Raw genomic sequence first — 115,343 nt, forward strand, 5'->3', positions numbered from 1 at the left:
TTACTTCGTGCAGATCACATCACGCAGATCTACTCCCCTTGGCGAAAACACCTCTGAGTTGGATGCTCTTCATCGGTCTGATGTTGATATTGTTGTACAGTATACCGCAAACGGCGGGATATATTCAAGTGGCAGGGCGCCTTTTTTCATGATCAGATCGTAACCTTCCAGGCAGCACCAGCCCACTCGGCCAAGACCGCGACAGCGCCGAAGCTATTCCTTTCAGGAAACGGTCATACTGTACTATAATGAAAGAGGTTTGAAAACAGCATTCATGCATCAGGAGGACTGGCGTTGATCGATTCATTAAAGCGGGAGCATGAGATTATCAAGATATGTCTGCTGGCAGGCAAAATCATGCTGCAGAGCGGGGCGGAAACGTATCGGGTCGAAGACACGATGATGCGGATCGCCGCGTCTTTTGGCGTGGAGAACAGCCACAGCTATATGACGCCGACAGGCATTATTTTTTCGGTGGAGGAGCCTCAGCATATCACCCGGCTGATCCGGATCTCGGACCGGACAACCAACCTGTATAAAATCGAGCAGGTGAACACCGTATCCCGAAGCATCAGCATGGGGGAGCTGACCATCGAGGAGGCTTACCGGAAGCTGCAGCAGATTGAACGGGAGGAGGCGCTATATCCCTCCTGGCTTCTCATTCTTGTCGCGGCTCTGGCAAGCGGCTGCTTTTTGCTTATGTTCCGCGGGGTGTGGCCGGATTTTATCCCCTCGGCGATTGCCGGAGGACTCGGCTTCACCTGCTTTGTATATATGCATCGCGTGATCCCGGTTCGGTTTTTTGCCGAGTTCTCCGGGGCGCTTGTCATTGGCATCGCATCTGTGTCGATGGTCAAATACGGATTCGGACAGCAGCTGGATACGATCATTATCAGCTCGGTCATGCCGCTGGTGCCGGGCCTGCTCATTACCAACGCGATTCGGGATTTAATGGCGGGGCATCTTATATCCGGCTTGTCCAAGGGAGCGGAGGCGTTTGTCACTTCCTTTGCCATCGGGGCAGGCATCGCCTTTACGCTGTCATTTTATTGAATGAGGAAGGGAGAGAGCGGCAATGATGTATGTGGAGCACCTCGTGACGAGTTTTATCGCTTCCGCGGCCTTCGGGATGATCTTTAACGCCCCGAGAAAAGCGCTGCTGCAATGCGGCTTTGCAGGCATGGTGGGCTGGATTCTATACATTTGGCTGCAGGAGATGATGGTTAATCCGATTCCTGCGACTGTGGTGGCGGCCTTCTGCGTGACGATGATCAGTCACTTTTTTGCGAAAAAATATAAGACCCCCATCATCGTATTCAGCGTATCGGGCATCATTCCGCTGGTGCCGGGGGGGCTGGCCTACAATGCGCTTCGCAACGTGGCGGAGAACCAGTTCGACCAGGCGGTGCAGCTCGGGCTGCAGGCGTTCATGATCTCCGGCGCAATCGCGCTCGGGCTGCTGCTCTCGGAAGTGATCAATCAGGTTCTGAGGAAGCTGGTGACCCGTTGAGGAGAATCCGGGAATGGAAGCTCGGTCCATAGGATATCATCAGCTTACCGTATGTCGGCTGCACGGCCGGGATGCGGTTTTTTCGCGTTGGACGGGGCTTGCAAGCTTCGACTTACATTTCCCTATCACAGGAAAGAGGTCTGTAGTTATGAGAAAAAGGGATAGCGCATCCACGCTTCCACCCATGCCCTGTCAGGTGTCATTATAATTGCCAGTGAATTCATATTATTCCTTTTTATTGTCTGAATCAGGAGCTGTGCCTTATAATCTACTTGCACTGAATGATCTGTAATTTAAAGTGTTGTGTAACCGCATTCAACAAGCTTCGGAGTATATAAAAAAGCTGTAACTACGCAAAGCGACATCATTCAGGCGATGGCTGTATTCCACTCCAGATCAGGAAGAGGGATGATCCATGCAGGAGCTGGCGCTGCATCTGTTCGAGCGGATGGGCATGCTGCTCATCCTGACCTTTATATTGACGCGAATCCCGCTGTTTCGTCAGCTGCTGGACCGGCGGGAAATCTCCGGATTGCAAACGCTGTTGAACGCTTTTCTGTTCGGGCTGTTTGGCATCCTTGGCACCTATGCCGGGGTCGTAGTGGAGGGGAAGGAGATCAGCTCCTCCTTCTGGCTGCTCCCGCTTCAGCCGGATCAGGCGCTGGCGCATGCCGCGCTGGTCGGCGTGGTGATCGGGGGATTGATTGGCGGCCCGCGCGTCGGCTTTGGCGGCGGCCTACTGGCCGGAGCGCATCTGTTCTACATGGGCGGCTACACCGGGCTCGCAGGCTTGATCGCAGCGCCGCTGACGGGCATCCTGGCCGGTGGCGTCGCCCGGTTCTTCTCGCAGGAGCGGGTTGTCTCCCCGGCCAAGGCACTGTTCGTTGGCATGTTTGCGGAGGTGCTGTACATGGGGGTCATTCTGATATGCGCGGATGATGCCGCCCAGGCGATTGAACTGGTCGATCTGATCGGTCTGCCGATGGTGCTGACAGGCAGCATCGCGATCGCGATCTTCACGACGATGCTGCGGGTGGCGCTGGCGGAGGAAGAGCGGGCAGCAGCCTACGAGACGGAGAAGGCGCTGCATATTGCCGAAGCTGCGCTCCCCCATCTGAAGCAGGGGCTGACCTACCGGACGGCCCAGGCGGTCGCCGATCTGCTGCTGCGGGAGCTGAAGACGACGGCGGTCGCTGTCACTGATACGGAGCGGTTCCTGGCCCATGCCGGAGCGGCGAGCCGGACGATTGATCCGGGGGAGCCGATAGCGTCCCTGCCGGCCCGGCAGGTCATCTCCACCGGCGTGCTGCAGGTGGTGGAGCATGAAGAGGATATTCAGCCCCGTCATCCCTCGCTCGGGGCGGCCATTCTCGTGCCGATGATGGAAGGTGCGAGAATCGTCGGCGTGATCCAGCTGTATTTCAAGCGGCCGCAGGACATCGGACGCGTCGAGCTGGCCATGGCCAGGGGGCTCGGGCAGCTGATCTCCTATCAGCTGGGCGCAACTTCCCACGAGAACATGGCCAAGCTCATGAAAGAGGCCGAGCTGAAGCTTCTGCAGGCGCAGATTCATCCGCATTTTCTGTACAACACCCTCAATGCGATTCATTCGCTGATCCGAACAGACCCGCAGCTCGCCAGACACGCGACGATGCAGCTGGGCGCCTTCATGCGGCTGAATGGGAAGGTTATGGCATCCCGCAGAACAACCATCCGCGAGGAGATGGAGCTTCTGGGCGCCTACCTGGATATTATCCAGATCCGCTTTGAGCACCGATTCGCATTCCATAGCGAGCTTGAACCGGATCTGATGGACCTTCATATTCCGCCAGCGACACTTCAGATGCTGGTGGAGAACAGCATCAAGCATGGATTCCGCCACACGGCCAGAGGCGGCATTATCAGGCTCTCGGTATATCGTGACGGCGACATGGCCGTCATCCGGCTGGAGGATAACGGCTGCGGCATCGCGCCGGCCGTGCTGGAGCGACTCGGGGAACGGCCGCTTCACGAGGCCGGGGGGAGCGGTATCGGCATTTACAATATCAATCAGCGGCTGATGAGTTTGTTCGGCCGGGAGACCCGGCTCATGATCGAAAATCTGGCGGAAGGCGGCTGCGGGATATCGTTCCGCATCCCTATCCGCATATCGGAAGGGGGGCAGTACCTTGAAGCGAATTAGAGCGATGATTGCCGAGGATGAACGGCTGGCCAGAGAGGAGCTGGTCTACCTGCTGCAGCAGGAACCGGATATCGAGCTGCTTCCGCATGCCGAGAGCGGCCGGGAGCTGCTGGAGCTGGCTTCGCAGTGGAAGCCGGATGTCGTATTCCTCGATGTCCATATGCCGGAGCTTGAAGGCCTTCAGGCTGCCCGGATGCTTAAGGCGTCAGCTGCATCGCCGCTGATCGTGTTCACGACAGCCTATGACGAATATGCAGTGGAGGCGTTCGGCCTGAACGCCATTGATTATTTAATGAAGCCGTACAGCCACCTGAGGTTCCGGGAGTCACTGGAGCGCGTACGCGCCCGCCTGTTTACAGAGCTTCCTTCGCCAACAGAGCCGTCCGATCCGGGAAGCAAGGCCGGGCAAGAGGAGCCTTCCCCTGCGGAGAACCGGGGCCGCGCCATGCGAGGCAAGCTGCTGCTTGATGACGGAGGCAAGCATGTCCTGGTTGACCCGGAAGCGATTGTATACGCGGTGCGGGAGGAGCGAAGCATCGTCATTCATACCGCGGAAGGGCGCAAGATCAAGAGCAAGCATACGCTTCAGGAGCTGGAGGAGCGGCTTGCGGGTTATTCCTTCTTTCGCCCGCATCGCAGCTATCTGGTGAACGTAGACCGGATTGCAGAGCTGTTGCCGTGGCAGAATGGCGCCTATAACCTCGTGTTGAAGGACGGGGATGGGACGGTCATCCCGTTGTCCAGAGAAGCAGCCAAGGATTTGTTCAGGCTGCTGCGTGAGAGCTAGTGATTAGGGAGGCGCGGTCCTGGCTACCCGAAGCATGATGCCCGAAGGGCTACCTTCCCAGGCGGAGATCACCTGTGATCCGGTGCTGTTTCGCACCATCCGTCGCCGCTCGATGCGGTCCACACGCGGTACACGGCATTTCGCGCAGAGATGGCGACGCTTCGCGCAAAGGCGGTAGTATGCGAATCAGGTCGCGTATATAATCAATTTGAAGCGCTTACAATTTGATTGGATTGAAACGCACTCTGCTGTGGATGGAGGGGAAATGGAATGGAGACCAAAGGAAAAAGCTATATGGAAGTATGGCATTCCGACAAATTCAAAAAACTGCTCACACACAAGAAACGTTTCATAGTTCCGATGACTGTATTTTTTATGCTGTTTTATTTTGCACTGCCGATTCTTACCTCGTACACGGACATCTTGAATCATCCGGCAGTCGGCCCGATTACCTGGGCCTGGGTCTTTGCCTTCGCCCAGTTCATTATGACTTGGGTGCTGTGCATTCTGTACACCCGCAAGGCTTCGCAATTCGACCGGATTGCGGATGACATCAAACAGGAGATGGAGGCTTAAGCGTATGGCGATTGCGTTATTTTGCGGTATCGTACTGCTCACGCTGATCATCACGTATTATGCCGCCAAGAAGACAACGAATACGAGCGATTTCTATACGGCAGGCGGCGGCCTGAAAGGCTGGCAGAATGGAACCGCGATTGCCGGCGATTATATGTCGGCAGCGTCCTTTCTGGGGATTGCAGGGTCCATCGCGCTGGTGGGCTTCGATGGCTTCTTCTACAGCATCGGCTTCCTAGTAGCTTATCTGGTTGTGCTGTATCTTGTCGCGGAGCCGCTGCGAAATCTCGGGAAATATACGGTGGCGGACATGATTGCCGCCCGCTTCTCGGATAAGAAAGTTCGCGGTGTAGCTGCGCTCAATACGATTTCAATCTCCATCTTCTACATGATCGCACAGCTTGTCGGCGCGGGCGCGCTCATTAAGCTGCTGCTGGGGCTGGATTACACGCTGTCCGTTCTGATTGTCGGTGTGCTCATGACGATCTACGTCGTATTTGGCGGCATGCATGCCACCAGCTGGGTGCAAATCTCGAAGGCGGTTCTGCTGATGATTGGTACGTTCATTATTTCCATCATCGTATTCGCCAAGTTTGACTTTAGCCTCACGAACATGTTCGAGCATATGAAGACGGCGACGCCGCTGCAGGAGGCCTTCCTCCACCCGGGGAACAAGTACAACGTACCGCTGGAGACGCTGTCGCTGAACCTGGCGCTCGTGCTCGGGACTGCCGGTCTGCCTCATATTCTGATCCGCTTCTTTACGGTGAAGGATGCGAAGACGGCGCGCAGCTCGGTCGTCTACGCCACCTGGATTATCGGCCTGTTCTATGTGATGACGATCTTCCTTGGCTTCGGGGCTGCGGCCTTTGTCGGGACGGCTGACATTACCCAGGTCGATACCGCAGGCAATATGGCGGCGCCGCTGCTGGCCAAGGCGCTTGGAGGCGACTTCCTCTTTGCCCTCATCTCGGCAGTCGCCTTCGCAACCATACTGGCAGTTGTTACCGGACTTGTGCTGTCGGCAGCCTCGGCCTTTGCCCATGATTTCTACGGTCAGATCGTGCGCAAAGGAACCTCCTCCGAGAAGGAGCAGCTGAAGATGGCGCGTTACGCCTCCATCGGCGTATCCATTCTTTCGATTCTGCTGGCGCTGTTCGCGCAAAATATGAACGTTGCCTTCCTCGTGTCGCTTGCTTTTGCCGTGGCGGCCAGCGCGAACCTGCCAGTTATTCTGTATACCGTCTTCTGGAAAAGATTCAATACCACCGGCGCGGTTACAGGCATGCTGACAGGTCTGATCAGCACCGTTGTTCTGGTTGCGCTCAGCCCGAACATCTGGGACCCGAACGGTCAGGCCATTCTGACAGGAACTCCGATCTTCCCGATGACCAATCCGGGCATCGTCTCGATTCCGCTCGGCTTCCTGGCGGCATATCTCGGAACGTACTTCTCCTCCTCCAAGGATGAGGCGAAATACGCCGAGGTGCTGGTGAAGGCTAACACGGGAGCATAACCGGGGACAGAAGAGGGCATCAGGCACGAAGTCTGAAGCCCGGAGTCTGAAACAGGTGTCTGTGCCTGATGCCGACGTTAGATGGCTTAAAGCGGATGAAGGACATAGAAAGGGGGACTCCTGCTGCTGTTACAGCAGTGAAGTCGCCCTTTTTTTGTCATTGCAAGCAGAAATCAACGAACATAGGAAGAGGGTAGTGAATATTCCATATTTATTTATGACGGAATTTGTCATATCCTATAATCAGGAACGGAGCGTCTGTACAACATGCAGTTGGTCCATTTCCATACATACTTACCAGAGGAGAACTTCATCAAAATTATGAAAACTAGCAAGCGTACGATGAGCAGACAGAAGCAAGTCCTGCTGCTATTAGCAGCTATCCTGTTCCTGGCATGTGCAGCCTTCGGATCCTACTGGTATTACAAATACCAGACCCGGTTCATTAATTATGCCAAATCCGAACCGCTCATTCCGGTGCAATCCACAGCCGAAATTGACAGCGATTATGACACGATTGTGGTCGGAACCGACCCGGAAGGCATTGCTGCGGCGTTGTCCGCAAGCCGAAACGGGCAGCGTGTGCTGCTGGTCGATGGCTATCAGCGAACGATGCTTGGAGGTCTGATGACCGAAGGCGGGCTGAATACGATTGATTTTAACTACTCGCCGGAGCAGCCTTCCTTTCTGGCTACGCTCCGTCCGGTCAAACTATTGAACAAAGGAATTTTTGAGGAATGGTATTCCTACTTTAATACGTCATCCTTCGATACGACACAAGCGGCCAACCGCTTCTATCAGATGGTTGCTGCGGAGCCGAACCTTGACCTGCTGATGGGGGTGCAGGCGATGGCGCCTGTCGTGGAACGCTCAGGAGATCAGGCAGTCGTGACCGGCGTCGTGCTCACTCTTCCGGACGGACAGGAACATACCGTCCATGCCGGTGCAGTCATTGATGCAACCCAGAATGCGGATATTGCGGCCGCTGCCGGCGCGCGATTCACGGTGGGGCGCAATGATACCGAGTCCGGCGGCACGCAGTTCATGGCTTCAACGCTGGTGATCAAGCTGAGTGGTGTTACCCAGGAAGCATGGAACAAGATGCTGACGCACGGCCCGGACACTTCCGGTGACCGGATGAGCATCTGGGGGTACACGGAAGCGCGGCATTATGAATCGACCCGCCCGGATCGTGTCAAGATGCGGGGGCTGAATATTGGCCGTCAGAACGACGGAACCATTCTGATCAACAGCATGCAGCTGTTCCAGGTAGACCCGCTGGATCCGCAATCGGTTGCGGAAGGCTTGCGGGTCGGTCAGGAAGAGGCGCCGCGGATTGCCGAATACCTGACGACTACGTTTGAAGAGTTCTCGGGCCTGTCTTATGCCGGAACAGCATCCGAGCTTTACATCCGGGAATCCCGTCATCTTATCGGCGAATACAGACTGAAACTGGCGGACGTTATGGAGAATCGCGTGCACTGGGACGATATTGCCTACGGCTCCTATCCGATCGATATTCAAAGCACGAGTGACGGCAGGACCGGCACCATCATGATGAAGCCGGAACGCTATGGCGTGCCATTTCGGACCCTTGTTCCTGTAGGTGTGGACGGGCTGCTCGTCGTCGGGCGCTCCGCCAGCTTTGATTCCATCCCGCATGGCAGCGCGCGGGTCATTCCGCTCGGCATGGCGACCGGCGAAGCGGCCGGGGCGGCAGCGGCATTTGCCTCCAAGCAGCAGATCAGCTTCAGGGAAATGTCACATTCCAAGGAGTTGATCGGTCAGCTGCGCACGATGCTGGAGAAGCAGGGGATGGATCTCACCCCGCATCATGTGCAGGAACCGGCCTATTTGACGCACAAAAACTACAAAGGCCTTCTGGCAGCGGCCAGCTTGTACCTGACCTCCGGCAACTATACGAATGACGGCTGGGCGCTCGATTCGCCTGCCAACGTGCAGCGTTTCTTCAATGCGGTTGCCCAGCTGTCGAACGCGTATCCGGACCTGTTCCCGAATTTGTCTTCAAGCGTGCTGAGCCATCTGGATGATCCAAGACAGCAGGCGCTCGATCTGTCTACAGCTACGTATATTCTGGCTTCGTCCATATTCGGAAGGGACCAGGTGACACCGGATACGTCGCTTGCGGAATTGATAGACAGGGGCTGGATTGCGGAAGAGACGCTGAGTCAGATTAGTGATCCGCAATCGCTAACCAATGGCGATTACTTTATGCTGATTTATGATCTGTCACAGAGCTATTTGCATCTCGAACTGGATGCATCCACGATATAGTGAACAGCCCCGGAAGGGGGATTCCTGCTGCCTCGCAGCAGTTGAATCCCCCTTTTTTGTCATTTTACGGTAAAATAGTAGGCGATGATGCATGATTAAAGCGAAGGAAGGAGGCCTGTAGTGAACATTTCCGGCATCGTATTTTTTCTGGCGATCGTGGTCGGCACGCTGATGATGACGTATTACGCGGCTGGCAGGACCACCAGTACCCACGATTTCTATGCGGCAGGCAATCGCCTGAACGGCCTTCAGAACGGGCTGGCGATCTCTGGCGACTATATGAGTGCAGCCTCCTTTCTCGGTATTGCCGGTTCGATTGCGGTGTATGGCTTTGACGGCTTCTTTTATTCGATCGGATTTCTGGCCTCCTATGTGATCGTTCAATATTGGATCGCCGAACCGCTTCATAATTTGGGCCGGTATACGATGGCTGATGCGGTGGCGGTCCGGTTCCGGGAGCGGCGGCTGCGCGGGCTGATCGCACTGAACAATCTGATGATCACCGTCTTTTATATGATTGCCCAGCTCGTCGGTGCAGGCTGGCTCGTGCATCTCTTGTTCGGACTTGAGACCTCGTGGGCGATTGTGCTGGTGGGGATTCTGATGACGGTGTATGTCACCTTTGGCGGCATGCTGGCCACATCCTGGGTACAGATTGTGAAATCGATTCTGCTCGTCAGCAGCACCTTTATTATTAGTCTGATCGTACTGGCCCGGTTCCGGTGGGACCTGCCGGGACTGTTCACCGCCATGCAAGAGGCAACGCCGCTGAAGGAGCGGTTTCTCCAGTCCGGGAACATGTTCGATCATCCGCTCGATATGCTGTCGTTTAATATGGCGCTGGTGCTGGGAACGGCAGGGCTTCCGCATATCATCGCCCGTTTCTATACGGTGCGGGACCCGCTGGCGGTCAGGCTGTCGGTGAAGACAGCTACGCTGACCATCGGCATTTTCTATGCGATGACCATATTCCTCGGGTTCGGGGCAGCCGCCTTTGTGGATTGGTCGGCATTGTCGGAACGGGTGGAGCTGGCGATACCGCTGCTTGCAAGCGCCCTGGGCGGCGAGTTTCTGATGGCGTTTGTGTCGGCGGTGGCTTTTGCCACAATTTTGGCCGTCATTTCGGGCCTGGTGTTAACCGCCTCATCCGCGTTCGCTCACGATGTGTACAGCAGCATATTCCGCGGCGGCCAGGCGAGCGAGAAGCAGCAGATGCGGGTTGCCAAGCTGTCTGCCATAGCGGTCGGGCTGGCCTCCATCGTGCTTGCGCTGGGTGCGCAAAAGCTCAACGTGGCGTTCCTGGTCTCGTTTGCCTTTGCAGTTGCCGCCTCCGCCAATCTGCCGGTGCTGTTGTTCACGCTGTTTTGGCCCCGTTTTAATACGGCTGGCGCCATGCTGAGCATCGCCTGCGGCCTCGTAACATCGCTGGCCTTCATTGCGCTCGGCCCGAACGTCATGGACCCGGAATCCGGATGGATCCGGGCCGAGGCGATATTTCCGCTCAAGCATCCCGGCATTGTCTCGATTCCGAGCGGATTTGCCGGCGGTATCATCGGATCGCTGCTGGCGGGGCGAGTCAGCTCGAAGGGACAGTTTGAGGTGATGCAGACGATCGCCCATGTCGGTTCCGTTGACCGAAAGAAGGCTTGAGGCGGGGATAGTGCCGCTAATCAAGCGGGGTTCACGAGCGGGCGGAGAACAGGTCAGGATCCAGCGATAGCATACGAAGCGGCAGCCTGCAGCAATGCCTTCGGTCACGAAGGGCTGCTGCGAGCTGCCGCTATTAGGTCTGTTGTATTTGAGATCAAGGGGATTATTTAATGCCGATCCGCATGCGGTAGCTAAACATGAGCGGAAGCGTCCGGCCTTGGAAATAGTCCGTGACCAGCGCCTGGAATTGATCCAGCTTCGCATGGATTTCCGGCAGGTTCAGCTTGAAGACGGTCTGAATTCCGCCTTGGCTGACAGCAAGGCCAATATAACGCTCGGCTGTAAAAGGCTCAGTGTGATGGAACACAATTTCCTTGGTGAATCGAAAATGTCCGCTCTCCCGGATATGCTTCAGATGCTCGTCCTTATTGCCTTTATAAGCCTGCTCCGCGGCATCGACATGGCGGTCGATCAATTGCTCGGAGAGCTCGATCAGTTCATGGTAGGCCAGTTCCACCTGCCAGTCCAGACTTGGCGGCCAGTCGCAATCGTAGGCGGCGAAGATGCCTCCCTCACGCAGGACGCGGGCAATTTCTTTCAAGGTGGACACCGGCTCCATCCAGTGGAACGACTGGGAGCAGGTGACAATCTCGGCCGCGCCGTCCGGCAGTTCCAGCTGATTGGAATAGCCGGGAACAAAGGACATCTCGGCCGCTTGAACCTGATCGTCTGTGGGCGCACCTGCCAGCGACATCAGCTTGTCTACCGCTTTGCTCCGCATATCGTCGTTCGGCTCGACCCCGATAATTCGTGCTGCGGTATCTCTCCACACGAAGCTGGACAAGCCGGTACCGCTGCCGATGTCAACAACGAGAGAAGGCCTGTGCCCGAGATATTGGGTCAACAGGGTAACGACTTCCTGCGGAGCCTCGGGGCGATGCTGGTCATACGTGTCCTGGAACCCGTTGAAACGCTGCACGTTGCTCAGGCGATTGCCTTCGGGCACGGTTGTGGCGGATGGAACTTTGCTTGTTTCCTCTGTCATTGCATGGTCATCTCCTTTTGTCTCTGATTCGACTCGCGCATGCATTCACACGGGCTGCCGATGTGTCATCGGCATCGTGGATCATTTGCGGCTTATACGACTATTTATTGAGCGAGCTCCTGATGCGGTTATAACGATCATATCATGCCTGAGCGATGCCAGTCATTGGGCTGGAGATATTCGCGTGGGGAATAAAGGGCGGTCTAAACGGTTATGGGTAGTGTACATAAGGCGCGGGCATGTACAATAGAATCAATATAAGTCGAAGACGTACGGCTGGCGGCAGAGGGTAAATGACGGCGGAGTCCTTAGCGCAGGAGGACCCCGCTCGCATAGCCTGATGCTGAGAAGCGCACAGATCGACAGAGGCCGGGCAACCGAACAACCGGCCATCCGGCCATCCGGCAAACCGGCCCGGGCCCGGGCCGCAGGCTCAGATAAGAACAGGAACAGGAAGAGGGAATTACAATGACAGCAACGATGCATAAAGGGATATTTTTTGATGTGGATGATACGTTATACGACCATTTGACTCCGTTTCGGGGGGCCGTGCAGGAGGTGGCCCAGCCGGCAGATTCATTCCCGTATGAAGCGGCATATCACCGGATGCGGTATTATAGCGACCGCTTGTCCGAGGAGCTTGGCGGCGCGGGGGCGGCGGCCTACGGGGAGGCGGTGCGAGAGATGCGCGTGCGCCGTTTCCAGCTGGCGCTGGCGGAGTTCGGCATTGCACTGGATGAGAAGCAAGCGGAAGCGGTTCAGCGTGTTTATCATGAGCGCCAATTCCGCATCGAGATGTTTGATGGCGCTCGGGAGCTGCTGCGGACGCTGGTTGAAGCCGGCCATATCGTCGGGCTGATTACGAACGGGCCTGAGGCGCATCAGATGAACAAGATCAGGGCGATGAACCTGGGCGATCTTATCCCGCCGGAGCGGCTGTTTGTATCAGGCGCGGTGGGATGGGACAAGCCGGACGCCCGAATCTTCCGGCATGTGAACGAGGCGACAGGAACGCGGCCGGAACACAGTTATTACATTGGCGACTCCTGGCGCAACGATGTGGTTGGCGCGCTGGCCGCAGGATGGCATGTCATCTGGTTCAATCACCGCGGTGTGAAGCCCGAATCGGATAATGAGCCGCATCATGTGGCGGCGAGCTATAAGGAGCTGGGTGAGCTTCTTGCCCGGCTTGGATGCGTATAGGCGTGCACATGGCAGGCGGTCGGTCGGTCAACTTGCTCATGCCGTCCCGTAGTGCTGCTGTGCCGCTAGCTTCTATATTCTAATTCATTCAGGCCGATCCTGCATTCAGGCCGGTCTGCCAATATCCTGCCTTGTATAAGCCCGCTCCTTCCTTCTGGATTCCCCCGCCCCTGTGCCTGAATGGGCATCCCCTCTACTCCGTATATTGCTTGCGAAACTTCAGCGGTGATATTCCGAAGCGGGCCGAGAAACGCCTGGTGAAATAGGGCGGATATTGAAATCCGACATGCTCGGCGATACGCGATATGGACCACGGAGTGGTCAGCAGCAGCCGCTTGGCTTGATCCAGCCGATACTGGAGCAGAAATTCGGCGGGAGTGATGCCATAGGCTGTCTTCATGCAGCGTGTCAAATAGTTATAGTGATAATGAAGCGCCTCGGATAATCGGGCATTGCTGATCGGCTCTCTGTAATGCCGTTTGATATACGCTTCAATCTGCTCGGCTACCTTGTGAACCCGGGTCTGCTCCTGGTCGATGCGGGATCGGTCCAGCAGCTGCATCAGCTCGATGAACAGCGTCTGCTCCCGCCAAAATGCAGTCGAACGCGGCTCCACCGTCAAGAGCTGCAACGCTTCCAAGAGACGGAAGGCCTGCTCCGGGTCCGGCATCCGCCCTTGCTTCGGCAGCTGGATGCTGTGTGCCATCGGGCTGTCTTCACGGCTTGCATCCGGCTCGTGACACTGAAAGTGCAGCCAATAAAAAGAGGACTCCTCCAGGCATCCCTGCACCGAATAATGATAGGCATCCGGGAGCAGAATGACCATATCGCCAGGCCCCAGCGCCCACTGCTGGCCTTCCTCTCCGAGATAGAGACATCCCTTGTCCACCATGATGAGATCGTATACCCCCAAGTTGCGCCGGCTCGGGTGACTGTCCCCGGGGGCATAGAAGGATCTGCCGGATTCTATATAGAAGGGCAGCGGGAGCGGGGAGAATGTCAGAAGGGAATGATCAGCCATTTGCCATCACCTGACCCTGTGTGAAATTGTATAAAAAACAAGCTCATATCTGTTATCGCTTTCATCTTATCACAAAACGTAAAATGGGAGGAGCAAGGGCTATTATATATCGTTCAAAGGAGTGTTTAATCATGCTCACGATCACGGCACCTTCCAAATCTGTTCCGCTTCAGCAAGTGAAGCTTGATGATCCGTTCTGGTCCCAATATGTGAAGCTGGTGAGAGAAGTTGTCATTCCATACCAATACGAGGCGCTGCACGACCGGATACCGGGGGTTGAGCCGAGCCACGCAATTGCGAATCTTCGGATCGCAGCCGGAAGAGCGCAGGGGGAATTCGGCGGGTTCGTATTCCAGGACAGCGATCTGGCCAAATGGATGGAGGCGGCCGCCTATTCCATCGCCGTACATCCGGATGCTGATCTGGAGAACAAGGTGGACGAAATTATAGATATGATTGAGGAGGCCCAGCAGCCGGACGGCTATTTTAATACGTATTTCACGATTAAAGAGCCGCAGAAGCGCTGGACCAATCTGACCGATTGCCATGAGCTGTACTGTGCAGGGCACCTGATGGAGGCCGCTGTAGCTTATTATCAGGCAACCGGGAAGCGCAAGCTGCTGGATATTGTCTGCCGGTTCGCAGACTATATCGACGCTGTGTTCGGCCCGGAGGAAGGCAAGATTCACGGCTTTGACGGGCATCAGGAAATTGAGCTGGCGCTGGTGAAGCTATATGAAGTGACCGGGGAAGAAAGATATTTGAAATTGAGTCAGTATTTTATCGATCAGCGAGGCACCGAGCCGCACTTCTTCCTTGAGGAATGGGAACGGCGCGGCCGGACATCCTTCTTCTCGCGAACGTCAGCCCCGCCTCACCTGGACTATTACCAAAGCCATATTCCGGTCAGAGAGCAGCGGGAGGCTGTCGGCCACTCGGTTCGAGCGGTGTATATGTATACGGCGATGGCTGATCTGGCGGCCCGCACGAACGATGCGCAGCTGCTTGAGGCTTGTCAGGCGCTATGGCGCAACATTGTCCATAAGCAGATGTATGTTACAGGCGGGATCGGTTCCACCCATCACGGCGAGGCGTTCACCTTCGACTATGATCTGCCTAACGATACCGTCTATTCAGAAACATGCGCCTCCATCGGGCTGATCTTCTTCGCGCGCCGCATGCTGCAGCTGTTCCCGAATTCCGAATATGCCGATGTGATGGAGCGGGCGCTGTACAACACAGTGATCGGAAGCATGGCCAAGGACGGCAGACATTTCTTCTACGTCAATCCGCTCGAGGTATGGCCGGATGCGTCCCGGAAGAACCCTGGCAAGCACCATATTAAGCCGGTTCGGCCAGGCTGGTTCGCCTGCGCATGCTGCCCGCCTAATGTAGCCCGATTGATGTCTTCGCTCGGCGAGTATGTGTACACCTCAAGCTCGGATACGCTATTCACTCACCTGTATATCGGCGGCGAAGCCAACGTGAATTTCGGGGACGTCCCGGTGAAGGTTGTGCAGAACAGCGACTTGCCGTGGGGCAGCAGCGTCAGCATGACCGTCCAGCCTGAACAGGAGACCGAATGGACAATCGCTGTCCGTATTCCGGGCTGGTCGCGCGGCCAAGCGGTCCTGCGGGTGAACGGAGAAGAGATGGATCTGAATGCGGTGGTGAAGGACGGATATGCTTACCTTCGCCGGGTGTGGGCAGATGGCGATACACTGAGTCTGGAGCTGTCCACGGCGGTTCAGGTGCTACGCTCGCATCCTCATCTGCGGGCCAATGCGGGAAAAGTTGCAATCCAGCGGGGACCGATTGTTTATTGCCTGGAGAGCGTCGATCATGGCGCGCCGGTTTCCTCGATATTGCTGGCATCCGAGCCGAATCTGAAGGCACAGTTCCATCCGGATCTTCTGGGCGGTGCGACCGTCATTGAAGGTGAAGGTTGGCTCGAGGAAAGCGATGATTGGAAGGATGATCTATACCGGGCCTCTGCGAAGAAGCTGCGTCCGGTTACGATTAAGGCCATCCCTTATTATCTGTGGGGCAATCGCGGCGAGAATGAAATGGCCGTCTGGATTCGTGAAGCTCCCGCTCTGACCTGACCTGATTCATCATTATAATCTCTAGGCTCCATCATTCCTGCACAACGAACAGCGGGACTTCGTATCCTATCGGTTACGAAGCCCCGCTGTTTTGCCGTCCGGTTCGAGCACGAGCACAATAGACCAGCAATCGCCCTTCTCCTATCTTTCAGGTCATCCCACAAGCTTGTGTGCTCATTCGTTCCCTAATGCGAACCTGATCCGCAGCATCATGGCCTGGCCCATCACGTGTGGTCAAGCGCATATGCTGCCGTAACTCGATGACTGCGCCGCCGCTGCATAGCATCTTCTACGGTTCCAGAAGCTTCCGAACGGAGGCTTCAATCTTCTCCGGCGTATCCGTCGGCGCAAAGCGCTGGACGACCTTGCCGCTGCGGTCAATCAGAAATTTGGTGAAATTCCATTTAATCGCCTTGATCCCGAGCGCGCCTGGAGCCTCCTCGGTCAGATGCTTGAACAGGGGGTGAGCATCTGCTCCAAGCACATCGATTCTTGCAAACAGCGGAAAGGAAACGCCAAAATTCAACTTGCAGGCTTCCTCAATCGCCGAGTTATCCTCCAGCTCCTGATTCATGAACTGATTGCTCGGAAAGCCGAGCACGGCAAAGCCTTGATCCCGGTACGTCTGATACAGCTTCTCCAGACCTGTAAACTGAGGGGCGAAACCGCATTTCGTGGCGGTATTGACGATCAGCAGCACCTGTCCTTTGTAGGGCGCCAGCGTTTGCTGCTCTCCCCGGATCGTTGTGACTTCAATGTCGAATAAACTCATCCCTATCATTGCCTCCTTTCACCTTCCTGAGGTGATGTTGTACGCGCCTGTTTCAGACTTCTCTCTGTTTCATCTCTGCTTCGAATCCCGGCTTGTTAGCTTTAGGTTATCCGCTTTCCCAACGGATTGCAAATGGGGATCGCAGCGCATAACAACAAGCCGGATGAGATGTCCGACATAATTTCACCAGGAAAAAATTACATCAAAACATGGACGAAACGGCCGGCTTGTGATAATAGTTAATTGAGGATTTTGTAAAATCCTGACTGAAGTATGAGGAATTAGGGGGACGTCATGAGTCTGAAAAGCCAAATGCTCAAGTCAACGCTGATCAGCGTTTTTGCCTTTATGCTGGTTGTACTGATTGTCCTGATTCCACGGGACTTGAATATGAGAATTGAAGGCTATATCGTTGTAGCCGACCCGGCCTTCAAGTGGAGTCAATTTACGGAGAATGTCTATCAGTTTTTTAGCAACGCGATTGCCAGTGGCAGCCTCGGACCGTCCCGATACCAAGGACAATCTGCGGAGGCGGCCGCTTTCGAAGCCGTGGGGATGAGCCTGCTGGTTATTGTTTCTGCTCTGTTCTTGGGGCTGGTGTTTGGCGTTCTGAAAGGGGTTGCCGATTATAAGCTGTCCAAGACCAAATTCAGCGTGTTCGGGAATTGGACAACCTGGCTCTTCCAGTCGATGCCGGATTTCTTCCTGATGCTGGTGATCCAGTGGTATCTCGTCAAGCATGTCCCGTTCATTCGTTACTTTGCGGTTGAGGGATGGGAGGCTTTTGTCATTCCGGCGCTGCTGGTGTCAATCTATCCCGTCGTTTACATAGCAAGAATTACTTCCAGCTCGCTCGCGGCCCAGGAGGGGAAGCTGTACATTATGCTGGCCAAGGCGAAGGGGCTGAGAGACAGGGTGATTGTCTTCAAGCATATGCTGTTAAACGGCATCGGCCTTATATTGACCCACCTGCCCGGGCTGCTCGTATACATATTGTCGAACCTGTTCATCGTCGAGCTTTACCGCAACTATCCCGGCGCGTCCTGGCGCTTGGTCCAGGCCCTCGACTTTAATGCGTATACAGGGACGGGGCCAGGTTATGAACCAGGGATTATTATCTATATCTGTTTTAGCTTTATGGTGCTGTTTCTGCTGGTGCAGTGGATCAGCCATATGGCTCGTCGTTTTTTGGGACCGCAATAAGGGAGGAAGTATCGTTGAAGAATGTTCCATTGTGGCTAGGCGGATTCTTAATCGCATTTCTTTTATTTGTAGCGTTTATCGGACCTTATCTGCCCATGATTGACATGGAGCTGAATCAGGAGCGGTCGCGCTGGGTTACGGAGGACAAGCTGGCCCTGCCCGCATTCAAACCATCGGCGAAGAACTGGCTTGGCACGGACAAGAACGGTGTGGACAATCTAAGCAAGCTTGTGGTGGCGGCGAAAAGCACTCTGTTCATGGTAACCGCCATTGCGGTCGTTCGCTATTTGATTGGCGTGCCGCTCGGATTGCTGGCGAGGAAGAAGAGAGGTTTCTTCCACAGCCTGGTCTCCTTTATGGAGCAGATATTCTCATTCATGCCGCCGATATTTGCCGCAGCACTGCTGCTGGCTATTCCGTTCTTCCTGTTTACGGAGAACCGGATTGCCTGGGCCATTGTGATCCTTGCAGCTGTTGAGGCAGGCAGGGTGGCAACAACGGTGCAGGAGCAGGCTAATCAGCTGTCCCGGGAACCATTTATGGAAGCGGGCATTGCGCTGGGTCTCACTTCCCGCAAGCTGATGAGGAATTATTATTTGCCAGCGCTGGTTCCGCAGCTGATCGTCAACTTCTGTATGGATATGGGCAAAGCGATGCTGCTTCTGGGTCAGCTGGCGATCATAGGGATCTTCATCTCCCACGAGTGGAAAGAAGTTGAAGAGTACACGATGCAGTTTGTGGAGACCGGGGTGAACTGGGCTACCTTGCTGTCCAGTAACCGCATGGACATCTACCTTGGCAAAATGGAGTTTGTCATCTATCCCGCCGGTGCCATGATGCTGGCTATCATCGCGTTCAACCTGTTCGGCGAGGGGCTGCGCCGTCACTTTCAACTGAAGGGCTGATGGCGGTTTCGCCCTGCCCGGAACGTTCATTCAGGCTGTGCCCAGACGGATACGCTGCCTCCATTTACCGGAAATACAGCATATCCGTCCGGTCCAATTGTGATCCGGTCGCTTCGCGCTTGCGTCAGATCCACCCACACCTCGCCGGCGCGGTGCTCGCCGACATGCATTCGCTTCTCGCCCGCATCTCCGTTCGAGATGACGACTGCGCATCCGGAGCCGTCCATGTCCGGAAACCCCTTGCGCACCCAGCCGATGGTGTTCGGGTGGTCAAAGTAATCGATCTGCTCCCCGTATGCTTTGGACCGGCGGGCGTACAGGAGCGGATCGAGCACCTCCTTTTTGCCGGGAATAGGATGCTCCCCGCCAATCCCGTAGTAATCGCCGTAGAAAACAACCGGATAACCATCCTTCCGCAGCAGAATTAAAGCATAAGCGCTGGGCTTGAACCCGTCTTGAACCCAGGACTCCAGCGACTCCTGGGGCTGGGAGTCATGGTTGTCCACGAACGTGACGGCATGCAGCGGATGGGACTGCACCAGCGTGTCATCCAATATCGTGCGAAGATCGAATGCCCTTCCGCCCTGGGAGGCAGCTTGCAGCTTGTAATGCAGCGATACATCGAACAGATCGATTTTGTAATCTACCGTATCGAGGAAGTCCCGACAGTCCGCAAGGTCCGGATTCCAGAACTCTCCGAAGATATAGAAGTCCTCCCCGCGCTTTTTCTGCATCTCCACGGCAAATTGTTTAATGAAATCATGGTTGATATGCTTGATTGCATCCAGCCGGTAACCGCTGCACTGAATTGTATCGACCAGCCACTTGCCCCATTCAATCATCTCCTTGCGCACATCGGGATGCTCGTAATCCAGATTGGCGAACATGAGATAATCATAGTTGCCAAACTCATGATCCACCTTGTCATCCCAGCCCTTATGCTCCCCAACCATTCTATATATCCCGCTCTGCTGCCGAGATGCGTCATAGTCGGTGCCGTTAAAATGCTGAAAGTTCCATTTGAAGCTTGAATATTGATCCCCTCGACCGGGAAATGTGAACTTGGTCCATCCTTCAATCTCAAAGGGCTCGGATATGACCTTGTTGCGGTCCATCGCATCCACCTGGACAACCTGAAACCGCTCGGTTTCATCCGCGCCTGCCTTATGATTCATGACGAGGTCAACATAGCAGGCAACGCCGTGTTGCTGACAAGCGGCAATGGCGTCTACAAGCTCCTGCTTTGTCCCGTATTTCGTTCGGACTGAGCCTTTCTGGTCGAATTCCCCCAGATCATATAGATCATATACGCCATAGCCGTTATCTTCTGCAGAGAGGGCTTTGGTCACCGGCGGGAGCCAGACAGCGTCGATGCCGAGTTTGCTCAGTTCCGGAGCCAGTTCGCGGAGCCGGTTCCAATGTGAACCGTCCGCAGGCAGATGCCACTCGAAAAATTGCATCATCGTATGATTTTGATTCATCATGCAGCGCCTCCTAACAGTTCCATTTTGTCCGAAAAAAAGCCGAAACAGACTATAAGCACCCTAGACCTTTAATAACAACACACCTTAAACAATATTTCTGTCTCTTCGATGATTACAATGCGCGGGAGTCGTTAAAAATAGTACTGTTGCTTAACTGAATCTGCAAAAATTTAGAATAGAAGGAGGATCAGACGATGAAAACATGGAATACGATTGCGCTGCTGCTGCTCATTATCGGGGGCATCAACTGGCTGCTTGTAGGGTTGTTTCAATATGACCTTGTTGCAGGCATATTTGGCGGACAAACTTCAGGAGCCTCCCGTGTGATTTATACCTTGGTCGGTTTGTCCGCATTGTATTGTATTCGGCTCTTCGGATATGTAAGTAATGATGACAGATCTGCCGCGAGATAAGTCAATATATCTAACTTCAAATGTAACAAAATGAAAATTGCATGGATTACAGAAAGTTTACATGAAGAAAGGCCGTTTCCTTGAAAGGAAGCGGCCTTTCGGCATTTTCTTCGCATTGTCATTTCCGTAAGTGCCGATTAATACTAGTCAAATTCAACATATTCAACTAAAATGAACCATGTTAAAAGTGTAAAATCAGCGTAAAATACGATCTTAAAAACAACATATTTACGGATATGCCCGTCAGCTTCTAGAATAAACCCAACAGCCGCGCTGGACGCATTGATGATATGTAAATGATAAATTACATGACATAATATGATGTGTTCCAACGATGAAGCTGATTCCCTTAAAGAGAACGGAGACAAGAGACAACAGGCATAATCAAGGGAGAACTTGAAGGAAAGGGGGAGACAATGCCGCTCCGATTGTTCTTTATAGCCGTTTAGCTGTGAAGCGCATCATGCATGGCTTTCAGCAGCGTGCGCGTCTGATCACAGCTGTACTCCCAGAACATGATCCCTGCAAGGCCCTGATCCTGGATGTACTTGCACTTGTGGGCAAGAGATTCGGCATCATCATACGTAATGAAGCTGCTTCCATTAAATAAATAAGGAGCTTTGGCTTCATCGTCCCAGTACCTGGTGTACTCCGGATTGTTGAAGTAATCGGCAGCAAGCTGCGTATAGGTGGGCCCATATCCGCCCGGGCCAGGTGTCATCTGCAGGAGACCGTGATTGCGATCAGGGACATCCTTCCACATCCGGGAGTAGAATGCGGCACCGATGACAATTTTGTTCAGGGGCACACCCGCCTGGGTGAACAAGCGTACGGATTGATCGCTACTAATCCGGAACAAGTCGCCGGTGGAGGTGTACAGATTCGTATGATGCCCTGTCAGTGTCTGAAAGCCGCCGCGCATATCGTAGGTCATGAGCTGGACGAAATCGAGATAAGGGGCCACGCGATCCATTTCGGTACCATCAAGGTAATATTGATCGGCGCCGGCTGCGATGGTCAGCAAGTAATGCCGATGGCCCCTGCCGTACTGGTCCAGAGTGTCCCGCAGTTCTTGCAGGAGCAGCGTGAAATTCTCCTTGTCCTTCGGGGAGGCGGCAATGTTGGCCACCGCATAAGTCGGGTACTCCCAATCGAGATCTATGCCATCAAACGGATAACTTCTCAGGATCTCGATCGCGGACTCGCAGAAGCGTCTTCTGCCTTCGGCCGTCATGGCCGCTTCAGAGAAACCGCCGGCACCCCAGCCGCCTACGGACAGCAGAATGGTCAACTCGGCGTTGATCGACTTCAGACGAAGCAGTTCGCTTGCCGTTTCAGGATAAGGATACGTAATGGCTGCGTCCTGGACGTGACCAAACGCAACGTTCACATGGGTGAGGCGCTTCGCATCGTCGGCCGTAACCTCCGGCAGTGCATTTCTGCCTACATATCCGGCCAGAATTTTCGTAACCTTGGTCATGATCATTACCCCTTTCATCAAATCGAAGTGAAATGCATTTTTCCAAGAGTAAGTCCAGTTCCAGCATATGTCAACCCATGCACCAGAAGAGAAACAGATTTCACTGCCCTGGCTGGAAGCGGACAAACGGCTTATACCCAATTCGTTATAAAAGCGCTATCATTTTAGAAAATCAGCCTAGACGATATCACTGCAAAAGGAGGGGAAGTGATGCAGCAAGATGTTCAAGCCGCCTTGCCAAACAGCATACCGGACCCGTCGGTTCCGGTTCAGAAGAAGAGGACGTTGTGGCGTAGAATCACCCGGAACTGGGAGCTGTATCTGTTCATCGCGCCAGCATTTTTCTACTTTCTGATCTTTCATTACGGCCCGATGTACGGGATCCAGATCGCTTTTAAAAACTTCATCCCTACGATGGGCATCACCGGAAGTCCCTGGGTTGGATTCGAACACTTTGTGCGTTTTTTCGACTCCTATTATTTCTGGGATTTGCTTTGGAACACCCTTAGCATCAGCTTGTATGAGCTTGCCGTCGGATTCCCGCTGCCCATTATTCTTGCGCTTGCCTTCAATGAGGTGAAGGATTCCTTCTTCAAGCGTACCGTGCAGACCGTCACTTACGCGCCGCACTTTATCTCGGTCGTTGTCATGTCCGGTATGATCATTACCTTTTTGTCGCCATCTTCAGGCATTATTGTGCATATAATTCAGTTTCTCGGCTTTGACGCTCCCCAGTTTCTGACCGATCCGGCCTGGTTCAAGACGGTGTATGTACTGTCCGGCGTGTGGCAGAGCACGGGATGGGGGACGATTATCTACCTGGCCGCATTATCGGCGGTCGATCCGCAGCTTCACGAAGCTGCCATCGTGGACGGCGCCAGCCGCTGGAGACGCATTATGCATATTAACATTCCGGCGATTGTACCGACCATTACCATTTTGCTGATTCTGAACATGGGCAGCATTCTCGGTGTAGGATTCGAGAAGATCCTGCTGTTGCAGAACCCGCTGAATATGGAGGCTTCCGATGTGATCTCCACCTTCGTCTACCGATCGGGATTGCTGGATGCGCAGTACAGCTTCTCTACCGCTGTCGGATTGTTCAACTCGGTGGTGAATGCGATTCTGCTCATCGTTGTCAACCAAATAGCCCGCCGGACAAGCGAAAACAGTCTGTGGTAGAAGGAGAAGGAGGGAGAAATCAATATGCCATCTGCAGTGAAAGAAAGCAGAGGAGATCGCTGGTTCCTGCTGTTTAACTACATGTATCTCCTATTTGCACTTGTCATTGTTCTGTATCCGCTGGTGTATATCATCAGCGCCTCAATCAGTGATCCGAGGTATGTCAGCTCAGGTGAAATGTGGCTTTTGCCCAAAGGCATTACGTTTGAAGGCTACGCCCGCGTATTCGAGAATTCGAAGATCTGGACGGGATACAAGAACACCATTATCTATGCGCTGGTCGGGACGGCCGTGAACCTGCTGGTGACGATGCCGGCGGCCTATGCGCTAAGCCGGAAGGACTTTGTCGGTCGGGGATTCTTCATGGGCATGTTCCTGGTGACGATGTTCTTCGGCGGAGGGCTTGTTCCAAGCTACCTGCTGGTGAAGGATCTGGGCATGGTCAACAGCATGTGGGCGCTTATTCTTCCCGGTGCTGCTTCGATCTGGAACATCATCGTGGCCCGTACGTTCTTCCAGTCGACGATTCCTAGAGAGCTGCAGGAAGCGGCTCATATTGACGGATGTACGAACCTCAGACTGTTTATGAAAATCGTGCTTCCGCTCTCGCTTCCTATCATCGCGGTGATGGCTCTATTCTATGGCGTCGGTCACTGGAACAGCTACTTCAGTGCCATGATCTATCTCAATGAGGAAGCGAAATATCCGCTTCAAATGATTCTGCGACAAATCCTGGTTCTGCAGGAGATGGGCTCGGAGATGACCGGACCGGTCAGCGGAGAGGTGGCACAGGCACTGGCGAACAAGGCCGATGTCGCTGCGCTGGTCAAATATGCGGTCATCATCGTATCCACCCTGCCGGTCATTGCGGTATATCCGTTCCTGCAGCGTTATTTTGTACAGGGCGTGATGATCGGTTCGGTTAAAGGTTAACATCGCGCTGGCCATTCTTCACCTCGGTCAGACCGCGATGAAATAAATGAACATCACAAAAGGGAGGCTCTTATTATGCGAGGTTTAAAAAGAAAATGGGCTATTATTCTTACGTTATCGATGCTCTTCTCGATCTTGGCAGCTTGTGCTTCTTCTTCCCCTTCTACATCCGAACAGCCTGAAGCAGGCAGTGCAACAGGCAGCAATGTGAACAAGGAAGGGTTCCCGATTGTGAATGAGCCCATCACCTTAACGATGATGGCGAAGGATGCCGGGATGAAGAACTGGAGCGAAATGCCGGTTATTCAGGAGATGGAGAAGATGACCGGGATCAAGTTCGAGTTCCGGAACGCACCGCTCGACAGCTTTGATACGAAGAAAAACCTCGTATTTGCCAGCGGCGACTATCCGGATGTATTCTACGCCGCAGAGCTTACTCAAGACGAGGAAGTCCGGTATGGAGGTCAAGGGGTGCTGATTCCTCTGGAAGACCTGATTGACGAATATGCGCCGAATATTAAGAAGATACTCGATGAAAATCCGGAGGTTCGCAAATCGATCACAACCCCGGATGGGCATATCTACTCCCTGCCTCGCATCGACCTGTCCGCCGTATGGTATCGCGGTCCGATGTGGTATAACGGCGAATTCCTGAAAGCTCTGAATATGGACAAAATTCCGGAAACGACCGAAGAGCTCTACACGTATCTGAAACGCGTGAAGGAAGAGGATCCGAACGGCAATGGTCAAGCGGACGAAATTCCGTTCTCCTCCGTTAAGCTGGATGATGTGCGGATGTTCATGCTGGGCTGGTGGGGCATTTACGGCGAGGTCATTTACGCAGACAAGGACCACAACGTGCATTACACGCCGATGCAGGAAGGCTATAAAGGCTATCTGACATTCCTGAATCGGCTCTGGAACGACGGGTTGATGGATAAGGAAACCTTCTCTCAAACGGACGACCAGAAGAAGTCTAAAGGGAAGAACAATCAGCTGGCGATCTTCTCGGACTTCCATCCGTACTTCACGCTTGGCGGAGATCCGAATCCAGAGGATGAGCTGATGAAGCCGCTGAAGAGTGAAATTGCAGATTCACCGGTATACGGCAAGCATCCAGGGCTGTCCAGAGGCGCATTTGCCATCACAAGCTCCAACAAGGCACCGGAAGCGACTATGCGCTGGATCGACTATCTGTACAGCTATGAAGGCGCCGTGCTGTTCGATCTGGGACCTGAAGGCATGCTGTGGAAATACACCGACAAGGACAACCGCGTGAAAGAAACCGTCCCAGTGGAAGGAGACCGCGAGGAATTCCGCGCGACGCTAACGCCGAACTATGGCATCGTGACACCGGGCATCGTGAACAATGATGTACAGAAGGGTCTGAAGACCGACTATGACGAGTTCCTGATCAAGGAAAATGAAGAGAAACTGCTGCCTTATGCGAAAGTTCCTTATCCGCTTGTATATCTGACTGCAGAGGAGACGGAGGAGATCAGCAAGCTTCGTTCCGATCTTGACACCTATGTTAAACAGATGGAGGCTAAATTCGTAATTGGCCAAGAGCCGCTGACGAACTGGGATGCCTACGTCGAGCAGATCAAGAAGATGGGCGGGGAGCGCATCGAGGAAATTTATCAGGCTGCCTACGATCGCTGGAACCAAAACCAATAAACTAAAATGGCGTGATCTAAAAAAGCAACTCCCCCTTGAACCGGGGAGTTGCTTCCTATATATCGATATTCCGATATGAGCAATGAGCAGCTCGGATAAGGACTAGTCCTCTTCATCATCGGCAAGCTCGGCCGCGCCGCTGTTCCCGTACTGCTTGCGGTACTGTCCCGGCGTACAGCCCATCTCTTTCTTGAACTTGCGGATGAAGTTCGGTGTATCCAGATAACCGACCCGGGTGATGATGTCCTTGAGCGGATCGCTGGTCTGAATCAGCTGGCGGATCACCTCGTCCATTCGCTTCTGCCATATATATTGCGAGAAATTGGTGCCTACCTTCTCTTTGAAGGAACGGCTGAAATAGGATGCCGAGATGGAGAATTTGGCTGAGATGGTGCCCAGGCTCAGCGTATAATCAGTGAAGTTCTCGTCGATGTAAGCGATGATTTTGTTGAGCAGGGTGTTCTCCTCGTATACGCTTTTTCGCTCGACATGATCACAGATTTCAGCGGCAAGCACATTCAGCTTCTTCTCCAGCTCCTCGAGAGAATCGAAGGAGGTCAGCTGAGGGAGCTGCTTCACCACATGATGAATGCCAAGCTCCGAGGCCATCTTCAGCATCGTATTCATAATGTCAAAGCAGATGCACCGCAGCAGCGCCACCGGGATCTTCTCGGTCTTGAGGCTGGTGATCGCCGTGTGAATCGTCTGCGCGGCAACATTGTAGCTGCCCTGCTTCAGGCTCTGGTTGAGCTTCAGCAGCAGATCCTTCGGTATCCAGAAGGCAGGGTCCTGCACCTCGGATAATTTATCGAAGAAGCCGGTGCTTTCCTGGTTGTTCAGCATGCAGAAATCAAGTGCCGATGAGGCTTCAATATAGGATTGATGCAATTGCTCGGGACTGGTGTAGGCTGTCCCTACCCCGATCGCGAGAGGGACCGGCGAGTTGCTTCGTATTCTCGACCGCACGGCTTCCACGATCTGAACTCTGCGCTCGTACAATACGCTCGGGTCTTCGTTATCGGCGTCAAAGCCGATGATCAAGGCCAGCTGCTCCGGCTGCGGAAGCTCGACGCCATAGGCAGAAGCGGCATGCTCAGGAATGCTGATATCGGTAAAGAGCGGCACGATAGACGGTACAGGCTCCTCTTGCAGTTCGGCATCATGCGGTTCGGCCTTGGCTGTCTGGTCCCAGCTAATATGTATGACAAAATAATGCGAGTGCGGGAACCGGATGCCGAGCATGCTCTGCACCTCGGCCGTATAATCCCGGGAATGGCCGTATTTGAGCAGCATCAGCAAGTACTGGTTCCGGGCATAAGGCTCCTGAATATCGATGCGCTTGATGTAATTGTGCAGTGTTTTTTTGATCCAATCCAGCTCGTTGCTGGCCGGAGGCTCGGAAGATCGCTCGGTAAGGGTTTTCAATTTCACGATCTCCATTAGATCTGATATCGGGTGATACTGCCGTCTTGCGAGCAGGATCGCGATCAGTGTCCCCATCACCACAACCACCGAGAATACGAGCAGAATGAAGGTGCGGATATGGAGAATGCGCTCCTGGAACTGCTTGCTTGGCATCGCAGTCACGTAGGTCCAGCCGTTGTCTTCGGACTTGACGGAAACGACCGAGTGCTGCTCCTGATTCAGCGTAATGCTGTGAATGCCGGAAGTGAGCTGGTAGAGGGCATTCACCTCATCCGGGGTAACCGGCTCGCCGTGGCGGTTGGCAGCAAGCACATGGCCGTTGTCATCAAAGATGTAGGTCATCCCCTGGTAGTCGGTCAGAATGGAGTCGATCAGTCCGGTCAAGCTGGACTCGGGAATGAGATACATGACCGTGCCATGAGGATAAGGCTTGTTCGGTGTAATGGGCACGAGATACGCCATGAGCGATTGCTGCAGCTGCCCGTTGCGGTCTACGAGCTCTGATGGCCGCATGGTCGGGAAACGCACGTTGTTCAGATCGTTGATGAAGTCTTCTTTTTTCCAGCTGTGGAATTTGTAGCGGCCAAGAAACACCGACAAATCCTCCAGGCCCTTCGCCGAATAAATAAGGTCTTCCCCACGGAAATAAAGAAACAGCTCGTTGATGATGGAACTGGTAGCCTTGTACTTCTCCAGCGTACTGATCGCATCGCGGCTGTAGTAGGGATGATGCACGAGATAGGGTGTGAGCTGGCCATCGTAGGCAATCCGGGAGGCAATTTCGTGCAGTTCCTTCATGCGCTCGTCGATGACGGTCATCGCTTGCGTAAGCTGATTTACATTGGTGTGTTCGATTTCGGAGCGGAGGGTGTCAGTCGCATTCTGGTAGATAATAAACGTCAATATAACAAGAGGTATAAGGAAAATGGAGATGTAGGATAGCGTGTATTTCAGGAGTAGCTTGGATTTAAAGTGATTCCACTTCATCTTCATGTAGGTACCTCCTGTTAGCTTCTTATTTAAAAATAGTAAGAGAACTAGGGATATAAATCAATGCTCCGCATTCAACTTTCGCAGAAATTGATGAGGAGCAGGGAGGGAATCGTGATGAATTACAGCGGTGTGCCTGAACCGGGCATCGAGGTGCAGCCAAAACATTACATTTGCCGAAGGGCTTCGGGGAAGCTAAAGCTGGATGGACGCCTGGATAAGCCATTCTGGGAGAAGGCGGAATGGACGGAGGATTTCGTCGATATTGAGGGGGAGCTGAAGCCGAGACCGCCTAAGCGGACCCGAGTCAAAATGCTATGGGACGATGATTATTTCTATGTGGGGGCCGAGCTGGAAGAAGAGGAAATATGGGCGACGCTGACTGAGCGGGATTCGGTCATTTTCCATGACAATGATTTTGAAATCTTTATTGATCCGGACGGCGATACCCATAATTATTACGAATTCGAGATCAACGCATGGAATACGGTATGGGATTTGCTGCTGCCGAAGCCATATCGGGACGGAGGTCCGGCGATCAATGGATGGGATATTCATGGGCTGGAGACCGCTGTTTATATCGAGGGCGAAATCAACAACCCGTCTGCCGACAACCGGAAATGGAGCCTGGAGGTAGCGATGCCATGGAGCAGCCTGAAGGAGTGTGCGCCGGAGGGGCGCGGGCCAAGGGCTGGTGAATGCTGGCGGGTGAACTTCTCCCGGGTGGAGTGGCATGTGGATGTCAAGGACGGTCAATATGTGAAAAGGCTGGATCCGGCTACCGGCAAACCGCTGCCGGAGGAGAACTGGGTATGGAGCCCGATGGGGATTATCAATATGCACTATCCGGAGCTGTGGGGATATGTGATGTTCGCCGATCATGAGCAGGCGGAATTCGTGCTTCCGCCGGATGAAGGGATCAAGCGTCTGCTGAGGAAGGTGTACTACCGGCAGCGGAACTATTACGCCGAGCATGGGGTCTTTAGTGACCGGCTTGACATATTGCTGGGCGAGGCGGAGAAGGGCTGGGAAGACGGCCTGCTTGATCTGAAGCTTGAAACCACGTCGAGCTTGTTTCAGGTCTCGGCCCGATCAAGCGATGGGCGCAGCCGGGTATGCATACGGGAGGACGGCAAGTTATGGACGGAGCAGGAGGGAGCGAGAGGATGAATACAACCTACGGATTTGATGTGCAGGTGATGGAAGAGAAATTTGCAGCCAAAAGGCAGTGGGCGAAGTTTCGGGAGCGGGAGCTGTTCGACGTTTTTCGTGAGCCGCTGACGGAGGAAGAGCGGCTGCTGCTGAAATTTCTGTATGCGTATATGCCGCTGCATGACCTGGCCGATTATGACGGGGCGTTCTTTCTTCGTCACGTTCGGCATGCGCTTGAGGTTCGGGAGCAGATGCCATGGGGGCGGTCGGTGCCGGAGGAGCTGTTCGTTCATTTCGTGCTGCCTTACCGCGTCAACAATGAGAACATCGACGAAAGCCGCATGGTGATCCACCATGAGCTGGCCCCGAGGGTACAAGGCCTGTCGATGTCGGAGGCGGTGCTGGAGACCAACTACTGGTGTCATGAGCGCGCGACTTATACGGGCAACGATGCCCGGACGGTTTCGCCGCTGACGCTGATGCGGACCGCACTCGGACGCTGCGGGGAGCAATCCACGCTGGCGGTGACCGCGCTGCGCAGCATCGGCATTCCGGCGCGTCAGGTATATACGCCGCGCTGGGCCCACTGCGACTCCAACCATGCCTGGGTGGAGGCCTGGGCGGACGGCGCCTGGCATTTCATCGGCGCCTGTGAGCCGGAGCCGGTGCTGGACGAAGGCTGGTTCCGCTCACCATCCACGCGCGCGATGCTGGTGAACACCCGGGTAGCGGCTGATTATGATGGTCCGGAGGAAATTTGCTCGGATCATCCGTGGTATGCGGAGATCAATATGCTGGACCATTATGCGCCAGTGAAAGAGATCTCGGTGTATGTTGTGGATGAGGATGGGAGGCCGGCGATCAATGCAGAGGTGAATTTCCAGCTGTATAACTTCGCTGAATTCAGCACGATTGTCACCAAGAAGGCCGATGCTAAAGGGCGTGTCACCCTGATGACAGGACTTGGCGATCTGCTCGTTCATGCCCGTGGAGAGCAGGGCTGGGGCTTCCGGCATATCCGCGTGTCCGAGGCCGGGGAATTCGAGCTGACCATTCACTCGCAGCCGGACTACGGTCAGGTGCTGGAGCTGGATATGGTACCCCCGCCGGTGTCCGGAGGGGAAGAACGGGTCGTCAGCGAAGAGATGCGCCGGCGCCACGAGGAGCGGATGAAGGAAGGAACGGCCATTCGCTCGGCATATGAGGCCACGTTCTGCTCCGAGGCGTATGCGGCCAAGCTGGCTGGGGAGCTGGCGCTGCCGCTGGAGCGGCTGCTGCCGGTGCTGCAGCAGTCGAAAGGGAACGGGGAGGAGCTGGCTCTGTTCCTGCAGGAGATCAAGCCTGAACACCGGCTGCTGGGACTTCGGCTTCTGGAAAGCCTGCGGGTGAAGGATCTGACGGATACGTTCCGGGAGTCGCTGCATGATCATCTGAACGGCGCCCTGCCGTTTGTGGATCGCGTTCCGGATTCGGAGCTGTTTGATGCTTACGTGCTATGTCCGCGGGTACACTTTGAAATGATTGCGCCGTACAGGGCGTTCTTCCAGCAGTCCTTTACCGAGGAAGAGAAGTCGCGCTATGCTGCGAGCCCGCAGCTGCTCGCCGAGCACATTGGCAGCTTGATTCAGGTAGCCAGCGATGTGGACCGTTATTCAGGAATGGCAACGCCCGTTGGTGCCTTCCGGCTGAAGGTGGCGGATCGGCTGAGCCGGCATATCGCGTTTGTGGCGGCGGCGCGCAGCCTGGGCATCCCGGCCAGACTGGAGCCGCTGAACGGCACGCCGCAGTTCTGGCAGGCAGGAAGCTGGCAGGATGCGGTGCTGGACCCGGCGGGGCTCCGGCAGGAGGCTGCAGAGGCAGGGGCGGCTGAACTGGCTGCGAAAGGGAAGGTATGTTTTGTACAGCCGCCGAATCAGCCGGCAGCGGACGCTTCATCCGACGTGGCCACGTATCATTACAATTTCACGCTGGCCCGGTTGGAGGAGGGCAGGTATCGTACGCTGTCGATTCCGTTCGGGGAAACGGATGTATACAACAAGCCTTACGAGGTGCTGAGCGGAGATTACCGGCTGACGACAGGAACCCGGCTTGGTGACGGTTCGGTTCGGGTGCGCCTCTCTTTCTTTAGCGTTGCGCCGGGTGAAGAAGTGAAGGCACCGCTGATATTCCGGGAAGAGGAGATTGAAGCGCCCGTATGGGGCAAAGTCAGTGACCGCGTATGGACAGATTTTGCCGGCAGCGGCAGTGTGGCCGCCGAGCACACTGGCATCGTCCTGGTCTGGCTGGAGTCCGAGCGCGAGCCGTCCAAGCATGTACTGCGTGAACTGAGAGAGCTGTCTGACCGGCTGGAAGACTGGGGCGGGCCGATCAAGCTGTTTAGCGAGGCAGCGCCGGCATCACAGGATATGGATGGGCTGCCGGATCAGGCCACGCTGCGGGTAGAGGAGGACGGTGCCCGCGGACTGCTGGAAGAGGTGAAGGCAACCGTGCCTGATCTCCAGGGCCGGGAATGGCCGGTCGTGCTGGTTCTGGATGTGAGCCGTCAAGTCCGGTACATGTCTGAGGGCTACAAGCTCGGCATCGGAGCAGACATTGTGAAGACGCTGAAGGCGCTCGGCTAGTGCTGAAGGAGCTGAACTGGCAATGAGGTGCCGCTGAGGCACCGCAAGGGGTTGGCTCACTATACAGATGACTTACTTATATCATGAATCTGAGAGCTATTAGGATATGCTCCCCTGGAGGGTCTTTCGGTGAATCCTTCCTAACAAACAAGCTGGCCAAGTAGAGGCCAGCTTGTTTGTTAGGGTTGCATTATGTGTTGGAATTTCTCCGTTTATAAAGATAGAATCCTGCGAGCCCCAGTCCGTTTTTTTAACTTAACTTATCTGCATACCGCTGCCGCAGCTTGTCCGCCATCTCCCGGACATCGTCTGCAGAGGGCAGCTTGAACCGGGCGGCCGCCTGGGTCAGGTCATAGCCAGATTGCCACCGGCGGACCACGTCCTTGACTGCATGCGTGAAGCTGTTCACGGCGTCGTCCTGCCCGGGGATGAGCTCTTCCAGACTGGCGGTACTGCTCTCTTCCACGAGCGGATAGCTGCCGGGAGCCGCGCCGGAGGCGGCGATGTCGTAGAAGGAGCGCACGAGCCTGGCGCGCTCGCTGCCGGAGCCGCTGGCGATGATGAATGCCTGGATGATGAAGGCATGCCGCTGGCGGCGCTGGGCGATGCCGCAAAATTTAAGCCCACCGATGCTGAGATCATACGTTCCGGGGCAGAAGGCGCCGGCGATCTCGCCGGTGTCCACCTGCGCCTCGGTAGAATGCAGCGCGTCCCGGATCAGCTGCACCATCACCTCGAAGTCGTCGTGGAAGTCCGGAGCCTTGCCCGTAGAATCGAACGGCAGGATCAGGGACAGATTCACGACGCCTGCGTCCAGGGGAACGGCTGCGCCGCCGGAGTGGCGGACCGCGGTGTTATAGCCCTGGGAACGCAGCCAGGCATCGCCTTCCGGCGCATGGGGGAGGCGGCTGTCCCGCACGCCCATGACAAAGGCGCGGGGATGCCGCCATAGATGGCAGATGGCTGGCCCGCCATTCCCGGTTTGGCTGCAGAGCAGCTCGTCCATGGCAAAATGGTGAAGGACATCCATCGAGGATAGATCAGCGGTTCGGTCCAGTATAAGTATCGGCTGGTGTTCGGGTAAGCGGAAGGGGATATTCATGTTCAAATTGTTCAACGGGTAAGCCTCCTCTATATGTAAAGCCGGAGCATGTTCTGCTGAAATGAATGGAATTGATATGAACAGAATACCACAATGCCCGGGGTGGCATGAAAGATTTGCTTGCGCCTTTCGTTTGACAAGCAAGCGGCATCTTTTCTAAGATGAAAGAAAATCCTTGTTAAGTTATTGTATTTATAGGAATGGGCAGAACATCAATGGTAGATAGACAGGTAGAACCACTTTGACAAAATTTTGGCGAAGATAGGATGCAGCGGGATCAATTTTGCCAGGACCGTATAGAAGGAGAAGAGCATGGACGTTTATAACAATGTAGTGGAGATGATCGGCCAGACGCCGATGGTAAGGCTCCAGCGCGTGGTGCCCCAGGGTGCGGCCGACGTGTATGTCAAGCTGGAAAGATTCAATCCGTCGGGCAGCGTGAAGGACCGGGCGGCGTATAATTTGATCCGCACCGCAGAGGAACAGGGCTTGCTTGCTCCCGGAGGAACCATCATTGAGCCGACCAGTGGCAATACGGGCATCGGCCTGGCGATGATCGCGGCGGCGAAAGGCTATCGGGCTATTCTGGTCATGCCGGACAATATGTCCAAGGAGCGGATCAACATTCTGAAGGCCTATGGCGCAGAGGTGGTGCTGACGCCGAGCAGCGAGCGCATGCCAGGCTCGATAGCCAAGGCGATGGAACTGCGAGCACAGATTCCTGGCAGCTTCATTCCGCAGCAGTTCCAGAATCAGGCGAACCCGGACATTCACAGAGTCACGACGGCGCCGGAGATTCTGGAGCAGATGGAAGGGCGGCTGGATGCCTTTGTGGCGACCGCCGGAACGGGCGGGACGATTACCGGCACCGGGGAGGAATTGCGCAAGCATCTGCCGGAACTGCATATTGCGGTTGTTGAGCCGCAGGGCTCGCCGGTGCTGTCTGGCGGACAGCCGGGGCCGCACAAGCTGGTGGGCACAAGCCCGGGATTTGTGCCGGATATTTTAAATACGGAGATCTATCATGAGATCATTCAGATTGCTGATGAAGAAGCGATCGGGATGGTCCGCAGCCTGGCTCGTCAGGAAGGGATTCTGGTCGGGCCGTCCTCCGGGGCCTCGGTATTTGCCGCGATCCGCGTAGCGGAGCGGCTGGGAGCAGGGAAACGGGTGGTATGTATGGCTCCGGATACAGGTGAGCGTTACTTGAGCATGGATATTTTTGGACCATAATGATAAGACTGCGCTGCGGCAGCTTGGCTGTACAGCAGGGAAGTTGCAGTGTAAGACGTGGGTGGTTGCCCGTATCGTATAACCAAACGAAGAACCGGACGAAGCAAGAGAGGGATCTTGCCGTCCGGTTCTTTGGTATATTCATGGGTGTTGTTCGGGCAGTGATGAAAGCCCTCATTCCCCTGAGCCCCGCGCTTCACTGGAAGTCAGCTCTGATTTCTGAATTGAGCCAGAGCCTGTTTGCCGCTCTGCACGACGATCACTTTATCGGTATAGGGCGTGAGCATTGCAGCGATCTTCCGCTTGCCTTCCCGCTCGTAGCTGTGATTCCACTTGAACATCTTGATCAGCATGTCAAAGGTCGGCTTGTAATTCGCTTGTTCGATCCCAAGCTTCTGTTTGATGAATCGCTTGACGATCTGGCGACAGCGAGTGAGATAGGACGGGCTCAGAAATAGGATCAGATCGGCTTCCTCAAGAGCAGGCCGAACCCAGTGATGATAGTGTGCGCCTTCGCTTACCCAGCTTTCGCTCTGAACTATCTGTTGGAGCAGGGCAACGATGGCTTCGTCATCACGCCGGATATCCCCAGCGTCCGCTCGGATCCATACGACATTGTCCAGTTCATAGAAAGGAGCATCCATCCGGGCGGACAGGGATCGGGCGAGTGTTGTTTTGCCGCTGCCTACAGAGCCGATAATATGAATTTTGCGCGGAATTTTCTTTTCCATATCAAGTCATGAGCCTCCCGGTCAGAGAATAGAGGTTGGAAAATAAGGATTCGATTCGCGTGCTCATATGTCCTCTTTTTGTGCGTCGATCTCTATCTGGTGCCCGGTTTCTCCGACCGTGATATTTTTGTTTGAATCATTGTGCCTAGTTTAGCTTAGCTTTGCAGCATGTGAAAGAAACCCCGAATCTGCTCAGCCAGAAGCTTCGGCTGCTCGGCGGCAATAAAATGCCCTCCGATATTTAGATCCTTCCAGCGAATGAGATTAGGAAATATACGCTCCACGTATGCCCGTGGCGGGCGAGTATTCGGCTCGGACGTTAGAGCAATGCCGTGCGGAACAGGAGAGGACTCTCCCGGGCCGGGCCAGCGGGTATGCCTGCCTTCGTAATAATAGCGGTTAGACGAATTGATGGTCCGAGTCAGCCAATAGATTGCTACGTTGCTAATGAGGAAATCCCGGCTGAAGTGCTGCAGCAGGTCGCCATCCTTGGGGTAAGTCCAGTCATGCCATTTTTCCAATATAAAAGCGGCAAGTCCAGCTGGCGAGTCCTCAAGGCCATAAGCCGCCGTCTGAGGCTTGGTGCCGAGCAGATGCGCATATCCGCCTTCCGATGCATACCACTGCCGCTGAAGGTCAAGGTACTCGGTTTCCTCCGGGGTGAGAATGGTCGTTTCATCCGTGTACGGGCTTGGATTGGCTGGCGACGTGGTGTGGTAGCCGATTATGCTCTCCGGTTGATCCAGACAGAGCAGCCCGAGGATGCTGGCGCCGATATCATACCCGTGGGCGCCGAACCGATCGTACCCTAGGCCGGCCATCAATTGGCCGAGAAGTTGCCCGGCCTGCCGGTCCTCAAACCCCGGCTCCCTCGTCCCGATGGAGAAGCCGTGGCCAGGGATGGATGGAATAACAATATCAAAAGAAAGCCCGGAGCCATCCCCGTATGTATCCGTCTCAGTTAGGTAGGGGGCCAGCTCTAGCATCTCATAGAAGGTGCTGGGCCAACCATGGGCAAGGAGCAAGGGAATGGGGCTCGCGCCGCTGCTCTTGATGTGAATAAAGTGAATGCGATGTCCGTCAATGTCGGCGATATAATTCGGATATGCATTGATGTTGCGCTCCATGCGGCTCCAATCGAACTCGTGCCTCCAGTATCGAATCATTTCCTGCATGAAGGCTAGCGGAATTCCATAGTCCCCATGTGCATGCTGGATTTCATCCGGCCAGCGGGTCATGTCCAGACGGCGATTCAGGTCTTCGATATCCTCCGGCGCTACCCGGAAGCGGAAAGGCTGAATGTCTATCTTCATATTAGGCACTCCTCTCGTTTCATTGAAATAGGGGTGGTGTTTGCATGTGGTACGCTACGATCTTATTCGCTTTATGGATGAGGCGGTGGTCTGCCATAGCTGGCTGTACAAAGTTGACAGAACCCGGTTGGAGGGGCGTTATGTGAATATGTGATAAAATGGAGTAAATCATGAGAAACGTGACTTATAAAACATATTTAAAGGTTAGCTAACCTGTTATTTTATTTTAATGGTTTGCAGGATCAATAGCAACAGGAGGTTGGGCTGTGATGGAGCAAGACTATCAGGGGCTGGAAATTATAGCGGATTTCATCAATACCTATGATCGGCGAATGCGATATGAGGGGGACCCGGGCACAGAGTGCTGGGTGGTCCCTGAGGATTTGAAGCACTGGTTGCAGAACATTCATTATATTGCCGGCGAGGAGCCTGTGTCCGAGTCTGATCTGGCGCTGGCGAGGAAGCTGCGAGCCGCGTTAAGAAACGCTATTGAGCTTAACCCGCATGATCGGGGGCCTGATGTTGACGTGGAACCACTCGAGAAGGTTGCCAGGGAATTCAAGTACGCGATTAGGCTTGAAGACAACGGGGACAAGCTGGAGCCGCTTCATCAAGGAGGCAAGCAAGGGCTCGGGCATGTATTGGCATTGGTATATGAGATGAGAAGAAAAGGGCTTTGGCGGCGAATTCGGGTCTGCTTGGCCCCGGATTGCCAGTGGGTATTTATAGACCGATCCCGTCCGGGAACAGGAAAGTGGTGCCTCATGAGCGCCTGCGGCAACCGCGCCAAGAACAGGGCGTACCGGGAGCGGAGCCGGGTGAGCCGATCGTAGGATCGTGATTGATGATTGCAGGGCTGGCACTGCATTTTAGGGTAAAAAAAAGGCTGTCCCGGAAGTCAGATCAACAGACTTACGGGACAGCCCAGCACGCAACGACACTCCTAATGTTTAGCACGATGATCCCACTGGATCAGGTAGCGTCCTGAACGAAAGGGATCACCATGCAACATGCAACGAAGTAGACAGGAGACGCCGTTTCATGTGCTTGCTTCTTCATATTCTCATTTACTCATAGCGTGTGAAGTGTTTGACCTTCTTGCTCGGATCATCGTCTGATCAACGATCAGACGATCCGTGGTCGTCGTTGTCAGCGGTGAACAGCCCCAGCTCACTGATCGACCACCAATGCAGGTCTTCCCCGGTTTGCACGATCTTGACGTAGCGGGCTGTTTGCAGCGGGAAGACCGCGGTGATGATCGGACCTTTGCCTTCGCCTGAAGCGACCGGGCCGCTCCAGTTCTCGGCGTCGCTGGACAGGTAGACTTCGTAACCGCGTGCGTAATCGTCTCGGCTGCTGCCGCTGTCCATCACGATTTTGTCTAGCGGTGTCGCTTCGCCAAGGTCCAGCATAATCCATTCGCCGCCCTTCTGCTCGGCACCGGAGGTCCAGCGGGTGAACATATCGCCATCCAGCATCGCCCCGGTGTGCGAGAGGTCAGAGTTGGCCGATGCGCTGATTACCCAGTCTGCCGGAGTCAGCTGCCGCTGCTTGCCGATGCCGTAATACACCACGGACAGCTCGGCAACCGACCACCATTTGTCGGATTCCCCGGTCTGAACAATTCTAATATAGCGGGCCGTCTGCGGAGGGAGGGTCATCTCAAGCATCCCGGGCTCGCCTGCTCCACTGGCGACCGCGTCTCCCCAGCTTTGACTGTCCTCAGACACATACACCTTATAGCTGCGCGGGTAATCGTCTGTGGAGCCGCCAGGATCCAGGATGACGGTATCGAAGGTGTGGGCTGTACCCAGATCGATTTCCAGCCATTCTCCACCTGCTTGAGGCTGTCCGCTGGTCCAGCGGGTGTGGATATCGCCATCCAGCATATGGGACGGCCTTTCCTCGTCAGCAGACGAGGAGGCAGTCACTGTCCAGCCAGGCAGATCCTCCGGTTTATCCGTCCCCGGTTCTTGTACCGGAGGCTGGGACCCAGGCTCTCCAAAACGTGCAAGCTTGATCTCGGCAATCGACCACCAGCTGTCCGACGGGGCAGTCAGCATGATTTTGAGGAATCGGGCGCGCTGAGCCCCCAGGGAGACTGCCAGGCTCGGCGATGCGCCAGCCCCTGTGAACACGGCTTCTCCCCAATTCTCGCCATCGTTGGAGACATATACTTCGTAACCGCGCGCATAATCGCCCCAGCTTGTGCCAGAATTCATGAACAGGGTATCAAAGGACTGCTCTGATCCGAGATCGACCTGCAGCCATTCACCTGCCCGCTGCGTTTGTCCTGATGACCAGCGGGTGGAGAGGTCATTATCCGTCAGGTTGGATACCGGCTCGGAACTTGCGGAGGCCGTGATCGCCCAGGATGTCCGGTCCAGGTAGGACACGCCCTGAGACGGGTCGGGGCCTTCGACTGTTGTATGCCGGGTTGGATCAACGGCAACTAACGCGTTCGGATATACGGTGGCAGAGCCGACAACACCGTTTTCGTTATAGAAGTGAATGGTTCTCGGGCTCTCTGAAGGATTCCAGATTTGTGCTGTGTACACGCCGTCTTTTTCATATACAGTAGCTGCCGGATAATCGGCCCAGATCGCGGTGGAGCGGTGCCCCAACGTAGCCATACTGTTAACGAACCAGTACGTATTGAATGCTTCATTCTGCTGCATATGGGTTGTGTCCCATTTGGCCAGCACAGCCTCCGGATCGCTGAGGGACTGGAATGGCCAGATGATATGGAACCAGGTGTTTTCAGGCTGGCCTCCCAGCTCATCGATCAGTCCCTGATACAGGGCAGCGGCTTTCTCAGGCTGACGACCATAGTAGGTCATCCATTCGGCTGACGGGAGCCAGTGAATGCCATAGACCATCTCATGATCTCCGGAGAAGAACGTTCCGTACAGGTAGGCGCTGCCGTACACATGCCCGACGACCTTATGCTTGTACGCCTCTGGCCAATTGTCTCCGTCATAGTTGAACCAGTATTGCTCGGCCGCCTTCTCTTCGGTTGTGAAGCCCCAGATGCCCGCATCGCGGTAGGCATCATTGCCGGTGACAAGCCCCCACATGTATTCGCCAACCCAGCCAAATAATGCTTCGCCGGCCGCTTCCTGGTTGTTCCCGCTGCGGTTGTCGGCATAGCCTCCGGCCCAGGAGTGGCCTTCGTAAGGGTCGAAGTTGCGGAACCAAGGGAACAGGTTGTCTGTCCGGGACGGGTTCGCATAGTCGCGAATCAGCACCTCTGTCATATCGCCATAATCACGCAAGAACTCCTTGTCGTAGGTCGCCAGCACCGCGGACGCGAAGACGTAATAGCCATACGTGAAGTGATGGTCCGTCAGTCCCGTGTTCAGCCCGAATCCGCTGGCGTAAGGGAATACGGACCCCCAATACGTCGAGTAGTGAAAATAATGGGAATGACGCGGCTCATCAGGGGAATACGTATACCAGTCCGTCAGAATGGTGCGCAGATCCGCCAAATAGCGGTCTCTTCGCTCGGTGTCTCCAAGCTGGTCGCTGATCAGCACCGCTACCGCGAGCGGATGCAGCTTTTTCCCTTGCCAGTAAGGATCCGCGATCATCAGCCCGTTCGCAAGATCGGCATCGAGCTGATCGAGGTAAGCCACGAGCTGGGCCCGCGAATAATCCGGGTTGCTCGGTTCTACAAATTGCGGAATCATGCCGTAAAAACGGTCTTCCGTCGTAAATGTGCTGCCTTCCCGCACTTTCAGCGTACCGCGGATGGACGGGTAGCTAAGCTCGGTCAGCGGAGTTGTCGTGATTTTCCACTGGTGCGGCAGCAGTGTCATGATCGTTTCCTCGGAAAAGCCAGGTCTTTTCAGCTCGGTCTCCGAGGTGAAGTTCGTTGTGACAAGGGAGGTGTCCTCGTCATAGCGATAATCGACGCGTGTATCGGTCACAAACGCATAGGCGTGCTGGTAGTATCGCTCCAGCTCGGTTGCCGAAGGCAGGGCTGCGATGGACAGGTAGTCGCCTTGTCCAAGCTTGATTTTGACCGTATTCCCAAGCTTCATGAACGTCGTTCCCGGCGGCGCATAGATGCCATAGCTGCGGACGAACGTCTGCGGCGCTGGGGCCCGGTCCTGGTTCACCACTTCAAAGCCGATATGGTCGGTTACGAGCACGTCTCCGTCATTCACCAATACCGGGTTGTTGTTATCATCGAACAGTCGGGAAAGCACCGGCGAATGAATAATGACAGCATCCGGGTTCTCAAACGTGTTGTACAGGAAAGGCGAACCCTTCACAAAGGTGGTGCTCATCTTAGCCGTATCGTCATCACTCAGGATGACGCTGGCGGAATAATCGCCATAGCCGGAAATTTTCGTCTCCATTTCGGCTGGATGGATGTTGTTGACGAACAGGTATAGATCCGGGTCGCCGTCTGCGTCGATGTTATCGCCGCTTGCCGACACATAACCGGCACCCGGGTTCAATACCGCGAGTCCTTGCTTCGTGTACCAGTTCTTGAGCGGCAGAGTGATCAGGCCGTTGCCATCGCCCAGGTTGGCGATCAGGATCGACTGCCACCAGCCATTGGACGGGATCGGCGCCTGGATATTCGGCGTCCGGTATTTCGGATTTTTCGGCTCCAGCTGTGTGATATCGTTGATCTCATAGCTTCCGGCTCCTACTGGCACAGCGGAGGGAGCCTTTACTTCCGGAATATCATAAACAGGCTGCGGGTCCCCTTCGCGGTAAGCGCGCACTTCAAATTCGAACAGTGAATAACCGTTTGCGCTGCCGCGCGCGATGCCGGCCATTTTGACATAGCGGGCCTGGGTGTACAGCGGAATGACATCCTTGCCGCCGGAGCCGTTCAGCTCCCGGTACACGGTCGTCCACTCACGGGCATCGTTGGATACCTGAATGTCGTAGGCACGCCCGTAAGCAGCTTCCCAATGGAAGGCGACGCTGCCGATTTCGCTGACTTCGCCCAGATCGACATAGATCCACTCCGTATCCGTGTATACGGATGACCATCGTGTTCCCGGATCGCCATCGGTCGCATTGCGGGCGGCGTAGTTGCGCTCCTCCATCCGGGCTTTGTCCTCGGCCGAGCGAGTCGGCTCATCAATTTCGAGAGAGGAGACCGTAACCGGCTTGTTCAGCGCCAGATTGACGGCTTCCGGCTTCGGCGGCTTGTTCGCACCGCCAGTACCGTAAACGGTCAGCTCCCATATCGAAATGCCGTAAGCCTGCTGCGCGCGCTCGGTGCTATAGACGCGGACGTAGCGGCCGGCTGCGGATACTTCGCTCTCGACCTCACCGGCTCTTCCTTGAATGACATCCGTCACATCGGTCCATTCGATCTCATCGTCCGACACTTGAATGGTGTACGCACTGGAATAAGCATTCTCCCAGTTTACGGTCACCTTGGAGATGTTCGCACTGGCGCCGAGATCGACGTAAATCCATTGCGGGTCCTTCTGCCATACACTTTCCCAGCGGGTATTCGGGTTTCCGTCCACGGCCAGATCCGGCGTATTTCCGCCAAGGCTGGAAGAGGCGTAAACAGGTCTGTGAAGCGACAGTATAGGATCGCGATCCGCTGCATGAACAGCCGGAGCTGCAAGCGGCAAACTGCCTATCCATAATAGGAACGCGATCACAACGTTCGCGAGTATGATGAGGGGATGTTTTCTCCTCGTTGGTTGTCTGTACATATGTTCTCTCCTATCCATCATGATATAAGCCGCATCCTTCCCCAAGAGGTCTTTCTCTAACGCTCCTTTCACATATTCATGGGGATTGGCTCCACGGCTTATATCGACGGCCAGACTTTTGAATTTGAGTAAGAACATCTAATAAAAGGAAATTTCCTTCTCGGGTAGGAAAGATCAATACATAAAGATGTACATATTCTAGAGGGACCAGGATAAAACAGCTACCCTTGCAAAATTAGGCCAATGATCTGCTGGTTTTTCGGTCTGTTGCAGCAGCTGAAACACCCGGAGCAGCGCCTGTTTCTATATAAAAAGAGCGAATCGGTCCTCATAGTGCTCAAGACCGATTCGCCGTAATATAAATATAGAATTGGCGTAAAGAAACCTCTTCACGCGGCTCGAACAAGCGCCCGATGATTTATGGATGCATCGTTCATCATTCGATGGATTCAGCGTTGTGCTGACAGTCACCTCGCGTCCCGTGCCGATACCGCTCAGGTACGAGATGAGCAGCGCCGAGCGCTCCGTATACATATTCCACCGTGGCCGCGATGGCGGCTTCCGGCGGCTGCGGCTCCTCGAGGAGCAGCGGACGGAAGTAATAGTTTCGCTTATGGAACAGCAGGCTGCCCAGTACGAGCAACAGCGTCGTATCGATGGACAGGAAGTGGAACTTGCCTTGACTGCGCCCGTCCAGCATCAAGTCGCGCAGCTTCGACCAGATTGGAAACGTTCGGTCTTGGATCGCTTGCAGCCGCGGAGAGTGCATTAGAATTTCCTGTTCCAGAATATTGCCCATGTCCGGGTCGTTTAACTTAAACAGCATGACCTGTTCTATAAATAATGCCAGGCCGGTCTCCGGCTGAGCGAGAATGTCCCGGTACTGCTCCAAGGCATCATCCACATTGGGGAAAAACTCATCAAACAACGCGGAGAACAAATTTTCCTTCCCGCCGAAATGGTACGAAACCAATGCTACGTTGGCTCCTGCCTCCTCGCAAACCTGGCGAACCGTCGTTCCGTCGAACCCATGCTTCGCGAACAGCGTCTTCGCCGCGAGAAGAATTCTGGTTCGGATGTCCGGTTCCGTCATGTCGCAGCGCCCCCTCTTTTAATTCGCCGCGAATGCACTCCTCTCGGGCAGTGCACGGCCGCGTCTCACGGCCGTTACGGCGATACCTATTCCTAAGTATACCAAAGCGCTTGCCGCTAACGCGAGCGCTGGTGCTGTAGTGCTCGGCCCGCCGAACAGCAAGTTCATCAGGCCTTCAACGGCATAGGTGGCAGGCAGCGCATCGCCCAGTCCCTGATAGAATCCGGACAGCATTTCGCGCGGCACCATGGCGCCTGACGATACGAGCTGTGCCGACAGCAGCATAATGTTGAACACCATGCCGCCTGTGCCGAACAGCAGCAGGAAGACCTGCGCCAATGTCATGAAGGCAAACAGGAACAGTGTCTGGAAGCCCCACAAGGACAGAAAGCTGTGTTCGGTTGAGCTGCCCAGCAGCGTGACCAGCGTCACGCCGAACAATCCGACAATGACGGCTGTTCCGACATTGATGAGCTGACGCGCTGTGAATCGCTGCCACTTGGAGTGCCGGCTTGTCAAGGCTGCGGATGACTGCTCCAGATTCATGCCGAGCAGCATCGAGCCGACGTAAGAGGCAAGCACCATCATCATCGGCACCATTTGGTCAGCCATATCGGGCACCGGATTGCTGATTTCGTAGCTTCCCTCAATGCGGGAGGTCAATCCTGCAGCGAGCGCTTCCGCTTGCGGCTCAGCGATCTGCATGGAGGCTAGGGTCTGCTGGACCCCGTGCTGTGCGGCAAGCTGATTGGCCGTCGCAGTGATTTGCTGGGCGACACTGGCCATAGCATTTTTTATCGTGACGACATTGGATTCGTTCATGGCATACGTAATCATCCCCTTGGATTCCGTTGACGATACCGCTTCGCTGAAATCGGCGGGGATGTGAACCACCATCTGGACCTCCCGCTGCTCCAGCTGATCGCGAGCCTCTGTCAAACTCCCCGGCTTGATAACGGTGAATGGCAGCTGTTCATGCAGCGACGCCGCGAGCACAGCCCCGAAGCCGGCATCCTCATTCACAACGGCAATCTGCAGTTGGCTCGTTCGTTCATTAACCCCGCTGTACCCCGTCATCCATACCACACTGAAAATAAGCTGGAACAACGCCGCCGTAGCGATTCCGATGATCGTTGTTTTCTGTTTGAAAAAATCCTTAACCACTCCACCCACTTGATTCCCTCCCAATTTAAATGTTTGTTTAAAATAAACGTTTGTTTAAATTGTAGACAACAGATGGGACCATGTCAAGCCACTCGATGTCGATAGCGCTTGGAGACTTGCTTGAAGGAGCCTAACCTATTTGCCAGCTGATGCGTCTGGCTTTTTCCGTCGGGGCATTCCTACCCTTCGGTGGCGGACTCCAGTTCAGGGATAAGGGCGTAAGGTCACACCAAAAAGCGACCCATGAACGGATCGCTTTCGAGAATACAAATGATTCGATTATTTGCGAGTCCCATGCTGCTTGTTCGGCAGCTTGCTGCTCGGCGTTCCGTGGCCGTGCTGCTCTTGGTTGCGGCGGGCCTTCTCGGCGTTCTCATTCATCTTTTCCACAAACTCATGCGTGCTGCTGTCCATACCGGACCTCCTTCAACGTAACCATCCGTGATCACGGCGGTGTATTCACCGATTAATATAACCGTAATCCCGGGAATGTATGAATCTGTAGGCATAAAAGCTGTCTTCCCCGCATTCAGCCCGTTGGAGATGGAGCATCACGATCGGCTTGCCGGGATTCCTCCGCCGCTGGGCGTAACTTCGCCAGCTTCGGCTTTATTCGTCCGCTCCAAGTCCAGTAGGTCAGGCTCCGCATCAGCCGCTCAACCGGGCCAGAGCGGAACTTTTCGAGCCAGAGCAAGCTCGCTGCCGCCTGGGCCATATATATGGCAAGCGCCAGCAGGATGCCTGGCCATACGCCAAGCCGGCCGAACTGCCCGAGTCCATAACCGTAGAAAATCGATGTGGAAATGACCGTTTGCAGCAAATAGTTCGTCAGCGACATTCTGCCGACAGCTTCGAACCCGCGAAATGCGAGGGAAGAGCTCGGAGCTTTCGCATACAGCAGCGCGAATAGATGAATGTAACCGAGCGCCAGGAGCTGCCCGCCAAGCACGATGCATACCCCGCTCAAGGCGTGGGTGCTTCCGAGAAGGACAGCGGCGGTTTTCAGCGCCAGACCGAGCGGAACCAGAAGCGACCAGCGCAGATAGGTTGTGGCTTCCGCCGAGGGTTGAAGGAAGCGGCCCTTCTTGGCAGCCGCCATGCCGAACAGAAACATCGGCGCGTTCATAAACGGCACAATCAGAATGACGATGAGCATTACCCATTCCGGCAGATCCAGCGGCGGTTCCGAGTTCAGGCGATAGTCCATGATCTCACTGTAGCTTCCCGACTGGTACACATGGGTCGTTTCTGTCACGTAGCTCTCCATTCGCTGTGTTTCCTCCAGGTTCTTCTCCGCTGCTCCAAGGCTCACGATACCGGTAAGTGTCAGAAACAGAGCGCCCCATAGGATCAGCGTTCGAGGCTTTCGTTTCAGAAAGAACAGAAGCAGCAGCGTTATTGCCCCGTAGAAGATCAGAATATCGCCTTCCCACAAATAATAGCCGTGCCCAATCCCAAGCCCGATTAGCGCCAGCGATCTGCGAATGAAGCTCCATCTCGACGTTCGGCCTCTCGCCGTTAACGCGTCCCGCATCTTGATCATGCTGTATCCGAACAGGAACGTAAAGATCGGCATAAAGCTGCCCTCTACGAGAACCTGAACCAGCCTGTGACCGAGAGTATCCGTTGTGGTCGGATGGAACAGATAAAGTGCGTCCTTGCCATACATCCCATATTGAAAAATAAGCATATTGGCCAGCAAAATGCCCAGCAGACTTAATCCGCGTATGGCATCAACGGCCGCTGCGCGTTGTGGTATTTTGACCACCGATCATCACCTCTTGCTGAACAGTATAGCGAGCGGAGTTAACGTCCCGGATAAGACCAGCCTAACTTTTCCTTAAATTTGCGGTAATTGTTTAGCTCCTGTTAAGGTAGTTGTGCTAGCATTTAGCTAGAGGGTGGGGAGATATGGAGAACGCAAAAATACTAATTGTCGATGACGAACCTTCCATTGTGAAAATGCTGCAGATGGTGCTGCGCAAGGAAGGATTTAACCAAGTATATACGGCGGGGAATTGCAAGGAGGCGCTGGAGGCGATTTCGGCCCACGGCGCGGACATCGTGCTGCTGGATGTTATGCTGCCAGACGGAAGCGGCTTTGATCTGTGCCCGAAAATCCGGGCTTACGGAAGCCCACATATTCTGTTTCTGACAGCGAAAGCGTCCGATTTGGACGTGCTCACCGGCTTTGCGATGGGCGGGGACGATTATGTGACCAAGCCGTTCAATCCGCTTGAGATTGCAGCCCGAATCAAGGCGAGACTGCGCCGGACGGGGCTGGGAGGAGTCCCGGCCGAGACGGAGCCGGTCGTTGCCGGGCGGGTGTGGGATTACGGGCGTTTTGTGCTCGATGAGACTGCGGGAGAGCTCCGCGTACTGGGACGGCCAGTACAGTGTCCGGCGCTGGTGTTTTCGCTGCTGCTCTATTTCTGCAAGCATCCTGGCATCGTCTTTTCCAAGTCTCAGCTGTACGAGGCGGTATGGGGGATCGACGGGATCGGCGAGGACAATACGGTTATGGTGCATATCCGCCGCATTCGTGAACGGATTGAGGAAGACCCGAGCCATCCGAAGCTGCTGGTCACGGTCAGGGGCTTGGGATACAAGCTGGTGAAGGAGAACGCCTGATGAAACTGCGGAGAAGGCTCGCTTTTCATTTTACATATCAGATGATTGCCCTGTCGGTTCTGATGCTTTGCGTGCTGCTGGTGCTGTTGTTCTTCCTGCTCAAGCATATCAACAACGAGGAGATGAAGCGCAATTTCCCGGCAGGTGTGCTGGAAGGCATCGTGGCTGAGACGATAACGGAGGATGGCGTCGTTCGGTTGGCGGAGTATTGGAATGTACTGCTAAAAGAGAGTGACATGTGGCTGCAGGTTGTAGACACCGGGGGGCAGGTCATTCATGCATCCAATACGAATTCGGATATTCCGGTGCAATATTCAGTGAGCCAGTTGCTCGAGATCCAGGAGAGCGGGCGATTAGGCGGCTATACCGTCAATTGGGAGATGGATATGGCCTATGAAGAGCCCTTGCTGTACTTGTTAGGACGAGTGGATGAGAAGGCGGATTGGCTGCAGTCCTGGTTCGCCCGATACCAGGAGAATGGGGTTGTCAGTCCGGAAGGGAGTGTCAGGCTGGGTGAGGAGCTGGCTCGTCTGGGTGGTTTTTTACATGTGATCAATGGCGAAGGGGAGATCGTCCAGGCGATTGGTGATCGATCCGCAGAGAAAGACAGTTATCATCCGCTAGAAATTATTGCGATGCAGGAACAGCCTGGAACGTATTCTACATCCATTACCGTCTATCGTGATCAGCGCACGGGACATACGTGGTTATATCATACGCCGCGGGAGAATGTCGCGAATAAAGTCTCCGTCATGCAGGAGGTGATCTGGGCCACAGTATGGCTCATGATCTGCATGCTGATCATATCGCTGGCCATCTCGTTCTGGAACGGCTATCGGTATAGCCGGCCGCTGCTGCTTTTCACAGGCTGGTTCGAACGGATGGGACGCGGGGAGTATGACGAAGTGCTGACACCGAAGGACCGGAAAAGGGTATTCCGAAGGAATGGCAAGCTCCGCATGAGATACAAGCTGTACAAGGAAGTGATCCATGCTTTCTATCTGATGGCGAATCGACTGGCGGAGGCCAAAGAGGAGCGGGAGCGACTGGACCGGAACCGCGAGGAATGGATGTCAGGCATATCGCATGATCTGCGAACCCCGCTGGCCTCGATTCAGGGTTATGGCTATATGCTTGAGAACGCGCCGGAGGAATGGAGCAAGGAAGAGCTGAGGGAGATGGGCACGGTCATCCGGGAAAAAGGCGACTATATGCTGGATCTGATCAACGATTTCTCGCTGGTATTCCGTCTCAAGAGCCGGATCGCGCCGCAGGAAATGTCCCCGGTCGATGTCAACGAGCTGGTGCGGCGCTGCGTGCTGAAATATGTGAACGATGCTACATGGAGCAAGGCGTCCTATACGTTCAGCGGCGGAGAGGGAGAGCTTCCGGTTAACGGGAATGCCAATTGGCTGCAGCGTCTGATGGATAATCTGATTACGAATGCTGTCAAGCATAATCCGGATGGAATCGAGATCGAGGTACGGGTGGAGAAACGCCTGGGATGGGTGGCGATCACCGTGGCTGATCAGGGGGTTGGCATGGATGAGGAGACGATGGCCAATCTGTTCGAGCGGTATTATCGCGGGACGAATACGGAGGAGAGCATGGAGGGCTCCGGGCTTGGAATGAGCATCGCCAAGGCGATTGTGGAAGCGCATCAGGGTCAGGTGCAGGTCTGGTCGGAGCCGGGAAGAGGGACGGCAATTACGGTCCTGCTGCCGGAGATGGGCGATAGGGCTTGGGATGGTGCGGATGAAGCGGCGGCGACAGGCGTGAGGCGGAGCTGAGCATCCGATGATCGAAGCGCTGCGTATGCCTTAGGGGGCAGGATGCCGAGCAAGGCCTTCCTTCCCGAAGGGGATGAATAGGGAGGATAAGGGCTAAGAAAGCGAAAGAGACAAGAAAAGGAAATCGCGGCTGTCTTGACTTCTCAGGCAGGAAGATTATAATTCTAACAACAATGCAAACAATGAAATATACAGATAGGGCTTTATAAGATACATTCTTGATGTATATGCCGGAGAATAAGGCTCTGGCGTTTCTACCAGGTTACCGTAAATGACTTGACTACATGAGGATGACACAGCGAATATGTAGGGGGCGCAGCGGATCGAAGAAGCAGCCTGCCTGCTGTCTTTCGCGGAAGGCCCCTTTCGTTAAGCGGGAGCCGCCGGTTTAGTCCTTGCGGGGACAATCGCGGCATATGGTAATCGAGTGACGAGAAGGGGCTTGTGTCATCTATAAATGTGATATCATGGGCAACCCGGGCGAAATTGTAGCCCGGGTTGTTTTTTTATTACCTCGCCGCCGCATGACAGGGAATGAATTGGGCTCGGGTTAGGAAAGCTTGAAATATAAGGGAGTGGAGATCGAAATGACAACAATTCAAAGACAGCCTCGATATGAAGTTAGCGATCGCCTGGGGCGCATTGCGCTTGGCCAGGAGCCTGCCGAGCTGGTGATCAAGAACGGCACGCTGGTCAATGTGTTTACAGGGGAGCTTCAAGAGGGGATAGACATCGCTATTGCTGCCGGGCGAATTGCTTATATCGGACAAGCGGATCATACGATCGGAGACGGTACGAAGGTGATCGAAGCCCGCGGACGATATATCACACCTGGACTGCTCGACGGGCATATGCATGTCGAAAGCACGATGCTGACCGTAACGGAATTCGCGAAGGCTGCCCTCGTGACCGGCACAACGGGCGTGTTCATGGACCCACATGAGATCGCGAATGTGTTCGGCATGGAAGGGGTGCGCTGGATGCATGAAGAAGGCCGCGAGTTGCCGCTGAAAGTGTTTACGACCATTCCGTCTTGTGTTCCGGCCACGTTCGATCTGGAGGATGCCGGGGCCCAGCTGGGCGTGTCCGACATTGAAGAGGGCCTCACCTGGCCGGGCGTGGCCGGCCTCGGAGAGGTCATGAATTTCCCGGGGGTTGTCTATGGCGACCCGACGATGAAGGGTGAGATTGAAGCGACGATCCGTGCAGGCAAGGCCGTGACCGGGCATTTTCCGGCAGAGGATGACCGGATGCTCCAAGCCTATCTTGCCGCAGGGGTGAGCTCGGATCATGAGACGGTTACGAGAGAACAGGCGCTCGCGAAGGTTCGGCTCGGTCTGCATCTGATGATTCGCGAGGGCTCGGCCTGGCAGGACGTGAAGGAAGTGATCAAGGTGGTGACGGAGGACAAGGTGCGGACGGACAACATCTCCCTTGTCACAGACGACGTTTACCCGCAGACGCTGCTCCGGCTTGGTCACATGAACCATGTGGTGCGCCGGGCCATCGAGGAGGGCGTAGAGCCTGTCACCGCCATTCAGATGGCGACGGTCAACGTGGCCCGCTACTTTGGGCTGGATGGAGATCTGGGCAGTATTTCACCAGGCAAAATCGCGGACATGCTGCTGATCGACGATCTGAACAGCATGGTTCCGTCCATCGTGATCACTGATGGCGAGGTGGTAGCGGAGGCCGGGCAGCTCATCAAGCCGTTCCCGGTTTATGAGTACCCAGAGAAGGCCTTCAGCTCCGTTCGTCTCCAGCGGGCGTTAACGGCAGCGGACTTCCGTCTCCTTAGCCAATACGAGACGCATCAAACGAAGGTGAACGTGGTCCGGGTCATTGAGAACAGCGCCCGCACAGCCAAGCATACGGCTGTTTTGCCGGTGAAGGAAGGCGTGATTCAGCCGGATGTCAGCCAGGACGTCATCCAGCTGGCCTGCATTGAGCGTCATCAAGGCACCGGGCAAATCTCGCTTGGCTTCGCAACCGGCTTCCAACTGAAACACGGTGCGGTGGCCTCCACCGTAGCGCATGACAGCCACAACTTGCTGGTCATGGGCACGAATACCGAGGATATGGCGCTGGCAGCCAACGAGCTTGCTGCTTGCGGCGGCGGCATGATTGCCGTGCGGGACGGCAAGGTGCTGGCAAAGGTCGCAATGCCGATTGCCGGACTGCTTGCTGACCGGCCGGTTGAGACGGTTGCGGAGGAAGTTGCAGCGCTGGAGGATGCCTGGCGTGAACTGGGCTGCCCGATCCATGCACCCTTCATGACCTTCTCCCTGATCGCGCTGCCGGTCATTCCGGAAATCCGCATTACGAATCGTGGGCTTGCGGATGTGACCGAGTTCAAGCTGATTGAAACGGAGATGGGACCGGTGTCATAAGCGAAGGGTTCTGCGCTTACGCATCCCCGCGTGTCCCGGCCCACTTGCTTATTCCGTGGACGCCGGGCGATGGGCGGTAGGACTGAAGATCGTCTCAAAGCCCGTGCTGGCCAGATGAGGATAGTTCAAGCACAGCTTCCGGTAGGCGGCGGTAATACGGCCGTGAAGCGGATGGCTGAATGGGATGCCGAGCACGTGCGAGACCACTTCACGAATCCCTTGCTTGCGGATTTGTTCTTGCAGCTTCAGCGCTTCGGGATCGTCAGCGTGATCAAACAGAAGGGCGGCGGCAATGGCCGTAACCAAACCGGATGTATTCAATCCGAGTCGCTCAGCCTGCATGGCGGGATACACCAGGCGTTCACTGGATGAGAGCTTGCGGATCGGGGAACGGGCGACACGAGTGATCGGATCGTGAAAATGCGGGTTTGCGAATCGTCCCAATATTTTCTCGATATACAGCCGATGCTTCTTCTCGTCGAAACCGTAACGCTCGCGGAGCAGCGCTCCGGTCTCCATTAGCACCCCGGTAACTTTGGAACGGATGCCGGGATCGGACATCGCGTCCTGAATTGTAGAATAGCCTTCCAAATATCCGAAATACGCGGCGCAGCAGTGTCCGGTATTCACGGTGAACAGCTTTCGTTCCAAATAAGCGTCGAGCGAATCGGAGTAACGGACGCCCTGCAGAGGGGGAAGCTCGCCCTTGATCTCGTTGCGGTCAATCACCCATTCGGAGAAAGGTTCGACCATCACTTGCAGCGGATCTTTATGCTTTTGCACGGGGACGATCCGGTCCACCACCGTATTCGGATAAGACACGAAGCGGTCGGCATCTTGAATTCCCCAGTTTTCCAGGTAAGGGGAGACCCATTTCTTCAACAACTGGCTTGCTCCGATCCCGTTCTCGCAGGCCATAATATGCAGAGGGGTTGCATTGCCCTGCTTTATCCGCTGACGAATCCCGCGGGCAATCGATTCGGCAATGTCCTTCAGTGCGCTGATGCCAACAGCCGTAGTGACGATATCCGCTGCGGCAATCTGCGCGGTCACTTTGCCAGACTCCCCCAGACTTAGCGCCGTTACGTTGCCAACGATCTCGGATTTGCGATCCTCATTGGCCAGCACAAGAGGGTATTCCCGCCGGGTCTGAAGTTCGCTGATTTGCTTCTTGTTGCGGGCGACAAAACATACATGGTAACCGGATTTGGACAGTATCGGGCCGATAAAACCTCTGCCGATGTTTCCGGCCCCGAAGTGGACAGCTTTCATCGTGTATTCCTCCTTTTTGGTCTTGAAGACTGGAATGAAGAAGGAACAGGACAGGTAGGGGACTTGATATTTCGCTTCATCATTATCTCCGTCCTGTTCCTACAACTTGCTGAACATCCTTGTCGGACAGGCCTTTGATCATGATCGGTGTGAATGGAGTATAGAGGATTACTTAGCTGTTAGCTAAAAATTTTGCGTGTGACTACATGTTCGAAATCGAGGGAACTTAACGAATCGGTCTTGTGATGCGGAACATCAAACTCCAGATAACGGGTCAGTTCATTGGGGATAACTACGCAATGCATGCCTGCAGCTGCGGCTGCTTTCGAGCCGTTTGGGGAATCCTCGATGGCCACGGCATCCGAAGGCGCGAGGTCCAGAAACTCCAGAGTTTGCACATACAGCTCAGGATCAGGTTTAACCCGGGCCACATCGTCAGAAGTGCGGATACATTCAAAGTAATCTTGAATATCAAGCAGCTCCAAATGCTTTTCAACCCAGGCCTTGGAAGAGCTTGATGCTAGCCCCAGCTTTAGATTTGCCTCTTTCGCCGAGTTCAGAAACTCCAGAATGCCCGGGCGGATTGCCTCTTTCTCCATCAGTTCACTGTGCCGCTGCTGAACCGCGATGCGGAATTCCTCTTTATCAATGGGCAGGTTCAGGTCGGTCATCAGATATTCGTAAGGATTAAAAGAATTCAAGCTGGTGCCGATACAAGTGGAATAGTGTGCGAGTGTCAGCTCTACTCCATACTCCTGGTAGGCTTCGCGAAAAGCATAGTACCAGGCAGTCTCGGTATCGATGATCGTTCCGTCAAAATCAAAAATGAAACCTTTGATCAATTTAACCACTCCCTTATGTTAATAAAGTGTTAGTTAATATAACAAAACGAGTTGGATATCCGGCGGTTCCCATAATTGAATTCGCCGTTGTCGTTAAAAAAACCGTAACATAAGCTTTGTCAAGTCGTCAACGCGGCAGATAATCTGACGCAGTGTGATTGCGGTTTCATACGGATCGATGGAAGCACTTGCATTTTAAGCTTTTCATTCATGTGATTGTGGAGAATGCAAGCCAGCTAGAATCCGGTTTCATTCCCGGTGTATCAGCATATTTGTTCCGCCTGATCCGGAAGGGCTGTTACCAATAACGATCGTGAGGCATCGCGCTCCGGCATGCTGTTTTAAGAAAAAAATTATTTTTTTTTAGTTTTGGCCCATTTTTTGAGGAAACGTCTTGTGAAATTGGATTTCCGATATATGATAAAAGCAACAAGTATGCATCGTTGTATCATCAGGAAACAAGGTACATAACAGGTGATGCTGGAAGGGGAATAGGACGTGTCGTGGTCTAACAGTGTGGCTTTTATTATCCTTTTGGCGGTCGCTGCAGCGGCTGCTATCGTAATCAAAATCATTCGATCCCGGATCGATCGTCATCAATATAATGCATATGACGCCGGAGACGACTTGTACGAGGAATATGAGGAATACGAGGAATACGAGGAGCCTGAAGAGTTTGTATATGGATCGATCGTCGTTATTCAGTTCATAGGCTTGGCCTCTCCAATATATTGGGTGGCTCATGAATGGGAATTTGATGAGTATGGCGTGCTTCATCTGGACTACCTGGAGGATGGCCGAAAGGTAACGGTTTCCGGCACTTATACTGTAGAGTATTTATCGGATCGCAATACGCTCGAAAGTGTCATCAGCCGGTATAATCTGGATGAATTCTTATGTAAAAGCTAATATGAGAGGACGTAAGCCGGCGCTGATCTGCGCGGGCTTTTCTTTTTTCATCATGATTAATTAGTGATTTTTGTCACGAATTTATAACTTTTTCCCGCATGTGCTTCTGATTTATGTGATTTTTATCACAATATTCAAATTATCCCTCTGCGAAAATACAAACAGAACCGTGAGCAGCCGAACCGAACTTCACAAGGCATGCTCAATCGAAAGGAAAGAAAGGGGTATTTTATGGATCCGGTCATGCTGGCGCGAATTCAATTCGCATCGACAACCATTTTTCATTTTATTTTTGTGCCGCTATCCATCGGTCTGGCGTTTCTGATTGCCATCATGGAGACGATGTATGTGGTGAAAGGCCAGGAAGTGTACAAGAAGATGGCCAAGTTCTGGGGCAAGCTGTTCCTGATCAATTTTGCGGTCGGGGTCGTAACAGGCATTCTGCAGGAGTTCCAGTTCGGGATGAACTGGTCGGATTACTCCCGCTTTGTCGGGGACGTATTCGGTGCGCCGCTGGCGATTGAAGCGCTGCTGGCCTTCTTCCTGGAGTCGACCTTCATCGGCTTGTGGATCTTCGGCTGGGACCGCCTGTCCAAGAAGGTTCACCTGCTCTCGATCTGGCTGGTTTCCCTGGGGACGGTCATGTCGGCGTTCTGGATATTGGCGGCCAACTCTTTCATGCAGCGTCCGGTCGGCTATGTCATCAACAACGGACGGGCAGAGATGAACGATTTCTTCGCGCTCATTACGAATGGACAGCTGCTGGTAGAGTTCCCGCATACGATATTCGGCGCGCTCGCCACAGGGGCATTTCTGGTCACCGGGGTCAGTGCCTATAAGCTGATGCGGAAGCAGGATGTGACCTTCTTCAAAAAGTCCTTCCACATCGCGGTTGTTGTAGGGCTGATATCCTCTATACTCGTAGCCGTATTCGGTCATCAGCAGGCGCAGTACCTGGTGCAAACCCAGCCGATGAAGATGGCGGCGGCGGAAGGCTTGTGGGAGACAAGTGATGATCCGGCGCCATGGACGGTCATTGCGGCTATTGATCCTGAGAAGCAGCAGAACGCCATGGAAGTGAAGGTTCCGTATTTGCTGAGCTTCTTGTCTTACAGCAAGTTTTCCGGGGAAGTGGTCGGGATGAAGGAGCTTCAAGCCCAATACGAGCAGGAGTATGGGCCTGGTGACTATATTCCGCCGGTGAGAACGACCTTCTGGAGCTTCCGGATTATGGTGGCGTCTGGCACAATCATGATTCTGCTTGGCTTGTATGGCACGTGGCTGGCACTGCGCAGGAAGCTGGAGCAGGCCGGCAAATGGTTCATGGGCCTGATGCTGTACAGCATTTCGCTGCCGTTCATAGCCAATACAACCGGATGGATTATGACGGAGATCGGGCGTCAGCCATGGACGGTATTCGGACTGATAACAACAGAGAACAGCATATCGCCTAACGTCAGCGCAGGCTCCATTCTGTTCTCACTTATTACGTTTACTGCGATCTATGCCGTTCTGGCTGTCGTAATGGCCTATCTGTTCGTGAAGGTCATCAAGAAAGGGCCATATGCGGAAGAGACGGGCGATCAACATGTGAGCGACCCGTTCGCGAAGGAGGAGGACTACAATGCTGTCTCTTAATGAACTGTGGTTTATTCTCGTTGCTGTGTTGTTTATCGGTTTCTTTTTTCTGGAGGGCTTCGATTTCGGAGTGGGCATGTCGACCCGGTTTCTCGCGAAGAACGACACAGAGCGTCGTATTCTTATCAACTCGATCGGTCCGTTCTGGGATGCGAACGAGGTATGGCTGCTGACCGCCGGGGGTGCGATGTTTGCCGCATTCCCGAACTGGTATGCCACGCTGTTCAGCGGCTTCTATATTCCGCTTGTGTTTTTGCTGCTGGCGCTCATCGGGCGCGGGGTCGCCTTTGAATTCCGGGGAAAGGTCGATAACACCCGCTGGAAAAAAGTATGGGATGCGGCAATTTTTCTCGGCAGCGTGCTGCCTCCGTTTCTGCTTGGCGTTGTGTTCGCCTGTCTTATTCAGGGGCTTCCGATTGATGCGCAGATGCAGCTGCATGCCGGCTTCTTCGATGTCGTGAACCTTTATACAGTGGTCGGCGGCTTGACGATAGTAATGCTCTGTCTGCTGCACGGCTTGATGTTCACTACGCTGCGCACGACAGGTCAGCTCCAGGAGCGGGCGCGCCGCCTGGCCCGGCGTTTGCTTCTGCCGGTTGCAGGGCTGTTCATGGTCTTCGGCGTGATGACTTACATGGTGACGGACATTATCGAGAAGAAGGGCATGCTCGTATCGCTGCTGCTCATCCTCGCGATGGTAGCCTTTCTCATCGGCGGCTATTTCATGAGCGTCAAGCGCGACGGCTGGGCGTTCGGGATGACCGGCGCGGTCATCGTGCTGCTGGTGACGTCGGTGTTCGCCGGGTTATTCCCGCGCGTCATGATCAGCTCCATCGATTCGGCATTTGACCTGACGATTTACAATGCGGCCTCCGGCCCGTACTCGCTGAAGATTATGACCATCGTCGCTGTCACCCTGCTGCCATTTGTGCTGGGCTATCAGATCTGGAGCTACTTTGTGTTCCACAAGCGCGTGAATGAGAAGGAGCATCTGGAATACTGATGGGCAAGGAACTGCTGGGGTATAAAGGGGCGAAGCCGGTATTTCTTCTTGTGGCATTATGTACGGTAGCGCAAAGCCTGGCCATCATTCTGCAAGCGAAATGGCTGGCAGAAGTCATCTCGGCGCTGTTCGCGGGCTCAAGTCCGTACCAGCAGGCCGGAGAGATCGGCTGGTTTCTGCTGGCGTTTCTGGCCCGGCACGTCATCTCCATGCTGCAGCAGCGTCTGGCCCAGCGGTTTGCCGAGGAGACCGGCTCCGATCTGAGACAGAGGCTGCTGGCAGCGCTGTTCCAGCGCGGCCCGGCGGCTGTTCGTACCGAAGGGACCGGGAATGTGGTCACGCTGGTGCTGGACGGGATCGGCAAGTTTCGCAAATACGCCGAGCTGGTCATCCCGCGCATGCTCGGGGTAGGAATTACACCGATTTTGGTATGGCTGTATGTATTTGCGACTGACCGTATATCGGGCCTGATTCTGCTCGTGACGATGCCGATTCTGATCGCATTTCTCATTCTGGTAGGACTGGCTGCGAGAAAACAAACCGAGAAGCAGCTAGGTTCCTACCGGGTGCTGTCCAATCACTTTGTCGATTCGCTGCGCGGGCTGGAGACCTTGAAGTATCTCGGTCAAAGCGCTGGCCACAGCCGCAGCATCAAGCAGGTTAGCGAAGGGTATCGGAAGGCGACGATGCGGACGCTGCGCGTAGCCTTTCTGTCCTCTTTCTCGCTGGACTTCTTCACGATGCTGTCCGTAGCCACCGTGGCGGTTAACCTGGGCTTGCGCCTGATCAATGGCAGTCTGGAGCTGCTGCCTGCACTGACAGTGCTGGTACTTGCACCAGAATATTTCCTGCCTGTGCGCATGCTCGGGGCTGACTTCCACGCGACGCTGGACGGCAGGCAGGCGGGGCTGGCCATGCAATCGATGATCCGGGAGGCTGAAGCCGAGTCTGGCGCTACGCAGTTCCCGGACACGAAGCAGCCAGCAGCAGGCGAGCAGAAGAGGCCGCCTCAAGCTCAAGGTCCGCAGCGATACGCGATAGGGAATGCGAATGGAGGTTCATCAGGCCTTCCGCGTAAAGCCGGGAAGGGCCCGGCCGCACCACCGATCGGGAAGTCCTTTGCCTGGGAGACGGACAGCCTGCTGCGGCTGACCGGGATTGGCAAGCGGTATGAAGACGGCGGGCGCGCGTCTTTGGAGGGAATTGACCTTCAGATCCGGGGGCGGAGAAAGGTTGGCATCGTGGGCGAGAGCGGTGCAGGCAAGTCAACACTGATTGATCTGCTTGGCGGGTTCGTCCCGGCATCGGAGGGAACGATCTCGTTAGATGGCGTGCCGATGTCGGATGCAGATAGGCGCGCATGGCGTGAACAGATCACTTACATGCCCCAGCATCCGTATCTGTTCAGCTGCTCTCTTGAGGATAATGTGAAGTTCTATGCACCGGATGCCTCAAGGGCAGAGGTTGTTCAGGCGGTAGATATGGCCGGACTGTCGAAGCTGGTGGCGTCATTGCCGCAAGGGCTGGATGAGCACATTGGCGGAGGCGGACGGGCGCTTAGCGGCGGACAGGCACAGCGCGTGGCGCTGGCGAGGGCGCTGCTCGGCAATCGGCCGGTGCTGCTGCTGGATGAGCCTACGGCGCATTTGGATATCGAGACCGAGTATGAGCTGAAGGAGACGATGCTCCCTCTGTTTCGGGATAAATGGGTGTTCCTGGCAACCCACCGCCTCCACTGGATGCCGCACATGGATTACATTATTGTCCTGGACGCCGGACGAGTGGCCGAAACCGGGACACACGGAGAGCTGATGGCCAGGCGCGGGGTTTACTATCAACTGATCACATCGCAAATGGAGGGAGTGCTTTGAAGCAGGAATCGTGGCTTATAACGTATGCTACCGCGCATATTTGGCGGTTTGTGCTGATCGCGGTGCTGGGCATTCTGACTGTTCTGTTTGCGGGGGCGTTGATGTTCACCTCCGGGTATCTGATCTCCAAATCGGCACTGCGGCCCGAAAATATTCTGATGGTGTATGTTCCGGTAGTTGGCGTGCGCACATTCGGCATCGGCCGGGCGGTCATCCATTATGTGGAGAGGCTGGTCGGGCACGACACCATCTTGCGCATCCTGTCACAAATGCGCCTTCGCCTGTACAACCTGCTGGAGCCGCAGGCGCTCCGGCTGTCTTCCCGGTACCGCACAGGCGATCTGCTGGGCGTCCTCGCAGAAGATATTGAACGTCTTCAGGACGTTTATATCCGAACCGTCTTTCCGGCTGTGACCGCACTTGTGATGTACGGGGGGATCGTGGCGGCGCTCGGGGCTTTTGATCCCGGATTTGCCGTCTTGATCGGGTTGTATGTCTGTCTGCTTGTATTTGTTCTGCCGCTCATTTCGCTGCTGCTGACCAAGCGGAAGAGCAGAGCGATCAAGCAGCAGCGCAGTGCATTATACCGCAAGCTTACCGATGCTGTGCTTGGTCTGAACGAGTGGTTCGTGAGCGGTCGTCAAGAACAGTTCCTGCGCGGATATGAAGAGGATGAAGCGGAGGTAGACCGGACGGATCGACAGCTGAAGCGCTGGGCACGGTGGCGCGGCCTGATCGCGCAAGGGGTGGTGGCGCTGACGGTCATCTCGGTATTGTACTGGACAGGGCAGCGGCATGGGGAAGGCATGCTGGATGTGACGCTGATTGCCGCTTTTGTCCTCGCCGTTTTCCCGTTGATGGATGCTTTTCTTCCCCTGTCTGATGCGGTGGAGAAGATACCGCATTATGAGGAATCACTGGCCCGGCTGCGGGCGATTGAGGCAGGAAACGCAATGGGAGGGCTGGCCGGTGCTGCATATGATAGAGAGAGTGTGGAGAATCGAAACCGGTCCGGAATGCAGCATGCCGCCAAGCTGGACCTGGCGAAGAATGCCCGGTTCTTGTCCGACGCGGGCGCGGGGGTTCATATTCTTGTGAGGGATGTCTCATACCGTTATGAGAAGGAATCCCTCTCAGCTCTTGCGACAGCAGAAGAGGAGGGCCTTGAGCGAGAGACCCGGGATGCGGTTCGTGGCCTGTCGATGGACATCCCTCCTGGCTCGAAAGTAGCGGTCATTGGCCGATCCGGTGCAGGCAAGTCGACGCTGCTCAAGCTGCTTCAAGGCGTTATCTCTCCATCGGCGGGCAGTGTCACGTTGGACGGGAGTCCGGCGGACCATTATGGAGATGGCATGGCTTCGTTTATATCGGTACTGAATCAGAGCCCGCACCTGTTTGACACGACACTGGAAAACAATATCCGGCTCGGGCGTCATGACGCTACAGCAGAGGAAGTGGACGAGGCGGTAAGGCTTGCCCGGCTGGGGCCGCTGGTGCAGTCGCTTCCGGCAGGCCTCAAGACACGGATGCAGGAGGCGGGCCAGCGTTTCTCCGGCGGAGAGCGGCAGCGCGTGGCCCTCGCCCGCATTCTGCTGCAGAATACGCCGGTTGTCATTCTGGATGAGCCGACGGTCGGCCTTGATCCGAAGACTGAGCGGGATCTGTTGTCCACCATTTTCAGCAGTCTGCATGGCCGCACGTTAATCTGGGTTACGCATCATCTCGTAGGGATCGAACAGATGGATGAAATTGTGTTTATGGATGAAGGGGAGATTACGATGAGAGGGACGCATGCCGAGCTGCTCCAGCGCTCCTCTCGTTACAGACGCTTGTATCGGCTCGACCGGCCAGGCGTCATGTGAACTCCCTCGGGGTGACACAACAACATACAGCCCGTGTCTTCGAAGGATGTGTTCTTCGAGGGCCCGGGCTTTTGTGCGTTGTAAACGTGAGGAAGATGATCAACCGGCAAGAGCCTGCATAGGGAGCCATGGGATCGTTGTCAGCATGAAGGGGAAGCATTTTTCATTCCGCTGCCATCTGTGTCATAATAGGATTGGAATTTAAAGCGTTTTTACATGATGGGTAACGGCTAGCAAAATAGACACGAGGAGGAAGATGAGATGGACTACCGTATTGAGAAGGATACGCTTGGTGAAATCAAGGTGCCTGCGGATAAGCTGTGGGCTGCCCAGACCCAGCGAAGCTTGGAAAATTTCCGCATAGGCACGGAAACGATGCCGATGGATATCATCCGGTCCTTTGCCGTGTTGAAGAAAAGCGCCGCCATTGTGAATGGCAAGCTGGGCAAGCTGGAGCCGGGCAAGGTAGAAGCGATTGTGACAGCGGCTGACGAGATCATCGCGGGGCAGTGGGATGAGCATTTCCCGCTGGTGGTATGGCAGACCGGAAGCGGCACGCAGTCCAACATGAACGTGAATGAAGTGATTGCCCGCCGCGGGAACCAGCTGTTGAAGGATAAAGGGGCGGACACTGCGATCCACCCGAATGACGATGTTAACAAGTCCCAAAGCTCAAATGATACGTTCCCTACCGCAATGCATATGGCGGCTGTCGTGGCGGTGGAGGAGCAGGTGCTGCCGGCACTGCGGCGGCTGAAGCAGACGCTTGCGGACAAGCGTGATGAATATAAGGATCTTATAAAAATCGGACGCACCCACCTGCAGGATGCAACGCCGCTCACCCTCGGACAGGAGATCAGCGGCTGGCACCGGATGCTGGAGAAGTCCGAGCAGATGATTGTGGCTGCTGTCGAGCCGCTGCGCGAGCTTGCCATTGGCGGTACGGCGGTTGGTACAGGCATCAACGCTCATCCGGATTTCGGCGATATGACCGCTGCCGAGATCAGCACCCAGACCGGCTACAGCTTTACTTCGGCAAGCAACAAGTTCCATGCGCTGACGAGCCATGATGAGCTTGTATTTGCTCATGGTGCGCTGAAGGCGCTGGCGGCTGATCTGATGAAGATCGCCAACGATGTGCGCTGGCTGGCCAGCGGTCCGCGCTCCGGCATCGGCGAGCTGACGATTCCGGCTAACGAGCCGGGCAGCTCGATTATGCCGGGCAAGGTGAACCCGACCCAGAGCGAGGCGCTTACGATGGTCGTATGCCAGGTGATGGGCAATGACGCTGCCATCGGCTTTGCGGCAAGCCAGGGCAATTTTGAGCTAAACGTGTTCAAGCCTGTCATCATCTACAATTATCTGCAGTCGGCTCGTCTCCTTACGGATGCGATGGATTCCTTCAACCGCAACTGTGCGGTGGGCATCCAGGCGAATATCGAGGTGATTCGGGCCAATATGGAGCGCTCGCTCATGCTGGTCACCGCCCTGAATCCGCATATCGGCTACGAGAACGCGGCGACCATTGCGAAGCTGGCACATCAAGAAGGAACGACCCTGCGCGAGGCAGCGATCAAAAGCGGCCTGCTAAGCGGCGAGGAGTTTGACCGCATCGTTCGTCCGGAAGAGATGATTCACCCGAAGGCGTAGGGTTGGCGGAGACCGTTCAGTAGGTCAGCAAGCATAACCATTAGCGTCACTTCCCCTTTCACGGATGCTTTCACGATAATCCCTTTTAATCAGGTAGCGAAAGAAACGGAGAACTGCCGAGAAGGGGATAGGTACATCGGCATAAACAAGCGCTGCTCCAAGTCGCGCTGCAGGAGGAAGGTGTAGGTGGGTAAGGCTGGCGATTATTTCTCCACGCCCTTTTATTCGATCTTTTAATGAGCCTATAGCCTATGCTAGCTCCCAGCCTGAACTCCCTTTTTTTTGCTCCCTGAACGAAAGGGATAATCATGCAAGGGGCAAGGGCTCAGAATCGAGGAGCCGATCACGTTGGGGATTAGGCTTGATATAAAAAAAGTTGGACGGGAAACATAACGTTTCTCCGCCCAACTTTTTATTATGGGGACTTCACTGGAATTGGAATACTCTAGCTCCGATTCGCCTACCGAACACCCTTTGCTACATACCCAACGTGTTGCTGCTGCTTTTATACCGCGCCAGTCTGTTGGCCAGTACGGTAATCAGGAAGGAGCATAGCAGGCTGGCAGCCATCGAGATTAAGAAGCCGGTGGTGTTGTTGGACGTAATCGGACCGACAAAGGATGGCACATAGGCGGTGCCCCTTACGCCGAATAAACCGACAAGCATACCGCCAAGCCCGGCTGAAGCGATAGCTCCGGCGAAGACAAGCTTGTTCGAGAACATGAACGGATATGCAGCCTCCACGAAGGTGCCAAACCCCATATTGATCGCAAAACCCGGTGCGGCTACCGCGGCTTCTCCTTTATTGCGCGGGGAGATGATATTGGCGAGCGTAATGCCAGCCGACACCATAACCAGGCCAACCATATCCACGGCCCCCAAGAAGCTGTTGCTGGTCGTCTCCATCTCCAGCAGGACGATGGGCAGAATGGCGGCATGATATACGCCGCCGATAATGGCCGGCCATATGAGCAGACCCGCTACTAATCCAGCGATGGCAGGGTTCCAGGACACCAAGGTCTCGATCAGAGCCCGGATTCCTTCCCCGGCTGCCAGCGCCACCGGCGCGATAAGGAAATAAACGATAAGTCCGGATATAAGGCCCGAGATCCCGCCTGCCACGATATTGACGGTTGTCGCGGGGAAGCGCCATTCCACACATTTGCGGAATACATAATGGACAATCAGACCTGCGCCAATCCCGCCGATCATCCCGCCGATAATGCCTCCCTCAACGGACAGCACACCAGCGACAATGCCGGCGACAATCGATACCTCGTCCAGCTCGGAAATTTGCTTGGCTGCGATGACGGATAGAATGACCGGCAGCGCCTTGATCATCAGGTCGAACACTTCGGACAAGGCCGACAACCCCGGAATTTTACTGGCTGCCAGAATAAGGGCCATGCCGATGAATCCGGGCAGCGACGCCATCATAATGCCCCGAATGCTGATGCGGCGCCACGGGGAGGCGGAGACGGCTTGATCGCCAGCACCTGTCGAAGCGGCAGCCTGTCCGATCACCGGGCGATAGCTTAACTTCCAGTGCTTGCTGAGGGAGGTTGCAAACGCAACGGCACGGGTCCGGTTCGTCGTGCCTGTCGTGCCGGAGGCGGCAATCACGTTGGCCCCTTTGGACTGGATGACCGCCATTGAAGAACCGCCTGTGCCGGTTAACGGAATTTTCTCCTTCACGGCCGCGGCAATGGCATTTCGATTGCATCCTTCCGGATCGGCGCTCATCACAATCAGGCCATCAATTTCGGCAAGCTCAATCTGCTCGGCGATTTCAAGATCGAGCCGCTCGGCGGCTTGATTGACCTCCTCCAACGTTCCTTCAGCCACAACAATCGGCTGTTGCTGCGTCACACTCCAGCCGTACAATTTGGCAGGAGTACGGTCTGTTGCAGTATCCATAGAGCCTTCGGCAGCAATGAACTGCAGAGCCCCACAGGACAGGCCGGCGCTTTTTAGCTGCACTAAAATTTCATCGAGAAGCTTGAGCGGGTCTCTGCCCCCGAGGTTGTACAGATTTCCGCCGCTGCTTCCGAGAATGGCGATTTGACGATTCATAGGCTGAAGCCTCCTGTATGTAGAAATAAACTAAAGACTATATTACAGCAGAGTTATAACTTGTTAAAGTGTTAAATTATCCAGAAAAAAATCTGCGGCCCCCTTCCCGAAGGAGGAGCGCCGCAGACGGTAATCATGGTTATGAATGAGAGTGAGAATCTTCAGCGACCGGGACGGGTTCGTCCTCCTGCGCTTCTTCCGGCAATTGCTTCACGATCTGAAGCTTGGTGTAACGGTGGGTTTTCTTCTCCAATACCGTGAACACCAGATCTTCATAGGTCCAGGAATCGCCTTTCCCAAGCTCGGAGTTGTGGCCGTACAGCCAGCCTCCGATCGTATCCAGGTCATCCGTATCCAGATTGGCCGGGAGCAGATCGTTAATCCGGCTGATCGACACCTTGCCGTCCGCAATGATGCGGTTCGGCTCCGGTTGGGTCAGTTCGTGTTCTTCATCATCATCGAACTCATCGCGGATTTCACCGACGATCTCTTCCAGGATGTCCTCAATTGTGATCATACCCGATGTGCCGCCATATTCGTCAATCAGGATGGCCATATGGGTACCTTCCTGCTGCATTTTGCGAAGCAGTTTCTTGATCGGAATCGCTTCGGATACGGTCATCGCAGGATGAATCAGCTTCGACAGATCCATGTTGGAATTGTCATCGAACTCCAGAAAGAACTGTTTCGTATTGATCATGCCGACAATCTGGTCCTTGTCACCTCTGACAACGGGGAAACGGGTGTACTGCTCCCGCTTGATAATCTGTAAGTTTGTGGCCAGCGGTTTGTCTGCATACAGACAGATCATATCGGTACGAGGGACCATAATTTCCTTGGCCAGCATATCGTCAAAAGCAAAGATACGGCTGACGTAGCCATACTCGCTCTGGTTGATCTTTCCGCTCTCATAACTGTCGCTCAGAATCATGCGAAGCTCTTCCTCGGAGTGAGCCTCCTCGTGCTCGCTGGCAGGCTTCATGCCGAACAGGCGAACGAGCTTGTTGGCAGACCCGTTCAGGAGCCAGATGAACGGATACATGATGCGGTTAAACCAGATAATGGGCTGGGCGCAGAGGAACGAAATCGTCTCCGCTTTATTTATAGCAAGTGTCTTCGGAGCAAGTTCCCCGATCACGACGTGGATATAAGTCATAATAATAAATGCCAGTAAGAACGATATCATGGAAGCTACCGCACTTGGCAGCTCCAGACTTTCAAAGACCGGATGCAGTATCTTCTCGACCGTCGGCTCCCCGAGCCATCCAAGCCCGAGTGCGGTAATGGTAATACCTAGCTGACAGGCGGATAAATATCCGTCCAGGTTGGAGGTGACCTTCTTAACGGCGAGGGCGCCCTTGCGTCCTTCCATCACCAATTGATCCACACGACTTGGCCGAAGCCGGATGATAGCGAACTCTGTTGCTACGAAAAACGCGGTTGCCGCGATTAATACAAACACTAGGAATAGATTAAGGCCTATATTGCCATCCACGTAAAAACACATCCTTTTCTCTTCTGATCTGAATTAGTTTTTAGATAACCATGGCGTACTATGCATGGATATCTACATAATTCGATCGGAACTTCAAAGGCTCGAGCAGCATGTGCTTTAGGATTAGGAACGTATCCGATTGTACAGGCTCATCAATGCTCTTGGGCAAGAGCGTTATGAACACCCGGGAGAACACTTCCGGCATCATCCGTCCAGGCTCGGGGCTCTTAGGGAGCATAGGCGGCGCAGGGCGCACGCTCTCCACAGCTTCAGGCGGATTCTCTTTCGATTCGGAAGGCTCCGCGGCAGCGACGGAAACCAATGTAATCATGATTAGCGTCATGCCGAGTATTATACTTAAGATACCGTTTATCCTTCGTATGGGGTCCAAGTGAAATCGTCACTCCTAAGTTCATATCATCGGTTCTTTGCCGCAGCAGGTAACCGAGCGTACCTGACCAGTGGTATTCATTATATGGTCGTTGTAAGGTAATCTTCACCACTATCGATAAAAATAAAACAAAACGTATATGTTACTAATCATAAGAAATAGCAAGCCACCCTGTCAAATACCAATCCAGAAACCCTGGTACGACGCGGATGTATCGCTCTTCAGCAAGCGGCTATGCCGATGTCAATCGCCAAGCAAGCAGGGCCTGAGCCAGGAAGGGTGTTGCCCAACGCCCTTACGCCAAAAGAGCCTCCCTTGCCTGATGCAAGGGAGGCTCTGATTCATGGATCATTATTGATTGTGGCTGGGCAGCTGTTTGACATAGCTGTCGGACAGATGAAGCAGCTCCAGCGCACGCTCGAACTCATTCTCTGTTGCCTTGACGGCGGATGCATCGGAATGTGGAAGAGGCTTCGCTTCCCCGTCCTCAAAGCCGATGCCCGGAATGTACAGCGTCGAGCTGTTGATGAAGGTGCCGGAAGGAAGATAATAGCGCTCCGGCAGCAGGTTCTCTTCGCCATGGTTCAGCAGATCTTGACCAAAGTACAGATGGCCCTCCATAGAGACGCCCATCAGATTCGCGATCGTCGGGAGCAAATCGATCTGTCCGCCAACCTGCTCCAGTACATCCGGCTCAATGCCGCTGCTGTGAATCATGAGCGGGATGTTAATCATATCGGCCGAATCATAGTCGCGGCCGAAAATTTCGTGCATCAGCTCTTTATCCTTGTTGTTCAGCGAGTAAATCGGCAGCCCGAGATGATCGCCATAAACGACGATCAGGCTATTGTCCCAGATGCCGTCTGCCTTGAGCTGCTCTATGAATTGTCCCAGCGCGTCATCGGCATAGTTCTGTGCCCGAATATACTCGCCGACGAAGGTGCCCTCATAGCGCTCCGGCAGCAGCATCCGGTGCTTGTATTCAGGAATCGTATACGGATGATGAGCAGACATCGAAATGACCTGGGCGTAGAACGGATTTCCGGAATGAGCCATGCTTTTCAGCTCCGGCGCTGTTTTCTCATACAGCACATCATCGGAGGCCCCGAAGAAGAGTTTGTCCTCTTCTCCGAAGAAGGATTTGTCATAATAGCGGTCAAAACCAAGCGCCTTGTACAGCTCGCCCCGGTTCCAGAACTCTACGACATTCGTATGGAAAGTCGCCGTATCATAGCCTTCCGCCTTGAGCAGCTTCGGTAGACTTGGCAGCGCCTTGTCCGCGTAATGCTGCGTGGCAGCCCCCCGAGGCGGGATATAAAACGATGTGTTGACTACGAATTCAGCATCCGAGGTGTTGCCCTGGCCGACATTCTGATAGAAGTTCGGGAAGTACAGACTCTCCCGGGCCAGCTTGTTCATGTTCGGCGTGATTTCCTGTCCGTCAAGCTCAAGGCCGATCAGGAACTCCTGGAACGACTCCATCTGGATAATGATCAGATTCTTGCCCTCCGCGACGCCTGCAAGCTGAGGCTCTTCGGGATCGGAAATGCCCTTTAACGCATGGATGGCTTCCTGATTGATAGTCTTAGCATCCACCAGCTCCGTATTTTCCTGCTGGAAAATCGTATAAGCCTCATAGTTGAGAATGCCCATCTCCTGAGCCTTGATGATCTCATTCATGCTGGCGCGATTCGGCATGATCTGAAACAGACAGATCATAAGGGAAAGAACGAATACAACGGAGGTGAGCATCCGCTTTTCCCTATGGGCGTGCCGGGCTTTCCATTGCTTAACCCGGTCGCTGCGCCGAAGCAGAATGAACAAGACGATAATATCGGTAAAGATCAGCAAGTAGTAAGGATCCATGAGAGAGAATACGCTATTGCTGACAGCCGTAACCTGATTCACCTGCTCCAGCGCATGATAGGTTACGATGACACCGTAATATTTATAATACATGATAGCTGCGAAGAAAATGCCCGTCAGCAGCAGGTTGACGGCCATGTAGATCGCCATCTTCCGTTTGGAAGCGAACCATTCAATCAGACTGAACAAGAGCCAGATGAATGGAATCTCTGTAATAAGCGGTCTCCAGGGTAGGACATCGTCAAAGATGACCATCCAGGCGAGATAGCTCTTGAGCAGCAAGATGATCGAAAAAAACATAAAAGGTTTCGTGAGTGTTAACCGAAACCGTGAAGTGGAGAACACTGCGATCGCCTTCCTTTCCATTCCGTCTTCGGTCCTCATTTCGTCACTCTTAGGAATAAAACGTAATTTTGGATATAAATGTTCAGTTATTCTTATCCTGATTTTACAAAACTGATGAACAGAATTTATTATGCCCTCTTCACATCGGGTTGTCAAAGCGGGAAGTCACAGCCGAGGAAATGGAAAATAAGGCAAAACCGGGGTCCGCACAAGAAAAACGGCGATACCCTTCGTTTTTGCCTTTATTTGGGTTATTGCAGGAAGGAGACCATCAGTGGGGCAACCCCAAGCGTAAACAAGGCGGCCACGATCATCGAAATGCTGGATATCGTTCCCGACAGGGAGTTGAACTCAAATGCTTTGGAAGTGCCCGTTCCGTGGGCGCTCGTCCCGAACAGCACACCCCGGGCGATGTCGCCTTTGATATGGAATATGCGCATGATGGAAGGCCCGATCATGGCGCCGAGAATGCCGGTGAGGATAACAAACACCGCCGTCATGTTAGGCACGCCGCCGATCACTGCCGACACATCCATCGCAATGGGGGTCGTAATCGAGCGCGGGATCAGACTGGTGGCCAGATCACTGCTCAGGTGAAGCCATTTGGCGAGCAGCGCAGACGAGATGATGGCAAACATGGAGCCGGTCAGCACGCTGACGATAATTTCGGCGGCATGCTTTTTCAAAGTTTGAAAGTTCTTATATAACGGTACCGCAAAGGCGATCGTCGCGGGTTGCAGCAGCTTGCTGATCCACTGCGCTCCTTCATGGTATGCCTCATAGGAGCCGCCCGCTTGGGTCAGCAGGACCACGATGAGGAGCGGCGTGATCAGAAGCGGGGACAGATAGACCTTCGGCAGACGCTGGTACAGCATCTTGGCGCCCCAGTAGATGCCGATCGTCAGCGGCAAGCCGTATAATCCGAGCAGTAACAAACTCATATGCGCTTTCGCTCCTTTCTGGAAGAGATCAGGGTGGCCGTAAGGCCGGATGTGACCATCACAGTAATGGTGCCGATCAAGACAACCGCCAATATTTGAAGTCCGTCGCTCTCCAGCATCGGAAAAAATTTCATAATGCCAACTGCCGCAGGGATGAAGAACAACAGCAGCTCCGCCAGCAGCCAGTTTGCGCCAAGCTCAATCCATTCAAGTTGTAAAATGCCTGTTTCGAGCAAAATAAACACAATGACAATTCCCAGAATGCTGCCGGGAATGCCGATATTCAGCCAATCCACCAGTCGATCCAGCAGCAGGGACAAGAGCATAAAGCCAGCCACCTGCAAACTTCCTTTTATGACGTTTTTCATGATCTGTCCCTCCTTTTCATTCTTTAATGAAATTTTACAACGACTGCTTTCATAGGTAAAATGCATATATCGAATGATATCCATTCCATTTATCTATACTAGTAAAACAGTCAGAAGGGATGCGATCAGATGGACATACGTCATTTGCAGTATTTTTTGGAGGTTGCCCGCGCGGGGAGCTTTACCAAAGCGGCGGAGCGGCTGTACATCACCCAGCCCACCATCAGCAAGACGATCCGCAACATGGAGGATGAATGGGGCGTAACGCTGTTTTATCGCCAGGGAAAGAAGATCGAGCTGACTGATGCCGGGCGGATCATGTATCAGCAGGCACAGCAGATGGTTGAGTCCTTTCAGCAGGTGTCCGACGAGCTGGAGGACCTGATGAACCTAAGACGCGGGCATTTGCGCATCGGTCTGCCGCCGATGGTCGGCTCCAGTTTTTTTCCGGAGGTCATCGGCTTGTTCCATCGCGAATATCCTAAGATTACGATCCAACTGTTTGAAGACGGGGCGAAAAAAGTGGAGGCCGATGTGGAAAGCGGACAGCTCGATATCGGCGTAGCAGTGCTGCCTGTGGATGAGCAGGTGTTTCACTCCTACTCTTTTGTCAGGGAGAAGCTGAACCTGCTGGTACATCCTTCACACCGGCTTGCAGGGCGGGAGTGGGTGGATCTGGCGGAATTGGCGGATGAACCCTTTGTGCTCTTTCGCGAGGATTTCACCCTTCATGACCGGATCATCCGGGAGTGCATACAAGCAGGGTTCGAGCCCAGGGTCGTCTATGAAAGCTCGCAATGGGATTTGATCAGCGGCATGGTGGCGGCGAATTTGGGGATTGCCCTGCTGCCGGAGACGATCTGCAAGGAGATTGATTCTTCCAGGGTGGCGATTCTGCCGCTCGACAATCCGACGATTCCGTGGCAGCTCGGGATGATCTGGCGGAAGGATCGCTATATGTCCTTTGCGGCGAGGGAGTGGATTGCCTTTACGCGCAAATTGCTTGGGGAGACAGACGAGCCGGGCGAAATCCGGGTTGACGAACAGGGGGATCGTACAAGAACCTGATCTGGCTGGAAGGGAATGGACCAATATGTGATATTATACATTTCCAAACGGGAGCGTCCCGATCATAATCAGGAATGGCTCGCCCGGCACATGGAGAGCAGGGGGACGATGCCGCTTGTTGGCGTACGGGCCGCGCGGGCTTCCGCTTTGTTTTTTGCCGGGAAATTTGGGGCATGTTACGATAAATGAACAAAGGAAACAGGGTAATGATGGGCAAGGCTCAGCACGCGAATTCCAAAATGCTTGAAAAGGAGGTCCCGAGCATGACCATCCAGGCAGGAATCATCGGTTACGGACTGTCCGGGTCCGTGTTTCACGTACCGGTAATCACGAGTGTTCCTGATTTTGTCATTACGACCGTCGTATCTTCGAAACCGGACAAGGTGCACCGCGATCTCCCCGGAGCGAAGGTGGTGAGCACGGTCGATGAATTGCTGGCTGACCCCGAGCTTCGGGTCGTCATCATCACGAGTCCGAATACGACGCACTATCCGTATGCCAAACAAGCGATTGCGGCCGGCAAGCATGTCGTTGTGGAAAAGCCGTTCACCGTCACCTCAGCTGAAGCGGACGAGCTGATTGAATTGGCCAGGCAGCATGGCGTGCTGCTGACGGTATATCATAATCGCCGCTGGGACAATGATTTTCTGACGGTCCGCAATCTGCTGGATATGAGAGCGCTCGGGAAGCTGTCGCTATACCAGGCACACTTCAATCGCTATCGGCCGGAGGTCAAGGAGGATAAATGGCGGGAGCAGGGGCTTCCCGGTTCGGGGACACTGTACGATCTGGGCTCTCATCTGATCGACCAGGCGCTGTTCCTGTTCGGAATGCCGGCTCGCTTGTGGGCTGATCTGCAGGCGGAACGGCACGGGTCGCAGGTGACGGATTATTTCCACCTTGTACTGATCTACGAATCGTTTCGGGTCATTCTCCATGCCGGCTCGCTGGTGCGCCAGACAGGGCCGAAATTCGAGCTGCATGGCGACCTCGGGAGCTTCCTGAAATACGGGGGCGATCCCCAGGAGGATCAGCTCAAGGAGGGCATGCGCCCAGGCGATACCGGCTGGGGAGAGGATCAGCCGGAGCAATACGGCCAGCTCGCGACAGAGTTTAGCGGTCTGGCTGTGCAAGGCGAGATTGAAACGCTGCCGGGAAGATATCAGGCTTTCTACCAGGGACTGGCCGAAGCGATCCTGGAAGGGGGCCCGCTGCCGGTCAGTGCCGAGGATGCACGGGACGTCATCCGGATCATTGAAGCGGCTTACGAGAGCGCGAAGGAAGGAAGAACGGTCACGATTACCTGACGACGATCGGTAGCAGATGTTGTAGAGCCGAGGCTGCGGTCAGACACATAGTTTTCTCCGGATGAGGAATATTAGGATGGTATGCTTTCACAGCATGGGGGAGCGCTTTCTGTTCCCATCGAATCCACACGAATGATAGGAGAGAACGGATATGATGAAGAAAGGCTGGGGCCTGCAACCTGCGTTCCTGCTGCTCCTGGTGCTGGTGCTTGTCTCTGCTGCCCCTGGCACTGCGCTTGCAGCAGGCAGCGGACCATTTCATTTCGGCTTTAAGAAAAGCGTTGACGGGAAGCTTCCTTCCATTGATCAGGAGGGCTTCAAGGAGCTGCTTCAGAAATACGGCGCCATATTCATGGGCGACCCCGAGAAGAAAGAGCTGTACCTCACCTTTGACAACGGTTACGAGAACGGGTATACAGCGCGGATCCTGGATACCCTGAAGGAGAAGAAGGTGCCGGCTACGTTTTTTGTGACGGGCCATTATGTGAAGACCCAGGAGGAGCTGCTGAAACGGATGGCAGCCGAAGGCCATATTATCGGGAACCATTCCTGGAACCATCCGGATGTGACCACCATTTCCCCGCAGCAGCTCCAGCAGGAGCTGGAGCGGGTCAAGGCGGAGGTGGCCCGCATCACCGGCCAGCAGGAGATGAAGTATTTGCGAACCCCCCGGGGGATCTTCGATGAGCGATCGCTGGCGGTCAGCAAGGAGCTGGGCTACACGAACGTGTTCTGGTCACTGGCTTATATGGATTGGGATGTGAAAGCTCAGCGCGGGGCAGGGTACGCATACGATAAAGTCACGGCGCAATTGCATCCGGGAGCGGTGATGCTCCTGCATTCCATTTCCAAGGATAATGCCGAGGCGCTGGGCCGTATCATTGACGAGGCTCGCCGCCGGGGCTACGAATTCAAGTCCCTGGACGATATGCAGAAGAAGGCGCCTTAATTGCCGGACAGGCCGCGCAGGTGGTGGTCCTGTCCGGGGAACGGTGGGCCGCCATCCTGCGGTAAAACAACGCATGCTGAGTCTGAGGATGAAAGAGCGTGCGTCCCTTCTGGAACCAGTCGGGAACTCAAGACCAGGCGCATAGGACCGTATCGCTATTAGCGGGCGGTGCCTGTGCGCTTTTTTGCTGTGTGCTCAAGTCGGAAACGGCCGAGCGCTTCGTCAGCCAGACGGTGCATTCAGGAACGGATGTTTGGTATAATACGCTCTATAACAAGATGAAATCGGCGTATTCGCATATCGAACAAGGTGTATCGTGAAGCTGATGTCAAAGGAGACCCGCCAATGCCTGTGATCGTTCCAATATCCGTAAGGCCGCTTGTCGAATATGTGTTTCGAAGCGGCAGCATTTCATCCGGATTCCGGTCTGCTTCGACGCTGGTCGAGGGCACGAGAGCACACCAGACGGTGCAGAAAGAATACGGTGAACATGACCGGAAAGAAGTGCAGCTCGAAACAGCCATTCCATATGAGGATATGGTATTTCAGATTGAAGGCCGCTGTGATGGCCTGCTCTTTCAGGGAGAGCGAATATGGATCGACGAGATCAAGTCCACCTCCGGCCGACTGGAGGATATTGAGGAGGACAGCTATCCGGTCCACTGGGCACAGGCCAAGATGTATGCCTACATGTATGCCAAGCAGCATGATACGCGCACCATCACCGTCCGTTTGACCTATGTGCACATACCGAGCGGAGAGCGCAAGCAATATGAGCAGGAATGGAGCGATGCGGAGCTTGAGACATTTGCGCTGGATGTCGTGGCGGCCTTTGCGCCCTATGCCAAGCTGCTCCACGAGCATAGAACGCGCAGGGATCATAGCATCCGGGAGCTCGCCTTTCCGTTCCCTTCTTACCGGGAGGGGCAGCGGAAGCTGGCCGGGGCAGTCTATAAAAGCATTGCCGAGGGCAAAAAGCTGTTTGCGAAAGCCCCGACAGGCATTGGGAAAACGATCTCCACCATCTTCCCGTCGGTGAAAGCGATTGGGGAAGGGCTGCTGGATCGGATCTTCTATCTTACAGCCAAGACCATCACCCGCACGGCGGCTGAGGAAGCGATGGCCCGGATGGAACGGGGCGGGCTGCATATGCATACCGTGACCCTGACGGCCAAGGACAAAATTTGCTTTCGCGAGGAAGAGGGCTGCGGCCAGGAGACCTGTGTTTTTTCCGAAGGCTATTATGATCGGATCAATGAGGCGATTCTGGATCTGCTTACCCATGAAACGCTCATAACCCGGCCGGTAATTGAAACGTATGCCCGCAAGCACCAGGTATGCCCGTTTGAGTTTTCGCTGGACGCCGCGTATGCGGCCGACGCTGTCATATGTGATTATAACTATGTATTTGATCCACGCGTGTCATTCAAGCGGCTTCCTGAGGAGGTTAAGAAGCGCAGCGTGCTGTTGGTGGACGAAGCGCATAATCTGGTGGACCGGGCTCGGAGCATGTTCTCGGCAGAGCTGCATAAATCGGCATTTCTGTCGCTGCAGCGGATGTACAAGGAGATTAATCCCGCCTTGTACTTGGCTGCGCAGAAGGTGAACAGCCGCTTTATTTTGCTTCGCAAGGTCAGCGGCGGACAAGAGCGTTTCGTCGGCTCACAGCAGCCCGAGTTGATGTCCGAACTGCTGGAGGAGTTTGTGATGCAGGCCGAGGCGGAGCTAATGTCCGGCAGAAACGGGGAAGAAACGGAGGCTCTGCTGGAGACCTACTTCGCGGCACAAGCGTATCTGCGCATCTCGAGGCTGTATGATGAACGGTTTGTCACCTATGCCGATATCGGGGCCAGCGAGGTGCTGTTGAAGCTGTTCTGTCTGGACCCTTCGTATCTGCTGCAGCAGGCCGGCAAAAATTACCGCTCGGCGGTGCTTTTCTCGGCGACGCTGCTCCCGTTATCCTATTACCGCGACATGCTGGGCGCGGACGAGGAGGACTACAGCTTGTCCATTCCATCCCCCTTCTCCCGGGAGCAGCTGGATGTGCGTTTGCTGCCTGTCTCGACACGCTTCAAGGACCGGGAGAAGAATAAGGAAGCGATTGTTCAGATGCTGTGCCAATTGGTGAAGGAGAAGCCGGTCAATACGCTGGTATTCCTCCCTTCCTATCCGTATATGCAGGAGATCCATGCAGACTTCATCCGGGCGATACCCGAAGTTCGGACACAGCTTCAGGGGCAGGGCATGCGCGAGGAAGAACGCGAGCAGTTTCTTAGCGCCTTTCAGGCTGAATCAGAGGAAGCTTTGGTTGGATTCGCGGTGATGGGCGGCATCTTCTCTGAAGGAATTGATCTTCGCGGCGAGCGGCTGTCGAGTGTAGTCGTTGTGGGTGTGGGGCTGCCCCAGCTGTCGTTTGAGAACGAGATCATTAAGGATTACTTCGAACAGACCGGCAAGCCCGGCTATGATTATGCGTATGTTTTTCCAGGTATGAACAAAGTGATGCAGGCCGGGGGCAGACTGATCCGCTCCGAGGAGGACAGCGGGACGCTGGTGCTGGTGGATGACCGCTTTCTGAGCCGTCCTTACAGCCAGCTTCTGCCGGAGGAATGGAGACACTACACAAGACGGTAGGCCCCTTGATATACCCGGTTTCCGCAGCAGCGAACCGCCGCTGATCAGCAGTACGGCTCCCGAGCGTGAACCGGCTCCTTCCCCGATATGCGCAGGTTTCGTATACATGCAAGGCTGCCAGTGATGGCAGCCTTTTGGCGCGTCTTCATAATAACGCTCGCAACGTTATAAGGCGAAGGGAAGGACGGGGGGATTCCGTCTAGTTCCAAGCATTCATAGAACAAAGTTGACATATGATGGGGGGCGCATTATATTTAGGTTACCTAATAATTTAGATGCCTATGCAAAACAGAAAAGAGAGGGATTGGTAATATTGGAAAACGACCATCAACCATCGGAAGATGAAGCATCCTCGAGCCGGGGCTGGGATGGAAAGGCGGGCTTTGAGAACAGTGTTGCCCGGAACCTGGTGAGAAGCATATATCGGTTTCACAGGCAGGAATGGGAAATCCATATGAATATGGAGCATACCCCTGGGGAAGTCCGGGTGCTGATGAGCCTCCTGGACCGGAGTGAGAGTCCGGAGCTTCCCGGGTTGAAGGTGTCCGAGATCAGCAACCGGATGAGAGTGACATCGCCGACCATCACGCAATTCGTGAAGGGGCTGGAGAAGAAGGGACTCGTAGAGCGGGTCATTGACGAGAAGGACCGCCGGGCGGTTCGCGTCTGTCTGACTGCGGAAGGCAAGCGGGTCGTTGAGGAAGTTCAGGACAATGTTACCCGCTATATGAACGGTTTGGTTGATTATCTGGGGGAAGAGGACAGCAGGAAGCTGACAGAACTGCTGAACAAGGCTTCCACATACCGAAGCAGAACGTTGCGGCCAACCGAAGGGCAGGATATGGAGCGAGGGAGATGAGAATATGCTGAAGCTGTTTCGATATATGCAGCCGTACCGCAATGCGGTGCTGATGGTGTTGCTGTTCACCTTTTTGCAATGTCTGGCGGAGTTGTATTTGCCAACGCTGATGGCGGACATTGTCGATATTGGAATTCTGACCGGAGATATTCCTTATATATGGCGCGTCGGCGGCTTTATGCTGCTGGTTGCCGCGCTCGGAATGCTCTGCTCGATTGCGGCCAGTTATTTGGCGGCTAAGGCAGCTTCGGGCTATGGACAAATTTTGCGCGGGCGGGTGTTTACCCATGTCGGAAACTTCACACTCCATGAATTTGACAAGCTGGGCACCGCATCGCTGATTACAAGAACGACCAATGATATTACCCAGATTCAGCAAGTTACGATCATGATGCTGCGCATGATGGTGATTGCCCCGCTCATGTGCGTCGGAGGAATCATTATGGCCGTCTCCCGGGATACCGGTCTGACGAGCGTGCTGCTCATCGTGCTGCCGGTTCTGGCGCTGGCGATCTTCCTGATTGCCAAGAAGGGTATTCCGTTATTCAAGGCGATTCAGGTCAAGATCGATACGCTCAGCCGCGTCGTGCGGGAGAACCTGACCGGTATGCGTGTCATCCGCTCCTTCAATCGGATGAGCCATGAGAAGGTTCGCTTTAATGATGCCAACGAGGATTTGACAGCCACTTCGATCAAGGTCAACAAAATTATGGGTGCGATGATGCCCATCATGATGCTAGTGATGAACTTTGCGACGGTGGCTATCGTCTGGTTTGGAGGACATCGGATCAATGCCGGGCACATGATGGTCGGAGATCTGATGGCTTTTCTTCAATATGCGATGATGATTATGTTCTCCTTAATTATGCTCTCCGTCATGTTTGTCATGATTCCGCGGGCGCAGGCATCTGCGGTTCGGATCCAGGAGGTGCTCAGCCTTGTCCCTGAGATCAAGGATACGGACAAGGAACCTGCTGCGACCGGGCAGAAGGGCGTTGTCGAGTTCGAGGACGTCACGTTCTATTATCCGGGCGCAGAGGAGCCGGCGCTGTCCAATATTTCGTTCCGGACAGGTCCGGGCGAGATTACAGCGATTATCGGCGGCACCGGATCAGGCAAGTCGACCCTGATCAGCTTGATCCCCCGTTTCTATGACATAACGTCCGGCCGGCTGCTTGTGGACGGCGTGGACGTGCGGGATCTGAAGCAAGAACAGCTCAGATCGAGAATCGGGCTTGTGCCGCAGAAGGCGCTGCTGTTCACCGGGACGATTGCGGACAACATTCGTTACGGCAAGGAAGATGCAAGCATGGAAGAGATACAGCATGCCGCTGAGGTCGCTCAAGCTGCCGATTTTATCTCCAAGATGGAGGGCGGATACGAGGCGGTGATCTCTCAGGGCGGAAGCAACGTATCGGGTGGACAGAAACAGCGGCTGTCGATCGCACGCGCGCTCGTGCGCAAACCGGAAATATATCTGTTCGACGACAGCTTCTCTGCGCTTGACTTCAAGACAGATGCCAAGCTGCGCGCCGCGCTGCGTGAGGAAACCGGCGATGCCGCGGTATTGATTGTTGCACAGCGGGTGAGCACCGTGATGGATGCCGACCGCATTATCGTGCTGGATGAAGGACGGGTTGCAGGCATAGGGACACATGCAGAGCTGATGGAGAACTCCCGCGTGTACCGGGAGATTGTCGCTTCCCAGCTGTCAGAGGAGGAGATCGCATGAGTGACAAGAAGGAAAGACGGGGGCATTCGGGAGGCGGTCCCTTTGGCGGTCCTCATGGACCGGGCATGCCACCGGAGAAAGCGAAGGATTTCAAGGGCACATTCAAACGGTTGTCCGGTTATCTGAGACCGCATCAGGGCAAGCTTCTGACGGTTCTTATCGCTGCGATCCTAAGCACAATCTTTGGCATCGTCAGTCCGAAAATACTGGGGGATGCGACGACGCTCCTCTATCGCGGCTATATCAGCGGGGACGGCATCGACTTCGTGGCCATCCAGAAGATCATGCTGTGGCTCGGCGGACTATACCTGCTCAGCTCGCTGTTTGCTTACATCCAGCAGTACGTGATGGCCAGTGTGGCCCAGCGTACGGTGTATGATCTGCGCAAGGAAGTGAACGACAAGCTGGGCCGCCTGCCGCTGAAATATTTCGATGCCCGCACGCATGGCGAAACGCTGAGCCGGGTGACTAATGACATGGACAACATCAGCAACACGCTCCAGCAGAGCTTGACACAGATGATCACCTCTGCCGTCACGCTGGTCGGGGTCGTCATCATGATGCTTACGATCAGCCCGCTGCTTACGCTTGTTGTCATTCTGACACTGCCGCTCAGCATCATTGTTACCACCGTGGTGGCGAAGCGCTCCCAGCAGCATTTTGTAGCCCAGCAGAAGCATTTGGGAGAATTGAACGGCCATGTGGAAGAGATGTATACCGGGCACAAGATCGTCAAGGCATTCGGCCGGGAGCGCCAGTCTGCCGAGAAATTCGAGGAAGTGAACAACCGGCTGTTCGATGCCGGATGGAGAGCGCAGTTCATCTCCGGAACGATTATGCCGCTGATGGGCTTTGTCGGGAATATCGGATACGTAATCGTCTCTGTCGTGGGGGGCGTGCTTGTTACCCGCAGAGCGATTGAAATCGGGGACGTTCAGGCCTTTATCCAGTATTCCCGTCAATTCACGCAGCCGATCACACAGCTGGCGAACATCGCCAACGTCATCCAATCGACCATTGCTTCTGCAGAGCGGGTGTTTGAGGTGCTGGATGAGACGGAGGAAACTCCGGATGCCAGCGCTGCCTCGAAGCCGGACCGTCCGCGCGGCGATGTGGCGTTCGAGCATGTGAGCTTCGGCTATCATGAGGATCAGCTGCTGATCAAGGATATGAACATCGAAGTGAAGCAGGGGCAGACGGTGGCTATCGTCGGTCCGACAGGGGCAGGGAAAACAACGCTGATCAACCTGCTGATGCGCTTCTATGAGCTTAATGCTGGCCGAATCACCATCGACGGTATCGATATTACCTCAATGAAACGCGGGGAGCTGCGCAGCCTGTTCGGGATGGTGCTCCAGGACACCTGGCTCTTCAATGGCACGATCCGTGACAATATCGGGTACGGCCGCGAGGGGGCGACCGAGGAGGAGATCGTTCAGGCCGCCGTCGCAGCGCATGCGGACCATTTCATCCGTACGCTGCCGGAAGGGTACGATACCGTGCTGAATGAAGAAGCGACGAATATTTCACAAGGGCAGAAGCAGCTGCTCACCATCGCCAGGGCGATCCTGGCGAACCCGGCGATCCTCATCCTCGATGAGGCGACAAGCAGCGTGGATACCCGGACCGAGATGTACATTCAGCATGCGATGAATGAACTGATGAAGAACCGGACCAGCTTTGTCATCGCGCATCGTCTGTCTACGATCAAGGAAGCGGATCTGATTCTGGTCATGAATCAGGGAAGCATCATTGAACAGGGAACCCACGAGGAGCTTCTGGCGGCCGGCGGCTTCTATGCCGACCTCTACAACAGCCAGTTTAGCTCCCGGAAGGAAGCGGTCTAACCTGCGCTGCTGTCTGAATGGCGGTCATATCGAGCATTGCTTTTTCATATGGTTCTACTATAATGAAGGTTATGAAACTTGGCACGGGACGTGCTCATTACGTATAAGGGAGCCATGATCGTTATTGAATAAGGCTGAACTGAATCAAATTGTACAGGAGCTGTTACGTCGGTCAGGCAGTACCGTGACGGTTGCGCTGGAGTCCTATTTTCCCGGGGGACGCTTGGTCGGAGGGAAATATGCGATGAACTCGCACACGGTCACGATGTATACCGAGGTGATACGCCAGCAATGCTTGCAGCTGTTCGGATCGCTGGAACAGGTCGAAGCCTATTTTGCCGTCGTATTCGCCCACGAGCTGGGTCATGCGGCTGACCAGACGCTGCAGGAGCTGTGCAGCAGAATGGACACCTCGGAGAACGAGCTTGTGCGCAAACAGATTGCGCTGCAGGCGGAAGAGAATGCATGGCATTATGCGGCCGCATGGATCGCGGACATCGATCCGGCATTCGTGCGCGTCATTGTCGAGCAGTCGCTGGCTGCTTACCGCACAGAGATCGCATCTTCAGAGATCGCGTGATTCTGGAGAATTCCCATTTATATTTCAAAAAATAGAAGCCCGCACCTGCGGATGACCTTGCGTCATCTTCTGGTGCGGGCTTGATTGTGTTTCCATCCGGCGACGGGTCTAGTCGTCAGGGTTCAGCTTTTTTAGCGGTTCAATCGCCGGCCCTTCCAGCACCTCGCCATCGAACGTGTACCTGGAGCCATGGCATGGGCAATCCCATGAGCGTTCCCCTTCATTCCATTCTACTTCGCAGCCCATATGGGTGCAGGTCGTATCCACCATATGAAGGTTTCCTGCTTCATCCTTGAATGCTCCTGCACGCTGCCCATTATGGCGGACAATTGCTGCTTCCCCAGGCTCGAGCTTGGATGGATCGGTGTGCTTCAGGTCCACTTTGCCGGCGATGAAATCTTTGACCACGCCGGCGTTTTGAACGACCAAGGTTTTCAGGCTTGGATCCACTTTGAAACGGGACGGGGAGAACAGCTGGGCATACCGATTTTTGCGCTGAAGGACTTTGTCCGCCAGGATGTGAGCGGCCAGCGCACTGGTGGTCATGCCCCATTTCCGGAATCCCGTAGCTACAAAAATCTTGTCCTCATTCGGCGTCAGCGAACCGATGTAAGGCAGGTTGTCGAGCGTCACCAGATCCTGCGTTGACCAGCGGTACGGGATCTCTTTGGCCCCGAGCAGCTTCCCGGCGAACAGCTCCAGGTTTTCGTAATGCTTGTATGTGCTGATTCCTTTTCCTGTCTTGTGATTCTCCCCGCCTACGATGACCAGATCTTCGCCCTGATAAGAGGCGGACCGCAGGGAGCGGACGGGCTGGTCAATGCTGAGATACATCCCGCCGGGATACGCGGTTTCCGGCTTGACCGCAATCGCATAGGAGCGTTCCACGTGCAGTCTGGCGAAGTACATCCCCTTGCCGTCATAGAACGGGAAATGGGAGGCGGACACGGCAAAATTACAGGTGATTTTATGATTGCCGCGTGTCGTCTGCAGGATGACCGGGCCGCTTGTATCCGCCTGTTCATCAATGGTGGTGTATTCATAAATCCGTCCGCCGAGCTTCAGAAACCTCTCCGTCAGCCGCTTCATGTACTGGAGCGGGTGGAACTGGTACTGTCCGGGCATCTTGATCGCACCTTGAATCGGGATCGGCAGCGGAAGCTTGTCCATCCACTCGCCTGGAATGGAAAGCTTCTCATACGTCTTGAGTTCATCCTCAAGCTTGGACAAACTGCGCTCATCCTCCGTATAGATATAGGCATCCTCCAGCTTAAGCCCGCACTCCTGCTCCTCCTCACCGACCATGTCCCGGATGAACTCAATGGCTTCGCGGTTTCCTTCATAATACTTTCGGGCATTCTCCGCGCCAAAATGCTTCTCGAACTCATGATAGATCAGACCATGCTGGGCTGTAACTTTCGCCGTCGTAAATCCGGTCGCTCCGTTCAGAATTTTGCCGGCTTCAAGAACGACCACATCCATGCCCTCCTTCGCCAGCAAATAGGCCGTCGTAATACCGGTGATGCCACCTCCAACGACAGCTACATCAGCCTGAATATCTTCAGCCAGTCTATCGAAGGACGGCAGCTCGCTTGTGGCCCGCCACAAAGATTCGGGATATTGCGGAAGCCCTTGCTTCAGATTGCCTGACTCATTCATACAGCACTCCTCCTTGAAATCATCATTTTCGCCTGTCTTTTCCATCTTTGTTTTCATTATTACCACGCCATGAAGATTAGAAACTTGTGCTGCTGACCAGCAGGCTCGTTTCGCGGGTTCATTCGTCCAAATTTCTTCCGTCACTGTAAATAATTTGGGGGGATTGTGAAAAAAATACCTTAAACGGACCAGATTCGGAAAAGCGAGGAAGTTGAGGGATTCGATCATGAAAAAGCAGAACAAGCTTAACCCCAAGCAGGCGCTGGCCTGGCTGCACAGACAACTGAAGGGCGTCTCGGATATCGAGGAGCGCAAGTTGAAAAAGGGCTTTGAGGAGATCGACATCATATACTTCAAAAGCATGTGCGATCCTGTCATGATCAATAACCATTTGATCAACCGGTTTTATGAGCTGGACGATGTGCCGCTATATCTGGAGTTCATCAGATCTTTCCCGAAAAGTCTGGAGCCTGACAGGGAAGAGGATATGCTGCGCAACATGCTGCGCGGAGCGGTCACTATCTTCACCAGGGACAAGGTGCTGTTGTTTGACGCTGAGCTGGTGAATACGAGCAGCATTCAGCCGGCCAGTACGGAGAACGTCATTCAGGGCCCTGACGATTCGTTCACGGAGAACGTTGAGGTCAACCTCAATCTTATCCGCCATCGTTATCAGTCGGCCCATCTGAAGAGTGAATATATGACAGCGGGAAGAGCATCACAGACCCGGCTCATTATTTTGTACGATGATACGATCGTCGATAAGACCATTCTGGAAGAGGTAAAGAATCGGCTGTCCGATATCACATCGGATGTGATTCAATCCGCATCGGATATTGAAAGGTCAACGATGCCTCCGCATTGGCGCCTGTTTCCTACGATGATGCTCAGCGAGCGGCCGGACCGGACGGTCATGAATATTTCACAGGGTAAAATCGCGATTCTCGTGGATAATACCGGCTACTCCATTTTGGTTCCTTCGATCTTTAACGACTTCTTCACCGCCATGGATGATAAAATCCAGCTGCCTCCGATCGGCTGGTTCCTGAAAGCCATCCGGTACATTGCATTGTTTCTGACGGTGCTTCTGCCAGCGATGTACGTTGCCTTTACGTCATACAATCCGGAAATACTGCGGATGCAAATTTCCCTGCTTATCGCAGGCAGCCGGGCCACGGTGCCGTACCCCTCTTTTTTTGAGGTGATTTTCATGCTGCTCGCCATGGAGTTTCTGACCGAAGCGAGCGTGCGACTGCCGAAGGCGATTGGTCCCACAGCCACGACGGTCGGCGGTCTTATTCTCGGAACAGCGGCCACGGAAGCGGGGCTGGTCAGCAATATTATGATCATCCTCGTATCCGCTGTGGCGATAACAAACTTCGTGATTCCATTCTCCATGATGAGCATGGGGATTCGGGTGAGCAAATATGTGTTTATTCTTCTCGCTTCCACCTTCGGGCTGGTCGGCATCGTGCTTGGCATGGTAGCTATGATCACCTATTTAACAAGCCTCCGCACCTTTGGCAAGCCATATCTGAAGATGTTCGCCATGGATTGGCGGAAAAAGGGGGATGAGCGGAGTGGTTAGGAACAAGTATTTCTACTACCTCTTCTTATTGAATGCATCGATCAATCTGATTAACTTTGTTCCCGGCATCATGCTGGATGACCGGTTTGATGGGGGCATGATGTCCATCCTGTTATCGATCCCGGTCGGTGCCGGATTGTTGTATCTATTTGCAAAGTTGATCACCAAATTTCCGGGAGAAGGACTGCCGGAAATTTTATATTCTACCTTGCCGGGATGGCTGGCGGCCCCGATGCTGATCGTAGCCGCCGCGGTCTGGTATTTCTCCAGTGTCATTACCCTGATCAGCTTTACCGATATTACGGATCGGTATATCAATCCGGACATTGCGACATACCTCATTCTGGGCGGATTCATTGTGGTCGTCGGATTGGCCGCCAGACTCGATTCCGAGTCCATTCTGTATGCGCTTGAGATCGTTCTGTATATGGCGGTTCCGCTCATTATTTATATGTCCTGGCGCGCGCTCAGCAGCCCGTTTTTCAGCTATGACTCTGTTCGGCAGATTATAACGTATACCTGGAATCCACCTACATACCAGACGATGGCGGCGGCTACATACGTCTTCACCGGATACATCAACATGGTGGTGTTTAATCGGGTGTTCCATAAATTCAGAATGAGGCATATCATTCTGATCATTATGATGAGCATTGCGACATTGGCTGTATCGATGCTGGGGCCAATCGGGTTTCTTGGAACGATCGGTGCGGGAGAGCATGAATATCCGGCGTTTGCGGCGATGGACTCGCTCAGAATCCGCTACTTTATCATCGAGCGAATGATTTATGTGTTCTACTTTGTGTACATGACGCTGTCTCTGCTCAACTCGATTGTCCACTGGCATGTCAGCAAGGAGCTGATCATCGGGGTGTTCGGGTTCAAGGGAAGCCCGTCACCCAAGGGAGACAAGAAGAGGAGAAGGGCCGAATGGTGGATTATTGGGGTGTTTAGCTTGATCGTGCTAGTCATCTCAGGCGCAATTAACCAATACATGTTGAAGGATATGGCGATTGTGTTCGTTGATTCCCGGTTTGCCGGGGAATTTGTGCTGATTGGAACGCTGATATATGCCGCGGTCAAAAGAAAGAGGAGGAAGAAAGCATGAGACACTCCACATATCGTGTGATGATTTTGTTATGTGCGTTCATTCTGCTTCTGAGCGGCTGCGGATTCCGTGACATTGACCTCAGGTTATTTGTTGTTTCCATCGGTGTGGATGTGTCGGAGAAGGGGCCGAACGTGAACAGATATAGCTTCAAGATGGCCATTCCGACAGGTGATCCAAAGTCGGGGGAGGTCAAGTCGCTGACCGTTACTCAGGAATCCGAGAGCATTGCCGAAGCGATACGTCAGGTTAAGTCCAAGGTGGACAAGGAACTGGATTTCGGGCACTGCAGGGCGGTGCTGTACGGCGAGTCATATGCGCGCCGAAGCATCCGCAGCATTCAGGACTGGACGGTTCGGCGCCGGGACATCCAGCTGCTGATGTTTCCGGGTGTGGCGATTCCGACGGCGGAGGCTGTGCTGAAGATCCAGCCGCCGACGGAGCGGGTCGCCGGCAACGCGCTTGTGCTGGCCATTAGCGAGGACGGGACCGAGTCCCCGTTCATTACGAGGACGTTTGCCTTTGATCTCAACCGCAAGATGAGGGAGATCGGAGAGGACCCGGTCATGCCGGTCATTACGACCGAGGGAAATGTGCTGAATATCGACCGCGTCGCACTGATGGACAAGGAGCGGGTCAAGCTGATCCTGAACCCCGAGGACACCAGACTCTATAATATGCTGGATCGCAGGGATATACGGACCAATCTCCGGACGAGGCGGGATGGCGAGATTCTGGAGATGAATGTGGAGCGCTCGAAAGCGAAATACAAAATTATCGATGGTTCTGATGGACAAGGAGAGATCAGGTATACCATTCGGCTGTCCGGGACGCTGGAGGAGAAGCAAATGGAGGAGCAGATGACCCTGGAGGAGCTTAAGAAGATCGAGGAAGCTTTCAGCCAAGAACTGTCGAAAGACGTGACCCGACTGCTGAAAAAAATACAGGAAACCGGGTTGGACCCGCTTGGCTTCGGTTTGCGTTATGCCGGAACGCACTGGAACAATGATACGGAAATGCAGGACTGGGAGCGGCTGTACCCGCAGATCAAGTTCACGGTGAAGGTGCGGACGAAAATCAAATCGAACTTCTTCAAGCGGTGACTGGAGGTCCTTCTGACGAATGCGCTGAGAGATGGTAAAATAGAGAGGAGACATCCATCTTCATATAAGGGAGGTTCCACCAATGGAGTTCAGAAGATTAGGCGGAAGCGGGCTCAAGGTTAGCGAAATCAGCCTTGGCAGCTGGCTGACCTATGGCGGGTATGTAGAACGTGAAAATGCAGTCAAGTCGATTCAGACGGCGTACGGGCTTGGCGTTAATTTTTTTGATACGGCCAATGTCTATGCGCAGGGTGCTGCAGAAGTGGTCGTAGGAGAGACGCTGGGCGCGTTCCCGCGCGAGTCCTATGTGCTGGCAACCAAAGTGTTCGGAAATATGGGAGACGGCCCGAATGACCGCGGACTCTCCCGCAAGCATATCATGGAGCAGTGCCATGCCAGCCTTAAGCGCCTTGGTACGGATTACATCGATATTTATTACTGCCACCGATTCCATGAGGAGACTCCGCTCGAAGAAACGCTGCGGGCGCTTGACGATCTAGTGCGTCAAGGGAAGGTGCTGTATGTGGGTGTCAGCATGTGGACAGCTGCCCAGATGGAAGCTGCACTGGCCGTGGCTGACCGGTATTTGCTGGATCGCATCGTGGTGAATCAGCCGCTGTACAATATGTTCGAGCGGCAGATTGAAGAAGAGATTATTCCGCTTGGTGAACGTAAAGGGATTGGACAGGTGGTCTATTCACCGCTGGCCCAAGGGGTGTTGACTGGGAAATACGCCAGTCTCGAGGACGCTCCGGAGAACAGCAGGGCCTCCAAGCTTGGAACCGACAGGCTGAAGATCAGCCCGGAGCGTCTTGAGAAGGTACAGAAGCTCGGCGCAATAGCCCGAGAGCTTGATATCACGGTCGGCCAACTGGCACTTGCATGGATTCTGCGTCAGCCGAACGTAGCGAGCGCACTCATTGGAGCAAGTCGGCCGGAGCAGGTGGAAGAGAATGTGAAAGCTTCTGGCATCCAGCTGTCTGAAGCGACATTGACCGCTATTGAAGAGGTACTCCAAAGTTAGGGGGCTGTAATCCGGGAGCGATACATACCTTGTTTCGCCCGGTGTTCTTCGCGCGGTACAGCTCCTGGCCAGCTTGCTCCAGCAATTCGATAGCTTGCCTGGCCATCATCGTATCGGGATGAACAGCCACGCCGACGGATACGGTAAGGTGAAGCTTCGTTCCGCTGTGCAGGAGAAAGGTATGCTTCTCCACGGCTTCCCGGATTCGCTCCGCAATCGCCGTCATCTCGATGGGAGTTGCTTCCGGAACGAGCACGGTGAATTCATCGCCGCCGCTTCGGGAAACTTCGTCAAATGAGCGGGCATGCTCCTTCATCACATTGCCAAGCTGTAATAACACGGCATCTCCGGCCTCATGGCCGTAGGTGTCGTTTATTTTTTTGAAGTGATCAATGTCAACAATAATAAGGCCAAGCCGCTCGCCGAAATGCTGGGCTTCGAGAAACCGCTCCGAGAGCCGTTGCTCGAACTGCTTCAAATGGCTGAGATTTGTCATATCCCCAGGCGCCGCCGGGGTATTAATCTGAAGCAGAAGCTTGTTGGCTGCATGTGTATGTTCGGTCAGCAGGCAGAGCAATGCTGCGGCTATGATGGAGACTACCAGCTGCGTAATGAAGAATATAAACGCCCGATCATGGTCTGTCATGTTGGTCAGAATGACGAGCAAATGGATCACCATGCTGCCGGCATTCATGATTTGCATCTTGGTCATCCGGTCGAGCCGTGTCGTCGATATCCAGCCTGAGATGACGGCGATCAGCAGCATGCCGGAACCGATAATGACGGAGGAGATCGATACGCCGAATATGACCATCCGGCCGAAGCCGATAAGCAGCCCGGAAATGATGGCCGGAATCCAGCCGAAATAGATGGCTGCCACCATCATCACAAGATGTCGCAGATCAGCGGTAAGGTTCATATCAATAGGAAATGAATGAAGCATCATGATCTGGCCAATCAATCCAAATAAAATGCCCGCATAGATCTTCACTTTTAATGAGGGAGTATCCATGCTCAAGGCGTAGCGCTGCGTCAGCCATCCAGAGATATATAGGAAGGTGGCGAGTATACAAAAGTTGATTAACAGGCTGTTCAGCATTGGGGGTGAAGAGCTCCTTTCACATTTCCTTGAATAAATGTTGGAAATGAGGACGTTCCTCCCTATTTTAAGGATAAACGGGGCCAAACACCAGAAATTTATCGCCCTCAATTTACAAAAGGTGCGAAAATGCGAGCGTATTCTCCTACATCCACCATTCGATGCCTGTATAAAGGATCAGCCCGCTCATACTTGCGTACGCACTGAGGATGTGCTGCCTGGACTTCGGGTTCAATCTTCTTTCGACAAATGCTCGGAAAGCCAGCAGCACGGATACAGCAAGAATACAGTCATGGTGAGAAGATGTTCTCCTCTCCGAACCTGTGCCACCGATTCATGTGTTTGTACAGCCACCCATTCGTTTCACGGGGGAGGTTCAGTTTTTTCTTCAACCATAAGGAGCCGAACCAGAAGGCTATCGTATACAAAATGGTGCAGATCAGGAACATGAGCGTCTTCTCCTTTCCGCCTTACGTGTCCACTTAATAATGGAATTATATCTATATTATTCCATATATAAGCTCTCTTGGGGAATGGAATGTTGGATATTGATAAATCATATCTATCATATTGACCAAACTCGAAATAAGATTTATACTTATTCTAAAAATAAAATTAAAAGGGTGAATACCTTGAAATCCATAAACCTGACGACGCAGCGGCAGGCGGTATATGATGTAGTTCGGGAAGCGAACGACCATCCTACCGCTGCGGATATTATGAACCGACTGATGGAGAAGGGCTATAATCTGGCGTACGGTACGGTCTACAACTCCCTGCGCTACCTGACAGACAAACAGCTGATCAGAGAGCTGAAGCTTGGGGAAAGCGCCAGCCGCTATGATGCCAGAATGGATGATCATCAGCACATCATCTGTGAGGTATGCGGTAAAGTAGACGAAGTCATGACCGAGGTGCCCAAGGATTGGGCCGACACGGTAGCGGGTGAAACGCATTACGTCATTCATCATGCTCATGTTGTATTTGGGGGGGTATGTCCGGAATGTCAAACCAAACGGAAGAACTGATGGCAAGTATCGGAGCTGTGCTGCCGTTTCCAGACTGGAAAGTGGAGAATCGTTATACTGAGCCTGGCCTTGGCTTCTCGATCGGCGATGCTTGTCCGGTGTCCCTTCGAGCTGCACTGCTGAGCCGCTCACCCGGACGTGTACAGGATATGCTGATCACCTTGTCCGAGAATTGCTTTGAGGTCATGATGTTCAGAAAGTGGGAACCGGGGCTGCAAAATGCCTTGAACACAGGCATTCTCATCGCGGATATGACCGGCTGCCGGGATATTGTCGCTTTCCGGAAGGAAAGAGATATGCTGATTCCAGGAGAGGCCGGAGTGCCCGTGCTCTATCTGGTCAATGAGGAATTGATGGGCCGGGCAGGCGGCAGTCTGCTGAGCGAAGAGCTGATGGTGTGGCCAGCGCGCTCCAAGCAAACGATGCTGTATCAGGTGCAGCGCACGATTCGCCTGTTCTCCGGCGTAACCTTACGGTCCGAAGAAGGAGCCAAAGGGCTGGTGTTCAAAGACCTGATTGTCGACAGAGAGAAAATGACCCTGCACCAAGGACATACGCCGGTTCATCTGACAAAAACCGAATTCAGTTTGCTGATTCACCTGCTGGAGAGCGGCGGTGCTGTATGCACGCGCGAGGAGCTGATGAGCAAGATTTGGGATACGGATTTTATGGGCGGCAGCAATGTGGTGGACGTTCATGTCAAAAGTCTTCGCAAAAAGCTGAACGACCATGCGGGTGCGCCGCGATATATCGCAACAGTACGAGGAGTGGGTTACCGCCTGGCGGATTAATCCGCTCTTTTTTTTGCCAAGTTTTATCATTGTTCTTTCATATGAACTTCATATAAGGCTCATTTGACCATCATGACCTTCTCCCTCCACAGATGCTACAATCAATTCATAAATTTAGATTCAGTCTAATATCAATTATAGTTCTAGGAGGAATAGATATGATGGATCGCTTGACCACCAACCAGGGAACCCCTGTAGGAGATAACCAGAATTCGAAGACAGCCGGCCGGCGCGGACCGACGCTGCTGGAGGATTACCATCTGATCGAGAAGCTTGCCCATTTTGACCGTGAACGGATTCCTGAGCGGGTCGTGCATGCACGCGGAGCCGGGGCACATGGCGTCTTCGTGGTAGAGAACGACTTGAAGCCTTACACTCGGGCAGCGTTCCTGCAAGAGATCGGACAGGAGACACCGGTCTTTGTACGCTTCTCCACCGTGATTCATGGCACTGGTTCGCCGGAGACGGCCCGGGATCCTCGCGGATTCGCAGTGAAATTCTACACGGAAGAAGGCAACTATGACCTGGTCGGAAACCATCTGCCTGTATTCTTCATCCGGGATGCCATCAAGTTTCCGGATATGGTGCATTCGCTCAAGCCATCGCCAGAGACGAACATTCAGGAGCCAGGACGTTACTGGGATTTCATGACCCTGTCCCCGGAATCGACGCATATGATGACCTGGGTATTCTCGGATCACGGCACGCCTGCCAACTATCGCGAAATGGACGGCTTCGGGGTTCATTCGTTCAAGTGGGTCAATCAGGAGGGGAAAGTCACTTATGTTAAATACAAATGGGAGTCCCTCCAAGGTGTCCGCACTTTGAACGCCGATGAGGTGACAGAGGTCCAGGGCAAGGATTTCAATCATGCCACACGCGATCTTCATGAGCATATCAAGGAAGGGAATTTCCCGAAATGGCGCCTGCTCGTGCAGCTGATGTCGCCAGAGCAGATGGATGATCTGGCATTCGATCCGCTTGATCCGACCAAGACATGGCCGGAGGAGCTGTTCCCGTTCATCCCGGTAGGCACGATGACGCTAAACCGCAACCCGCAGAACGTATTTGCGGAAGTGGAGCAAGCTGCCTTCTCGCCAAGCGCACTCGTCCCGGGCATCGAAGCATCGGAGGATAAACTGCTGCAAGGCCGACTGTTCTCTTACCCGGATACACAGCGCCATCGTCTTGGACCGAACTATCTGCAAATTCCGGTGAACTGCCCGTATGCTCCCGTTCGCAACCATCAGCGTGACGGCTTGATGAATGTGAAGCAGGACCCATCGCCGATCAACTATGAGCCAAACAGCTACACCAGCGGGCCCGTAGAAGACCCTGCATACCGCGAAAGCGAAGCGCCGCTTCATGGTCCGACCACCCGGCAGCGGATTGAGAAGACGGATGACTTTACACAGACCGGAGAACTGTACCGTTCGTTCACGCAGCAGCAGAAGGATAATCTGATCCGCAATCTGGTGACTGATCTTCGTCAGACCAAGTCGGATATCCAGCTGCGCGCGGTTTGCAATTTCTACCGGGCGGATGCGGAGTACGGTGAGCGTCTGGCCGCTGGCCTCGGCATCGATCTGAGCGCCTTCATTCCGAGCGGAAAGTAACCAAACCAGCCAGGCGCTTTATCCAATGAAGCATCGGGCGCATGGCTTTTATATAAATGGTGTTGATGCTCAGCACGAACAGAAAGAGTCCTGAATCAGGGCTCTTTTTTTTTAACGGATTCTCAAGGGAAAAATAATGTGACGGCATGTGATAAATTTCCAGTTAATTTAAGGACTGTTTCTTCCGATAAATTGTCGATATAAGGGGATGTTGGATTACATTATAGACAAAAGGGGATCGTGCCATGAAAAAAAGAAATGCCCAGCGAATTCGCAGGAATATGATGGTTGCCTACTTGCTTGTCCTGCTGGTGCCGAGCATCACCATCGGTTATTTCACTTACCGGGATGCGGCAGCAACCATTGAGCGTCAAATTATGGAGGATGCAGCATCTAGTGTAATTACGGCGGACAAAATTATCGACCAGACGATTGGAGCCAAGCTGCATGACCTGGGCTATTTCATTGGCGAGATGAATTCTGCGAGCGCGAATCAAGAGCAGGCGAACGGGGGGACACAGATTCGCGATGGATTAAGGCAGTATCATAACCTTCATCCTGAGACGTCGAATATCTATGTAGGTACAGCGACGGGAAGCTTCATTTCGGGTTCAAATAATCAGGTAGCTGACGATTATGATCCGCGGGAGCGGGATTAGTACCAGCAAGCGATGAACAGTCCGGGACAGCCGATTGTAACGGCTCCTTATACTTCCGCTTCCAGCTCGGAGACCGTGGTGACGGTAGCGCAAACACTGGAAGACGGTGAAGGGGTCATGGGGATCAATTTGAATATGGACCAGATTCGCGATCTCGTTCAAGTGCAGGTGGGGCGCGAGGGATATACCACGGTTGTGGATCAGACTCATAAATTCCTGTTTCATCCGGAATATCCGGCAGGCACCGATGCCGAGAGCAACGGGGATACCGAGTGGGTGGCCCGGCTGTTTGAGCAAGCGGACGGACAATTCTCATTCCAGCATCCGGACAGCGGGCATTGGCAGATCAATTACATCACGAATGAATGGACAGGCTGGAAAATCGTTGGCGTCATGTCCAACGATGAGGTCACTGGCGCCGTAGCCGATATTCGAAGCACGATGATCTGGCTGCTGGCAGGTTCTCTCATCATCGGCCTCGCTCTGGCAGCGTGGAATATCCGCTCCGTAATTGAGCCGGTTCGCAAGTTAAGAGAAGCGACAGAAATTATTAGCGGCGGCAACCTGGCTTATCGTCTGACCGGATTCAAACGCAATGAGATCGGCGAGCTCGCGGATAACTTCCAGCAGATGGTTGATAATTTGCGGGATATGATCCACGGGGTCAAGGATATGACCGAGAATGTATCAGCTTCCTCGGAGCAGCTGTCGGCCAGTGCTGAAGAGAATACCAGAGCTATCGAGCTTGTGACATCTTCTGTTCAGGAGGTTGCCGTGGGCAGCGAGCGTCAGGTTCAAGCGGTTGCAGACGGGCTTCAGCGTATGAACGAGGTGAACGGACAGGCAGATACAATTGCCAGCACACTGGAGGAAGTCCATTACAATATGCAAAGTACGGCCAAGCTGGCCGAGCAGGGGAATCTGGCGGTCATCACTACAGCGGACACGATGCAGGGCATCGATACTGTTGTGAAGGATCTTGGGGGCGTCATTGAGCAGCTTACGTTAAGAACGGAGGAGATTAGCGGCATCATCGGAGATATCGTGGACATCTCCCAGCAGACCAGTCTGCTGGCGCTCAACGCCTCGATTGAGGCGGCAAGGGCCGGAGAGCAGGGCAGAGGCTTTGCGGTGGTCGCAGCTGAGGTACAGAAGCTGGCTAAGAAATCGGAGGGCTCGGCGCAGCAGATTACTAGTCTGATCGGAAGCGTGCTCGAGGAAGTGAAGCGGACGAACGAGGCGATGAGAAGTGCCGAGGAGAAGGTATCTGAAGGCGTTGGCGCTGTTGATGTTACCGGACGATCCTTCTCCCGGATCAAAAAGTCGGTGGAGAGCGTGACCGCGAGTGTGGCCGGAACGACAGAGATCGCCCATGCGCTTGCTTCCCACGCCGCGGTTACCAAACAGGCGGTGGAGTCGATACGGGAAATATCGGAGCAGGCGCTGAGCAACACCCAATCGATCTCGGCCGCCTCCGAGGAGCAGCTGGCCTCCATGGAAGAGGTCGCTGCATCGGCATCCGATCTGAGCCGGTTGTCCGAAGAGCTGCAGCAGCTGGTTGAGCGGTTCAAGCTCTAGGATCTCCACAGGAACGATTCATAATAAGTCCTATCGGACATCGGGAAGGAACAGGCCACGTGGCCTGTTCCTTTCTCTATGCAAGGCAGGCGAAAGGGCTAAAGCGCCCCTCATATGCTTCGGGAATATATGCGGCCGGAGAATGATTCCCGAGGCATCGTGCGGGCCGACAGAGGAATTCGGACATAGCGGGGCGAATACCCGAGTAGATTTAATCGTGGCGTATCACTTCTTACAGGTTCCATCCGTTCTGTGAGATTTAAGGCGCATGGCGTGAAGCCCGAGGCGCTGGCTGACTTTATATTCAATGGCCAGACCAGTATACTGTATAGAAATGAGAAAGCTGTACATATGAGGGGAGGAAGGACAATATGGCACAACATATGAAGGATCGGGTGATCGCCCTGGCAGGCCCGCGCAAATCAGCCGAGATGTCCAAGCTGGTTGAGAAGATGGGAGGAACTCCGCTGATCTGTCCCGCCCAGGGGACTGTTTTTCTCGATGATGAGGAGCTGCGGGCGGCCATTGCCGCATGGGTGGCCGATCCGCCGGAGTGGGCCATTTTCACGACCGGAATTGGACTAGAGGCGATCTTTGATATGGCTGAACAGATGGAACTGCTTGAGGCGATGCTTGGGGTTCTGGAGAGCACCCAGATCGCTGCCCGGGGATACAAAACAGTCAATGCCATGAAGAAACGGGGCCTCGTTCCTGTGGCCAGGGATGATGACGGCAGCACAGCCGGCTTAATCCGTGCGATGGCGGACTGCGAGCTGGATCACAAGCGCGTCATTCTTCAGCTTCACGGGGAATCGGCACCACAGCTGGTGAGCTGGCTGGAAAGCAAGGGCGCTACCGTCCGGACGATCCTCCCTTATAAACATATACCGCCGCAGGAAGAAGACCTTGAGCGGTTGGTTTCGAACATTGTAGCCGGGAGCGTGGATGCCGTTGCTTTCACCAGCGCTCCGCAGTTCCGTTTTCTGACCGATTATGCCGAGTCCAAGGGGCAGCTGGCTGCGCTGCTGGATGCGTTTGCCGGTCCGGTGGTTGCCTCTGCGGTCGGCAAGGTAACTGCACAGGCGCTGCGCGAGGCCGGGATCGAGCGGATTGTAGTGCCGGAGGAAGAGCGAATGGGCGCTATGATGGTGACGCTGGGACGTTATTTTGCCGGGGAACCGGATCGACAGCGCCAGGCTTGATGCTCTGAGCGGCTGCGAAGGAATATAAGGAACACGCATCGAGGATGTTGCCCTGACGTGAACTCTCCACGTGCATGGAACAGGATGTCCTGTGAATGATATAGACAAGATCCGCGATTTATGGGAGGACAAGAGATATGGATAAAAGAAAGGCTTTGCTGCTCGGCAGCTACACACACCCGAAGTTTCACCCGCTCCAAGGCGTTGATAAACAGATAACCCATGTGCTGAATGATATGTTTACCGTTCAATGCACGGAGAACCTGAAAATGCTGCATGAAAGCAATCTGTACCCCTATGAGCTGTGCATTGCCTACAGTGACCTTTGGGACGAGAAGGTATCTCCCCGGCAGACGGCCGGCTTGCTCTCGTACGTAAGCGGTGGCGGAGGCCTGCTGGTTCTGCATAACGGCATTTCTCTGGCCAATCGGTATGAGCTGGCTCAACTGATCGGTGCCCGGTTCGACGGCCATCCGCCGATGCGATCCCTGTCTTTCAAGCCGGCAGAGACGCAGCATGATATTATCGAAGGGATTGAGCCGTTTGAGCTTGAGGAGGAGCCCTATCAGTTTGAGTTTGATCCGTTTGCGGAGCGAACGGTTCTGCTGCAGTATGAGGCGGATGGCGAGCTGTACCCGGCTGGCTGGTGCCATACGTACGGAATCGGCAGGGTGGTATTCCTGATGCCAGGCCATCATGAGCCTACCTTCCTTCAGCCGCAGCTGCGCATCATCATTGCGCAGGCGGCGAAATGGGCTGCCAGGGTTCCCGGTTAAGCCCGGGGCAAGGAGGTATGGAGGCTTGAGCGAGAACATACTGATTGTGGAGGACGAGGAGAAAATCGCGCGCCTGCTTCAGATTGAGCTGGAGAGCGAAGGCTATCAGGTGACTAGTGTCTACAACGGTCCCGATGGGCTGGAAGCTTACCGCAGCGGCGGGTTCGATTTGATTTTGCTCGATGTGATGCTTCCCGGCATGAGCGGCATCGAGGTCCTCAGAAGAATCCGGGCGGCGGATCCAAGCACAGCCGTACTGCTGCTGACCGCCAAAAGCTCGGTCGAAGACAAGGTGTCCGGTCTTGATCTGGGCGCAAATGACTATATTACGAAGCCCTTTCAGATTGAAGAGCTGCTTGCCCGAATCCGGGCCGCCTTTCGTCTGCGGGCAGCGGCTCCAGCCCGGCATGAAGAGCCTGGAGCGTGGCTGGTCGCGGCGGATCTGAGGCTGAATGAACAGACGAGGGAAGTGATGCGTGGGGAGCAGCGAATTGAGCTGACGCCAAGGGAGTTCGATCTGCTCGTGTATCTGCTCAAGAACAAGCGCCAGGTGCTGAACCGGGAGCAGATTCTCACCGCAGTCTGGGGGTATGATTATTACGGCGATACCAATGTCGTCGATGTCTATATTCGGTATGTACGAAAAAAAATCGCAGCGCCGCAGGCGCCTGAGCTCATCCAGACGATTCGCGGCGTCGGATATGTGCTGAAGGACGACGTATGAAGCTCAGCAGCAAAGTCCATTTGTATTCGTCGGTTCTGATGGCGGTTCTCCTGTTGGTGATGAACCTGTCGATATACTTCGTGTTCAGCCGGATGACACTGGACAGTCAGTTGAAGCAGGCCGATGCGGAAGCCAACCGGATTGCCCAAGGGCTTATTGCGGCCGCAGGAGCCATACCGACGGCGGATCTGCTCCGGGGTTACGTCCCTGTTGATGGACTGCTGCGGGTCATCGGCCCGGATCAGAACGGTCCGGCGCCGGTGATCTCCAGCTCCCAGCTGGTTCTGGCCGAGCTTGAGCTGCCTTATGCGCCGGACAAGCGGGCCGAGATTATATCCTATGCAGGCGGCACATACTCAGCGGTGTCCCTGCCTGTTATCTGGCCTGACGGGGCGGTGATGAATGTGCAGGTTGTCCGCAGCCTGCAGGCGACGATGGACAATCTGCAGGTGCTCCGAATTGTCCTGATTGTGGTGTCGGCAGCTGTTCTGCTCCCTGTTATCGCCTCCACACGGGTGTTGGCACGGGTCATCATGCAGCCGATTTCTGCATTGACCCGGACGATGCGGGAGATTCGCAGCAGCGGCCGGTTCAGGCGAATCGAGCTGGACCCGAAGTCGAAGGATGAGCTGGTGGAGATGGGGGCTGCCTTCAACGATATGATCACCTTGCTGGAGCGCAATTACGAGAAGCAAGAGCAGTTCGTATCCAATGCATCCCATGAATTGAAAACGCCGATTACGATCATAGAGAGCTACGCCAGTCTGTTAAAGCGAAGAGGACTGGATCGACCTGAACTGTTCCATGAGTCTGTGGAGGCGATTCACTCCGAGGCCGTGCGCATGAAGGAACTGACCGAGCAGCTGCTGCTGCTCGCGCGTAACCGTGACGAATGGCAAGTCAAGATGGAGGATGTCGATCTGGTGGAACTGTGCGAGGCGTCCGCCGGCGCTTTTCGCAGCGCCTATCACCGCGAGGTCCAAGTTCGCTCCGATCAGGGGGCCGTGTATGGCTGGACGGATCGGCAGCGGCTGAGACAGCTGCTGTTTATTTTTTTGGATAATGCACGGAAGTACAGTGAGGAGGCCGTGACGGTCGATATTCAGACCGCCGGGGGGCAAGCTTCAATACGCATCACCGATCGCGGCATCGGGATTCCCAAGGAAGAGCTACCGTATGTGTTCGACCGGTTCTACAGGGTGGATGAGGCCCGGAGCCGCAAAGGCGGAGCGGGTCTTGGGCTGTCGCTCGCCAAGGATATTGCGGAAGCGATTGAAGCAGAGCTTGAGCTGGACAGCCTGCCCGGGGTCGGGACGACCGCTGTCATCAGGTTGAAATTGGCAGAATGACCGACGAGTTCTCTCAGCGTATTCTAACCTGGAGCGCGTATACTTGCGGTAAAGAAACAGGCATGAGGTGATGGAATGCGAAAAAGGATACTGATGTGGAGCGGTTCGCTGGCGGTGATATTGCTCTTGACACTTGTCATCATTCGTCCTTGGGGAGATGCACCGCGGCTGCTGACGCAAGCGGAAGCGGCTGCCGGAGTCACAGAGCAGTATCCTGGCGATGTGCTGGATACGGTGCTGGAAGACGACATGTACCGGATTCGGATCCAAGCTGTAACCGGGGTGTATGAGCTCAGGGTAGATGCATATCAGGGGGACATTATTGCAATTGAACGTCTGAATGATCAGGGGGCGGGGATGCTGCCAGAACCTCCGGTACAGAATCCGGGTGAAGCCGATCCTGGGGCGGAAGATGCCCGAGGCGAACAGCCTCCCCCAGATGAAACGGATGCTTCCACAGATCCGAATGGAGAAGCGCCGCCACAGAACGGGCAGGAAGGCCGCGAGCCTTCGGGGAACCAGGGATCAACCGCCAATCGTCCGATCACGGAAAAGGAGGCGATCCGCCTGTCGCTCGCCGAATTCCCCGGCACTGTGGATGATGTCGATTACCGGGAAGGCAGGGATGGCCGATACTACCTGGTTGAGATTGACACCAAGGACGGGCGGGAAGTGACGGTGCAGGTGGATGCCATCACAGGCCGCATTCTGTCAGTTACGGTGGACGATGATTCAGACGATGACGATGATGATGATGGATGAGGAAGGCTGTCATCTGATTCTCATCAATTTCTAATCTTTCTCTCGGAGTCCTCTCATGTTCAGCCAATAGGATAGAACTATGCAAAGGCAATCAGAACATGAGGAGGCATTCTAACATGAAAAAACGTACATGGATGACAGGCGCACTCGCCGCGGTTATCGCGGCAGGCGGAATTTACGGAATCAGCGCTGTTCAGGCAGACGGATCGGGGGCGTCAAGCGCATCTGGCCGCGCAAGCGTAAGCAGCCCGAGCCCGTCGAGCGGTTCAAGTGCATCCGAGGTGAGCGCGTCCGTGCAGAGCACCAGCACGGCTACGACCGGGAAGAAGCTGATTGGCATGGAACAGGCTGAGAAGAAAGCAAAGGCCGAAGTGAAGGGCGTGGTCGACAGCATCGAGCTCAAGCGCTGGAAAGGGTCTCAAATCTATGAAGTGGAGATTGACCAAGAGAAGCGCGAAATGGAGGTTCGAATTGATGCATACAGCGGCAAGGTGCTCAGCGTCCGTGAAGATGACGACAACGATGATTGGGATGATCGTGTGCCAGCCAATGTGATCGGCGCAGGCAAAGCGGCAACCATTGCCGAGAAGCATGTGCAAGGCGCAGTGGCAGTGGAATCGGACCTGGACAAGGACGATGGCAGATGGGTGTATGAAGTGGAACTGAGAACGTCCAGAGGCTCAGCCGAGGTAGAGGTTCACGCCATCACGGGCAAGGTTATCGACACCGATTTTGACGATGACGATGATGATTGGGATGATCGAGACGACCGGGATGACCGCGATGATGACAGAGACGATGACGGGGACGACGATTAAGCCCTGTGCATAGATCACGAGAAACAGCTCCGAAGATCTGAGGATCTTGGGGCTGTTTCTTTATGTCCAGAAGACGAGGTGTCCGGTATAACTTGCAGCCTGAGGACTTTCATTCTCGGATAGATGATTTTTACCAGAAAATAAGGGTATAATGGAAGCAGATGAAGACCAGGAGGGATGAAACGTGAGTGATCTTTTCAAGAAAGCAATCTCGTTAGGATTAGGCCTTACCGTGGTCAGCAAGGAAAAAGTAGAGAAAATTGTGGACGATCTGGTCAAACGTGGGGAGCTGGCTCCGGCAGAATCGAAAGCGCTGGTCGAGCGGTTGGTCGAGCGGGGAGAGGCGGAGCAGTCCCAGATCAAAAGCTATATTTATGAACAGGTGCAAAAGGTGCTGAAGGAGCTGGACGTGCCGACAGAAAGCGATATCGCGAGCCTGGAACAGCGAATCGCTGCCCTTGAGCACAAAATCGTCGAGCTGGAAGGATCGCGGCAGGAATAATATGGCGGTCCGAATTCGACATGCCGGACGTTACCGGGAAATCGCCATGGCGCTAATGCGTCATGGCTTTGGCTATATGGTGGAGGAGATGGGGCTGTTTCACGTGCTGTCGCTTCCGGTGCGCTGGATATCCCGGGAGGAGCCGGAGACAGTCACGGTGGGAGAACGGGTGCGTAAAGTGCTGGAGGACCTCGGTCCGGCATTTGTGAAGCTGGGTCAGCTGGCGAGCACAAGGTCGGATCTGCTGCCTGACCCTTTGATCCAGGAGCTGGTCAAGCTGCAGGAGCGGGTTCCGCCGTTCTCCTCGGAAAGCGCACGTCAGCTGATCGAGCAAGAGTGGGGCGTGCCGATCGACGAGGTGCTTTCCTCTTTCGAAGACAAGCCGCTTGCCGCAGCCTCGATTGGCCAGGTTCATGCCGGCCGGTTAAAGACGGGCGAGATGGTAGCGATCAAGGTGCAGCGTCCCGGCGTTGCCAGAATGATCGGGCGGGATCTTGAAATTCTCCGGGACTTGATCTCACTGGCCGAGAAGCGGTGGGATTGGGTAAAGCAATATCGGGTGGATCAGATCGTAGATGAGTTTGCGCGGGCGATGATGGCCGAGCTCGATTACAGCCATGAGGCGCGCAATGCAGAGAAAGTGGCAGCTTACTTGACGGATCATGAGTACATCCACATTCCCAGCATTTACTGGGAGTTCACTTCCTCCAAGGTGCTTACGATGGAATATGCGGACGGTGTCACGCTGAGCCGCTACCGGGAGCTGGCGGACAAGGGGCATCATCTGAAGACGGTGGCCGAGCGGCTGATTGAAGGGATGCTGCAGCAAATTTTCATCCATGGCTTCTTCCATGCCGATCCGCATCCCGGGAACCTGCTGGTCCGGGCCGACGGGAAGCTGGTGTTCCTGGATTTCGGTTTGGTAGGGCAGCTCAGCGAGGAGATGAAGGATCATCTGTCGGGGCTGATTATCGCGCTGATGAGGCGCAACACGGACAGTATGGTGCGGGCGATATCGCGCATGGGGCTGATTCCGGATGACTGCGACATGGACCGGCTCAGGGCCGATATGGATCGGCTGCGGGGAGAATATGTGGATGTTCCTTTCTCGAAGGTGCGGATCGGCAAGGCGCTAAGCGATCTGTTCGCGGTCGCCCAGCGGCATCAGATCATGCTGCCGCCCGATTTGACCTTGCTCGGCAAGTCGCTGCTGACGCTGGAGGGCGTTATTGAGATGCTGGACCCGGAGCTCAGCATTATTGATATGGCGGAGCCGTTCGGACGGAAGCTGCTGAAGGAGCGGTACAACTCACGGCGTATTGGCAGAAAGGTGCTGGACGGGGTAAGCGAACTGGCGCAGAGCCTGCTCGATTTGCCGGGGCAGGCCCGGCAGCTGTCAGCGATGATCAGCAAGGGCAAGCTGCGGGTGGAGATCAGTGTGCCCGAGCTGCAATCGCTCATGCACAAGCTGGACCGGATCAGCAACCGCCTTTCGTTCAGCATTGTGCTGCTGGCATTCAGCATTATTATGGTGGGGCTGATTATCGGTTCTTCCCTGAGTCACGAGCCGATTATGCTGTGGCATTTCCCTGTCATTGAACTGGGTTTCATTGTCGCTATTCTGATGGTGGCCTGGCTATTGTATTCGATTTTTAAATCCGGGAGGTTCTAGCACCCTGGTGTCAGGCCTGGAGCCTCGCATGCTTACGATGGAGCAACCAGGTCTGAACACCGATCAGCAGCCACTCGATCCCATGATAGAACAAGGCGATGAACAGCGCCTGCAGCAGGCTGCGGATCGGCAATGCCGGAAACAGCAGGGCGATAAAATACAGCAGCAGCGTATCGACAGCCAGCGTGGACGCCAATTTGGCCATGAGCACGCTGTCCCGCTTGAGCGTTAGCCGCAGCGTGGCGATGACGAGCGGATGAACGAGGCACTCCAGCAGCAGAAACCCGATCAGTGCAAACAGCGGGAAGCTTAGCAGCACTTCGGCGCTGCCTGGGGCAAGGGTCTCTCCGGCGCTGCCGGTGATGCCAAACAGCCGCACATACAGAAGCGAGCACAGCTCAAGCGGTACGATGATCGACGCCGACAGGAGCGGGATGAGCCATAGTTTCTGACGGAAGGGAATCTGCGCTCCGTCCCGGGTTGCGATATAATTAAGCATCATATTCATCATTCCAAGCAGAATCAACAGAACGATGAAGCCGAGCAGCATGTGGAGTAGGTTCATGCCTTGCACCTCCTGACCGGTTGATAGCATCTGATCTGACATTACCAAAGACAGGAATGAATGTCAGTCTATTTCCTGAAAAAATATAAATGAGGTGGAATGTTTGCCGAACTTTCAACAACTGGGCATCGACGAACAACGAGTACAAAAACTGAAGGAGCAGGGCATCGCAGAACCGACGCCGGTACAGCAGGAGACGATCCCGCTGCTTCTGGACGGCAAGGATGTCATTGCCCGCGCGCGGACCGGGACCGGCAAAACGCTGGCTTTTCTGCTCCCGATTCTGCAGCGGATCGATACTTCTAAGGCGTATCCGCAGGCCCTGATCATTGCGCCGACGCGGGAGCTAGCGCTCCAGATTACGGAGGAGGCGCGCAAGCTGACGTCCGGGGAGCAAGACGGTGCCAAAATTCTGGCTGTCTATGGCGGTCAAGATGTGGAGAAGCAGCTGCGCAAGCTGGAGGGCGGCCGCCATGTCATCATCGGGACGCCGGGCCGGCTGCTCGATCATCTGCGCCGGGGCACGCTTGAGCTGGGCGGTGTGAAGATGCTTGTGCTGGATGAAGCCGACCAGATGCTGCATATGGGCTTCCTCGACGAGGTCGAAGCCATTATTCATGCGGTGCCGTACCGCCGGCAGACGATGCTGTTCTCAGCGACGATGCCGGGCGGGGTGAAGCAGCTTGCCGGAAACTATATGAATGAGCCGGTCGATATCGTCATCAAGGGAGCCTCTCCGGTCCCGATCGAGCAGATCAAGCAGGCGGTTGTGGAATGCACCGACCGGACGAAGCAGGATGCGCTGCGGGCGGCGATTGAGCTGTACCGCCCTTTCCTGGCGATTATTTTCTGCCGGACGAAACGGCGGGCCTCCACCTTGAACGAAGCGCTGCTGGCCCATGGCTACGCATCGGACGAGCTCCACGGCGATCTCTCCCAGGCGAAGCGAGAGGCCGTCATGAAGCGCTTCAGAGAAGCCAAGCTGCAGCTGCTGGTCGCTACTGATGTCGCCGCACGCGGCCTGGACGTAGAGGGGGTAACCCACGTCTTCAACTACGATATGCCTCATGATGTTGAAAGTTACATCCATCGTATCGGCAGAACAGGCCGGGCGGGTGGAAGCGGCATGGCCGTCACCTTTGCCGCAGGGAAGGATGCTCAAGATCTGCTGCGGATTGAAGAGGGGATCTCCCTTCGATTGAAGCGGCTGCATTATGCTTCGCGAGAGGATGCGATTCGCGAAGGGACGGGCGGAAGTATAGACGTCTCCGGCCCGAGAAAAGCTAGAAGCGTCTCCTCCTCCGGGCCTAAGGATCAGCAGCGCGGCCGTGGAGGAAGCCGGAGAGAGGAGGCTTCCGGACGCAGCGGCGGGTCCGGCGCCGCTAGAGGTGCCCGCGGTACCAGCGGCGGCCGCGGGCACCAGGCGGAGCGGTCCGGCCCAGGCGGGCGCTCGGGGGCGGGCGGTCAAGGACGCGCCGGCAGCGAGCGTGCCGGCGGCGTCAGCAGCGGCCGCCGGAGCGGCAGCGCAGGGCGGACGAGCGCCCAAGGGAGCCGCCGTGGCTCCGATGGCGGCCAGGGAAGCCGTGCGGAAGGCAATGCCCGCAGTCAGGGCCGGAGCGGCGGTCGCCGCGGCCGGGGGCGGTCATAGGCCTCCGGGCTTGCGCTGCCTTTGCCTCCGGTTAACTCGGGCTGATACAGCAGGGCAGCACGGCTTCTGCTTTTCCATTGGCGAGCACGATGGGTTCGGCTGCGGCGTTCCTTGCTGGGTCGTTGATTAGCTTCGGGTGGACAAGGTTAAGTAAAGATTGTACCTAGTCGAACAAAGGAGGCGTTATCATGTCCGAGCATAATCATGTCGTCAACAAGAATGGTGAACTGGATGTCAATAAGGTCGATGATGCCATCGATCGCATTGATGAAGGGGAGAAGGAACGGATTCTGGCCAACTTTGATTCGTTTCAATCGTATTTGAGCAAGCGAATTCAGCTGGCGCAGAACATCGGGCTTGGCGAGGAACAGCTGGCACAGGCTGCTGAGAAGGTGGCAGGCTACCTGGCCGAGAACGAGGAACCCCGCAATGCGGAGGAGAAGCTGCTGCAGGAACTGTGGAAGGTCGGCTCGAAGGAAGAGCGGCACAAGCTGGCTCATATGCTGGTGAAGCTGGCCGAGCGTCGCCAATCCCATTAAGACGCTGTATGACCCCTTTCCGGGATGGATCCGGGAAAGGGGTTTTTTCGTTTCATCGCTTCAAAGTATCCATTTTTTATGAGTTCCATTATATAATCACTTATAGTGTAAAGCGGATGTATGGAAATCTATATTTTAGATCAAAAGGAGTTGCCTGAATGTCCGAGATTCTACTGGAGCAAAAGGAACGGAAAATGAGGCCCCAATGGTGGGTACTGACCTTTAGCGTATACGTTATCGGGCTGTTGATCGGTGCCGGACTCATGATTGGCCCGCTGTTTCTGGTCGTGATGTTTCCGTCAATCGGCATCTATTTAACATTGCTGGCCATTCCGCTCGGCGTTTATATTTTCAGAAAAGTGTTAAGTGCCTTGCAGGGCCGAATATGGGTGAATACGCATCTCAGTGAATACCTGTTGTACGATGACAGAGTGGAGTACACCGTTTGGGACCCCAAAGTCAGGGAGAAGAAGGAAGGGGTTGTCCCGCTATCAGCGGTCACCGAGCTGTATTATGGCATGCATGTGTTTCACTACAATTACACCTACAGGCCCACGAAGCTGAATGAACCGCTGCAGCAGCTGGAGCTTCTGCCCATGCTGTATCTTGTACATCATCATCAATTTCAGCGGCAGATGCTGGCCATTCCGTTTACGAATGTGGTGGAGGCCAACCGCTGGCTGGAGATTGTCGCCAAGGAAGAGAAGCCGCTATGGCTAACGAGTGTAACGTCGCTGCACGATTATTATGTTGGCGATGTCCCGGAGGAGCTATCAGGGGATATTCATCTGGAGCGAGCCAGGTTTGACGGCAACATTGACGTGGCGTATCGTCCGTACATGGCGAAGATTACCCAGCAGCAGGCAGAAGAGGCTGCGAAGCAGCGTCCGCCTGAGGAGCAGCGGCAGCGTCTGGAGGAGGAACAGAAGAAGCGGCGGACCTTTCCAGGCATCGGCCGGCTCGCCTGGCTGGTCTTTCCCCTGCAGTATGCAGGAGGCTTGTTGGTGGTGAGGCTGGCCACGGAAGGAAAGATTGATCCGGAAGGGATAGCGATTCCCGCCCTGTTGATCGGGGGTTGCGGACTGCTGTTTTTCTTGCTTGTCAAATGGATGAAATGGCCGCAAATCCTGATTTATGCGGTTGTATCGCTGATCAGTTTTTTGTTCGTAGACACCTCCGAAGTGGAGACAGACCCGTCGTATGTCGCCAGCTCCTTATTGTTGGGCATGTCGGTCTTTTCCCCGCTGCTGCTGAGCGTTATTTATGTGATCGTCCGTTCGATCAGAAGCTTGAGAGAGGGCAGGAAGCATGCCAAGGATTCCGGCGTTCCTTCATAATACGGATGGGGAAGAGGCCAGACGTCCGGATACACCGCTTCAGCGGTCCTCCGGATCGCCTGGCCTCCTTGTTACTTGTAGGGGCGTGTCTCGTACCCGAACCGGTATGTATCCATCGGCTGTTCCGTCCGGGTTCGCTCGATCTGTTTCTTCTCTCCCGGTTGAAGGGTGATATTCTCATACGTTTTCGTAAACACTTCCTGATTGTCATGGTCCTGCAGCGATACGGTGATGTCACCTTGGAACGGCTGGCTGCTGTCATAGTTGCCGGCATACACCAGAAGCTCAACATTTCCTTCATTAACGAAGGCGCCTACGTAAAGCGCGACTTGATCGCCCGTATTCGGATTCCACTTGGCCTCTTGTTTTGCATATTCATTGTCAAGTGCAGAGACCATCGTTTCTTTTTTGTACATCGGTTCCTGCATGACAAGCATGAGCACGAAGGTAAGAAAAGCATAAGCAATAAGCGATGAGACAAGCGTGTGTTTCATGATAGTCTTGCTGTCATACTTTCCGATGATCAAGGCGAGTAAGGCAAGCACCGTCACCAGGAGCACACCGGCATGCCAGGGAGTAAGGAATAATTCGGGGTACAATTTCACAATCGATTCCTCCGCTTGCGAGATAGAATTACAGCAATAATATCATAGTACAAGCGTAGGGATATATCTATATGGGGACATCGACGTATTTGGATTCCGGCAACGGTTCCGGTATGATGAATTATAGGTGGAGAAGGGTTCTGACCAGAAGAAGCAAGGTGAAGAAAAGGAGGAAACAAAAATGTCTGTTTACGATTACACCGCTGAGGATACGAAAGGTAACGCGATTTCGCTTGCCGATTATAAAGGCAAAGTGCTGGTGATCGCCAATACGGCCAGCGAATGCGGCCTTACGCCCCAATATGGCGACCTGCAGAAGCTGTATGAGGAATACGGGGATCGCGGCCTTGTCGTTCTGGGCTTCCCATGCAACCAATTTGGGGGTCAGGAGCCGGGAACAAGCGAGCAAGCCGCGTCGTTCTGCCAGCTGAACTATGGCGTAACATTTCCGATTTTCGCTAAAATCGATGTCAACGGCAGCGATGCGCACCCGCTATTTCAATATTTGAAGGCTGAGCAGCCGGGGCCGCAGGAGAGCGGTGAAATCGCCTGGAACTTCACCAAATTTTTGGTGGATCGTGAAGGAAGGGTGGCTGCACGCTTTGAGCCAAGAGAGACGCCGGAGTCGATGCGAAGCACGGTGGAATCGTTGCTGGGATAAGGCTGGCGAAAGGTAATTAATACTAAGATAGAGCAGGTCTGTTGCGTTCCGGGGAAGCCCGGCCCGGGCAGACCTTTTTTAATTTTGCAGGAGATCCCTCTTTCTGCTGTCACAGCAGTTTCTAATATGCCCTGGACGGCCTGGATTTATAGCTGGATCTGCCGGGGAAACGGATTAATTACCCGATAACCGCTGGAACGGGAGGGAGGAGTGATATACAAAGCGGTATTGCCACTCGTTGTAGGATTGTCAACGCGATCGCTCTCTTTTTCATTGTGAAAAAATGAACAAAGTGTGACCAAATACAAAAACGGCTTGATTTGTGAAATTGATCACATTATAATAAAAGCATAAATTCAAGTGAAACAATTCACAATATCAACAGACACTTTTCCAGAGAACACTTGTCACTGTCCAGCATGATTCGCAGCAAAACCGTTCATCTTAAACCAATACGAAGCATTACCACGAGGAGGAACAACAATGAAAATCGCTGTTATTGGCTGTACCCACGCAGGAACGTCCGCTATTGTCAACACGGCCCACTTGTATCCGGATGCTGAAATTGTCGTCTACGAGCGTAATGATAATATTTCCTTTCTGTCCTGCGGGATTGCATTGTATGTCGGCGGTGTCGTAAAGGACCCTCACGGCTTGTTCTATTCTTCGCCGCAGAAGCTGGATGAGCTGGGCGTCACCACGAGAATGCGTCATGACATCCTGGCGGTTGATACGGACCGAAAACAGCTGCAAGTGAAAAACTTGGACACCGGCGAGGCGTTTGAGGATACGTATGACAAGCTGATTGTAACGACCGGCTCCTGGCCGATTGTGCCGAAGCTTGACGGGATCGATTTAGACAATATTTTGCTCTGCAAAAACTATAATCATTCCAACACCATCATCGAAAAGGCCAAAGACGCGAAGCATATCACGGTCGTAGGTGCTGGATATATCGGGGTTGAGCTTGTGGAAGCCTTTGAGATGAATGGCAAGCAGGTGACGCTGATCGACAGCGCCGACAGGATCCTGAACAAATATCTCGACCCGGAATTCAGTGGTAAAATCGAAGATTCCTTCCGTGAAAAAGGGATTGAAATGGCCCTCGGACAAACGGTAAAAGCCTTCGAGGGAACTGACGGCAAAGTGAGTAAGGTGATTACGGATCAAGGTGAGATTGTTACCGATCTGGTGATTCTGTGCATCGGCTTCCGGCCGAACACCGAGCTGCTTAAAGGCCAAGTGGATATGCTTCCGAATGGCGCCATCGTCGTCGATTCGTACATGCAGACGAGCAAGGAGGATGTGTTCGCTGCCGGGGACTGCTGCTCGGTTCTGTACAATCCTACCGGAAAAACGATGTACATTCCGCTTGCCACCAACGCGGTGCGGATGGGAACGCTGGTGGCGCGCAATCTGGTCAAGCGCACGACACCGTATATGGGCACCCAGGGCACCTCGGGTCTTAAAATTTACGAGCATAATATTGCCTCGACCGGGCTGACCGAAGGGGCGGCCAAGGATGAGGAGATCGCTATAGAGGCTGTGACCATCCATGATCATTACCGTCCGGAGTTTATGCCGACGGCTGAAGAGGTGACGCTGAAGGTAGTGTATGACCGGGACACTCGGCGGCTGCTGGGGGCGCAGGTCATTTCGAGAGCGGACTTGACCCAATCGATCAACACGCTGTCGGTGTGCATCCAAAACCGGATGACGATAGACCAGCTCGCATTTGTTGATTTCTTCTTCCAGCCGCATTACAACAAACCGTGGAACTACTTGAACAGCGCTGGACTTCAGGCGCTCCCGCCGATCGAAGTGAATACGCCGATGCATGTCTGACCGATGCACAAGGGAGGTCACCGTCGCCAGTCCAACTGGGCGCCGGTGGCCTTTTTCATATGAACCGGAGGCTTCGATGGCGATCAGCGCTCGTGCACACGGCTGCTCTCCACATGCAGCGTGATCTAGGTTACGTTCGGGTCAAGGGCTCCTGCGATACAATAGCTGTATTAGGAGGGCTTCCTGCTTGCAGGCAGGGAGCGAAGGGAGAGAGCGTGCATGTCCTATTATAAGCCTCAGGAGATCGCAGGCATTACCGCAGATAATGGAACGGCCAAAGCGCGAAATTCAGCAGGAGCGGTGGTGGTGCTGGGCTTCTTAGCCGGCGCGTTTATCGCACTCGGCTACCTGCTGGCGATTCGTGTCATGGCGGGAGCGCCTGAGCATTGGGGGACGATAACGGGACTGATCGGGGCGGCCGTGTTCCCGGTTGGTCTTATTCTGGTGCTGCTGGCTGGCGGAGAACTGCTGACCGGCAATATGATGGCCGTATCGCTGGCGCGGCTGGTCGGACGGATTTCAACCACGGAGTGGCTTCGGAACCTGCTGCTGGTCACCGTCAGCAATTTTGTCGGGGCTGTGTTTGTCGCTTATTTCTTCGGTCATGTCACCGGTCTTACCGGCAGCGGGATTTATTTGGATAAAGTCGTCGATCTGGCGGGGCATAAGCTGGAGGACAGCTTCTTGCAGGCGTTCTGGTCTGGCGTCGGCTGCAACTGGCTTGTCGCACTGGCGGTGTGGCTGTGCTACGGCTCATCCCAGATCAGCGGCAAAATCCTCGGCATCTGGTTTCCGACGATGGCGTTTGTAGCGATCGGCTTTCAGCACGTTGTCGCCAACATGTTTCTCATTCCAGCTGCCATATTCGAGGGCTACTACAGCTGGGGTGAATATATTCTCAACTTTATTCCGGTATGGCTCGGAAATCTGGTCGGTGGAGCTGTATTTGTAGGTGCAGCCTACGCCAGCGTATATTTGCGGGCTGGGCGTTCCCCGGTGGCCCGTACCAGCCAGCAGCAGGAGAGTTACAGCAACAAGGCCGGGTGAACGAAAGTGCCAAGGCAGCCGGAGCGTTACGGGGTTATCCGTGAGGCTTTCCTTGAGGCTGGCAATACACACACGAGATATCGTTCCACAGATAGCCACAGATTGGAAACGCAAACAACAAATTCGCCATGCAGGTCTCGGGGGAGGAGACACAGCATGGCGAATTTTTTGGGAGTGGTCCATGATATGGCAAGGACAGGGAGGGTCTGGGTTCCTCATCCTTGCTCTTGTTATGAATATACCCGCGGATTCGAGAGGTGAAACATCGCCAATCGAAAAGTTATCAGAAGCCGGAACTTTACGAATACATCGGCTCCCTTTAAGATTAAGAAAGATCACATGCAGACGTGCCGAAGGGAGAGGACGAAATGATTCAACAGGAAAACGGCGTGTTTCCGGCGGTTTGCCCGCTGGATTGTCCGGATACATGCGGCCTTCTGCTGCATAAAGAGAACGGGAAAATCGTGAAGATTACAGGCAATCCGGAGCATCCGATTACCAAGGGGGCCATCTGTAACAAAGTCCGCCATATGACACACCGCATATACCATCCCGAGCGCGTCCTGTATCCGCTCCGGCGGACAGGCGCGAAAGGCGAAGGCGCCTTTGAGCGAATCAGCTGGGACGAGGCGATTCGGGAAATTACAGAGCGGTTCAAGGCTTTGATCGCGCAGTATGGTCCGGAAAGCATCCTGCCATACAGCTTCTATGGGAACATGGGCATTCTGAGTGTGGACGGCATGGACCGGCGTTTTTTCAACGCGCTTGGCGCGAGTCAATTGAAGCAGACGATCTGTAATTCCGCAGGCAATGCGGGCTTCAAGTCGGTCATGGGCTTTAACGGCGGGACGGTGCCGGAGGATACGGAGCATGCCGACGTCATCATCGTATGGGGCGGCAATATTGTGAGCACCAACATGCACCAGGTTGTGCTGGCTGAGAAGGCCCGCAAGCGCGGAACTAAAGTCATTGTGATCGACGTCCACAAAAATCAGACGGGACAGTGGGCCGACTGGTTTATCCCGCTGTACCCGGGCACCGATGCTGCGCTGGCTGTCGGCATCATGCATATTATGTTCCGCGACGGTCTGGTGGATGAGGAGTTCCTTCAGCGCTATACGCTGGGGCATGAACAGCTCCGGGAGCATGCAGCCTCTTATACACCGGAATACGTGTCGAGCATTACCGGCATTCCGGTGGCGGATATCGAGAAGCTGGCTGACCTATACGGGCGTGCGGCGGTATCCTACATCCACATTGGCAACGGTCTTCAGCATCATGACAATGGCGGCTTGACCGTTCGCAGCATCACCTGTCTGCCTGCGCTGACCGGTCAATGGCTGAAGCGCGGCGGCGGTGCGGCGAAATCGAACGGCGGCTATAACAGCATGAACAGCGAAGCGCTGGAGCGGCCGGACCTGCGGCCGAACCCAGAGGCGCGAACCATCAATATGAACCGGATCGGTGAAGCGCTGGCGATGACGGAGCATCCGATCAAAGCGTTGTTTGTCTATTGCAGCAACCCGCTGGTCGTGGCACCGGATGCAGAGCGAGTGCAGGCGGGTTTTGCCCGGGAGGATCTGTTCACCGTCGTCCATGACCTGTTCATGACCGATACGGCGAAGTATGCGGATATCGTGCTTCCGGCGACCTCCTCATTTGAGAATACGGATCTGTACGCATCGTATTGGCATCAGTACGTTCAGCTTCAGGAGCCCGTTATTCCTGCCCTCGGCGAGAGCAAAAGCAATGTGGAGCTGTTCTCCCTGCTCGGCAGAGCGATGGGATTGGACGAGGAAGCGTTCGGCGAGCGAGAGGAAGATATGATTGTCCAGGCGCTCGATTATCCGGACAATCCGTACTTGAACGGAGTGACACTGGAGCGATTGAAGAAGGAGCGGTTCGTGAAGCTGGATATGTCGCCGCTGGCGACCTATCTGGACAGACTTCCGACACCGTCAGGGAAGATCGAGCTGTATTCGGCCGAGCTGGAAGCGGCCGGACTGCCGCCGCTGCCGAGCTACGTCCCGGTGAAGGAGGGATATGACGGCGTGCGGCGCGGGCGGGGACGCCAATATCCGCTCATGTTCATCTCGCCGCCAAACCATAATTTCCTGAACTCCACCTTTGCCAATGTGCCGAAGCATCAGCAGCTGGAGAAACAGCCGGTGCTCCAGATTCACCCTGAGGATGCACATGAGCGGGGGATTGAGGACGGCGATCAGGTTGTGGTGTACAACGATCGCGGCACGTATGAGGTAACGGCGAAGGTAACGGACAAAATGCTGCCGGGCACCGTGGTCAGCCAAGGCCTGTGGTGGGAAGGGGAGAGTCGGAAGCAGCGCGCGAATGCGCTGACGCCGGATCGCCTGTCGGATATGGGAGAAGGGGCCACCTTCTTCTCCACCGTGGTTGAGGTACAACGGCAGCCGTAAGGCAGCTGATCGATGGAGTAGACGCTGCTGGCAAGCAGGCCGCGGTGAGCGGCATTATCACGTTCGAAGCGATAAGAAATTGGAGTCCTCCGGCAAGCCAAGATGATCCAGGAACGGATGTCTTTTGCCGGGGGATTTTTGTATCCGCAATATTCTTTTCTTTACAAGTGGGGGTCTGTTCGTTAGAATTAAACCGTACAGTCGGTTTTTAAGGAGTTGTGGTGAAGGAGGCGCGGCAATGGCGACAGAGAAAGCACTCCGAAAACGGGACCTCATTCTGGACAAAGCGAAGGAGCTGTTTATTCAGCACGGATATGCCGCAACATCCATGGATGATCTGGTTCGGTACAGCGGGATCAGCAAGGGCAGCATCTATTATCACTTCGAGAGCAAGGAACAGCTGTTTGTCCAGATTCTTCTGCGGCAAAATGAGGAATGGATGCGGGCATGGGAGGAAAAAAGCAGTCAGTATAGCGGGTTTGAAGCCAAGCTGTACGGGGTGGCCGACCACCTGGTGGACGATTTCTACCTGAATCCGCTCGTCAAAGTAGCCGAGGAATTTCATCTAGGCGGCGCGGAAGACAGCAACCTTATGGAACAGTTGCTCGAGATTGTTCAAGCACCGAGACAGCTTTACCGCGATATTTTTGCCGATGGCGTTCGGGAAGGGAAGATGGCTGCAGACGATGTGGATGAAATGGTGATCATCTTTGCTTCCATGCTGGATGGCATGTCGACCTCGTTTTACGAGCGCTCCAGCGAGGATTTGAGGAAGCTGTACCATCGCGGAGTGGATATTTTCCTTCGCGGGATCTTATAGCAGCATGACATCATGGAACCGTGCTCCTATCTCCATAGGATACGGTTTGTCTTCATCATTTAATAAACTGACTAGTCGGTTTTATAGAAAAGGGGGATGTGTTTAATGAAAGGTCTACTGTCGAGCCGCGCTTTTGTTCTGCTGATGTTATCTGATCTTCTGCAAAATGTAGGGATCTGGATTCGCAATATGGCTTTGCTGTTCTTCATTATGGAGAAGAGCGGGGGAAATCCGGTTGCGGTCTCCCTGCTTACGGTTATTGAGTATGCGCCGATCTTTATCTTCTCGGCCATTGGCGGGGTGCTCGCGGATCGTTGGCGTCCCCGGAGAACGATGCTGTGGGGCGACATCCTCAGCTTCATATCGATTGTGATCATTCTGTTCACCGTCATGTCGGGAATGTGGCAAGCCGTATTTGCGGTCACGCTGGTCTCAGCGATCGCCTCGCAATTCTCTCAGCCAGCATCTGTGAAGATTATTAAGCGCAGTCTCCCGGATGAACTGGTTGCCCAGGCGACCGCCTTATCGCAATCGATGATGTCGCTGTTCATTATCGCCGGTCCCATTATAGGCACGGCGATCTACCAGCACCTTGGCCTGGAGGCTTCCTTGTTCAGTCTGCTCGGCGTCTTCGGACTGTCGGCTGTTCTTATCGTCTGTATTCCTTCTTCGGTGGATGAGGGCGGGACGGTACGAAGCGGGCCGTCCTCCTTCCACAGGGAGCTGGGCGAGGGAATCCGTTATATCACGGGAAGCCGAATGCTCCGGATCATGCTTCTGATCTATGCAGTGCTTGCCCTGGGCGCGGGTCTCGTCCAGCCGCTCGACATCTTCGTGATCACGAATCGACTGCAGCTGGACATGACCGCTGTTCAGTGGTTCACTGCACTGGAAGGAGTCGGCATGCTCGCCGGCGGAATTATGGCAGCGATTCTTGCCGGAAAGCTGAACGGGAGGCTGCTGCTCTTCATCGGCTTGGCATTTCTCGGGATCTCCACTTGTGTGGAGGTGCTGTCCCTATGGCCGCTCTTGACCGGATCGCTTCGTTTTCTGACCGGGCTGTTGCTGGCGCTGGGACAGACTGCACTGATGGCCATGGTCATCCGGGGCGTGGAGGAGGCTTATGTGGGAAGGATGAGCGGTCTGCTGAGTCCGGCATTTACCGCCATGCTGCTGATCGGATCAGGGATAACCGGGGTGTACATGTCGCTGACGTCCATTTTCGTCGTTTATTTTACCGCCGGCGGATTGTTCCTGCTGGCCTCCCTGATCAGCCTCCGGCTGCCGGCAGCCTCCTCGGCGCTGCCTTCCGGAGCCCAAACGCCCCAAGCGGCTGCATCATCTTCAGCGCCCGCCTGTTCTTCACAATAAAGGCGGTTGTCAGCCGCCTGTTATTGCTGAGTTAAAGCGTCAATGAATGTGCTTGCCGAAAACGCCGCTTGAGGCGATACTAAATGGTGGGCAATCGACAAGACCACCAAAGGTGTCACTTGATCATAGAGGCGATTCGCGAGAGATATCAGCGAGTCGCTGTTCACGTAAAAAGAGCCCGGGAGGGCTTTTTTTCTGTGCGTTTTAGCGGTTGCCACTGCGCTGGCATGCAGACAGATGAACATGCCGCCAGTAATTCTATTATGGATATGGACGCTTACAGGCAGCGGAACTTTGGCTTGCCTGTCGCGCTTTTGGAGACTTTTCACGATGAAGTTATTATCGCAGTATCCCAAGGAAGTAAAAGCATTTCTCGTAGCCAGCCTGGTTGCATCCGCCGGCGGTTCCTTGATGTGGCCACTGACGACAATGTATGTGTTTGATGAACTGAACCGCAGCATGCAGGATGCAGGACTGGTGATTCTTATACAGTCGCTTGGGGGCATTATCGGCCAGCTCCTCGGTGGAGCGCTGTATCATAAGGTCGGCGTAAAAAGATTGATCGTCGGCTCCTTGCTGCTGAATGCGCTTGGCCTGTTCTCGCTTCCGCTGATCAACGGATATTGGAGCCTTCTCATTG

Annotated in this window: 90 protein-coding genes and 1 riboswitch (1 of these 91 only partly in view); of the genes, 64 read left to right on the top strand and 26 right to left on the bottom strand. The window is 54.5% G+C overall.

Annotated elements, in window-relative coordinates; all coding sequences use genetic code 11:
• Positions 1-294: 294 nt before the first annotated feature.
• From MKX64_RS11370 to MKX64_RS11405, 8 genes are all read left to right on the top strand, one after another.
• On the top strand, positions 295-1,053 hold the full coding sequence (locus MKX64_RS11370; RefSeq protein ID WP_095265049.1) for a threonine/serine exporter family protein: 759 nt from the start codon (positions 295-297) through the stop codon (positions 1,051-1,053).
• A gap of 22 nt (positions 1,054-1,075) precedes the next feature.
• The gene (locus MKX64_RS11375; protein ID WP_095265048.1) at positions 1,076-1,510 is read left to right on the top strand and encodes a threonine/serine exporter family protein; all 435 of its coding nucleotides are present in this window, start codon (positions 1,076-1,078) and stop codon (positions 1,508-1,510) included.
• 415 nt (positions 1,511-1,925) lie between these two features.
• A complete protein-coding gene (locus MKX64_RS11380; protein WP_095265047.1) occupies positions 1,926-3,692 on the top strand; it encodes a LytS/YhcK type 5TM receptor domain-containing protein in 1,767 nt (588 codons plus the stop codon).
• Positions 3,679-4,479, top strand: coding sequence for a LytR/AlgR family response regulator transcription factor (locus tag MKX64_RS11385; protein WP_341035843.1), 801 nt, complete (start codon positions 3,679-3,681; stop codon positions 4,477-4,479). Before MKX64_RS11380 ends, MKX64_RS11385 begins: the two co-directional genes overlap by 14 nt.
• A 270-nt stretch (positions 4,480-4,749) precedes the next feature.
• Positions 4,750-5,055: a DUF485 domain-containing protein gene (locus tag MKX64_RS11390; protein ID WP_095265045.1), complete on the top strand. Its 306-nt coding sequence runs from the start codon at positions 4,750-4,752 to the stop codon at positions 5,053-5,055.
• A 4-nt stretch (positions 5,056-5,059) separates the two neighbouring features.
• Positions 5,060-6,571, top strand: a complete 1,512-nt coding sequence (locus tag MKX64_RS11395; RefSeq protein WP_413773637.1) for a solute symporter family protein — start codon at positions 5,060-5,062, stop codon at positions 6,569-6,571.
• Between the two features lie 321 nt (positions 6,572-6,892).
• Positions 6,893-8,866, top strand: coding sequence for an FAD-dependent oxidoreductase (locus MKX64_RS11400; protein WP_341035845.1), 1,974 nt, complete (start codon positions 6,893-6,895; stop codon positions 8,864-8,866).
• Positions 8,867-8,986: 120 nt separating this feature from the next.
• Entirely contained in the window at positions 8,987-10,516 is a 1,530-nt protein-coding gene (locus tag MKX64_RS11405) for a solute symporter family protein (RefSeq protein ID WP_095265042.1), read from the top strand.
• Between the two features lie 163 nt (positions 10,517-10,679).
• Here the strand turns inward: MKX64_RS11405 and MKX64_RS11410 are convergent, their stop codons facing one another.
• Positions 10,680-11,561 (bottom strand): class I SAM-dependent methyltransferase, encoded by an 882-nt coding sequence (locus MKX64_RS11410; protein WP_095398871.1) that lies wholly within the window; start codon positions 11,559-11,561, stop codon positions 10,680-10,682.
• A gap of 468 nt (positions 11,562-12,029) precedes the next feature.
• Here MKX64_RS11410 and MKX64_RS11415 point away from each other — a divergent pair, with 468 nt between their 5' ends.
• Complete coding sequence (locus MKX64_RS11415; RefSeq protein WP_341035848.1) at positions 12,030-12,764, top strand: HAD family hydrolase; 735 nt, start codon at positions 12,030-12,032, stop codon at positions 12,762-12,764.
• Between the two features lie 193 nt (positions 12,765-12,957).
• Here MKX64_RS11415 and MKX64_RS11420 read toward each other — a convergent pair whose 3' ends face one another.
• Positions 12,958-13,785 (bottom strand): helix-turn-helix transcriptional regulator, encoded by an 828-nt coding sequence (locus tag MKX64_RS11420; protein WP_095265039.1) that lies wholly within the window; start codon positions 13,783-13,785, stop codon positions 12,958-12,960.
• 131 nt (positions 13,786-13,916) lie between these two features.
• On the opposite strand from MKX64_RS11420, the gene MKX64_RS11425 reads away from it, so the two are divergent.
• Positions 13,917-15,890: a glycoside hydrolase family 127 protein gene (locus MKX64_RS11425; protein ID WP_095265038.1), complete on the top strand. Its 1,974-nt coding sequence runs from the start codon at positions 13,917-13,919 to the stop codon at positions 15,888-15,890.
• 289 nt (positions 15,891-16,179) lie between these two features.
• Here MKX64_RS11425 and MKX64_RS11430 read toward each other — a convergent pair whose 3' ends face one another.
• Entirely contained in the window at positions 16,180-16,662 is a 483-nt protein-coding gene (locus tag MKX64_RS11430) for a glutathione peroxidase (RefSeq protein WP_095265037.1), read from the bottom strand.
• Positions 16,663-16,956: 294 nt separating this feature from the next.
• Here MKX64_RS11430 and MKX64_RS11435 point away from each other — a divergent pair, with 294 nt between their 5' ends.
• Positions 16,957-17,865 carry an ABC transporter permease subunit gene (locus MKX64_RS11435; protein WP_095265036.1) on the top strand — a complete coding sequence of 303 codons (909 nt, stop codon included), beginning with the start codon at positions 16,957-16,959 and terminating at the stop codon, positions 17,863-17,865.
• 14 nt (positions 17,866-17,879) lie between these two features.
• Positions 17,880-18,770 carry an ABC transporter permease gene (locus MKX64_RS11440; RefSeq protein ID WP_095265035.1) on the top strand — a complete coding sequence of 297 codons (891 nt, stop codon included), beginning with the start codon at positions 17,880-17,882 and terminating at the stop codon, positions 18,768-18,770.
• A 26-nt stretch (positions 18,771-18,796) separates the two neighbouring features.
• On the opposite strand, the gene MKX64_RS11445 is transcribed toward MKX64_RS11440, so the two are convergent.
• Positions 18,797-20,251: an alpha-amylase gene (locus MKX64_RS11445; RefSeq protein WP_095265119.1), complete on the bottom strand. Its 1,455-nt coding sequence runs from the start codon at positions 20,249-20,251 to the stop codon at positions 18,797-18,799.
• A 197-nt stretch (positions 20,252-20,448) separates the two neighbouring features.
• Here MKX64_RS11445 and MKX64_RS11450 point away from each other — a divergent pair, with 197 nt between their 5' ends.
• Positions 20,449-20,667, top strand: coding sequence for a DUF378 domain-containing protein (locus tag MKX64_RS11450; protein WP_095265034.1), 219 nt, complete (start codon positions 20,449-20,451; stop codon positions 20,665-20,667).
• 445 nt (positions 20,668-21,112) lie between these two features.
• Here MKX64_RS11450 and MKX64_RS11455 read toward each other — a convergent pair whose 3' ends face one another.
• Positions 21,113-22,147, bottom strand: coding sequence for a glycoside hydrolase family 18 protein (locus tag MKX64_RS11455; protein ID WP_155618921.1), 1,035 nt, complete (start codon positions 22,145-22,147; stop codon positions 21,113-21,115).
• A gap of 210 nt (positions 22,148-22,357) precedes the next feature.
• Here MKX64_RS11455 and MKX64_RS11460 point away from each other — a divergent pair, with 210 nt between their 5' ends.
• The 3 genes from MKX64_RS11460 to MKX64_RS11470 all read left to right on the top strand — a co-directional run bounded on the left by MKX64_RS11460 (position 22,358) and on the right by MKX64_RS11470 (position 25,939).
• Positions 22,358-23,329 (top strand): ABC transporter permease, encoded by a 972-nt coding sequence (locus MKX64_RS11460; RefSeq protein ID WP_341035851.1) that lies wholly within the window; start codon positions 22,358-22,360, stop codon positions 23,327-23,329.
• Positions 23,330-23,353: 24 nt separating this feature from the next.
• Positions 23,354-24,262 carry a carbohydrate ABC transporter permease gene (locus MKX64_RS11465; protein WP_095265031.1) on the top strand — a complete coding sequence of 303 codons (909 nt, stop codon included), beginning with the start codon at positions 23,354-23,356 and terminating at the stop codon, positions 24,260-24,262.
• Between the two features lie 75 nt (positions 24,263-24,337).
• A complete protein-coding gene (locus MKX64_RS11470; RefSeq protein WP_155618919.1) occupies positions 24,338-25,939 on the top strand; it encodes an extracellular solute-binding protein in 1,602 nt (533 codons plus the stop codon).
• Positions 25,940-26,041: 102 nt separating this feature from the next.
• Here MKX64_RS11470 and MKX64_RS11475 read toward each other — a convergent pair whose 3' ends face one another.
• A complete protein-coding gene (locus MKX64_RS11475; RefSeq protein WP_341036296.1) occupies positions 26,042-28,351 on the bottom strand; it encodes a helix-turn-helix domain-containing protein in 2,310 nt (769 codons plus the stop codon).
• A gap of 120 nt (positions 28,352-28,471) precedes the next feature.
• Between MKX64_RS11475 and MKX64_RS11480 the strand changes: the two genes are divergently transcribed.
• Together MKX64_RS11480 and MKX64_RS11485 are read left to right on the top strand one after the other, a co-directional pair.
• Positions 28,472-29,524 carry a carbohydrate-binding family 9-like protein gene (locus tag MKX64_RS11480; protein ID WP_341035853.1) on the top strand — a complete coding sequence of 351 codons (1,053 nt, stop codon included), beginning with the start codon at positions 28,472-28,474 and terminating at the stop codon, positions 29,522-29,524.
• Positions 29,521-32,127 carry a transglutaminase-like domain-containing protein gene (locus MKX64_RS11485; protein ID WP_230875832.1) on the top strand — a complete coding sequence of 869 codons (2,607 nt, stop codon included), beginning with the start codon at positions 29,521-29,523 and terminating at the stop codon, positions 32,125-32,127. Before MKX64_RS11480 ends, MKX64_RS11485 begins: the two co-directional genes overlap by 4 nt.
• 250 nt (positions 32,128-32,377) lie before the next feature.
• On the opposite strand, the gene MKX64_RS11490 is transcribed toward MKX64_RS11485, so the two are convergent.
• Positions 32,378-33,229: a lipoate--protein ligase family protein gene (locus tag MKX64_RS11490; protein ID WP_095265117.1), complete on the bottom strand. Its 852-nt coding sequence runs from the start codon at positions 33,227-33,229 to the stop codon at positions 32,378-32,380.
• A 312-nt stretch (positions 33,230-33,541) separates the two neighbouring features.
• On the opposite strand from MKX64_RS11490, the gene cysK reads away from it, so the two are divergent.
• Positions 33,542-34,462, top strand: coding sequence for a cysteine synthase A (gene cysK, locus MKX64_RS11495; protein ID WP_095265027.1), 921 nt, complete (start codon positions 33,542-33,544; stop codon positions 34,460-34,462).
• Positions 34,463-34,668: 206 nt separating this feature from the next.
• Here cysK and MKX64_RS11500 read toward each other — a convergent pair whose 3' ends face one another.
• Positions 34,669-35,193: a DNA topology modulation protein FlaR gene (locus MKX64_RS11500; RefSeq protein ID WP_095265026.1), complete on the bottom strand. Its 525-nt coding sequence runs from the start codon at positions 35,191-35,193 to the stop codon at positions 34,669-34,671.
• 155 nt (positions 35,194-35,348) lie between these two features.
• Complete coding sequence (locus MKX64_RS11505) at positions 35,349-36,506, bottom strand: epoxide hydrolase family protein (RefSeq protein ID WP_155618917.1); 1,158 nt, start codon at positions 36,504-36,506, stop codon at positions 35,349-35,351.
• Positions 36,507-36,775: 269 nt separating this feature from the next.
• Here MKX64_RS11505 and MKX64_RS11510 point away from each other — a divergent pair, with 269 nt between their 5' ends.
• A complete protein-coding gene (locus MKX64_RS11510; RefSeq protein ID WP_341035855.1) occupies positions 36,776-37,339 on the top strand; it encodes a CGNR zinc finger domain-containing protein in 564 nt (187 codons plus the stop codon).
• A gap of 285 nt (positions 37,340-37,624) precedes the next feature.
• Here MKX64_RS11510 and MKX64_RS11515 read toward each other — a convergent pair whose 3' ends face one another.
• From MKX64_RS11515 to MKX64_RS11535, 5 genes are all read right to left on the bottom strand, one after another.
• Positions 37,625-42,202 carry a discoidin domain-containing protein gene (locus tag MKX64_RS11515; protein WP_341035857.1) on the bottom strand — a complete coding sequence of 1,526 codons (4,578 nt, stop codon included), beginning with the start codon at positions 42,200-42,202 and terminating at the stop codon, positions 37,625-37,627.
• A gap of 436 nt (positions 42,203-42,638) precedes the next feature.
• A complete protein-coding gene (locus tag MKX64_RS11520; RefSeq protein ID WP_095398879.1) occupies positions 42,639-43,295 on the bottom strand; it encodes a TetR/AcrR family transcriptional regulator in 657 nt (218 codons plus the stop codon).
• A gap of 18 nt (positions 43,296-43,313) precedes the next feature.
• Positions 43,314-44,468, bottom strand: coding sequence for a YhgE/Pip domain-containing protein (locus MKX64_RS11525; protein ID WP_095265022.1), 1,155 nt, complete (start codon positions 44,466-44,468; stop codon positions 43,314-43,316).
• Positions 44,469-44,738: 270 nt separating this feature from the next.
• Positions 44,739-44,873 carry a DUF4023 domain-containing protein gene (locus MKX64_RS11530; RefSeq protein ID WP_095265021.1) on the bottom strand — a complete coding sequence of 45 codons (135 nt, stop codon included), beginning with the start codon at positions 44,871-44,873 and terminating at the stop codon, positions 44,739-44,741.
• Positions 44,874-44,988: 115 nt separating this feature from the next.
• Positions 44,989-46,227 (bottom strand): DUF418 domain-containing protein, encoded by a 1,239-nt coding sequence (locus MKX64_RS11535; RefSeq protein ID WP_341035858.1) that lies wholly within the window; start codon positions 46,225-46,227, stop codon positions 44,989-44,991.
• Between the two features lie 143 nt (positions 46,228-46,370).
• Between MKX64_RS11535 and MKX64_RS11540 the strand changes: the two genes are divergently transcribed.
• From MKX64_RS11540 to ade, 3 genes are all read left to right on the top strand, one after another.
• Complete coding sequence (locus MKX64_RS11540; protein ID WP_155618913.1) at positions 46,371-47,090, top strand: response regulator transcription factor; 720 nt, start codon at positions 46,371-46,373, stop codon at positions 47,088-47,090.
• The gene (locus MKX64_RS11545; RefSeq protein WP_341035860.1) at positions 47,090-48,880 is read left to right on the top strand and encodes a sensor histidine kinase; all 1,791 of its coding nucleotides are present in this window, start codon (positions 47,090-47,092) and stop codon (positions 48,878-48,880) included. The genes MKX64_RS11540 and MKX64_RS11545 overlap by 1 nt, the downstream gene beginning before the upstream one ends.
• 201 nt (positions 48,881-49,081) lie before the next feature.
• A riboswitch (purine riboswitch) is annotated at positions 49,082-49,183 on the top strand.
• Positions 49,184-49,467: 284 nt separating this feature from the next.
• Positions 49,468-51,270 carry an adenine deaminase gene (gene ade, locus MKX64_RS11550; RefSeq protein ID WP_341035861.1) on the top strand — a complete coding sequence of 601 codons (1,803 nt, stop codon included), beginning with the start codon at positions 49,468-49,470 and terminating at the stop codon, positions 51,268-51,270.
• 48 nt (positions 51,271-51,318) lie between these two features.
• Here the strand turns inward: ade and MKX64_RS11555 are convergent, their stop codons facing one another.
• Both MKX64_RS11555 and MKX64_RS11560 read right to left on the bottom strand, forming a co-directional pair.
• Positions 51,319-52,542: a mannitol-1-phosphate 5-dehydrogenase gene (locus tag MKX64_RS11555; protein ID WP_095265017.1), complete on the bottom strand. Its 1,224-nt coding sequence runs from the start codon at positions 52,540-52,542 to the stop codon at positions 51,319-51,321.
• A 179-nt stretch (positions 52,543-52,721) separates the two neighbouring features.
• Positions 52,722-53,384 carry an HAD family hydrolase gene (locus tag MKX64_RS11560; protein WP_095265016.1) on the bottom strand — a complete coding sequence of 221 codons (663 nt, stop codon included), beginning with the start codon at positions 53,382-53,384 and terminating at the stop codon, positions 52,722-52,724.
• A gap of 498 nt (positions 53,385-53,882) precedes the next feature.
• Between MKX64_RS11560 and MKX64_RS11565 the strand changes: the two genes are divergently transcribed.
• The 6 genes from MKX64_RS11565 (at position 53,883) to fumC (ending at position 62,317) form a co-directional block, all read left to right on the top strand.
• Positions 53,883-54,293, top strand: a complete 411-nt coding sequence (locus MKX64_RS11565; RefSeq protein WP_095265015.1) for a hypothetical protein — start codon at positions 53,883-53,885, stop codon at positions 54,291-54,293.
• A 231-nt stretch (positions 54,294-54,524) separates the two neighbouring features.
• Positions 54,525-55,931, top strand: coding sequence for a cytochrome ubiquinol oxidase subunit I (locus MKX64_RS11570; RefSeq protein ID WP_095265014.1), 1,407 nt, complete (start codon positions 54,525-54,527; stop codon positions 55,929-55,931).
• On the top strand, positions 55,918-56,934 hold the full coding sequence (cydB, locus tag MKX64_RS11575) for a cytochrome d ubiquinol oxidase subunit II (protein WP_341035864.1): 1,017 nt from the start codon (positions 55,918-55,920) through the stop codon (positions 56,932-56,934). Before MKX64_RS11570 ends, cydB begins: the two co-directional genes overlap by 14 nt.
• Entirely contained in the window at positions 56,934-58,805 is a 1,872-nt protein-coding gene (gene cydD / locus MKX64_RS11580; RefSeq protein ID WP_155618524.1) for a thiol reductant ABC exporter subunit CydD, read from the top strand. Before cydB ends, cydD begins: the two co-directional genes overlap by 1 nt.
• Positions 58,802-60,667 (top strand): thiol reductant ABC exporter subunit CydC, encoded by a 1,866-nt coding sequence (gene cydC / locus MKX64_RS11585; protein WP_341035867.1) that lies wholly within the window; start codon positions 58,802-58,804, stop codon positions 60,665-60,667. The genes cydD and cydC overlap by 4 nt, the downstream gene beginning before the upstream one ends.
• Before the next feature lie 261 nt (positions 60,668-60,928).
• On the top strand, positions 60,929-62,317 hold the full coding sequence (fumC, locus tag MKX64_RS11590; RefSeq protein WP_341035868.1) for a class II fumarate hydratase: 1,389 nt from the start codon (positions 60,929-60,931) through the stop codon (positions 62,315-62,317).
• 477 nt (positions 62,318-62,794) lie between these two features.
• Here fumC and MKX64_RS11595 read toward each other — a convergent pair whose 3' ends face one another.
• The 6 genes from MKX64_RS11595 to MKX64_RS11620 all read right to left on the bottom strand — a co-directional run bounded on the left by MKX64_RS11595 (position 62,795) and on the right by MKX64_RS11620 (position 69,796).
• A complete protein-coding gene (locus tag MKX64_RS11595) occupies positions 62,795-64,390 on the bottom strand; it encodes a PTS sugar transporter (RefSeq protein ID WP_095398884.1) in 1,596 nt (531 codons plus the stop codon).
• Between the two features lie 139 nt (positions 64,391-64,529).
• Positions 64,530-65,885: a hemolysin family protein gene (locus tag MKX64_RS11600; RefSeq protein ID WP_095265008.1), complete on the bottom strand. Its 1,356-nt coding sequence runs from the start codon at positions 65,883-65,885 to the stop codon at positions 64,530-64,532.
• A gap of 58 nt (positions 65,886-65,943) precedes the next feature.
• Positions 65,944-66,216 carry a hypothetical protein gene (locus MKX64_RS11605; protein WP_144029252.1) on the bottom strand — a complete coding sequence of 91 codons (273 nt, stop codon included), beginning with the start codon at positions 66,214-66,216 and terminating at the stop codon, positions 65,944-65,946.
• Positions 66,217-66,627: 411 nt separating this feature from the next.
• A complete protein-coding gene (locus MKX64_RS11610; protein ID WP_341035871.1) occupies positions 66,628-68,508 on the bottom strand; it encodes an LTA synthase family protein in 1,881 nt (626 codons plus the stop codon).
• Between the two features lie 230 nt (positions 68,509-68,738).
• Positions 68,739-69,428, bottom strand: a complete 690-nt coding sequence (locus MKX64_RS11615) for a CidB/LrgB family autolysis modulator (protein WP_155618518.1) — start codon at positions 69,426-69,428, stop codon at positions 68,739-68,741.
• Entirely contained in the window at positions 69,425-69,796 is a 372-nt protein-coding gene (locus MKX64_RS11620) for a CidA/LrgA family protein (protein WP_341035873.1), read from the bottom strand. Before MKX64_RS11620 ends, MKX64_RS11615 begins: the two co-directional genes overlap by 4 nt.
• Before the next feature lie 129 nt (positions 69,797-69,925).
• Here MKX64_RS11620 and cidR point away from each other — a divergent pair, with 129 nt between their 5' ends.
• From cidR to MKX64_RS11660, 8 genes are all read left to right on the top strand, one after another.
• Positions 69,926-70,864, top strand: a complete 939-nt coding sequence (gene cidR / locus MKX64_RS11625; RefSeq protein ID WP_095265004.1) for a cidABC operon transcriptional activator CidR — start codon at positions 69,926-69,928, stop codon at positions 70,862-70,864.
• A 263-nt stretch (positions 70,865-71,127) separates the two neighbouring features.
• Positions 71,128-72,171: an oxidoreductase gene (locus tag MKX64_RS11630; RefSeq protein WP_341035876.1), complete on the top strand. Its 1,044-nt coding sequence runs from the start codon at positions 71,128-71,130 to the stop codon at positions 72,169-72,171.
• A gap of 154 nt (positions 72,172-72,325) precedes the next feature.
• Positions 72,326-73,120, top strand: a complete 795-nt coding sequence (gene pdaA / locus MKX64_RS11635) for a delta-lactam-biosynthetic de-N-acetylase (protein WP_095265113.1) — start codon at positions 72,326-72,328, stop codon at positions 73,118-73,120.
• Positions 73,121-73,465: 345 nt separating this feature from the next.
• The gene (locus tag MKX64_RS11640) at positions 73,466-75,754 is read left to right on the top strand and encodes an ATP-dependent DNA helicase (protein ID WP_155618515.1); all 2,289 of its coding nucleotides are present in this window, start codon (positions 73,466-73,468) and stop codon (positions 75,752-75,754) included.
• A 313-nt stretch (positions 75,755-76,067) separates the two neighbouring features.
• A complete protein-coding gene (locus tag MKX64_RS11645) occupies positions 76,068-76,613 on the top strand; it encodes a MarR family winged helix-turn-helix transcriptional regulator (RefSeq protein WP_341035877.1) in 546 nt (181 codons plus the stop codon).
• A 4-nt stretch (positions 76,614-76,617) separates the two neighbouring features.
• Complete coding sequence (locus tag MKX64_RS11650; protein ID WP_095265001.1) at positions 76,618-78,345, top strand: ABC transporter ATP-binding protein; 1,728 nt, start codon at positions 76,618-76,620, stop codon at positions 78,343-78,345.
• A complete protein-coding gene (locus MKX64_RS11655; RefSeq protein ID WP_341035879.1) occupies positions 78,342-80,192 on the top strand; it encodes an ABC transporter ATP-binding protein in 1,851 nt (616 codons plus the stop codon). The genes MKX64_RS11650 and MKX64_RS11655 overlap by 4 nt, the downstream gene beginning before the upstream one ends.
• 124 nt (positions 80,193-80,316) lie before the next feature.
• The gene (locus tag MKX64_RS11660; RefSeq protein ID WP_095398889.1) at positions 80,317-80,772 is read left to right on the top strand and encodes a hypothetical protein; all 456 of its coding nucleotides are present in this window, start codon (positions 80,317-80,319) and stop codon (positions 80,770-80,772) included.
• A gap of 108 nt (positions 80,773-80,880) precedes the next feature.
• On the opposite strand, the gene MKX64_RS11665 is transcribed toward MKX64_RS11660, so the two are convergent.
• Positions 80,881-82,431 carry an FAD-dependent oxidoreductase gene (locus tag MKX64_RS11665; RefSeq protein ID WP_341035880.1) on the bottom strand — a complete coding sequence of 517 codons (1,551 nt, stop codon included), beginning with the start codon at positions 82,429-82,431 and terminating at the stop codon, positions 80,881-80,883.
• A gap of 226 nt (positions 82,432-82,657) precedes the next feature.
• On the opposite strand from MKX64_RS11665, the gene MKX64_RS11670 reads away from it, so the two are divergent.
• From MKX64_RS11670 to MKX64_RS11685, 4 genes are all read left to right on the top strand, one after another.
• Entirely contained in the window at positions 82,658-84,019 is a 1,362-nt protein-coding gene (locus tag MKX64_RS11670; protein ID WP_341035881.1) for a spore germination protein, read from the top strand.
• A complete protein-coding gene (locus MKX64_RS11675; RefSeq protein ID WP_341035882.1) occupies positions 84,003-85,127 on the top strand; it encodes a GerAB/ArcD/ProY family transporter in 1,125 nt (374 codons plus the stop codon). The genes MKX64_RS11670 and MKX64_RS11675 overlap by 17 nt, the downstream gene beginning before the upstream one ends.
• Positions 85,124-86,230 (top strand): Ger(x)C family spore germination protein, encoded by a 1,107-nt coding sequence (locus MKX64_RS11680; RefSeq protein WP_095264995.1) that lies wholly within the window; start codon positions 85,124-85,126, stop codon positions 86,228-86,230. Before MKX64_RS11675 ends, MKX64_RS11680 begins: the two co-directional genes overlap by 4 nt.
• An 82-nt stretch (positions 86,231-86,312) precedes the next feature.
• Positions 86,313-87,254, top strand: a complete 942-nt coding sequence (locus tag MKX64_RS11685) for an aldo/keto reductase family protein (protein WP_341035884.1) — start codon at positions 86,313-86,315, stop codon at positions 87,252-87,254.
• Here MKX64_RS11685 and MKX64_RS11690 read toward each other — a convergent pair.
• The gene (locus MKX64_RS11690) at positions 87,229-88,353 is read right to left on the bottom strand and encodes a diguanylate cyclase (protein ID WP_341035886.1); all 1,125 of its coding nucleotides are present in this window, start codon (positions 88,351-88,353) and stop codon (positions 87,229-87,231) included. The genes MKX64_RS11685 and MKX64_RS11690 overlap by 26 nt on opposite strands.
• Before the next feature lie 632 nt (positions 88,354-88,985).
• Between MKX64_RS11690 and MKX64_RS11700 the strand changes: the two genes are divergently transcribed.
• The 13 genes from MKX64_RS11700 to MKX64_RS11760 all read left to right on the top strand — a co-directional run bounded on the left by MKX64_RS11700 (position 88,986) and on the right by MKX64_RS11760 (position 101,830).
• The gene (locus MKX64_RS11700; RefSeq protein ID WP_095264991.1) at positions 88,986-89,381 is read left to right on the top strand and encodes a Fur family transcriptional regulator; all 396 of its coding nucleotides are present in this window, start codon (positions 88,986-88,988) and stop codon (positions 89,379-89,381) included.
• On the top strand, positions 89,357-90,172 hold the full coding sequence (locus MKX64_RS11705) for a winged helix-turn-helix domain-containing protein (protein ID WP_095264990.1): 816 nt from the start codon (positions 89,357-89,359) through the stop codon (positions 90,170-90,172). Before MKX64_RS11700 ends, MKX64_RS11705 begins: the two co-directional genes overlap by 25 nt.
• Before the next feature lie 161 nt (positions 90,173-90,333).
• Positions 90,334-91,788: a catalase gene (locus MKX64_RS11710; RefSeq protein WP_155618531.1), complete on the top strand. Its 1,455-nt coding sequence runs from the start codon at positions 90,334-90,336 to the stop codon at positions 91,786-91,788.
• Between the two features lie 245 nt (positions 91,789-92,033).
• A complete protein-coding gene (locus MKX64_RS11715) occupies positions 92,034-92,447 on the top strand; it encodes a hypothetical protein (protein ID WP_341035891.1) in 414 nt (137 codons plus the stop codon).
• Positions 92,448-92,459: 12 nt separating this feature from the next.
• Positions 92,460-94,025, top strand: a complete 1,566-nt coding sequence (locus tag MKX64_RS11720) for a methyl-accepting chemotaxis protein (protein WP_155618507.1) — start codon at positions 92,460-92,462, stop codon at positions 94,023-94,025.
• A gap of 371 nt (positions 94,026-94,396) precedes the next feature.
• Positions 94,397-95,227, top strand: a complete 831-nt coding sequence (locus MKX64_RS11725; protein WP_155618506.1) for a uroporphyrinogen-III synthase — start codon at positions 94,397-94,399, stop codon at positions 95,225-95,227.
• Between the two features lie 137 nt (positions 95,228-95,364).
• The gene (locus MKX64_RS11730) at positions 95,365-96,003 is read left to right on the top strand and encodes a ThuA domain-containing protein (protein ID WP_341035895.1); all 639 of its coding nucleotides are present in this window, start codon (positions 95,365-95,367) and stop codon (positions 96,001-96,003) included.
• Positions 96,004-96,028: 25 nt separating this feature from the next.
• Positions 96,029-96,727: a response regulator transcription factor gene (locus tag MKX64_RS11735; RefSeq protein ID WP_341035897.1), complete on the top strand. Its 699-nt coding sequence runs from the start codon at positions 96,029-96,031 to the stop codon at positions 96,725-96,727.
• The gene (locus MKX64_RS11740; protein ID WP_341035899.1) at positions 96,724-98,076 is read left to right on the top strand and encodes a sensor histidine kinase; all 1,353 of its coding nucleotides are present in this window, start codon (positions 96,724-96,726) and stop codon (positions 98,074-98,076) included. The genes MKX64_RS11735 and MKX64_RS11740 overlap by 4 nt, the downstream gene beginning before the upstream one ends.
• Positions 98,077-98,151: 75 nt before the next feature.
• A complete protein-coding gene (locus tag MKX64_RS11745) occupies positions 98,152-98,838 on the top strand; it encodes a PepSY domain-containing protein (protein WP_341035901.1) in 687 nt (228 codons plus the stop codon).
• A 116-nt stretch (positions 98,839-98,954) separates the two neighbouring features.
• A complete protein-coding gene (locus tag MKX64_RS11750; RefSeq protein WP_341035902.1) occupies positions 98,955-99,656 on the top strand; it encodes a PepSY domain-containing protein in 702 nt (233 codons plus the stop codon).
• A 184-nt stretch (positions 99,657-99,840) separates the two neighbouring features.
• Positions 99,841-100,158, top strand: a complete 318-nt coding sequence (locus MKX64_RS11755; protein WP_095264982.1) for a phasin family protein — start codon at positions 99,841-99,843, stop codon at positions 100,156-100,158.
• Between the two features lies 1 nt (position 100,159).
• Positions 100,160-101,830, top strand: coding sequence for an ABC1 kinase family protein (locus MKX64_RS11760; RefSeq protein ID WP_341035903.1), 1,671 nt, complete (start codon positions 100,160-100,162; stop codon positions 101,828-101,830).
• A gap of 10 nt (positions 101,831-101,840) precedes the next feature.
• Here MKX64_RS11760 and MKX64_RS11765 read toward each other — a convergent pair whose 3' ends face one another.
• Complete coding sequence (locus MKX64_RS11765) at positions 101,841-102,395, bottom strand: hypothetical protein (RefSeq protein ID WP_341035905.1); 555 nt, start codon at positions 102,393-102,395, stop codon at positions 101,841-101,843.
• Positions 102,396-102,498: 103 nt separating this feature from the next.
• Here MKX64_RS11765 and MKX64_RS11770 point away from each other — a divergent pair, with 103 nt between their 5' ends.
• The 3 genes from MKX64_RS11770 (at position 102,499) to MKX64_RS11780 (ending at position 105,919) form a co-directional block, all read left to right on the top strand.
• On the top strand, positions 102,499-104,043 hold the full coding sequence (locus tag MKX64_RS11770) for a DEAD/DEAH box helicase (RefSeq protein WP_155618502.1): 1,545 nt from the start codon (positions 102,499-102,501) through the stop codon (positions 104,041-104,043).
• Positions 104,044-104,231: 188 nt separating this feature from the next.
• The gene (locus MKX64_RS11775) at positions 104,232-104,582 is read left to right on the top strand and encodes a DUF3243 domain-containing protein (RefSeq protein ID WP_155618501.1); all 351 of its coding nucleotides are present in this window, start codon (positions 104,232-104,234) and stop codon (positions 104,580-104,582) included.
• 158 nt (positions 104,583-104,740) lie between these two features.
• Positions 104,741-105,919, top strand: coding sequence for a hypothetical protein (locus tag MKX64_RS11780; RefSeq protein ID WP_341035908.1), 1,179 nt, complete (start codon positions 104,741-104,743; stop codon positions 105,917-105,919).
• A gap of 71 nt (positions 105,920-105,990) precedes the next feature.
• Here MKX64_RS11780 and MKX64_RS11785 read toward each other — a convergent pair whose 3' ends face one another.
• Positions 105,991-106,524, bottom strand: coding sequence for a hypothetical protein (locus MKX64_RS11785; RefSeq protein ID WP_341035909.1), 534 nt, complete (start codon positions 106,522-106,524; stop codon positions 105,991-105,993).
• Positions 106,525-106,705: 181 nt separating this feature from the next.
• Here MKX64_RS11785 and MKX64_RS11790 point away from each other — a divergent pair, with 181 nt between their 5' ends.
• From MKX64_RS11790 to MKX64_RS11820, 7 genes are all read left to right on the top strand, one after another.
• Entirely contained in the window at positions 106,706-107,185 is a 480-nt protein-coding gene (locus MKX64_RS11790; RefSeq protein WP_341035910.1) for a glutathione peroxidase, read from the top strand.
• 483 nt (positions 107,186-107,668) lie between these two features.
• A complete protein-coding gene (locus tag MKX64_RS11795) occupies positions 107,669-109,030 on the top strand; it encodes an FAD-dependent oxidoreductase (protein WP_341035912.1) in 1,362 nt (453 codons plus the stop codon).
• Positions 109,031-109,249: 219 nt separating this feature from the next.
• A complete protein-coding gene (locus tag MKX64_RS11800; protein ID WP_095398351.1) occupies positions 109,250-110,077 on the top strand; it encodes a formate/nitrite transporter family protein in 828 nt (275 codons plus the stop codon).
• Positions 110,078-110,445: 368 nt separating this feature from the next.
• Positions 110,446-112,512 carry a molybdopterin-containing oxidoreductase family protein gene (locus MKX64_RS11805; protein WP_095398352.1) on the top strand — a complete coding sequence of 689 codons (2,067 nt, stop codon included), beginning with the start codon at positions 110,446-110,448 and terminating at the stop codon, positions 112,510-112,512.
• A 238-nt stretch (positions 112,513-112,750) separates the two neighbouring features.
• On the top strand, positions 112,751-113,332 hold the full coding sequence (locus MKX64_RS11810) for a TetR/AcrR family transcriptional regulator (protein WP_095264971.1): 582 nt from the start codon (positions 112,751-112,753) through the stop codon (positions 113,330-113,332).
• 105 nt (positions 113,333-113,437) lie between these two features.
• The gene (locus tag MKX64_RS11815) at positions 113,438-114,703 is read left to right on the top strand and encodes an MFS transporter (protein ID WP_155618498.1); all 1,266 of its coding nucleotides are present in this window, start codon (positions 113,438-113,440) and stop codon (positions 114,701-114,703) included.
• A gap of 330 nt (positions 114,704-115,033) precedes the next feature.
• Positions 115,034-115,343, top strand: the 5' end (the start) of a protein-coding gene (locus tag MKX64_RS11820) for an MFS transporter (protein WP_155618497.1). The gene runs 974 nt beyond the window's last position; the window shows 310 of its 1,284 coding nt (coding positions 1-310); the start codon lies at positions 115,034-115,036; its stop codon lies beyond the right edge, outside the window.

Source organism: Paenibacillus sp. FSL M8-0334, assembly GCF_038000405.1.
GTDB lineage: Bacteria > Bacillota > Bacilli > Paenibacillales > Paenibacillaceae > Paenibacillus_AQ > Paenibacillus_AQ campinasensis.

Excerpts from the sequence above, each read along its gene's own strand:
- MKX64_RS11375 (WP_095265048.1), top strand. The coding sequence starts at position 1,076 with ATGATGTATGTGGAGCACCTCGTGACGAGTTTTATCGCTTCCGCGGCC.
- MKX64_RS11380 (WP_095265047.1), top strand. The coding sequence starts at position 1,926 with ATGCAGGAGCTGGCGCTGCATCTGTTCGAGCGGATGGGCATGCTGCTC.
- MKX64_RS11390 (WP_095265045.1), top strand. The coding sequence starts at position 4,750 with ATGGAGACCAAAGGAAAAAGCTATATGGAAGTATGGCATTCCGACAAA.
- MKX64_RS11395 (WP_413773637.1), top strand. The coding sequence starts at position 5,060 with ATGGCGATTGCGTTATTTTGCGGTATCGTACTGCTCACGCTGATCATC.
- MKX64_RS11400 (WP_341035845.1), top strand. The coding sequence starts at position 6,893 with ATGAAAACTAGCAAGCGTACGATGAGCAGACAGAAGCAAGTCCTGCTG.
- MKX64_RS11410 (WP_095398871.1), bottom strand. The coding sequence starts at position 11,561 with ATGACAGAGGAAACAAGCAAAGTTCCATCCGCCACAACCGTGCCCGAA.
- MKX64_RS11415 (WP_341035848.1), top strand. The coding sequence starts at position 12,030 with ATGACAGCAACGATGCATAAAGGGATATTTTTTGATGTGGATGATACG.
- MKX64_RS11420 (WP_095265039.1), bottom strand. The coding sequence starts at position 13,785 with ATGGCTGATCATTCCCTTCTGACATTCTCCCCGCTCCCGCTGCCCTTC.
- MKX64_RS11425 (WP_095265038.1), top strand. The coding sequence starts at position 13,917 with ATGCTCACGATCACGGCACCTTCCAAATCTGTTCCGCTTCAGCAAGTG.
- MKX64_RS11430 (WP_095265037.1), bottom strand. The coding sequence starts at position 16,662 with ATGAGTTTATTCGACATTGAAGTCACAACGATCCGGGGAGAGCAGCAA.
- MKX64_RS11435 (WP_095265036.1), top strand. The coding sequence starts at position 16,957 with ATGAGTCTGAAAAGCCAAATGCTCAAGTCAACGCTGATCAGCGTTTTT.
- MKX64_RS11445 (WP_095265119.1), bottom strand. The coding sequence starts at position 20,251 with ATGAATCAAAATCATACGATGATGCAATTTTTCGAGTGGCATCTGCCT.
- MKX64_RS11450 (WP_095265034.1), top strand. The coding sequence starts at position 20,449 with ATGAAAACATGGAATACGATTGCGCTGCTGCTGCTCATTATCGGGGGC.
- MKX64_RS11455 (WP_155618921.1), bottom strand. The coding sequence starts at position 22,147 with ATGACCAAGGTTACGAAAATTCTGGCCGGATATGTAGGCAGAAATGCA.
- MKX64_RS11460 (WP_341035851.1), top strand. The coding sequence starts at position 22,358 with ATGCAGCAAGATGTTCAAGCCGCCTTGCCAAACAGCATACCGGACCCG.
- MKX64_RS11465 (WP_095265031.1), top strand. The coding sequence starts at position 23,354 with ATGCCATCTGCAGTGAAAGAAAGCAGAGGAGATCGCTGGTTCCTGCTG.
- MKX64_RS11470 (WP_155618919.1), top strand. The coding sequence starts at position 24,338 with ATGCGAGGTTTAAAAAGAAAATGGGCTATTATTCTTACGTTATCGATG.
- MKX64_RS11475 (WP_341036296.1), bottom strand. The coding sequence starts at position 28,351 with ATGAAGTGGAATCACTTTAAATCCAAGCTACTCCTGAAATACACGCTA.
- MKX64_RS11480 (WP_341035853.1), top strand. The coding sequence starts at position 28,472 with ATGAATTACAGCGGTGTGCCTGAACCGGGCATCGAGGTGCAGCCAAAA.
- MKX64_RS11485 (WP_230875832.1), top strand. The coding sequence starts at position 29,521 with ATGAATACAACCTACGGATTTGATGTGCAGGTGATGGAAGAGAAATTT.
- MKX64_RS11490 (WP_095265117.1), bottom strand. The coding sequence starts at position 33,229 with ATGAATATCCCCTTCCGCTTACCCGAACACCAGCCGATACTTATACTG.
- cysK (WP_095265027.1), top strand. The coding sequence starts at position 33,542 with ATGGACGTTTATAACAATGTAGTGGAGATGATCGGCCAGACGCCGATG.
- MKX64_RS11500 (WP_095265026.1), bottom strand. The coding sequence starts at position 35,193 with ATGGAAAAGAAAATTCCGCGCAAAATTCATATTATCGGCTCTGTAGGC.
- MKX64_RS11505 (WP_155618917.1), bottom strand. The coding sequence starts at position 36,506 with ATGAAGATAGACATTCAGCCTTTCCGCTTCCGGGTAGCGCCGGAGGAT.
- MKX64_RS11510 (WP_341035855.1), top strand. The coding sequence starts at position 36,776 with ATGGAGCAAGACTATCAGGGGCTGGAAATTATAGCGGATTTCATCAAT.
- MKX64_RS11515 (WP_341035857.1), bottom strand. The coding sequence starts at position 42,202 with ATGTACAGACAACCAACGAGGAGAAAACATCCCCTCATCATACTCGCG.
- MKX64_RS11520 (WP_095398879.1), bottom strand. The coding sequence starts at position 43,295 with ATGACGGAACCGGACATCCGAACCAGAATTCTTCTCGCGGCGAAGACG.
- MKX64_RS11530 (WP_095265021.1), bottom strand. The coding sequence starts at position 44,873 with ATGGACAGCAGCACGCATGAGTTTGTGGAAAAGATGAATGAGAACGCC.
- MKX64_RS11540 (WP_155618913.1), top strand. The coding sequence starts at position 46,371 with ATGGAGAACGCAAAAATACTAATTGTCGATGACGAACCTTCCATTGTG.
- MKX64_RS11545 (WP_341035860.1), top strand. The coding sequence starts at position 47,090 with ATGAAACTGCGGAGAAGGCTCGCTTTTCATTTTACATATCAGATGATT.
- ade (WP_341035861.1), top strand. The coding sequence starts at position 49,468 with ATGACAACAATTCAAAGACAGCCTCGATATGAAGTTAGCGATCGCCTG.
- MKX64_RS11555 (WP_095265017.1), bottom strand. The coding sequence starts at position 52,542 with ATGAAAGCTGTCCACTTCGGGGCCGGAAACATCGGCAGAGGTTTTATC.
- MKX64_RS11570 (WP_095265014.1), top strand. The coding sequence starts at position 54,525 with ATGGATCCGGTCATGCTGGCGCGAATTCAATTCGCATCGACAACCATT.
- cydB (WP_341035864.1), top strand. The coding sequence starts at position 55,918 with ATGCTGTCTCTTAATGAACTGTGGTTTATTCTCGTTGCTGTGTTGTTT.
- cydD (WP_155618524.1), top strand. The coding sequence starts at position 56,934 with ATGGGCAAGGAACTGCTGGGGTATAAAGGGGCGAAGCCGGTATTTCTT.
- fumC (WP_341035868.1), top strand. The coding sequence starts at position 60,929 with ATGGACTACCGTATTGAGAAGGATACGCTTGGTGAAATCAAGGTGCCT.
- MKX64_RS11595 (WP_095398884.1), bottom strand. The coding sequence starts at position 64,390 with ATGAATCGTCAAATCGCCATTCTCGGAAGCAGCGGCGGAAATCTGTAC.
- MKX64_RS11605 (WP_144029252.1), bottom strand. The coding sequence starts at position 66,216 with ATGATTACATTGGTTTCCGTCGCTGCCGCGGAGCCTTCCGAATCGAAA.
- MKX64_RS11610 (WP_341035871.1), bottom strand. The coding sequence starts at position 68,508 with ATGGAAAGGAAGGCGATCGCAGTGTTCTCCACTTCACGGTTTCGGTTA.
- MKX64_RS11615 (WP_155618518.1), bottom strand. The coding sequence starts at position 69,428 with ATGAGTTTGTTACTGCTCGGATTATACGGCTTGCCGCTGACGATCGGC.
- MKX64_RS11620 (WP_341035873.1), bottom strand. The coding sequence starts at position 69,796 with ATGAAAAACGTCATAAAAGGAAGTTTGCAGGTGGCTGGCTTTATGCTC.
- cidR (WP_095265004.1), top strand. The coding sequence starts at position 69,926 with ATGGACATACGTCATTTGCAGTATTTTTTGGAGGTTGCCCGCGCGGGG.
- MKX64_RS11630 (WP_341035876.1), top strand. The coding sequence starts at position 71,128 with ATGACCATCCAGGCAGGAATCATCGGTTACGGACTGTCCGGGTCCGTG.
- pdaA (WP_095265113.1), top strand. The coding sequence starts at position 72,326 with ATGAAGAAAGGCTGGGGCCTGCAACCTGCGTTCCTGCTGCTCCTGGTG.
- MKX64_RS11640 (WP_155618515.1), top strand. The coding sequence starts at position 73,466 with ATGCCTGTGATCGTTCCAATATCCGTAAGGCCGCTTGTCGAATATGTG.
- MKX64_RS11650 (WP_095265001.1), top strand. The coding sequence starts at position 76,618 with ATGCTGAAGCTGTTTCGATATATGCAGCCGTACCGCAATGCGGTGCTG.
- MKX64_RS11655 (WP_341035879.1), top strand. The coding sequence starts at position 78,342 with ATGAGTGACAAGAAGGAAAGACGGGGGCATTCGGGAGGCGGTCCCTTT.
- MKX64_RS11665 (WP_341035880.1), bottom strand. The coding sequence starts at position 82,431 with ATGAATGAGTCAGGCAATCTGAAGCAAGGGCTTCCGCAATATCCCGAA.
- MKX64_RS11670 (WP_341035881.1), top strand. The coding sequence starts at position 82,658 with ATGAAAAAGCAGAACAAGCTTAACCCCAAGCAGGCGCTGGCCTGGCTG.
- MKX64_RS11675 (WP_341035882.1), top strand. The coding sequence starts at position 84,003 with ATGAGCGGAGTGGTTAGGAACAAGTATTTCTACTACCTCTTCTTATTG.
- MKX64_RS11680 (WP_095264995.1), top strand. The coding sequence starts at position 85,124 with ATGAGACACTCCACATATCGTGTGATGATTTTGTTATGTGCGTTCATT.
- MKX64_RS11685 (WP_341035884.1), top strand. The coding sequence starts at position 86,313 with ATGGAGTTCAGAAGATTAGGCGGAAGCGGGCTCAAGGTTAGCGAAATC.
- MKX64_RS11690 (WP_341035886.1), bottom strand. The coding sequence starts at position 88,353 with ATGCTGAACAGCCTGTTAATCAACTTTTGTATACTCGCCACCTTCCTA.
- MKX64_RS11705 (WP_095264990.1), top strand. The coding sequence starts at position 89,357 with ATGTCAAACCAAACGGAAGAACTGATGGCAAGTATCGGAGCTGTGCTG.
- MKX64_RS11710 (WP_155618531.1), top strand. The coding sequence starts at position 90,334 with ATGGATCGCTTGACCACCAACCAGGGAACCCCTGTAGGAGATAACCAG.
- MKX64_RS11715 (WP_341035891.1), top strand. The coding sequence starts at position 92,034 with ATGAAAAAAAGAAATGCCCAGCGAATTCGCAGGAATATGATGGTTGCC.
- MKX64_RS11720 (WP_155618507.1), top strand. The coding sequence starts at position 92,460 with ATGAACAGTCCGGGACAGCCGATTGTAACGGCTCCTTATACTTCCGCT.
- MKX64_RS11725 (WP_155618506.1), top strand. The coding sequence starts at position 94,397 with ATGGCACAACATATGAAGGATCGGGTGATCGCCCTGGCAGGCCCGCGC.
- MKX64_RS11730 (WP_341035895.1), top strand. The coding sequence starts at position 95,365 with ATGGATAAAAGAAAGGCTTTGCTGCTCGGCAGCTACACACACCCGAAG.
- MKX64_RS11740 (WP_341035899.1), top strand. The coding sequence starts at position 96,724 with ATGAAGCTCAGCAGCAAAGTCCATTTGTATTCGTCGGTTCTGATGGCG.
- MKX64_RS11745 (WP_341035901.1), top strand. The coding sequence starts at position 98,152 with ATGCGAAAAAGGATACTGATGTGGAGCGGTTCGCTGGCGGTGATATTG.
- MKX64_RS11750 (WP_341035902.1), top strand. The coding sequence starts at position 98,955 with ATGAAAAAACGTACATGGATGACAGGCGCACTCGCCGCGGTTATCGCG.
- MKX64_RS11760 (WP_341035903.1), top strand. The coding sequence starts at position 100,160 with ATGGCGGTCCGAATTCGACATGCCGGACGTTACCGGGAAATCGCCATG.
- MKX64_RS11765 (WP_341035905.1), bottom strand. The coding sequence starts at position 102,395 with ATGAACCTACTCCACATGCTGCTCGGCTTCATCGTTCTGTTGATTCTG.
- MKX64_RS11775 (WP_155618501.1), top strand. The coding sequence starts at position 104,232 with ATGTCCGAGCATAATCATGTCGTCAACAAGAATGGTGAACTGGATGTC.
- MKX64_RS11780 (WP_341035908.1), top strand. The coding sequence starts at position 104,741 with ATGTCCGAGATTCTACTGGAGCAAAAGGAACGGAAAATGAGGCCCCAA.
- MKX64_RS11790 (WP_341035910.1), top strand. The coding sequence starts at position 106,706 with ATGTCTGTTTACGATTACACCGCTGAGGATACGAAAGGTAACGCGATT.
- MKX64_RS11795 (WP_341035912.1), top strand. The coding sequence starts at position 107,669 with ATGAAAATCGCTGTTATTGGCTGTACCCACGCAGGAACGTCCGCTATT.
- MKX64_RS11800 (WP_095398351.1), top strand. The coding sequence starts at position 109,250 with ATGTCCTATTATAAGCCTCAGGAGATCGCAGGCATTACCGCAGATAAT.
- MKX64_RS11805 (WP_095398352.1), top strand. The coding sequence starts at position 110,446 with ATGATTCAACAGGAAAACGGCGTGTTTCCGGCGGTTTGCCCGCTGGAT.
- MKX64_RS11810 (WP_095264971.1), top strand. The coding sequence starts at position 112,751 with ATGGCGACAGAGAAAGCACTCCGAAAACGGGACCTCATTCTGGACAAA.
- MKX64_RS11815 (WP_155618498.1), top strand. The coding sequence starts at position 113,438 with ATGAAAGGTCTACTGTCGAGCCGCGCTTTTGTTCTGCTGATGTTATCT.